This is a genomic window from Microbacterium sp. NPDC055312, from assembly GCF_053645675.1.
In genome coordinates this window covers 735,233-849,230 of sequence record NZ_JBSHMU010000001.1, presented here as the reverse complement: position 1 = coordinate 849,230, position 113,998 = coordinate 735,233, and the positions used below count along the sequence as shown (strand labels likewise).

Below are 113,998 nucleotides of genomic sequence, written 5' to 3'. Positions count from 1 at the left end.
CGCACCGCGGCCACCGCCTCGGCCAGCCGCGCGGTCTCGGGTGAGGCGTAGTGCGCGTTGCTCGTCGCGACCACCGGCAGCCCCAGGCGCTCGGCGAGCTCGGCGAGGGCGTCGTTGCGGCGGGTGTCGAGCGGGTCGCCGTGATCGAACAGCTCCACCACCACGCGGTCGTGACCGAACAGGTCGACGAGCCGCCGCAGCGGAGTCTCGGCATCCCCGGCCTCCAGCCCGCGCCGGACGGCTCCCTTGCGGCATCCGGTCAGCACGGTCCAGTGCCCTTCCGCCCGCGCGGCCAGCTCGTCGAGGTCGTACGCCGGGCGCCCCTTCTCGCCGCCGCGCAGCTGCGCGGCCGAGATGGCACCGGAGAGGCGGTGGTAGCCTTCGGTGCCGCGGGCCAGCACGAGCAGATGATCGCCCTCGGGGTCGGGGGCGCCCACCCGGCTCTTCGGCGACGGGCGCTGCGACCCGGAGGTCAGCGGCCGGGCCGGATTCTCGGCGATGCCGAGCGAGAGTTCGGCGCCGTACACGGTCTGCACCCCGGCATCCATCGCCTCGGCCACCTCGGCGAAGCGGGATGCTCCGTAGAAGCCGTCGTGATCGGTGATCGCGAGCGCGCTGAGCCCCAGTCGCTCGGCCTCGGCCAGGAGGTCCTCGGGGGAGGAGGCGCCGTCGAGGAACGAGTACCAGGAGTGCGCGTGCAGTTCGGCGTAGGGCACGGCGTCGGCCGGCCGCTGCACCTCGAGGTGCGCCGTCGGACGACGACGCCTGCTCACCGGACCCGGGTCGGCGCGAGGACGCACCGGCTCGCTCTGCACCGGTGCGGGGCCCTCCAGGTCGAGGGTGCGCTCGAGCTGATGCCAGGTCTGCCCGGGGTTGTTGTGCCAATTCATCAGCGGTACCGCCCCTCGGCCCACCAGCCGTCCGACGAGTGGAACACCAGCCAGGCGCGGTGCCCCGCGTCGAGCAGCTGGAAACGATGCCCGGAGCGGGCGCGCTCGGCATCCCACCGGTGCTCGTGCACCGGCCACGGACCCGCCCAGCCGACCACCTCGCTGTCTTCGATCAGTGCAGGCGGGGTCGACAGCGACCCGCGTTCGTCGATCTCGACCTCGGCGCCCTCCGCACCGCTCACCCGCACCGGGCGCATGGGCGTGTACACCTCGGTCGGCAGCGGGTCGGGCAGGCTGCCCGGCCACGGCTGCGAGGGGTCGCGCTGCACGAGCGGTCGCTCCCCCCACGGCGTGAGCACCTGACGGTCGGCCAGCATCCGCCCGCCCGCCATCGCCGCCGTGCTCACCCCGCGATGGCCGAGCAGCGTCTGCACGCGCGAGACGGCATGGTGCAGTCGCTCGTCGGTGCCCGAGCCGAACAGGCCGGGCTGATGGTGGGCGGCGTCGTCGACCGCGATCGGCGAGAGGCGCACCCCGACGATGCCGCGGAAGGCGTGAGCGGCATCGTCGGGTGCGTCGTCGACGATCGTCTCGAGCTGCCAGCGCACCCGGTCGACCAGATCTCCCGCGTCGAAGCAGGTCGGATGCAGCCAGGTGCGCGAGAAGACCGCCCCGTCGTCGTCGGTGAGGTCGATGCGCACCTCGGTGCACACGGCCGACACGTCGGCGAGGGCGAGCAGCACGGCATCCGCCGTCTGCCGCACGGCGAACGCGATCTGGTCGGACTGCCCGAGCGGCGTGTCGAACTGCACCTCGCGCGCCAGCTGCGGGTCGGGCGGGCGCGGGGTGAGCGGCCGGGAGTCGGCTCCGGATGCCAGGTCGTGCAGTCGCGAACCCTGCTCACCGAACCGCGAGCGCACCGAGAGGGCGTCGAGGGCGGCGAACCCGCCGAGGGTCGACACCCCCAGCCGGCGCAGCAGGTCGGCGAGCTCGGGGTCGCCGAGCACGTGCAGGGGGAGCGGGGCGAGGAACGCGCGAGACGCCCCCGGGGGGATCACCGTCCAGGGATCGATCCCGTCGACACCGGACGGAGCCGCCCGGGCGGCGAGCTCGGCGGTGAACATGCCGTCGCCCACGCCGATGCGCACGTCGCCGAATCCGGCATCCGCGAGCATCCGCACCAGCGCGGCCGCCGCGCCCTCTTCGCCGTCGTGGTAGCGCGAGATGCCCCGCGAGCGCAGCGCGGCGAGCCCGGGACGCAGCAGATGCACCCCGGGCGCGTGCGCCTCGATCAGCCGCAGCACGGGCAGGAACGCACGTTCGTCGGCCGTCTCGTCGTGCGGCAGGATCCGCAGCGACGGCAGGCTGCTCTGCGCCTGCCGCTTGCGCTGCCCGACGCGCACTCCGTGCGCCCGGGCTGACTCGGTGCAGGCCGACACGACGCCGGCGCGTACGAGAGCGGTGGGCGGATGCGGGGGTGCGGCGCCTAGCGCGGCCCGCAGCGGCCAGTCGGGGAACCACAGCACGTGCACGCGCATCACCTCGCCCGCGGAGGGCGCAGCCGCGCTCATGACGCCACCGCCCAGCTCGGGTGGGTCGGCAGCGACTCGCGCGGGTCGAGCGCGGGCTCGGCGGCGACGTCGATGCGGCCGAGATCATCGGGCAGTCGCACCCGCAGGCTCTTCGGCACCGGCGTGGAGCGGGTCTGCGCGGTGACGGTGACCGTGCGATCCGAGAGCAGCCCCCATCCCTCGCCGAGCCCTTCCCAGTGCGGGTCGTGCAGCGTGATCAGCCCCTCGCCCTGCGGCCAGGGGGAGGTGGTGAGCAGCGTGCAGCCGCGGTCGCGCAGCCGTGCCGCGAGGCGTGCGGCATCGGCATCGCGCACGCGGGAGCCGGGATTCATCGCGATCAGCGGCACCACCTCGGCCAGCGCCGAGACGACGGCGAGCCAGCGCTCACCCGGCTCGGGCACGAGGATCAGCCGTGACAGGTCGATGCCGAAGGCGGTCGCCGCCTCGAGACCGAGCGTGGGCATGCCGATCGCCGCGCACCAGCCGCCGCGCTGCGAGAGCGCGCTCATCAGCGCGAAGATCAGGCTCGGCGAGGGCGAGACCGAGTACACGGCGCCGGTCAGCAGCCCGCCCTGAGGCAGCAGATCCCGCAGTGCGGCGGGCATCGGCAGATGCGCGTCGTCGCTGCGACGGCGCTGCATGCGGCCGATCTCGCGGCGCAGGCGCAGGATGTCTCCTGCCCGTTCATCGGCGGGGGAGAGTGCCGCGGTCGTTCTGATCCCCATGCATCCATCCTCGAATAAAGCTTCGAACACTTCAAGTCGTCCTGCGAGACTAATTCGGACATCCGACATCGCCGCTCTCGGCGCGGTCGACCTCGAGATCCTCGACGTCGGGGTTCTCCACAGGCGCCCCCGGCGCTCGCCGCTTTTCGCCTAGCCTGCGAACGTGACACCCCACTCCGTCGCCGTGCTGATCGTGCACCTCGCGATCGCCGCGGTCGGCGTGTGGCTCATCGCGATCGATGCGCGCACGCACCGGCTGCCGAACCGCATCGTGCTGCCCACACTGGCCACCCTGGTCCTGCTCGTGATCGTCGAGGCGCTCGCCTCGGGCGACGCGGAGCGGCTGACCCGATCCCTGCTCGGAGCCCTCGCGCTCGGCGCGTTCTTCGCCGTGCTGCGCTTCGCGTCGCGACGGGGCATGGGCGGAGGCGACGTGAAGCTCGCCGCCGTGATCGGACTGGTGCTGGCCTGGCACGGCTGGCAGATCCTGCTGCTCGGCGCCGCCGCGGCATTCCTGCTCGGCGCCCTGCACGCCCTGGTGCTGATGGCGCTGCGACGGGCCACTCGGCACACGCGGATCGCGTTCGGGCCGTGGATGATCATCGGCGCGGCCCTGGCGATCGGGCTCGCGTGAGCGATCGGGCTCGCGTGAGCGCCTCGGCCGGGCCGTCGGCGGGTGGGGATAAGGTGAGCACATGGCAATCGCACGACTTCACGGCGGCCCGCTCGACGGGCAGATCATCCCGCTCGACGACGCGGATCAGGATTCCCTGATCCTGCCCTACAGCGAGACCCAGCTCATCTACCGGCGCGAGGGCGACGCGACCAACACCGGCGCGCACGACGGCCCCACCGAGACCGGCTTCTGGTTCGTCGAGTCGGGCGACGACATCAGTCCCGGCGACGACTGACCGCGCGGCGCCGGTGAGTGCAGAACCGCAGCGCTCGTTCGAGATCGAGCGCAAGTACGACGCGGATGCCGACACGCGCCTCCCCGACTGGTCGGGGATACCCGGGGTCGTCGCGGTGAGTGACGGCGAGCCGAGAGAGCTCGACGCGCGCTACTTCGACACGGCGGACGCCGCGCTCGCACGCCACGGCGTCGCCCTGCGCCGGCGCACCGGCGGGCCCGATGCCGGCTGGCACATCAAAGGACCCCGCCAGGGTGACGGCCGGCTCGAGCTGGGCTGGCCGCTCGGTGAGACCGATCGACTGCCCGACGCGGTCGCCGAGACCGTCGCGCAGTGGACGGATGCCGAGCTGCACCCGCTCGCACGCATCGAGAACTCCCGCACCGCCTTCCACCTGCTGAGTGCAGACGGCGTGATCGCCGAATTCGTCGACGACCACGTGCGTGCGACGGATCTGCGCACCGGCACGCGCACCGAGTGGCGCGAGTGGGAGATGGAGCTCGGGCCCGCCGCTCCCGCCGACCCCGCTCAGCGGGAGGCGTTCTTCACCGCCGTCGAACGCGCGGTGTTCGCGGTCGGCGGTCGCGAGCCGTCGTCGGGATCGAAGCTCGCCAGAGCGCTCGGACACTGACCGGGCAGCATCCACGACGCAACCCCTTTCATCCGCTGCGTCCGACGTGCTTGAGTCGCACCATGACCCATGCCGTGCAGCTGCGCTCCATCCAGACGCTGACACCCGAAGCGACGCTCGAACAGCACACGGTCCGCGACATGTTCGCCGCGCAGCCCGGCCTCTCCCGGCTCGCCCGGCGACTGATCGCCACCTCGTTCGACGGCGCCGGGGTGCAGACCCGGCACACCGTGCTCGACGAGCTCGACCCGACTGCGGCGATCGACGAACCGCAGTTCCTGGATCGCACCACCGGTGCACTGCTCGAGCCCGGTACCGCCGCGCGCAACGACATCTACGCCAGAGAGGCCGACCGGCTCTTCATCGAGGTCGCCCGGCGCAGCATCGCCGCCGACCCCGACATCTCGGCATCCGACATCACGCACGTCGTGACCGTCTCGTGCACCGGCTTCCACGCCCCGGGCCCCGACTACGCCATCGTCCGTGCCCTGGGCCTCTCCGCCGCCGTGCAGCGCTACCACCTGGGATTCATGGGCTGCTACGCCGCGCTGCCGGCGCTGCGCGCCGCCGCCCAGTTCTGCCGAGCCGACCCCGACGCCGTCGTCCTGGTGGCGAGCGTCGAGCTGTGCACCCTGCATCTGCGCTCGTCGGCCGACCCCGATGCGATCATCGCCTCGTCGCTGTTCGCCGATGGCGCCGGCGCCGCCCTCGTCACCGCGCGCCGTCTGCCCACCGACGCGCCGGGGTTCCGCATCGACGCGTTCCACACCGCACTCATCCCCGACGGGGAGGACGACATGGCGTGGACGATCGGCGACACCGGATTCGAGATGGTGCTCTCCACGCGGGTGCCGCAGCTGATCGGCACGCACATCGACGACGCGCTGGGGGCGCTGTGGCAGGGTGATGACGACATCGCCGACGGGCTCCGCCGGCGCCGGATCGGCGACGTCGTCCGGCACTGGGCGATCCACCCCGGCGGGCGCAGCATCCTCGACCGCGTGCAGGAGAGTCTCGCGCTCGACGACGGGCAGCTGGCCCCGGCGCGCGAAGTCCTGCGCACCCGCGGCAACATGTCGAGCGCGACCGTGCTGTTCGTGCTGCAGCGCATCCTCGAGCACGAGACGCCGCGGCCGGGCGAGCGCGTCGCCGCGATGGCGTTCGGCCCCGGCCTCACCGCCGAGAGCGCGCTGCTCACCGTGGCGGGGCGCGACGATGAAGGGTGAGCGCGCTCGCGCGGTCGATCTGCGCCGACGCGCCGTCGATCTGCCCGAGCGGATGGATGCCGACGACGCCGACCCGAAGATGCTCGCGCGCACGTATGCGCTCTTCACGTACGTCAACGCGATCCTGTCGGGGCGACGGGGCTTGCACAACCGCGAGATCGACCCGCGCGCCCGGCACGGCAGCATTCGGGTGCTCGACATCGGCTGCGGCGGCGGGGACATCGCCCGGTACGTCGCCCGCCGGTTGCGCAGAGACGGCATCCGCGCCGAGGTGATCGGCGCCGACATCGACCCCCGGGCGGTGCGGTGGGCATCGGATGCCGACGACGACGGCCTCGTGCGGTGGCGCTGCGCGTCGAGTTCGCAGCTCGCGGCGGAGGGGGAGCAGTTCGACGTCGTGCTCTCCAACCACGTGCTGCACCACCTCAGCGCGGAGCAGCTGGCCGGCCTCCTCGACGACTCCGTGCGCCTCACCGCGCCCGGGGGGATCGCCGTGCACGGCGACATCGCCCGCAGCCGCACCGCCTACGCCGTCTTCGACGCGCTCACCCGGCTGATCGCAGGAACCCTGCTGAAGGGCTCGTTCATCCGCGAGGACGGGCTGCTCAGCATCCGCCGGTCGTACACCGCGGCCGAGCTGGCCGCCGTCGCGCCACCGGAGTGGCGTGTGCAGCGGCGCTTCCCGGCGCGACTGCTGCTGGTGCACGCCGGGCACCTGTACTGATCGCCGCAGCCGGATGCAGAAGAAGGCCCGATCCGCGCGGACCGGGCCTTCTTCTCGAGACGGATGTCACATGTTGATCATGTGACCGGCGAGACCGTGGAAGGCCTCCTGCAGCGCCTCGGACAGCGTCGGGTGGGTGTGCACGTTGCGTGCGGCCTCGAGAGCGGTGAGGTCCCACTTCTGTGCGAGGGTCAGCTCGGGCAGAAGCTCCGACACGTCGGGCCCGATCAGGTGACCGCCGATGAGCTCGAGGTGCTCGGCGTCGGCGATCAGCTTGACGAAGCCGACCGGCTCGCCCAGGCCGTTGGCCTTGCCGTTCGCGCTGAACGGGAACTTGGCGACCTTGATCTCGCGACCCTCGGCCTTCGCCTGCTCCTCGGTGAGGCCGAAGCTGGCCACCTGCGGCTGGCAGAACGTGGCACGCGGCATCATGCGGTAGTCGCCCAGCGTCTGGGTCTCGGCCTTGCCGATGGTCTCGGCTGCCACGACGGCCTGCGCCTCGGCCACGTGGGCCAGCTGCAGCTTCGCCGTGACGTCGCCGATCGCGTAGATGCCCTCGACGTTCGTGCGCATGTGGTCGTCGATGTCGATCGCGCCGCGCTCGGTGAGCTTCACACCGGTCTTGTCGAGTCCGAAGCCCTCGATGTTCGGCGCGAAGCCGACCGACATGAGCACCTTGCCCGCGGTGATCTCGCCCGGCTGGCCGTCGCGCGTCTCGTAGGTGACGTGCACGGACGAGCCGTTGTCGGTGACCGTCTTCACCGCGGTGGAGGTGAGGATGTCGACGCCGAGCTTCTTGTACTGCCTCTGGATCTCCTTCGAGACCTCCGGGTCCTCGTTGGGGAGGGCGCGGTCGAGGAACTCGATGATGGTGACCTTCACGCCGTAGTTCGTCATGACGTAGCCGAACTCCATGCCGATGGCGCCGGCGCCGACGATGACGATCGACTCGGGCAGCTCGCGCGAGAGGATCTGCTCCTCATAGGTCACGACGTTGTCGCTGAGCTCGACGCCCGGCAGCAGCCGAACCGTCGAGCCGGTCGCGATGATCGCGTTGTCGAAGGTGATCTCCTCAGACGAGCCGTCGCTCTTGGCGACGCTGATCGCCTTCGGGCCGGTGAAGGTGCCGCGACCCTCGTACTCGGTCACCTTGTTCTTCTTCATCAGGAAGTGGATGCCCTTGACGTGCGTCTCCGCGACCTTGCGGCTGCGGTCGAACGCTGCGCCGAAGTCGAAGCTCACATCCCCCGAGATGCCGAAGAAGTCGGCCTTGTGCGTGAAGGTGTGGGCGACCTCGGCGTTCTTGAGGAGCGACTTCGAGGGGATGCATCCGACGTTCAGACACACACCACCCCAGTACTTCTCCTCGATGATCGCGGTGGACAGGCCGAGCTGGGAGCTGCGGACGGCGGCGACGTATCCGCCAGGGCCCGCGCCGAGGATGACGACATCGTAGTGTGGCATGCCCTCAGCCTAATCCCTGGCTGACGGTGGGCGCGGGACGCGACCCGGCAGACGGATCCCTGACCGAGGGTGGGCGCGGGACGCGACCGGGCAGCGGCGAGGGGCGGACCTGGATCGGGCCTCCTCCCCGGCCCCCGCATCAGATAGTCTGGAGTGCCGGAGGAGGGAGAACCGTGACAGACGACAGCATCGGCGCCGGAGGCGCGATCCACCGCAGCGGCAGCGAGAAGCGCCACGACGTGACACAGACGTTCGGACACGACTCCGATCTCTCTTTCGTGCCCTTCGGAGCCGACCTCACCGAACCCGAGGCGGCCGCGATCTCGGCGCTGCCGTCCGGATCCGCGCTGCTGCTCGTGCGAGCCGGTGCGCTCGCCGGTGCGCGCTACCTGCTCGACTCCGATGTGACCACCGTGGGCCGGCATCCCGAGGCCGACATCTTCTTCGACGATGTCACCGTCTCGCGTCGTCACGCCGAGATCACCCGCTCGGGTACGGCGTTCGAGATCGTCGATCAGCGTTCGCTGAACGGCACCTACGTCAACGGGGAGCGGGTCGACCGCAGTGAGCTGGCCAACGGCTACGAGCTGCGCATCGGCAAGTTCCGGATGAACTTCTTCGCGTCGCCTGTCGATCTCGCGACGGCGACCGCGTGATGGCGGCGGCTGGCGCCGCCAGGGACCGCTCCGCATCCTCGGGTCTTCTGAGCATCGGTCAGGTTCTCGCCCGGCTCACCCCCGAGTTCCCGCAGCTCACCTCCAGCAAGCTGCGCTTCCTCGAGGTGCAGGGTATCGTCTCCCCCTCGCGCACCGAGTCCGGCTACCGGAAGTTCTCGGCCTCGGACGTCGAGCGTCTGCGTGCCGGGCTCACCCTGCAGCGCGATCACTACCTGCCGCTCAGCGTCATCCGCGAACAGCTCGACGAAGCCGAGGCGAAGGGTGAAGGCTGGGGCAGCATCGCTCCGCCGTCGATCTCGCCGCCGGCCCGACGCCGCCGGCGCGATGAGCTGCTGCTGCACACCGGTGCGACACCGCAGCTGCTCAACGACGCGATCAGCGCGGGGTTGATCGTAGGGGCCGAGCACTACACCGACCAGGCGGCGTCGATGCTGTCGGGTCTGGTGACGCTCGCGCGCCACGGCATCGAACCCCGCCATCTGCGCAGCATGCGTCAGAACGCCGAGCGCGAGGCCGCGCTGATCGAGTCTGCGCTGTCGACGCTGCTGCGGCGCACCGACGCCGCGTCGCGGGGGAGAGCGGCGGAACTCGCCCCCGAACTCGCCACGCACATCGACGAGGTGCGCCGTCAGCTCGTGGCCCAATCGCTCGAGCGGGTGCTTTCGTAACGAACGGATTGCGACACACCCTCCCCGCGGGTCGGATGTCGTTGCCGGGGCAGGGGTCCTGCTCTACCGTGGGGAATAAGCCGTTCAGGAGGGACAGAGTATGAGTGCGGATGGGCTTGCAGGCGACCCGCGGTTCGTGACCGAACTCCTGTTCACCGACGGTCTGCCGGCGATGGACGACGAGGTCGGATACCGTGGTGCGGTCGCCGCTCGCGCTGCCGGCATCACGTACCGCCAGCTCGACTACTGGGCGCGCACCGAGCTGGTCGTCCCGACCGTGCGCGGCGCATCGGGCTCCGGTTCGCAGCGCCTGTACGGGTTCCGCGACATCCTCGTCCTCAAGCTCGTCAAGCGACTGCTCGACACCGGCATCTCGCTGCAGCAGATCCGCACCGCGGTCGAGCAGCTCCGCGCCGCGGGCATCCGGGATCTCGCCGGGACCACGCTGATGAGCGACGGCGCCTCGGTCTACCTGTGCACGTCGAACGACGAGGTCATCGACCTCGTCAGCCGCGGACAGGGCGTGTTCGGCATCGCCGTCGGCAAGGTGCTGCGCGAGGTGGAGTCGACGCTCGTCGAGTTCGACCCCACGGTTCCCGACCCCGTCGACGAGCTCGCCGCACGCCGCTCCAAGCGCACCGCCTGAGCCTTCACGTCGACTACACGCGACAGGCTCAGGGCCCTTCGACAGGCTCAGGGACCCAGCGACAGGCTCAGGGAGCCAGGGCCTGCGGATGCAGACGAAGAAAGCCGCCCCGAGGGGCGGCTTCTCTGTGCGGACGCGGCTCTCAGGCCGTCGCGCCACCTTCGGGCACAGGCACGCGACCGGTGCGGATGATGCGGTCGAGCAGCGCGTCGAAGTCGGCGGCGAGCTCCTGGGCCGAGTCGCCCGGCCAGATGTGCAGCGGCTTCGCCGCTCCCTGCGCCTGCTGCAGCGACGTGCGCTCGGGCAGCTGCGGTGAGAGCACGAGCGGACCGAACATGTCGCGCAGCTCCTTGATGCGGAACTGGTGCTCGATCGACTGAGGGCGCACGCGGTTCACGACGATCCCCAGCGGCTGGAGGCGTGGGGAGAGGCCGCGACGGATCTCCTCGATGGCTCGCAGCGCACGATCGGCCGCCGCGACCGAGAACAGGCCGGGTTCGGTGACCACCATCACGCGGTCGCTGGCGGCCCACGCGGTTCGCGTGAGGGCGTTCAGCGAGGGAGCGCAGTCGATCAGCACGAGGTCGTACTCGCTCTCGACGGTCGCCAGCGCCTCTTCGAGCTTCCACACGTCGCGGACGCTGGGGTGCGGTCCGTCGAAGTTGATGGCCGACGGGCTCCCGATGAGCACGTCGATCGTGCCGGGATGCACCTTCGCCCACCCGCTGGTGGTGATCGCCTGGCGCACCACCTTCTCCTTGGGGTTGCCGAGGACGTCGGCGATGTTCAGGCGTCCGGCGATCTGGAGGTCCATGCCGGTGGACACGTCGGACTGCGGGTCGAGGTCGACGACGAGGGTCCGGATGCCGCGGGCGAAGGCGGCGGAGGCGAGACCGAGAGTCACGGTCGTCTTGCCGACGCCTCCCTTGAGGGAGCTGACGCTGAGTACGTGCACGTCCTACACGTTACCGTGCGCTCCCTCGGGCGGCGCTCAGCGTCGTGCGGTGCGTTCGCGCCGGGCCGTCCTTTTGCTCGTGATCAGGCGGGAGCACTAACCTTGTCGGGCGCCTACAAAGGTGCGAGCTGGGAGTGAACCGTGAACCCGAAGAAGAGCGTCGATCCCGAAGAAGACGATTCGAGGGGCGTCCTCGACGACACCCCGTCGTCGGACACGACGGGAATCGGCCTGGTCGGCAGCACCGCGCACGTCGAGGTCATCCTCCCCACCGGCGGGTATGACGACGAAGCCGATGACGAGGCCGTCGATGACGAGGTCGTCGAGGGAGAAGTCGGCGCGGTGATCACCGACCTCATCATCGACACGTCGGCCGTCGCCGACGCCGAGGTGCTCGCGCGGATCCAGCAGGAAGCGCCCGACGTGGTCATCGAGCTGCCGGCCGAGGATCTTCCGATCAGCCGGCCGGAGGCGTCCGACGACGCGGACCGGATGGACCGGCCGGCACCGGGCGAGGTGCACGACGAGGGTGCGGTCGTCGCGGAGATCATCGACGACATCGACCACGCCGACGACTCGGCCCCCGAACTCGCCGCATCCGAGGACGAGACCGTCGCGGAGACGGCCGTCGAGACCGAACCGGATGCCGGATCCGAGAGAGCATCCGACGCTGTCGAGTCGCACGTGACCGTCATCGAGGTCGATGACGACGATGACGACGACGACGACGATGATGACGACGACGACGACGATGACGACGACGATGACGACGATGACGACGATGACGACGACGACGACGATGACGATGACGATGACGATGACGATGACGATGACGATGACGATGACGATGACGATGACGACGTAGGTATCGATCACGTCGACGACGACGGCGGACTCGTCGACCCGCGCGAGGACGACGTCGACGAACAGGGAGAGCGGGATCGTGTCGACCGGCCTCAGGTGCCGGGGAGCGCAGCCGTGCTGCTCGATCCGCCCCGACCTTCCGAACCCGCAGAGGAGACCCTTCCCGTGGCATCCCTTGACCCTGCCCCCGCCTCCCGGCCGGCAGTCCCGCAGCCCGCGGAGATCGCCCTGACCTCGAAGCGGCTCGACGACCTCGGATCCGCGGCGACCAGCGAGAGCGCCGACCTGCTGACCGCAGACCGCCTGCTCGACCCGGCGCGCATGACCAAGCCCGAGCCCGAGGGGCCCTGGAGCCACCTGCTGTATTCGATCTCCGGTGGCCGCATCAACGTCGGCGACGGCCGCAAGGCGCGCGAGCGCAAGCAGCTCAGTGCGCGCATCGCGGCCCCGCTCGCCGGCACAGCCCGCTTCGTGCCGGTGCTCTCACGCAAGGGCGGCGTGGGCAAGACGACCGTCACCGCCCTGCTCGGCATGGCCCTCGCAGACGCGCGCGACGACCGGGTCATCGCCGTCGACGCCAATCCCGATCGCGGCACTCTCGCCGAGCGCGTGGTCGGATCGCACACCAGGTCGGTGCGCGACCTCGTGCGCGCACAGCACGACATCCGCGGGTACCACGACGTCTCGGCGTTCGTGGCCCGCGACGAGACCCGTCTCGACGTGCTCGCATCCGACGCCGATCCGCGCGTGTCCGAGGCGTTCGGCGACGGCGACTACCGCGATGTGGCGACGGTCGCCGCGCAGTACTACTCGCTGGTGCTCACCGACTCCGGCACCGGCATCGTGCACTCCGTGATGGGTGCCACCCTCGACCTCGCCGACCAGCTCATCATCGTGTCGGGGCTGAGCGTCGACGAGGCGCGACTGGCATCCGAGACGATCACCTGGCTCGAGTCGAACGGACACGCCGCGCTCGCCCGCGAGGCGATCGTCGTGCTGAACCAGTCGAACCCCGGCGCGCCGCTGGTGCGGCTGAGCGAGCTCGAGGCGCACTTCTCTACCCGGGCCAAGCACGTGCTCCGCGTCCCGTACGACCCGCAGATCGCCGGGGGAGGCGCGATCGACTTCGGCCGCCTGCAGCCGGCCACCCGGCAGGCGGCCCGCGAGATCGCCGCGGCCCTCGTCGAGGGACTGCGGGCGAGGGCCGCCTGATGACGGTGCGCGAGATCCGCCTCTACGGCGACCCCGTGCTGCGCACCGTCTGCGAACCGATCGTCGAGATCGACGACGGTGTGCGCGCACTCATCGCCGATCTGATCGACACGGTCGAGCTGCCCGGTCGGGCCGGAGTGGCCGCCAATCAGATCGGCTTCGCCCTGCGCGCCTTCAGCTACAACATCGACGGCGAGATCGGGTACGTCATCAACCCCGTGCTCACCGAGGTGCGCGGTGAGGCTGTGCCGACGGGGGAGGGATGCCTGTCGGTTCCCGGTCTGTGGCACGACACCCCCCGGCACCCGTGGGCTCGGGTCGAGGGCATCGACCTCGACGGCGCCCCGGTCGTGCTCGAGGGCGAGGGTCTGCTCGCGCAGGCACTGCAGCACGAGACCGACCACCTCGACGGGCGCGTCTACCTGAGCCGTCTGCAGGGCGAGACCCGCAAGCTGGCCATGCGACAGGTGCGCGAGAGCGACTGGTTCTGACCCGGGACGCGCCCCGGCCGACCGAGAGGCACGAGGAGCCGTCCTGGTACGACGAAGGGCCCGCGCGGTGCGCGGGCCCTTCGCGTGCACATCACCCGAGCGGCGTGGTGGTCGTCTGCACCGGAGCGTCGTAGATCTCGGTGATCGCATCGGCGAAGTCATCGAGGATGACGTTGCGCTTGATCGACATCTTCGGGGTCAGATGTCCGCTCGCCTCGGTCCACTCCACCGGAAGGATCGTGAACTTCCGGATCGACTCGGCGCGGGAGACCATCTTGTTGGCGCGGTCGACCGCGCGCTGCACCTCTTCGCGCACCGCCGGGTTGCGGCTCGCCTCGCTCAGCGACATGTCGCCGGGGAGGCCGTTGTTCGCCAGCCACGTCGGCAGCATCTCGCTGTCGAGCGTGACCAGGGCCGAGATGAACGGCTTCTGATCGCCGAGGACGACGACCTGGCTGACGATCGGATTCGAGCGGATCGGATCCTCGAGCATCGCCGGGGAGACGTTCTTGCCACCGGCGGTGACGATGATCTCCTTCTTGCGGCCGGTGATCGTGAGGAAGCCCTCGGAGTCGAAGCTGCCGATGTCGCCGGTGCGGAACCAGCCGTCGTCGAAGGCTGCCTCCGTGGCCTCGGGATTGTTCCAGTACTCCTTGAAGACGTTGATGCCCCTGACCTCGATCTCGCCGTCGTCGGCCAGGCGCACGCCCACACCGGGGAGGGCGGGGCCGACGGTGCCGATCTTCGACTTGTGCGCCAGGTTGACCGTCGCCGGAGCGGTCGTCTCGGTCAAGCCGTAGCCCTCCAGGATCACCACACCGAGGCTGTGGAAGAAGTGACCGAGGCGGGCGCCGAGAGGCGCGGAGCCCGACACGGCGTACGCGACGTTGCCGCCCATGGCCTCGCGCAGCTTGCCGTAGACGAGCTTGTTGAACAGCGCGAACTTCATGCGCAGTCCGAACGGGATCGGCTTGCCCTCCTCACGCAGGGTGGAGTGCTCGATGGCGGCTGCGGCCGCGGCGCGGAAGATCTTGCCCTTGCCCCCGGCCTCCGCCTTCTGCTCAGCGGAGTTGTACACCTTCTCGAACACGCGGGGCACCGCGAGCAGGAAGGTCGGCTTGAACGAGCCGAGCGCCGGGAGCAGCTGCTTCGTGTCGGGCTGGTGTCCGGTGCGCACGCCCGAGTGCACGGCGAGGATCGAGATGAACCGGGCGAACACGTGCGCAGTGGTGATGAACAGCAGGGTCGAGGCTCCCGGTGCCGAGACGACCTCGTCGAGGGCCTTCGCGGAGTTGCGTGAGAGCTCCACGAAGTTGCTGTGCGTCAGCACGCAGCCCTTCGGGCGCCCGGTCGAGCCCGAGGTGTAGATCAGCGTGGCGATGTCGGAGCCCACGGCGATGCCACGGCGGCGTTCGATCTCGGCGTCATCGACCTCGGCACCGCGCGCGGTGAGGGTGTCGATCGCTCCGAGGTGCATCTGCCAGATCTCGCGCACGAGCGGCAGGTCGCCACGCACCTCATCGGCGCGGGTGAAATGCTCGGCGGACTCGACGATCAGGGCGGTCGCTCCGGAGTCCTCCATGATCCACTGGATCTGGGCGGGGGAGCTCGTCTCGTAGATGGGCACCATTACCGCGCCGGCGTAGAACAGCGCGAAGTCGACGAGGGTCCAGTCGTAGGTCGTCTTGGCGATGAAGCCGACCTTCTCACCGGGCTGGATGCCGGCGGCGACGAAGCCCTTGGCGAGAGCGACGACCGCGGTCTCGAAGTCCTTCGCGGAGATGTCGCGCCATCCGTCACCCTCGGGCACGCTGAACAGTGCCAGATCGGGGGTCTTCTTGACCCTCTCGGCGAGCAGATCGCTGACGTTCCCCTCCGGGTCGGCAGGGACGATTGCGGGGACTTCGAACTGGGCCACGGCAGCTCCTTCGGCACCGGTCGGACGGGTGTCCTAGAAGTCTATGGCATGAGACCCAGTCGCACCTCGGAAGAAACTCGGTCGCGACGGCGTCGCGGCGCTAGACTTCCCACGATGTTCTACTGGCTGATGAAGTACATCGCGATCGGCCCGCTGGTCAAAGCGATCTTCCGACCCTGGATCGTGGGGCGTGACAACGTCCCCACCAGTGGCGCGGCCATTCTGGCGAGCAATCATCTGTCTTTCGCCGACTCGATCTTCCTGCCGCTGCTCATCGACCGGCCCATGTCGTTCCTGGCCAAGAGCGACTACTTCACCGGCCGGGGGCCGAAGGGCTGGGCGACCAGGATCTTCATGAAGGGCACCGGCCAGATCCCCATCGACCGCTCCGGCGGGAAGGCATCCGAGGCGTCTCTGAACACCGGCCTGCAGATCCTCGGCCGCGGCGACCTGCTCGGGATCTATCCCGAGGGCACCCGCAGCCCCGATGGTCGGCTGTACCGCGGGCGAACGGGCATCGCGCGCATGGCGCTCGAGGCGAAGGTTCCGGTCATCCCGGTGGTCATGGTCGACACCGACACGGCGATGCCGATCGGCCAGCGCATCCCGAACATCATGCGCGTCGGCATCGTGATCGGCGAGCCGCTCGACTTCTCGCGATACGAGGGCATGGAGAACGACCGGTACATCCTCCGGTCCGTCACCGACGAGATCATGATCGCGCTGCAGCGCCTCGGAGCGCAGCGGTACGACGACGTGTACGCCTCGACCGTGAAGGACCGCCTGCCGGTCGGCGCGCCCGGCCGCCCCTGACCTGCCCGTCGGATCCGAGCCCTCGTCCGGCCGCTTGTCACAGGGCCGATCGGCCCTGTCAGCGGACACTAAGCTTGAGCACATGCTTCCCTCGCACCCTGAACTCGACGCGTGGCGATCCCTTCCCATCAAGCAGCAGCCGCAGTGGCCCGACGCCGAGCGCGTCGCCGAGGTGTCCACGCAGCTGGCCGCGCTGCCGCCGCTCGTGTTCGCGGGCGAGGTCGACAACCTCCGCTCGCGGCTCGCCCGCGCGGCATCCGGCAACGCCTTCCTGCTTCAGGGCGGTGACTGCGCCGAGACCTTCGCGGGTGCCACCGCCGACCAGATCCGCAACCGGATCAAGACGGTGCTGCAGATGGCGGTCGTGCTCACGTACGGCGCATCGATGCCCGTGGTGAAGATGGGCCGGATGGCGGGTCAGTTCGCCAAGCCGCGCTCGAGCGACAGCGAGACCCGCGGCGACGTCACGCTGCCGGCCTACCGTGGCGACATCGTCAACGGCTTCGACTTCACCGAGAAGTCGCGCACGGCCGACCCGGGGCGCCTGCTGCAGGGCTACCACATGGCCGCCTCGACCCTGAACCTCATCCGCGCCTTCACGCAGGGCGGTTTCGCCGACCTGCGCGAGGTCCACTCGTGGAACAAGGGCTTCGCGCAGAACCCCGCCAACCAGCGCTACGAGCGCATGGCGGCCGAGATCGATCGCGCGATCAAGTTCATGGAGGCGGCCGGCGCCGACTTCGAAGAGCTCAAGCGCGTCGAGTTCTTCACGGGCCACGAGGGCCTGCTGATGGACTACGAGAGCCCGATGACCCGCATCGACTCGCGCACGGAAACCCCGTACAACACCTCGGCGCACTTCCTCTGGATCGGGGAGCGCACCCGCGAGCTCGACGGCGCGCACGTCGACTACTTCTCCCGCATCCGCAACCCCATCGGCGTCAAGCTCGGGCCGACCACGACCCCCGAGACCGCGCTCGCGCTGATCGACAAGCTCGACCCGAACCGCGAGCCGGGGCGGCTCACCTTCATCACCCGGATGGGCTCGGGGAAGATCCGGGATGCCCTTCCGCCGCTGCTCGAGGCGGTCAAGGACTCCGGCGCCACGCCGCTCTGGGTCACCGACCCCATGCACGGCAACGGCATCACCACGCCGAGCGGCTACAAGACGCGGCGCTTCGACGACGTCGTCGACGAGGTCCGCGGGTTCTTCGAGTCGCACCGCGCGGTGGGCACGTTCCCCGGCGGCATCCACGTCGAGCTCACGGGTGACGACGTCACCGAGTGCCTCGGCGGCTCGGAGCAGATCGACGAGGCCGGCCTCGCCACCCGCTACGAGAGCCTGTGCGACCCCCGTCTGAACCACATGCAGAGCCTCGAGCTCGCGTTCCTCGTCGCGGAGGAGCTCGAGAAGCGCTGAGCTCACGCACGTGCAGACGAGAGCGGCCGCCCGGAACACCGGGCGGCCGCTCTCGTCATGTCGGCGGATGCCGAGTCAGCAGAAGAAGCCGGGGGTGAGGGTCACCGTGGTGCCACGGGCTGCGCTGCCCGTCGGGTCGTAGCTGCACACCTTGTAGACGTCCCAGTACTTGCCGCCGAGGGGCAGCCCGATGTCCTCGATGGTGGGATTCACCTTGAAACCGGCGCCTTTGAGCGCATCGACCGCCTGCCGCACGGTCTTGCCCTTGACGTCGGGGATGGGCAGCGGCTGCGGACCCTTCGACACGGTCAGCGTCACCGTGTCGCCCGGGCGCCACGGCCCGCCGTCCGGACGCTCGGAGCTCTGCGCGATGATGGATCCCTTGGCGACCGAATCGCTCCAGTCCTCCGGGCGCTCGTCCGCGACCTTCAACCGGGCCTCCTCGAGCAGGCGCACCGCCTCGTCAAGGGGTCGCCCGGTGACGTCCGGCACCGCGCCGAGCGAGAGCTGGATGAGCGCCGCGTCGTCTTCGAACACCTCGCAGCCGTCGGCGCAGCCGTACGCCTCGCCGTCGTCGCGCGGAGTGATGCGCACGTTCAAGACGAGACCCTTGTCGAGCTCGTCGAAGTACTCCTCGACATCGTCCGAGACGTTCACGCGGTTCTCGGCGAGGATGCTGCGCACCTCGTCGGCGCTCTTGCCGCGCAGCGCCGGCAGCTCGTGCTTCGCGGGGCCGGTGGAGACGACGAGCGTCACCGTGCTGTCCTTCTCGACCCGCTCGCCCTCGCCCGGTGCCGATTCGATGATCAGCCCGGGGTCGACGTCGATCGATGACCGCTCCGCCCTCTCCGGGACCAGGCCTTCCGACGTGACCGAGGCGGCGGCATCCTCGTAGGTCATGCCCGCGACCGCCGGAACGGGGATGAGCGAGCCCGGACCCGATCCGAACCACCACCCGAGTCCGCCGGCGAGCACGGCGAGAAGCAGCACGACCGTGAGCAGCACCGCCCCGGTGGAGCGTCGACGCGCCGTCCGGCGAAGCAGCCGAGTGGCGTTGTCGACCGACTCCCCGGCCTCTTCGACGGGGCTCGGCAGCAGGGCGGTGCCGGGCAGGATCTTCGTGACGGACCCCGAGTCGTACTCGCGTGCGGAGGCGTCGGTCGCGGTCGGTGCGGGCGAGACGCCGATCTCGCGCTCGATCTCCCGCAGGCGCGTGAGCATCGCCTTCGCATCGAGAGGGCGATCGTCGGGCGACTTCTCGGTGGCCCAGAGCACGAGCTCGTCGAGCGGTTCGGGAACCGAGGGGTTGCGTGCACTCGGTCGGGGCACCTGCTCGGTCGCGTGCTGGAAGGCGATCTGCATCGGCTGCTCGCCTTGGTACGGCTGCTCGCCGACGAGCATCTCGTACAGCATGATGCCGAGGGCGTAGATGTCGCTGCGGGCGTCGGCCGTGCCGCGGGTGACGAGCTCCGGCGCGAGGTAGGCGATCGTGCCGAGCAGCTGCGCGCCGGTTGCCGTGTTCGCGGTCGTCGCTCTGGCGAGGCCGAAGTCGCCGATCTTGATCCGGCCGTCCTCGGCGAGCAGGACGTTCTCGGGCTTCACGTCGCGGTGCACGATGCCGGCGGCGTGCGCGGCCGCGAGACCGGACAGGATCGCGTCCATGATCGTGATCGTCTGCGTGATGGTGAGCCGCTTCTGCTCGCGCATCAGCTCGCGCAGCGTGATGCCGGGAAGGTACTCCATCACCAGGTACGCGAGTTCGCCGTCCTGCCCCTGATCGAACACGTTCACCACGTGCGGATCGGCGAGCCGGGCCGCGGCTCTGGCCTCCTGGATGAAACGGCTCTGGAACGCAGAGTCGTCGCTGAGATGCGCGTGCATCACCTTGAGGGCGATCCGCCGTTCGAGGCGCATGTCGGTGGCGACGTAGACGGTCGCCATGCCGCCGCGAGCGATTCGGGCGCGAACACGATACCTGCCGTCGACAAGCCGCCCGATGAGCGGGTCGGCCTGCGGAGTGTTCACAGGTCGAGTCTATGAAGAACAGGCCGGGAGAACGGGCAGCGGCGCACCCCAGGCGGGTTTCGATCCGGTGACGATGGGCGCGTCATCGCAGTGCGGCGAGCCACTGATGCGCCTGCGTCTCCCACATTCCGTAGCGATCGGGGTAGGCCGACACCTGCACGGCCTGCGCGGCGGCGGTGAACGGCATGTCCTGCCACCCGGTGATGTCGAGCAGTCCTCGGCTCGCGGCGCCGTTCGGGTCGGCAGGGCCGCCGTAGAACACGCGGATGCTGCGGTCGGCATCCATCGCCTGTTCGGGTGCGCCCCAGCCCTGGCTCGGACGCTGCTGGAACAGCCCGAGCGAGTCGCGGTCGCCGTGGTCGAGGTTGCGCATCGACGACTCGACCATCGCGGTGGCGAGCGCAATGGCGATGCCGCGATCCGGCACGCCGAGCTCGCGTCCTATCCCGACGATGCGCGCCGCATGAGCGGTCTGCTCGGCATCCAGCGCTGCCGAGCGCTGCCCGGTCGTCGTCGCCGACGCGGGAGCCGGGGCGGTCAGTCGAAGAGCCTGGCCCGGGTAGATGATGGCGCCCTCGCCGAGTCCGTTCGCCTGCAGCAGGCCCGCCACGCTCGTGCCGTGCTTCCTGGCGATCCCGAAGAGCGTGTCGCCCGCGGTGACGGTGTGCGAGTCGGGCGCCGCGGCGGCCGGAGGAGCTGCAGGTGCGGCGGAGACGGGTGCGGCCGCCGGCGCCGCGCCGGCCGCGATGCGCAGCGTCTGACCGGGTCTGATCATCGCGGAGCCGCCGAGGCCGTTGAGCGACATGATCGCCGAGACCGTCGTGCCGTACCTCTTCGCGATGGCGAACACGGTGTCTCCGCGGACGACCGTGTGCGCGGCCGCCGGGGCGGGAGCGACGGGAGGCGCGGGTGCCGGCGCCACGGCCGGCGGCGCGGATGCGGGGGAGAGACGCAGCGTCTGCCCGGGGAAGATCACCGATCGCCAGCCCAGGCCGTTCCACGCGAGCAGGTCGGCGGCGGCGATGCCGTGGCCTGCGGCGATCGACCAGACGGTGTCGCCCGGTCGGATCGTGTACTCGGCGGGCGGTGCGACGGCGGGCCGGACCGCGGTGTGCGCAGCGCCGCCCACGACCGAGAGGGCGCGCAGGCCCGGCCCGTGGCTCGCCGCCGCGGTCGCGCGGATCTCGTCGGCGCCCGCGGGCGCGGCGGTCAGGGCGGCTGCCAGGGTGCCGACGACGGCGGCCGGTGCGGTGATCCGCATCGCCGCGGTGCGCGGGTTGGTGATGTGCATGTCGTCTCTCCCGGAAGCGCTCGTGGATCCACAGAAACGCTGACACGCATGTAAACGGATGTCAACAGCTGTGACTGCTGTGACGAGAGTGATCCGTGTGAATGCGTGCGCTGTCCGGACGCACGGGTGAGATAGTGGAGGGGTGTCTGAGAACGCTGCTGATCCCTCCGCCTGGCTGACGATTCCCGAACTGGCCGAGGCGCTCCACGAGACGCCGGGTCGCGTCCGCCGGCTGCTCGACGAGCGCTACCTGGTCGGCTCGCGTCGCAACGGCGCGTTCGCGGTGCCCGCCGTGTTCATCGTCGACGCGCGCCCGCTGCCCTCGTTGCGCGGCACGATCATGGCCCTTCAGGACGCCTCGTTCTCGGACGACGAGGTCATCGACTGGCTGCTCGCGGAGGAGGAGACGCTCGGCCGCACGCCGATCGCCGCGCTTCTCGCCGGGCACAAGAGCGAGGTCCGCCGCGTCGCGCGAACACTCGCCTGACCGGACGCCCGCGCTCGCTGCGCTGCCGGTTCAGGCCGATCGGGCGATCGCGGCTTCGGCCAGACCGTGCAGGGCCTGAGAGGCGCTCTCCTTCAGCTCTGCGTCACGGAGCGCTCGCACCGCGGCATCGCTGTACTCCGCGATCATCCGCTCGACCTGCGTCGCGGCCCCTGTCTCGCGGATCAGCTCCTGAAGCTGCGCGACCTCGGCTGCGCTGAGATCGGGGTCGCCGATGCGCGCATCGAGGTGCGCCCGGGCATCCGGTGGCAGAGCCTCGCGGGCGATCGCGATGAGCGCGGTGCGCTTGCCCTCGCGCAGATCGTCGCCCGCCGGCTTGCCCGTGATCGCGGGATCGCCGAAGACGCCGAGCACGTCGTCGCGCAGCTGGAAGGCCATGCCGACCGGATGCCCGAACGCGCGCAGCCGCGCGAGCAGCCGCTCATCGGCCCCGCCGAGGGTCGCGCCGAGGAGGATCGGCTGCTCGACGCTGTACCGCGCGGACTTCAGCGCGACCACGCGCAGCGCGCGTTCGAGCAGAGAGGCCGGCGGGTTCACGCTCCACGCCGACTCCTCGGTCACGTCGAGCATCTGACCGACGGTGACGTCGCGCCTCATCCGGGCGTACTCCGCGCGCGTCGGCGCGGCATGCGGATGCCCGATGAGGCTCTCCTCGAGCAGGTCGTCGCTCCAGGCGACGAGGAGGTCGCCGAGCAGCACCGCCGTCGAGCGGCCGAACGCCTCGGCATCGCCGTGCCAGCCGGCGTCACGGTGCGCGGCTTCGAGCGCGCGATGCGACGCCGGGCGTCCGCGGCGGGTATCGGAGTTGTCGATCAGGTCGTCGTGCACGAGCGCCGCGGACTGGAAGATCTCCAGCGCCGCGCCGAGACCCCACAGCGCGTCATCAGCGGTCGCGGCGTCACCCGCGGCCGCGAGCCAGCCCGCGTGCGCGAACCTGGCTCGAAGCCGCTTCCCGCCCTGCAGCGTGGCGGCGGCGGCGTCGAGGAACAGGTCGGCGTCGGGACCGTACTCGGCGCTTCGCGAGCGGATGCTCTGCACGAACCGGTCGAGTCTCTCGGCGACGGCGTCGGTGACGAGGGAGGAAGACACGATTCCCAGCCTAGATGCAGACAATCGGGCGATGCCCGGCTAGCCGACCGCCCCGCGCGCGGGTAGACTTGGATGACCGAACCGAGGGGGTTGGACATGCCTCTTTCCGAACAAGAGCAGCGCATGCTCGATGAGATGGAACGTCATCTTCTCCAGCACGACGCGGACGTCGTCACAGCGCCGTCCGGCGACCGGTCTCTGAGCTACCGAAACCTGGTCTACGGCGCCCTTCTGCTGCTCGCCGGCATCGGCGGTCTCGTCGCCGCGGTCGCGGCAGGCGACAGACTCGGAGCGGTCGGCAGCATCATCCTCGGAGTCGTGGCGTTCCTGGCCATGCTGGGTGGTGCGATCCTCGCCTTCACGCCAGTGCGTCGCACCGTGCCGTCCGGTGCGTCGTCGCACCCTCGCGGCCCGAGGGCCAGCGACTCCTCCTTCATGGATCGCATGAACGACCGATGGGATCGGCGACAGGACGAGCGCTGAGCCGAACCGCTGACCTGACCCACTGAGAGACCCGGATGCCCAGCATCCGGGTTTTTTCGTGTCTGCCGACCTCTGTGTGACGGCGAGCCCTCCACCGGCCCTCCACCCGCCCTCCACCGCGCTCCACCCAGCCTGATCCGCGGAACCACGCGTGTCTCGACAGCATCGGGGATCACCTTCGCGAGATTCGCACGGATTGGTCGTAGGTAAGTGGAGCGAAGTGGAGTAAAGTGGTGCGCACCTCGAGTTGGCCGGACGCAGAGGGGGTGATGGCCAGTGCTGCTGGGTACCCACACGCCGAAGCTGGACGACAAGGGCCGCGTGATCCTTCCTGCGAAGTTCCGCGAGGACCTCGCCGGCGGCATCGTGGTCACCCGCGGCCAGGAGCGCTGCCTGTACGTGTTCAGCACCGCCGAGTTCGAGGCCAAGCACGAGCGGATCCGCGAGGCTCCGCTCACCGACAAGCAGGCCCGCAGCTTCCTGCGCATGTTCCTCTCCGGAGCCAGCGCCGAGATGCCCGACAGCCAGAACCGCATCACCATCCCCGCGCACCTCAGGCAGTACGCGGGGCTGGAGAAGGAGCTGGTCGTCACGGGAGTCGGCGCGCACGCCGAGATCTGGGACGCCTCCGCCTGGAACGCCTACCTCGAGAGCAACGAAGAGTCCTACGCCGATCTGGAACAGGAGGTGATTCCCGGCTTGTTCTGACCACGGCTGTGATGCCTCGCCGCTCCGCCCCGACACACTTCCCCGGTGCCGGGTCGAGCGGAGAGGAATCAGAGCCGGAGGTCACGGGAGAAGATCATGAGCATCCGCGACATCCACACACCCGTGCTGCTGGAGCGCTGCATCGAGCTGCTCGCACCGGCGCTGCAGCAGGACGGCGCGGTGCTCGTCGATGCCACGCTCGGCATGGGCGGTCACTCCGAGGCCTTCCTGGAGCGCTTCCCCGGCATCCGCCTGATCGGACTCGACCGCGACACGGACGCGCTGCGCATCGCGGGCGAGCGTCTGGCGCCCTTCGGCGACCGCGTCACGCTCGTGCACACCGTCTACGACGAGATCGGCCTGCACGCGCAGGGCGCGTCGGCGATCCTGTTCGACCTCGGCGTCTCGTCCCTGCAGCTCGACGAGGCGGAGCGCGGCTTCGCGTACTCGAAGGACGCGCCGCTCGACATGCGCATGGACCAGACGAGGGGACGCACCGCCGCGACCATCCTCGCGGAGTACAGCGAGGGCCAGCTCCGGCGGATCTTCGAGCGCTTCGGCGAGGAGAAGCTCGCCGGCCGCTACGCCCGCTTCATCGTGCAGGCGCGCGCCGAGCGTCCGCTCACCCGCTCGGGCGAGCTCGTCGACCTGCTCGTGGCCGCCACGCCGGCCGCCGCGCAGCGCGCCGGCCATCCCGCCAAGCGCGTGTTCCAGGCGCTGCGCATCGAAGTCAACTCCGAGCTCAGCGTGCTCGCCGACGCCATTCCCGCCGCGATGGACGCGCTCGTGGTCGGAGGGCGCATCGCCGTCATGGCGTACCAGTCGCTCGAAGACCGCCTGGTCAAGCAGGCGTTCTCGGCGGCCTCGTCGTCGACCGCGCCCGCCGGCCTGCCCGTCGAGCTTCCGGAGCACGCCCCGCGCTTCCGGACCCTCACGAAGGGCGCGGAGCTGGCGAGCGATGAGGAGAAGGCGCGCAACCCGCGCGCGATACCCGTGCGGCTGCGCGCCGCAGAGAAGCTGAGGGAGTCGGCATGAGCCTGCAGATCGCGCGGGCCCTGCCGCGCCCCACCCCGCGTGTCGACCCGCCGCGCCGGCTCACCCCGGTCGCCGCGCCCGCACCCGCACCCGCACGACGCCCGCGACTCGCGTACGCAGCCCTCGCCGTCGTAGGCGCCCTCGCGATCGGCGCCGCGCAGATGGGTATCTCGCTCGCCACCACCCGCGACGCCTTCGTGCTCGCGGGGCTGAACACCCAGCAGCACGAACTCGGCCTGCAGAAGCAGGCCCTGCACGAGCAGCTGATCGGCATCAGCTCGCCCCAGTCGCTGGCGAAGAAGGCGGATGCCATGGGGCTCGTCGTCGCTGGATCCGCGTCGTACCTGCGCCTCAGCGACGGGCAGGTCCTCGGCGCCGGAGACGGCGCGAGCGCGGCATCCACCGTCAACCCCAACGGGGGGACCGCGGTCGGCAACGCCCTGCTCGTGCCCCCGCCGGCACCGCCCGCCGACACGGCGCCGGACGACGGCGCCCTCGCAGACGGGGTGTCCGACGCCACCGTCGTCCCGCCCGAGCCCGCAGGCCCTCCCGTCGTCACCGGCGGACTTCCCACCCCTGTCACCCGATAGCCCACCGCCCGATAACCCACCGCACGGAGACGCGCATGACGACTCGAGCCACTCGTTCACAGCGGCGACGCACGGTCGTCGCCCTCGCGGTGATCCTCATGGTGCTCGGCGCCTTCGTGTTCCGCCTCGTGGACATCCAGGTGGTGCACGCCGACGACCACGTCGCCGAGGGCGTGAACACCGGCAACCTCGGCTCGACGCAGGTGATCGCCGGTGCGCGCGGCGACATCACGGACGCTGACGGCACCGTGCTCGCCTCGAGCGTGACGGTGTACGACGCCGAGCTGTCCCCGGTGCTGATCCGTCAGTTCGAGGAGCAGACCGACAAGCGCAAGAAGCCGAAGCTCGACTGGGCAGAGGCCAGCGAGCGCATCGCCCGCATCGCCGGCCTCACCGCCGACGACCTGCGCGGCAGGCTCGCCCAGAAGCTCGCGGAGGATCCGGACTCCCAGTATCTCGAGCTCGCCCGCGGGCTGAGCACGGAGCAGTACCTCGAGCTGCGCGCGCTGAAGGCCGACCAGGGGCTCGCGTACATCGCGATGACGCCGCGGTCGGTGCGGGTGTACCCGAACGGCGCCGTCGCCGGCAGTGCGCTCGGCTTCCTCGACGGGTCGGGGACAGCCCAGTACGGCGTCGAGCTCATCGCCGACGAGTGCCTCACGCCCGAGAACGGCGAGATGACCTACCTTCGCGGGCAGGGTGGTGTGAAGATCCCCGGCAGCGAGCAGATCACCCCGGCCACCGACGGCGGCACGGTGGAGCTCACCATCAACAGCGACCTGAACTGGTATCTGCAGCAGATGCTCGCCGAAGAGGTGCAGAAGCAGGGCGCGCAGAGCGGCACGGTCACCGTCGTCGAGGTGAAGACCGGGAAGATCCGCGCCATGGCGGAGGCGCCCACCGTGGACCCCAACGATGTCGACGGTGTGCCGGCGAACCTGTGGAAGTCGCAGATCTTCACCCACACCTACGAGCCCGGTTCGACGTTCAAGCCGATCACCGCCGCGACGCTGCTCGAGGAGAAGGCGGTCACGTCCGACACCACCGTATCGGCGGCCAGCCGGGAGCGCTTCCCGAACGGCGCCAACATCGGCGACGCGTTCTCGCACCCGCGCTACGACTACACCCTCGCCGGCGCTCTCATCGACTCGTCGAACGTGGCACTGTCGAAGTTCGGCACGATGGTCGCGCCCGAGACCCGCTACGAGTACCTGAAGAAGTTCGGTGTGGGTGAGAAGACCGACATGAACTGGCCCGCCGAGGAGCCGGGCGGGGTGGCACCGCCCGAGAAATGGGACAACCAGTCGCTGTACGCCACCACCTTCGGGCAGGCGTTCACCGTCACGCCCGCGCAGGTGGTCAGCGCCTACCAGACCCTCGCGAACGACGGCGAGCGGATCGGCCTGAGCCTGATCGAATCCTGCACCGACAGCGACGGCGAGGTGCACCGGACGCACACCGAGCGCGAACGCGTCGTGTCGGCTGACACCGCCGCGCAGGTGCGCCGCATGCTCGAGAACGTGGCCGTGCAGGGCGGGCTCGCCGACACGGTCGCCGTTCCGGGGTACCGGATCGGCACCAAGACCGGCACCGCGCAGACGCCGGACGGACACGGCGGATACAAGGCGGGGGTGTACGAGACGAGCATCCTCGGGGTGGCTCCGATCGAGGATCCGCAGTACGTCGTGATGGTCACTCTCGACGAGCCGACTAGGATTACATCATCCGCGGCCACTGCGCCTGCTCTGCAGAAAGCGCTCACCCAGGTGCTCAAGACCTACCGCGTCGCCCCCTCTTCGCAGCCCATGGACGAGCTGCTCCCGAAATTCGACTAGCCGGCATCCCGCCGCGCAAGGAGATGCAACATGATCGCCCTTCCGCTCGGCGAGATCGCCGAGATCCTCCGCGGCGAGCTGCGCCTGCACGCCGCCGACACGGCTGACACCGTCGTCGACGGTCTCGTCGACACCGACTCCCGCGAGATGAGCCCGGGCGCGATCTTCGTCGCCAAGCCCGGTGAGACCACCGACGGGCATCGCTTCGTGCCGACCGCCGCCGAGGCCGGGGCCGTGCTTGCCATCGTGGAGCACCCCGTCGAGGCGCCGATCACGCAGATCGTCGTGGCCGACGCCGTCGCCGCCCTGGCGGATCTCGCGCGAGAAGTGGTCGCGCGCGTGCGCGCCGCCGGACGGCTGCGGATCGTGGGCATCACCGGGTCGAACGGCAAGACCACGACGAAGAACTTCCTCGCGCGCATCCTCTCCGACGAGGGTGAGACGGTCGCTCCCGTCCGCTCGTACAACAACGAGGTCGGCGCGCCGCTGACCATGCTGCGCGTGACACCGGACACCCGTTACCTGGTCAGCGAGTTCGGCGCCGCCGGACGTGGCAGCATCGCGCGCCTCGCCGGTCTCGTCGAGCCCGACGTCTCGGTCGTGCTGATGGTCGGCCTGGCACACGCCGGGGGATTCGGCGGCATCGAGCAGACCGCGCTCGCGAAGTCCGAGCTGGTGTCCGCGGCACGCGCAGACGGCACCGCCGTGCTGAACGTCGACGACCCGCGGGTCTGGGCGATGCGCCGCATCGCCGAGGAGCGGGGCATGTCGGTGGTCGGGTTCGGTCAGCATCCGGATGCCGAGGTGCGCGCCGACCGCATCGAGGTGACGTCCGACGGCACGACCGCGGCCGTCATCGCCGACGGCGAGGAGATCCCGCTGCGGCTGCAGGTGCTCGGCGCGCATCACTCGAGCAACGCCCTCGCCGCGATCGCGGCGGCCCGCGTGCTCGGCGTGCCGGTGCGCCAGTCGATCAGCCGTCTGGAGACGGTGCGGATCGCCGAGCGCTGGCGCATGGAGCCGATGGGCTCCGACCGCGTGCGGATCATCAACGACGCCTACAACGCGAGCCCCGACTCGATGGCCGCGGCTTTGCGCACCCTCGCGCAGATCTCCGGCCCCGGCGAGCGGACGGTCGCCGTGCTCGGCGCGATGAGCGAACTCGGCGAGACGGCAGGGGAGGAGCACGACCGCATCGGGCTGCTCGCCGTGCGGCTGAACATCCAGCGCATCGTGGTCGTCGGGGCGGACGCGCGGCGTCTGTACCTGGCCGCGGTCGGCGAGGGATCGTGGGACGGCGAAGCCGTTCATCTGCCCGACCAGGACGCGGCGTTCGAGTACCTGAGAGGCGAGCTGCGCGACGGGGATCGGGTGCTCGTGAAGTCGTCCAACTCCGCCGGGCTCCGGCACCTCGGCGATCGTCTGGGAGAATCGTTCTCGTGAGGTCTTTGTTGATGGCGACTGCGATATCGCTCGCCTTCTCGCTCTTCCTGACCCCGGTCTTCCTCAAGGTGTTCCGCCGGATCGGCTGGGGGCAGGTCATCCGCACCCCGGAGGACATCGCCAACCCGAGCCACGAGGCCAAACGCGGCACGCCCACGATGGGCGGCGTGATCTTCATCCTCGGCACGATCGTCGGGTACTTCGCCGGGAGCTTCTTCGGCGGCACGACTCCCGCCCTATCAGCCATCCTCGTGCTGTGGCTGATGGTCGGCTTCGGCATCGTCGGCTTCATCGACGACTACATGAAGGTGCGCAGCCAGCGCAGTCTGGGGCTCTCGGGCTGGCGCAAGGTCGTCGGCCAGCTGTTCGTGCTCGTGCCGTTCGGCATCGTGGCGCTGAACTTCCCGAACCGCCTCGGCCAGTACCCGGCCAGCGGCTACGTCTCGCTCTTCCGCGACATCTCGTGGCTGAACCTGTTCGCCTTCGGGGCGGTGCTGGGCTGGATCCTCTACCTGATCTGGGTGTCGGTGATCGGAGTCGCCACGTCGAACAGCGTGAACCTGACCGACGGGCTCGACGGCCTCGCCGCGGGAGCGGGCGTCTTCGTCGTGGGTGCCTACAGTCTCATCGCGTTCTGGCAGTTCAAGCAGTCATGCGTGGGATCGCTGATGGCGCAGGCCGGATGCTACGAGGTGCGCGAACCGCTCAACCTGGCGACGGTCTCGGCCGCGTTCGCCGGCGGGCTGGTCGGATTCCTGTGGTGGAACGCCCCGAAGGCGAAGGTCTTCATGGGCGACGTCGGCTCGATGGCGATCGGCGGTGTCATCACCGCCATGGCGATCCTGACCCGCACCGAGCTGCTGCTGCTGGTCATCGCCGGCATCTTCGTGCTGTCGTCCGGGTCGGTCATCCTGCAGCGCGCCTACTTCAAGATCACCCGCGGCAAGCGGCTGTTCCTGATGAGTCCGTTCCATCACCATCTCGAGATGCGCGGCTGGGCCGAGGTGACGATCGTCGTGCGGCTGTGGATCATCGCCGGGCTGCTCGCGGTGTCGGCCGTGGGACTCTTCTACGTCGACTGGCTGATCCAGGCATGAGCGCCAGGCTCGACTCGCTCACCAGCTGGCACGCCGACTGGTCGGGGCTGCGTGTTGCCGTGCTCGGTCTGTCGATGACGGGGTTCTCGGCTGCCGACACCCTCACCGAGCTCGGCGCCGACGTCCTCCTGCTCTCGGAGAGCGCGTCGGACGAGTACGCCCGACTCGTCCCCGTGATCGGCGCGCGCCTCGAACTCGGCTCGCTGGCGGAGGTGCCCGCGGCGCTCAGCGACTTCGCTCCCGATGTCGTCGTCGCCTCTCCCGGGTTCCCGCCCTCGCATCCCGTGATCCGCTGGGCACAGCAGAACGGCATCGCCCTGTGGGGCGATGTCGAACTGGCGTGGCGGGTGCGCGACAAGGTGCTGCGCGCCGACGGGACTCCGGCCGAATGGGTGCTGATCACCGGCACGAACGGCAAGACCACGACGACCCGGCTCACCGCGACTCTGCTGCAGGCGGGCGGCCTGCGCGCCGCGCCCTGCGGCAACATCGGCATCCCGGTGCTCGACGCGGTGCGCGATCCCGGCGGCTTCGACGTGCTCGTCGTCGAGCTGTCGAGCCACCAGCTCTGGTACATCGGGCAGTCCGCCGCGGCGGGGCAGCTCGTGCCGCACGCCGCCGTCTGCCTGAACCTCGCCGACGATCACCTCGTCTGGCACGGCAGCGCCGACGCGTACCGCGAGGCGAAGTCGTTCGTGTACCGGCACACGAAAGCGGCCTGCGTCTACAACAAGACCGATGCCGCGACCCTGCGCATGGTCGAGGAGGCGGACGTCACCGAGGGCGCCAGAGCGATCGGCTTCGATCTCGGCACCCCCGGACCCAGCGATCTGGGCGTCGTCGACGGGATCCTCGTCGACAGGGCCTTCCACGACGACCGCCGGCACAGCGCCCTCGAGCTCACGACCGTCGCCGAGCTGCGCGCGGTCGGGCTCGACGCGCCGCACATCGTGCAGAACATCCTCGCCGCGTCCGCGCTGGCCCGCTCCCTCGACGTCGCGCCGTCAGCCATCCACGACGCCCTGCAGGGCTTCGCGCTCGACGCGCACCGCATCCAGCTGATCTCCGAGCACCGCGGCATCCGCTGGATCGACGACTCCAAGGCGACGAACCCGCACGCCGCAGCGTCGTCGCTGCGCGCCTACCCGGGTGCGGTGTGGGTCGTCGGCGGAGATCTCAAGGGCGTCGACCTCGCCGAGCTCGTCGCCGGTGCCGGCCGCACGGCCGCCGCCGCGATCGTCATCGGTGTGGAACGCGAGCCCGTTCTCGCGGCATTCGAGCGACACGCATCGCAGGTGCCCGTCTTCGAGGTCGTCCCCGGTGAGACTGGGGAGGTCATGGATCGCGTCGTGGAACTGGCGACGGGGATCATCGACGGCGAGGGGACGGTTCTGCTGGCCCCTGCCGCGGCATCCTTCGACCAGTTCTCCAGCTACGCGGACCGAGGAGAGCGCTTCGCGCAGGCGGTGCGCGCATGGATCGAGCGATCCGGATCGTAGACGGGGAGGGCGGATGACGCAGACGACCAGCCCTCCGCGCACCGGCGAGCGCGGTCTCGCCGCCCGAGTCCTGCTCGGCAGGCGGTTCACGCCGCCGACCACGGAGTTCGTGCTCATCGCCTCGACCGCGCTCGTGCTCACCGTCTTCGGGTGGGTCATGGTGCTCTCGGCCACCAGCGCGCGGGCCGACCCCTGGGACGGCGCGCTCAAGCAGGGGATCTTCGCCATGCTCGGCATCCCGCTGATGCTGCTCATCAGCCGGATGCCCGTCGCCTTCCTCGGCCGGATCGCCTGGCCCGCGCTGATCGGCGCCACCGCGCTGCAGCTGCTCGTGTTCGTGCCGAGTCTGCGTGTGTCGTCTTACGGCAACACGAACTGGGTGAACATCGCGGGATTCCAGCTGCAGCCGTCCGAGTTCCTCAAGCTCGCCCTCGCCCTGTGGATCGCCTTCGTCCTGCTGCGCAAGCGCGCACGCCTGGGCATCTGGCACCACGTGTTCATCCCGGTGGTGCCGGTCTCGATCATGGTCATCGCCACGGTGCTCGGCGGTTCCGACCTCGGAACCGCGATGATCCTCGTGCTGATCGTGCTCGGGGCCCTGTTCTTCGCCGGCGTCAAGCTGCGGCTGTTCATCCTTCCGCTCATCGGCGGTGTCGTGGCGGTGCTCGGCTACGCGCTCACCAGCGACAACCGGATGCGCCGCATCCTGTCGGCGTTCGATCCTGAGTCGTGCGACCCGACGAGGGAGTGCTACCAGGCGGTGCACGGCATGTGGGGGATGGCCAACGGCGGCATCTTCGGCGTCGGGCTCGGCAATTCGCAGGAGAAGTACGGCTGGCTGCCCGCCGCCGAGAACGACTACATCTTCGCGATCGTCGGCGAGGAGCTCGGCCTGATCGGCTGCGTTCTGGTGCTCGCCCTGTTCGCCGTGTTCGCGGTCGGCGTCTTCCGCATCGTGCGCCGCTCGGCCGATCCCTTCGTGCGGGTCGCCGCCGGCGGCATCGGGGTGTGGATCCTGGGTCAGGCGCTGATCAACATCGGCGTCGTGCTGCGCGTGTTCCCGGTGATGGGCGTGCCGCTGCCGTTCATGTCGCAGGGCGGCACCGCGCTCATCTCGGTGCTCGCCGCCTGCGGCGTGCTGCTGGCGTTCGCGCGCACGCTCCCGGCCGCGAAGGCCGACGACCCCGCTCAGCCGACGCGCGGACGAGGCGCGGCGGCGCAGGGTAGGGTCACCAGGTGACTTCGTACCTCCTCGCCGGCGGTGGCACCGCCGGCCACGTCAACCCGCTGCTCGCCGTCGCCGATCTGCTGCGCGATCGCGCCGACGGCGACGTGCTGGTGCTCGGCACGAAGGAGGGGCTCGAGGCGCGTCTGGTTCCTGAGCGCGGTTACGAACTGCTCATCGTCGACAAGGTTCCGTTCCCGCGTCGCCCCGACGGCGCCGCGATCGTGTTCCCCGCACGCTTCCAGCGGGCGGTGTCGCAGGTGCGCCAGCACATCCGCAGCCGCGGCGTGGACGTGGTGGTGGGCTTCGGCGGCTACGCCTCCGCCCCTGCGTACGTCGCCGCCCGGCGCGAGCGCGTGCCGTTCGTGGTTCACGAGGCGAACGCCAGACCCGGCCTGGCGAACGTGCTCGGCGCCCGCACCGCAGCCGCGGTCGGCGTCGCCTTCGAGGGCACGCCGCTCAAGCGCGGCGAGGTCGTCGGCATGCCTCTGCGTCGCGAGATCGTCGATCTCGACCGCCGGGCGACGCGGGCCGAAGCGGCCGCGCACTTCGGTCTGGATGCCGATCGCCCCGTTCTGCTCGTCTTCGGGGGATCACTGGGGGCGCTGCGACTCAACGAGGCGTTCGCCGGCTCGTGGGCCGATGTGCTCGCCGCGGGCTGGCAGCTGCTGCACGCCACCGGTGAGCGCAGCGACCTGGTCGATCCTGACGTGCCGGGCTACGCGATGCGCCGCTACATCGACCGCATGGACCTCGCGTTCGCGCTGGCCGATCTGATCGTCTCCCGCTCGGGCTCGGCCACGGTCAGCGAGGTCAGCGCCCTCGGCATCCCCGCCGTGTACGTGCCGTACGCGGTCGGCAACGGCGAGCAGCGACTCAACGCGGCATCCGCCGTCGAGGCGGGGGCCGCCGTTCTGCTCGACGACGCGACCTTCGACGGTGACGTCGTGCGCGAGAAGATCGTCCCGCTGCTCGGCGACCGCGCCCGCATCGACGCGATGGCTGCCGCAGCCGAGCGCATCGGCTCGCGCACGGGAGCAGAGGACCTCATCGCGCTGATCGATCGCGCACTCGCCGAAAAGTAGACTGGGAGCGACATGATCAGACCCGACCTCTCCCTTCCGATCCCCGAGACCATCACCTCCGCGCACTTCATCGGCATCGGCGGATCCGGCATGAGCGGGCTCGCGAAGATGTTCCTCGACGCGGGCATCCGCGTCTCCGGCTCCGACCGCGCCGACAGCGCCGGCCTGCGTTCGCTCGCGGCCGCGGGGGCGACCGTGCACGTGGGGCATGACGCCGCCCACCTCGGCGACGCCGACACGGTGATCCACACCGGCGCGATCTGGCCCGAGAACCCCGAGTTCGTCACCGCGAAGCATCGCGGACTGCACGTGATCCACCGCTCGCAGGCGCTGCACTGGCTGATCGGCGGCCGTCGCCTCGTCTCCGTCGCCGGAGCGCACGGCAAGACCAGCTCGACCGGCATGCTCGTCACCGCCCTGCACGCACTCGGCGCCGACCCGAGCTTCGTCAACGGCGGCGTGATCGAGCAGCTCGGCGTCTCGAGCGGCACCGGGGCCGACGAGCTGTTCGTGATCGAGGCCGACGAGTCCGACGGCACCTTCCTGCTGTACGACACGGCGATCGCGCTGATCACCAACGTCGACCCCGACCACCTCGACTTCTTCGGTTCGGAGCAGGCGTTCTACGACGCCTTCGTCCGCTTCGCAGACCGGGCACGCGAGGCGGTGGTGATCTCGAGCGACGATCCCGGAGCGCAGCGTGTGCGGGCCGGCCTCAGCCACCGCAGGGTCGTCACATTCGGGCACGCGGCCGACGCGGATCTGCGCATCGACGACATCGTCACGACCGGGGGTGTGTCCGCGACCCTGGTGCACGGAGGCGAATCGGAGCGGATGCGGCTCGCCGTGCCCGGCGCGCACAACGCGATCAACGCCGCCGGCATCGTCGCCGTGCTGCTCACGCTCGGCCACGGCCTGACCGAGGCGGTGCGCGCGGTGGAGGGCTTCGCGGGGACCGTGCGCCGGCTCGAGCTGCACGGCGAAGCCCGCGGGGTGCACGTGTACGACGACTACGCGCACCACCCGACCGAGGTGCGCGCCGCCCTCGAGGCGATGCGCGGGGTCGCCGGATCCGGCCGCCTCATCGCGATCCAGCAGCCGCACACGTACTCGCGCACCCAGCACATGTTCCGGGAGTTCGCCGCGGTGCTCGAGGAGCTCGCCGATCACACGGTGATGCTCGACGTCTACGGCGCGCGCGAGGATCCGGTGCCCGGTGTCACGGGAGAGCTGGTCAGCGGTGCGTTCGCCGACCAGGCGAACGTGCACTACGTGCCGGACTGGCAGGAGGCGGCCGACTACACGGCCCGCATCGCCCGCGACGGCGACTGCGTGGTGACGCTGGGCTGCGGAAACGTGTACCAGATCATCCCGCAGGTGCTCGACGCGCTGCGCCGCCCCACCGAGGACTGACATGCGGCGCCCGGCACCGCTTCCCGCATCGCCCGAGGAGCCGACCCCGGGAGATGATCCCGATGTCGCGTCGCCCGAACCCCGCCGGCGCCCTCTGCTGCGCTTCGGCGGCGCGGGGGAGCGGGATGCCCGTGGGCGGGAGTCCGGAACGGCGGATGCCGACCCGGCTGCCGATCCGGGTTCCGTCGGCGGCCACGCGGCCGACGAGCACTCTGTGACCGCGGTGATCGCGGGGGAGGTCGAGGACGCCGCGCCCTCCGTCGTGCGCAGCAGCGAGGTCTGGCGCGCCGCACGCGCGCGCCGCAAGGCGCTGCGCGCGGAGATCCGCCGCTTCACGCAGCGCTCCCGACGGCGCCGAATCGCCGTGTGGGGGACGGTGGGCGCTCTGGTCGCCCTCGTGCTCGGCAGCGTGATCGCCGCGTACAGCCCGCTGTTCGCCGTCGACGAGATCACGGTCGCCGGAGCGACGAGCGTCGACCCCGCCGTCGTGCAGCAGTCGCTGGCCGATCAGATCGGCCGGCCTCTCGCCCTGGTCGACACCGGCAGCGTCAGATCGGCGCTGGCGGAGTTCCCGGTCATCGAGTCGTACGCGCTGGAGATACGCCCGCCGCGCGAGCTGCTGGTGCGCATCGTCGAGCGCACGCCGGTGGGCGCGATCCGCGACGGCGACGCGTACTCGGTGGTCGACGCCGCCGGGGTGGTGCTCTCGTCGAGCGAGGAGCGGCCCGAGGGCACACCCGAGCTCGAGATCACCGGCGGCCTCGGCTCGACCGCGTTCCACAGTGCGGGCCTGGTGATGAGATCGCTGCCGGCCGACTTGCGCGCGACAGTGACCGAGGTGAGGGCGACGTCGGGCGACGACGTCACACTCAGCCTGGCCGACGGCAAGACCGTGGTGTGGGGGAGTGAGAGCGATTCGGCACGCAAGGCCGCGGTGCTGGTGCGATTGATCGCCGCCGCGCCCCAGTCCAGCACGTTCGACGTGTCGTCTCCGACCGTTCCGGTCGTGGGTTGAGAGCAGATCGCGGCGACACGCCGTGTCGGTGCGCGCGCACGTCGATGTTGCGCATACCGTCGTTGACGAGAACGCAATACCGGGAAACAGTTTAACCCTCTCGTTGAGGTTTAAGGTTTATCCCTCGTCAGGCTCGAATAACGGAGGCCGGCCATGAGCCAGAACCAGAACTACCTCGCCGTGATCAAGGTCGTCGGCGTCGGCGGTGGCGGCGTCAACGCCGTCAACCGCATGATCGAACTCGGACTCCGCGGAGTCGAGTTCATCGCCGTCAACACCGATGCGCAGGCGCTGCTGATGAGCGACGCCGACGTCAAGCTCGACGTGGGTCGCGAGCTCACTCGCGGGCTCGGTGCAGGAGCCGATCCCGAGGTGGGTCGCCGGGCAGCCGAAGATCACGCCGAGGAGATCGAACAGGCGCTCACCGGAGCCGACATGGTCTTCGTGACCGCCGGAGAGGGCGGCGGCACCGGCACCGGCGGCGCGCCCGTCGTCGCGCGGATCGCGAAGTCGATCGGCGCGCTGACCATCGGCGTCGTGACCAAGCCGTTCTCGTTCGAGGGACGTCGTCGCCAGAGCCAGGCCGAGGCCGGCGTCGCCAAGCTGAAGGAAGAGGTCGACACCCTCATCGTGGTGCCGAACGACCGGCTCCTCGAGATCAGCGATCGCGGCATCTCGATGATCGAGGCCTTCGCCACCGCCGACCAGGTGCTCCTCGCCGGTGTTCAGGGCATCACCGACCTGATCACCACGCCCGGGCTCATCAACCTCGACTTCGCCGACGTGAAGTCGGTCATGCAGGGTGCCGGTTCCGCTCTGATGGGCATCGGCTCGGCGCGCGGTGCCGACCGTGCCATCAAGGCCGCCGAACTGGCCGTCGAGTCGCCGCTGCTGGAGGCGTCCATCGAAGGCGCTCACGGCGTGCTGCTGTCGATCCAGGGTGGATCGAACCTCGGCATCTTCGAGATCCACGATGCCGCCGACCTCGTCAAGGAGGCCGCGCACCCCGAGGCGAACATCATCTTCGGAACGGTCATCGACGACACCCTCGGCGACGAGGTGCGCGTCACGGTGATCGCCGCCGGCTTCGACGGGGGCGAGCCCGCCCCGCGGCTGGAGCCGATGGTGATCGAGCGTCCGGCCGCCGATCCGCTGCCCGAGGTGCGCCTCGACGAGAAGGTCGCCGCGGAGCGCCCGGAGCCGGTCAGGCCGCCCGTGACGCCCGCACCGGTGGCATCCAGCATCGAGCCGGCGTTCTCGGACGACGACATCGACATCCCCGAGTTCCTGAAGTGACGCTCCGCGCGCGGCTGTCGGCGATAGACGAGCGCGTCGCCGACGCCGCGCGCCGGGCAGGCCGGGATCCGGGTGAGATCACCCGAATCGTGGTGACGAAGTTCCACCCCGCCTCCCTGGTGCGCGAGCTGCACGAGCTCGGCGTGACGGATGTCGGCGAGAACCGTCAGCAGGAGATGACGGCCAAGCGTGCCGCCCTCGACGGGCTGGACGTGCGCTGGCACTTCATCGGGCAGGCGCAGACGAACAAGGCCTCCGCCATCCGCCGGGATGCCGACGTGGTGCACTCGGTCGACCGGGTGAAGCTCGCCGACGCGCTGCACCGGGCGGATGCCGAAGGTGACCCGCTGGACGTGCTCGTGCAGGTCAATCTCACCGAGGATGCAGGGCGGGGCGGCAGTGCCGTCGGCGACGCCGAGGCGCTGGCGGAGCACGTGCTCACGCTCCCGTCGCTCCGGCTTCGGGGGATCATGGCCGTCGCTCCGCTCGACGAGGAGCCGTCGCGTGCCTTCGCCCGGCTGCGCGGCGTCGCCGATCGCATCCGCGCGCTCGAGCCCGGCGCCGGCTGGATCTCAGCCGGGATGACCGGAGATTTCGAAGCGGCGATCGACTCCGGCGCGACACACCTGCGGATCGGTTCCGCAATCACAGGACCCCGCCCCGACCGGGGTTAGCCTTTCAACCAGACCAGCCCGAACGTTCGAACCGGAGGACACGATGGGTAACCCGCTGAAGAAGACCATGGTGTATCTCGGCCTCGCCGACGAGGAAGAGGTCTACGAGGAGGAAGTCGCGCAGACGCCGGCTCGAGCCTCCCGAGACAAGCACGAGACGCCCGAGCGAGACGAGACCGCACCCGCACCCGTCACGCCTCTGCGTCGCCCGACGGCCGTGCGTCAGCCGGCAGCGGGCGCGGTCAACGAGATCCTCACCGTGCACCCGAAGCAGTACCGCGACGCGCAGATCATCGCCGAGAACTTCCGCGAGGGCGTGCCGGTGATCATCAACCTGTCGCAGATGAGCGATGCCGATGCGCGCCGTCTCATCGACTTCGCCAGCGGACTCTCGCTCGGCCTGTACGGCCGCATCGAGCGCGTCACGAGCAAGGTCTTCCTGCTCTCGCCCGAGAACATCGCGGTGTCCGGACAGGGCGGACTCGCGCAGGCGGACTCCGCCTCGTTCGACTCCTGACCCGTGGGAGCGATCCTCAGCATCGTCGGCGGCATCGCCGAGCTGGTGCTGACGCTGTACGTTCTCGTGCTCATCGCGAGACTCGTGCTCGAGTACATCCCGATGTTCAACCGGTCCTGGCGACCGAAGGGTGCCGGGCTGGTCGTCGCCGAGGTCGTCTACACCGTCACCGACCCGCCGATCCGCTTCTTCCGCAGGCTGGTCCCGCCGCTGCGCATCGGATCCATCGCGCTTGATTTCGGGTTCATGCTGACCATGCTCAGCGTGTTCATCCTGATGACGGTCATCCGCGCTCTCACCTGAGCATCTGAGCAGGCGTGCATCGCGTCGCTCAGCCTGGGGGACTATGCTTGGCTCCCAGACGCGCGCCCCGGGTACGCGTCGAATGAACCACACCGCCGGCTCTCAGCGACTGGCAACCGAACTCATCGAAAGAGGAGCCACCCATGGCACTTACCCCGGATGACGTCGTCCACAAGGAGTTCCAGCACGTCCGATTCAAGGACGGCTTCGACCCCGAAGAGGTCGACGACTACCTCGACGAGATCGTCGTTGAATGGCGCAAGACCATCGAGGAGAACAACGAGCTGAAGGCGAAGCTCGCAGCGTTCGAGTCCGGCGAGAACGCTCCGGCTGCTGCCGCCACGCCGACGCCCGCTCCCGCCGCGGCCACCGAGGGCTCGCCCACGGGCACCTCCGCCGGCATCATCGAGCTCGCCCAGCGTCTGCACGACGAGCACGTCGCCGAGGGTGAGGCCAAGCGCAAGCAGCTCATCGAAGAGGCCGAGACCGAGGTCGCCCGCATCCGCACCGAGGCCGAGGCGAAGCAGCGCGAGGAGTCGGCACGACTCGAGCGCGAGCGCAACATGCTCGAGGGTCGCATCACCGAGCTCCGCGAGTTCGAGCGCGACTACCGCGGCAAGCTGCGCGCGATGATCGAGGGTCAGCTGCGCGACCTCGACCAGAAGTCTTCGACGGACTCGACTCCCGTCTCCGCCATCGGCCTGTAGGTCACTCTTGGCAGGACGTCGTCCCCTTCGTCGGTCGGCGGCCGGCACCATCGTCGCTTCTCTCGCGGCGATCGTGCTGGCCGCCGATCAGTTTGTGAAGCACCTCACCATCGAGAACCTGCCCAAGCACGAGGCCGTGCCGGTGCTGGGCGAGTTCCTGCAGCTGTACTACGTCCGCAACTCGGGCGCCGCGTTCTCGATCGGCTCGAGCATGACGTGGATCTTCACGATCGCCATGGCCGTGGTGGTCGGGGTCATCATCTGGAAGACCGTCGAGGTGCGCTCACGACTCTGGGCAACTGTTCTCGGTCTGCTGCTCGGCGGGGTGCTCGGCAACCTCACCGACCGCCTGCTGCGCGAACCCGGGTTCGCCGTCGGCCATGTCGTCGACATGATCTCGATGCCCTGGATGATGCCCGCGATCTTCAACGTCGCCGACATCTTCATCGTCTCCGGCATGATCTCGGTCGCCCTGCTGGTCGTGTTCGGTCTGCGCCTCGACGGCACGCGAGAGCGTGATCACGCGACGACTCCGGATGACGCGACGAGTCCGGACGACGCGACAGCGGACGGCACCGACGACGCGACCGCGTCCGCGGGGATCTGACCGTGCAGTCTCGCAGCCTTCCCGTCCCCGACGGGCTCGACGGACAGCGCGTCGACGCGGCGCTGGCGAAGATGCTCGGGTTCTCACGCACCTTCGCGGCCGAGATCGCCGAAGCGGGCGGCGTCACCCTCGACGGGGCCGCGCTCGGCAAGTCCGATCGCCTGCGCGCGGGCGGCTGGCTCGACGTGACCTGGGCGCCGAAGGAGGCGCCGAGGATCGAGCCGATCCCGGTGCCGGAGCTCGGGATCGTGCATGACGACGACGACATCGTCGTGGTCGACAAGCCGACCGGGGTCGCCGCCCACCCGTCGCTCGGCTGGGAAGGGCCGACCGTCGTCGGCGCTCTCGCCGCCGCGGGCTTCCGAGTCGCGACCAGCGGAGCGCCCGAACGGCAGGGTGTCGTGCATCGTCTGGATGTGGGCACCAGCGGTCTCATGGTCGTGGCGAAGACCGAGAGCGCCTACACCGTCCTCAAGCGCGCCTTCAAGGAGCGCACGGTCGAGAAGATCTACCATGCGGTCGTGCAGGGGCATCCGGATCCCCTGACGGGCACGATCGACGCGCCGATCGGTCGCCACCCGAACCACAGCTGGAAGTTCGCCGTCGTACCCGACGGCAAGCCGTCGGTGACCCACTACGAGACGCTCGAGGGCTTCCCCGGGGCTTCTCTGCTCGAGATCCATCTCGAGACCGGCCGCACGCATCAGATCCGCGTGCACATGGCCGCGCATCGGCATCCCTGTGTCGGCGATCCGCTCTACGGCGCCGACCCGACCCTGTCGGCGAGACTGGGCCTCACCAGGCAGTGGCTGCACGCGCATCAGCTCGCGTTCACGCATCCGGCGACCGGACAGTGGGTGCAGTTCGAGTCGCCGTACCCTGCAGATTTCCGGCACGCGCTCGACGTGCTGGACCCGGGACGCGAATGGGACTGATCCGACTCGATCTCAGCGCCTGACGCGACCGCCGCGGAAGGTCGCCGGGTCGTCCTCCGCCATCGCCAGGGCGATCTTGCGCAGATGCGCATCGTCGACCTCACCCATGGCCGCGAGGTCGTAGAAGCCCACCTCGGTCAGCTCCCCGTCGGCGGGATGCGGGTCGCCCGACACCCACGTGCAGCGGAAGACGAGGTCGAGGTAGTCGACCTGATCGCCGTTGGCGTAGGTCACGCGGGGCATCTGCTGCACCAGCGCGAGCCGGTCGACCGAGACGACGACGCCCGCTTCCTCCAGGCACTCGCGGGCCGCGGCATCCGCCGGCTCCTCACCGGGTTCGACGATGCCCGAGATCGCCTGCCACGCGCCGTTGTCGGCGCGCCTGCCCAGCAGCACCTTCTCATCGCGGAAGACGATCGCCGTCGCGCCGACCAGCGAAAGCGGTGCGGTGCCGATGCGCTCGCGAAGGGCGAGGACGAACTCGGGAGTGGCCATGTGCTCCAGCGTATCGACGGCGCACGTCATCGGCGCAGGCGAACGAACCGAGGTAGGACGAAATCACGTGGATCCTCCTGCTCCGGTGCGTTCTCCTGCCTGCGGACAGCGCTCACGCAGCCGGCCGCCTCAGCGTATCGATCGTGCCCCGACCGGGTTGTCGGAACCGCCTCGTAGACTCGATGCATGGCCTCCGATTCCTTCGTGCACCTGCATGTCCACAGCGAGTACTCCATGCTGGACGGTGCGGCGAAGATCACCTCCATGACGCAGGCGGCGGCCGACTACGGGATGCCGGCGATCGCCGTCACCGACCACGGGAACACCTTCGCGGCGTTCGAGTTCTACAACGCCGCGAACGCCGCGGGAGTCAAGCCGATCATCGGCCTCGAGGCGTACGTGACACCCGGAACGCACCGCAGCGACAAGACGCGGGTGGCCTGGGGCACGGCGGACCAGAAGAGCGACGACGTGTCGGGATCAGGCGCGTACACGCACACCACGCTGTGGAGCGAGACCACCGCCGGCATGCACAACCTGTTCCGGCTGAGCTCGCTCTCGAGCATCGAGGGCTACTACTTCAAGCCGCGCATGGACCGCGAGCTGCTGCAGACGTACGGCAAGGGCCTCATCGCCACCACCGGATGCCCGTCGGGAGAGATCCAGACCAGGCTGCGGCTCGGCCAGTACGACGCGGCGCGCGCGGCGGCGGCCGAGTTCCAGGACATCTTCGGCAAGGAGAACTACTTCGCCGAGATCATGGACCACGGTCTCTCCATCGAGCGGCGGGTGATCAGCGATCTGCTGCGGCTGTCGAAAGACCTGAACATCCCGCTCGTCGCGACGAACGACTCGCACTACACCCACCAGCACGAGGCCGACGCGCACGAGGCGCTGCTGTGCGTGCAGTCCGGTTCGACGATGGACGACCCGAACCGGTTCAAGTTCGACGGCGACGGCTACTACATCAAGACCGCGCAGGAGATGCGGCAACTGTTCCGCGATCACCCCGAGGCGTGCGACAACACGCTGCTGATCGCCGAGCGCTGCCAGGTCGAGTTCGACACCAAGGCGAACTACATGCCGCGGTTCCCGGTGCCAGACGGCGAGACCGAAGACAGCTGGCTGGTCAAAGAGGTCGAGAAGGGACTGCACTACCGGTACCCGAACGGCATCCCCGACAAGGTGCGCAAGCAGGCCGAGTACGAGACCGGCATCATCCTGCAGATGGGCTTCCCCGGCTACTTCCTCGTCGTCGCCGACTTCATCAACTGGGCCAAGGACCACGGCATCCGGGTCGGACCGGGCCGCGGTTCGGGTGCCGGATCGATGGTCGCGTACGCGATGAGGATCACCGACCTCGACCCGCTCGAGCACGGACTCATCTTCGAGCGCTTCCTCAACCCCGACCGCGTCTCGATGCCCGACTTCGACGTCGACTTCGACGACCGTCGCCGCGGCGAGGTGATCGAGTACGTGACCGAGAAGTACGGCTCCGAGCGCGTCGCGCAGATCGTCACGTACGGCACGATCAAGTCCAAGCAGGCGCTCAAGGACGCCGGCCGCGTGCTCGGCTACCCGTTCAGCATGGGCGACCGCCTCACCAAGGCCATGCCGCCTGCAGTGATGGGGAAAGACATGCCGCTCAGCGGCATGTACGACAGCGCGCACCCGCGCTACAAAGAGGCGAGCGAGTTCCGGGCGCTGATCGACACCGACACGGATGCCAAGCGCGTCTTCGACCGCGCGCTGGGGCTCGAGGGGCTGAAGCGGCAGTGGGGCGTGCACGCGGCAGGCGTGATCATGTCGTCGGATCCGCTGCTCGACATCATCCCGATCATGAAGCGCGAGCAGGACGGTCAGATCGTCACGCAGTTCGACTACCCGTCGTGCGAGGCGCTGGGTCTGATCAAGATGGACTTCCTGGGGCTTCGCAACCTCACGATCATCTCGGACGCGCTCGACAACATCCGGATGAACAGGGGGGAGGAGGTCGATCTCGAGCACCTCGGCCTCGACGACCGCGCGGTCTACGATCTGCTGGCCCGCGGCGACACGCTCGGCGTCTTCCAGCTCGACAGCCCGCCGCTGCGTTCGCTGATGCGGCTGATGAAGCCCGACAACTTCGGCGACATCTCGGCGCTCATCGCGCTGTACCGCCCGGGACCGATGGGGGCGAACTCGCACACCAACTACGCGTTGCGCAAGAACGGCCTGCAGGAGATCACGCCGATCCACCCCGAGCTGGAAGAGCCCCTGGCCGACATCCTGCAGGAGTCCTACGGTCTGATCATCTATCAGGAGCAGGTCATGGCCATCGCGCAGAAGGTCGCCGGGTTCAGCCTCGGCCAGGCCGACATCCTGCGCCGCGCGATGGGCAAGAAGAAGAAGTCCGAACTCGACAAGCAGTACGAGGGTTTCTCGGGCGGGATGAAGGAGCGCGGCTACGGCGAGGGCGCCGTGAAGGCGCTGTGGGACATCCTGCTGCCGTTCTCGGATTACGCGTTCAACAAAGCGCACTCCGCGGCCTACGGTCTGGTGTCGTACTGGACCGCGTATCTCAAGGCGAAGTACCCGGCCGAGTACATGGCCGCCCTGCTCACGAGCGTGGGCGACTCCAAGGACAAGATGGCGCTCTACCTCAACGAGTGCCGGCGCATGGGCATCCGGGTGATGCCGCCGGACGTGTCCGAGTCGATCAACTTCTTCGCCGCCGTCGGCGAAGACATCCGCTTCGGCCTCGGCGCGGTGCGCAACGTCGGCAGCAACGTCGTCGACGGGATCGTCGCCTCCCGCGCTGACGGTCCGTTCACCTCCTTCCACGACTTCCTCGGCAAGGTGCCGCTGCACGTCTCGAACAAGCGCACCGTCGAGTCACTCATCAAGGCCGGCGCGTTCGACTCGATGGGCGACACCCGACGCGCGCTGATGGAGATCCACGAAGACGCCGTCGAAGCCGCCGTCGACCGCAAGCGGAACGAGGCGCAGGGCGCGATCGGCTTCGACTTCGACAGCCTGTACGACGGCATGGAGGAGGCCGCTCCCGCGAAGGTGCCTGAGCGCCCCGAGTGGATCAAGAAGGACAAGCTGGCGTTCGAGCGCGAGATGCTCGGGCTGTACGTCTCCGACCACCCGCTCGCGGGGCTGGAGGTGCCGCTCGCCAAGCACGCCTCGATCTCGATCAACGACCTGCTCACCTCCGAGGATCTGCAGGACGGCGATCAGGTCACCGTGGCAGGTCTCGTGACCAGCGTGCAGCATCGCGTGGCCAAGGCCAGCGGCAACCCGTACGGCATGATCACCGTCGAGGACTTCAACGGTGAGGTGACGATCATGTTCATGGGCAAGACGTACACCGAGTTTCAGCACACCCTGCAGCAGGATGCCATCCTCGCCGTGCGCGGACGGGTCTCGCGTCGCGATGACGGGCTCAACCTGCACGCGCAGTCGGCGTTCGCGCCCGACGTCGGATCGTTCGACGCCGCAGGACCGCTCTCGCTGCTGGTGGCCGAGCAGCGGGCGACGGAACGGGTCATGAACGACCTGGCCGACGTGCTGCGCCGCCACGCCGGCGAGACCGAGGTGCTGCTGCGCGTGCACCGCGGCAGCGCCGCGAAGGTGTTCGAGGTGCCGATGCCGGTGAAGGTGTCCGCCGATCTGTTCGGCGACCTGAAGTCGCTGCTTGGCCCCGCCTGTCTGGGCTGAGCGTCACCCCGACACGACGCATCGAACTCCAGGGTGCGGTGAGTAGGATCATGACTCGCGTGGCCACCCCACGAACGAAAGGACCCTCGATGAGCTTCGACAGGCCCGGCAGCGCCCACGACGCCTCAGCCGACGAGCCCCGTCTGCGTGCGGATGTGCGCGCCGAGGCGGGCATCGACCCCGACGAGATGGACCCGGCCGGGATCGACCCGGACGACGACGGAGTGCTCTACGAAGACCAGGTCCAGCCCGAGTACGGCATCCTCGGCTTCACGCTGCGCGAGCTCATCATCATCGGCGCCTGGCTGGTCGGCTTCGTCGCCTCGTTCTTCCCGCTCGGACCGATCGGCAGCACCGTCTGGACATCCGGCATCCACTGGATCCTCATGATGGGGGTCCCGACAGTGGCCGTCTTCCTCGTCGTGCTGCGCCGGTTCTCACCCGACGGGATCCGCCGTGTGGGATCGCTGGGAATCGACCAGTTCGCCTCCGTCGCGGCCGCGGTCGCCGCCGTCTCCTGGGCTCAGGTGCTGTGGCAGCAGGTCGCCGCCACCGTCGAGACCGGTGTGCTGCTCATCGGCTGGGTCGCCGTGGTGGGGCAGCTGGCGACGCTCGTGCTCACGGCTGCCACGGTGTTCGCCCCCGTGCTGCCGCGACTGCGCGACGACTTCCACGGACGCCTCGAGACGCTGGCGCACCGCAACGCCAACCCCGTCCGTCCCGTGATCCCGCGCCCGCGAGCCGAGCGTGAGCCCGCTCCGCCGGCGGTGGACACGGCCGCTGCGGCCCCGCAGGCGGAGGGCGTCGATTCCGCAGCGGCTGCGCCACCCGCGGCCGCCGAACCGCGCGTCGACACCGCACTGACGATGGTCATCCCCGCCGCGACTGCGGTTCCGGATGCCCGCGATCGGGCATCCGCATCCGATCGCCGCTTCGCTCCGGATGCCGGAGATGCGGAGCCGGCATCGCCGGCGGCCGCGCCGTTCGCGCCGTACGAGAGTGACCCGCAGCCGCTCGAGGCGCAGCCGGTCGACATGGTCGCAGCGTCCGACGGGCCGGCGGAGCCTGCGCCGGAGACGACCGCGCCCGAGGTCACCGCGCCCGAGGTCACCGCACCCGAGGTCACCGCACCCGAGTCTGAGCCGGTCTCCCACGAGCCGGTCTCGTACGAGCCGGCTCCCACCTCACCGTCCGGGCCGGAGGCATCCGACGCTCTGCCTGTCGCGCCAGACCGCCGGGATGACGACAGCGAGGTGCTGTACAACACGGCCGCCGTCGAAGCGCTGCAGAGCATCTTCGCCGACGACGCCGCCGACCCGAGCCCGTCCGTCGAGCACAACACCGCGCCCGACGGCATGGCGGGCGCCGCGGCCGGCGATGCCGCCGATGACCAGCCGCTGCGGCGCACCCGTGGCGAGCAGATCGCCGAGACCGACTCCGTCGGTCAGCCCGAGCCGTTCTGGATCCTGGCGCCCACCGAGCGCGACGTGCTCGACGAGCGGGGCCAGCCGCTGTTCCGGATCGGTCCGACCGCGTGGGCGCTGGCCATCGAAGACCGCGGCGGGGCGTTCGTCGTGCGACATGAGGACGGCCGGATCGGCTACCTCCACGACATCCTCGACATCACGAAAGGCTGAGCGCGTGCGCACGATCGACCTCCGAGGGCAGTCCCTCTCACCCTCCGACATGCTCGCGGCCGTGCCGCGAGCCACGCAGGCGCGTGCCGAGGCGCTCGAGGCCGCCGCCGCGATCGTCGACGCCGTGCGCACCTCCGGCGAGGTCGCCCTGCGCGAGCAGGCTGAGCGCTTCGACCGGGTGAGCGGTCACGCCATCCGCGTCCCCGCCGAGCACGTCGCCGAGGCCGCAGCGTCGGTCGACCCCGTCGTGCGCTCCGCGCTCGAGGCCGCCATCGACCGGGTCCGTCGGGGCTCGGCGGCGCAGGTCCCGAGCCCGCAGACCACTCGGATCGGACCCGGCGCGAGCATCACCCAGCGTTGGCAGCCCGTGACACGCGCGGGGGTGTACATCCCCGGGGGCAAGGCGCCCCTGGCATCCAGCGTCGTGATGAACGTCGTCCCCGCGCAGGTCGCCGGCGTCACCTCCATCGCCCTGGCATCCCCGCCGCAGGCGGCGCACGGCGGTCGGGTGCACCCGACGATCCTCGCCGCCGCCGACCTGCTCGGCATCGACGAGATCTACGCGATCGGCGGGGCCGGCGCGATCGGCGCCCTCGCCCACGGGGTCGCCGATCTCGGGCTCGACCCCGTCGACGTCGTGTCGGGCCCGGGCAACAACTACGTCGCCTCGGCGAAGCGGGTCGTCGCCGGCGTCGTCGGCACCGACTCCGAGGCCGGCGCGACCGAGATCCTCATCGTCGCGGATGCTGCGGCCGACCCCACCCTGATCGCTGCGGACCTGATCAGCCAAGCGGAGCACGACGAGCAGGCGTCCGCCGTGCTCGTGACCGATTCGGTCGAGCTCGCCGAACGCGTCGCAGCGGTGGTCGCGGACCTCGCCGCCGGCACCACGCACGCCGCGCGCGTCGCCGAGGCCCTCGCCGGCCCGCAGTCGGCCATCGTGCTCGTGGACGACCGCGCGATGGCCGAGGCCTTCAGCAACGCCTACGCGCCGGAGCACCTCGAACTGCACCTCGCCGACGCCTCGGCCGCCGCGGAGCGCTTCACGAGCGCGGGTGCGGTGTTCGTCGGCGACCAGACACCGGTCAGCCTCGGCGACTACCTGGCCGGCAGCAACCACGTGCTGCCCACCGGTGGTCAGGCCCGCTACGCCGCCGGACTCGGCGCGTACACGTTCCTTCGTCCGCAGCAGGTCATCGAGTACGACCACGCCGCCCTCGCCGAGGTCAGGGCCGGGGTCGTCGCGCTCGCGAACGCCGAGATCCTGCCCGCGCACGGCGACGCCGTCGAGGCGCGCTTCACCGACGCCTCCCGGTGAGCCCGAGGGCGAGCGAGTAGGCTGACCGATCATGCACTGCCCCTTCTGCCGGCATCCGGACTCCCGCGTCATCGATTCCCGCACCAGCGACGACGGCCTGTCGATCCGCCGCCGCCGACAGTGTCCGGAATGCGGTGGACGGTTCTCGACGACCGAGACGGCGAGCCTCATGGTCATCAAGCGCTCCGGCGTCATGGAGGCGTTCAGCCGCGACAAGGTGATCGCGGGCGTGCGCAAGGCGTGTCAGGGCCGTCCGGTCACCGAGGCGAACCTGGCACTGCTCGCGCAGAAGGTCGAAGAGGCCGTGCGGCAGACCGGCGTCTCGCAGCTCGACACCAACGAGATCGGGCTCGCGATCCTCGGCCCGCTGCGTGAGCTCGATGAGGTGGCCTTCCTGCGTTTCGCCAGCGTGTACCAGGCGTTCGACTCGCTCGACGACTTCGAGCGCGCGATCGGCGACCTGCGCGCCGACCACGTGGCGGCGGAAGCGGAATCCGACGACCGGTAGCCTTGGGCAGTGATGTACTCGCTGCTCTTCCGCCACGTTCTCGCGCGCTTCGATCCCGAATTCGCGCACCACGCCGCGATGGCGGTCATCCGCGCGCTCGGCCTGCCGCCCCTGTCGTGGGCGGCGCGCGCGCTGACAGCACCCCGCCCGGAGCAGCGGGTGCAAGCGCTCGGGCTGGAGTTCCCGTCTCCGTTCGGCGTCGCCGCCGGCTTCGACAAGAACGCCGTGGGCGTGCGCGGCCTGGATGCGCTCGGCTTCGGGCACATCGAGATCGGCACGGTCACCGCCATCCCGCAGGAGGGCAACCCGAAGCCGCGGCTGTTCCGCCTGATCCCCGACCGCGCCGTCATCAACCGGATGGGCTTCAACAACGAGGGGGCGGATGCCGCCGCACGCCGGCTCACCGCGCTGCGCCGGCGTGCTCCTCGCGCCGTGATCGGGGTGAACATCGGCAAGAGCCGCGTGGTCGCCGTCGAGGACGCCGTCGCCGACTACGTCACGTCGGCCGTGCGGCTCGCACCGCTCGCCGACTACCTCGCCGTGAACGTCTCGTCGCCCAACACCCCGGGCCTGCGCGGCCTGCAGGCGGTCGAGACGCTCGCTCCGCTGCTGCGCGCGGTGAAGCAGGCGGCGGGCGAGACGCCGCTGCTCGTGAAGATCGCCCCCGACCTGCCCGATGACGAGATCGCGGCCATCGCCCGCATGGCGGTGGCGGAGGGACTCGCCGGGATCATCGCCCACAACACGACCATCTCGCGCGACGGCCTGATCACCGACCCGGCGGTCGTCGAGGCCGCGGGTGCGGGCGGACTCTCCGGCGCGCCGCTGAAGCAGCGCTCGCTCGAGGTGCTCGCCGTCGTCAGGAGCGCGGTGCCGGCCGATTTCTGCGTGATCGCGGTCGGGGGAGTGGAGACCGCCGACGACGTGCAGCGACGACTGGATGCCGGTGCCACCCTCGTGCAGGGGTACACCGCGTTCCTGTATCGCGGACCGCTGTGGGCCAGGCAGATCAACAGAGGCCTGCGCCGATGAGCGGCACAGGCCTCGGAACAGGACCTGGGTCCCTGCCTCGCGACAGGACCTGGGTCTCTGCCTCGCGAGAGGACCTGGGTCTCTGCCTCGCGACAGGACCTGGGTCCCTGAGCTTGCCGAAGGGTCAGTCGGGATACTGACCGCGGCGCACCTGCGGCTTCGGCAGACGCATGAAGCGCATCTGCAGCGACCGCATCGCCGCGTACCAGCCGAGCCCGCGCTCGCGACGCTCGAGGCCGAACTTCGCGGCGACCTTCTTCTTCACCCGCATGCTCAGCAGCACCATGTCGGCGACCGCGAGCAGCATGTATCCCCACAGGCCGACCATCGCCCACAGCTGCACCGCGGGGATGTTCACGAGGCTGAGCACGATGACCAGCAGCATCGCGGCCATCAGCCACTCGGAGATGTGCCAGCCGGCGTCGACGTAGTCGCGCACCCAGCGCCGCTGCGGGCCGCGGTCGCGCGTGGGAAGGTACTTGTCCTCGCCGTTCTCCATGCCGATGCGGGCCCGCTGCCGGCGCGCCTGCAGGTCGGCCTTCGCCGCAGCGCGGGCCTCCTTCGTGTTCGCGACCAGGGGGCGGCGGTTGGCGGCCTCGCGCTCGGCACGGGTCGGGGTGGCGCGACCCTTGCCCACGGCGGGCGTCTCAGGGGCGTCGTCGGCGGCGGGGGTGGGGTTGGGCACGTTCGACCTCAGTTCGCAATCGGGTTCGCCTTAAGATTACTCGCATGACATCCCCCGCATCGCCCGCCTCGTCCGCCGCGGAGACCGCTCTCCTCGAGGCGGTGGCCCTCGGCATCCCGTCCGCTCTGGCCGATCTGGGGGCGCTGGTGCGCATCCCCGGTATCGCGTGGCCGGCGTTCGACCAGACCCAGCTCGAGCGCTCGGCCGAGGCGGTCGCCGAGCTTGCGCGCGGCACGGGGGTCTTCGACGACGTGCGCGTGCTGCGTGCGCACGTCGACGACACCGACGAACTCGGCCAGCCCGCCGTGCTCGCCACGCGCGCGGCCCGCAACGGACGCCCGACCATCCTGCTCTACGCCCACCACGATGTGCAGCCGCCGGGCGCCGACGAGCTGTGGGACACCCCGCCCTTCGAGCCGACGGTGCGCGACGGACGCCTCTACGGCCGCGGCGCTGCGGACGACAAGGCGGGCATCATGGCCCACATCGCGGCGCTGCGCGCGGTCGCCGAGGTGCTCGGCGACGACCTCGACCTCGGCGTCTCGCTGTTCATCGAGGGGGAAGAGGAGTACGGCTCGCGCTCGTTCGCCCGCTTCCTGCGCGACAACGCCGACGCACTGCGCGCCGACGCGATCGTCGTGGCCGACTCGGGCAACCTCGACTCCCGCACGCCCGGGCTCACCGTCTCGCTGCGCGGCAACGCGCGCTTCACGCTCACCGTTCGCACTCTCGAGCACGCGTCGCACTCGGGCATGTTCGGGGGAGCGGTCCCGGATGCCATGATGGCCGCCGTCACGCTCCTCGCGACACTGTGGGATGCCGACGGCGCGGTCGCCGTCGAGGGGATGACCAGCAGGGATGCGCAGACGCCCGAGTACACCGAGGAGACGCTGCGCGACGAGGCCGGCCTGCTGGACGGCGTCAGCCCGATCGGTCGCGACGACATCTACGGCCGGATCTGGAACAAGCCGTCCATCACGATCACCGGCATGGACGTCACGAGCGTCGCCGAGGCGTCCAACACCCTTCTTCCCGAGGTCAGTCTCGTGATCAGCGCCCGGGTCGCGCCCGGCCAGAGCGCGACCGACGCCTACGCCGCGCTCGAGCAGCACCTGCGCCGGCACGCCCCGTTCGGCGCCGAGCTGACCTTCTCCGATGTGGACCTCGGCGACGGCTTCCTCGTCGACACCTCGGGGTGGGCGGTCGAGCTCACCCGTGCGGCGATGGGAAACGGCTACGGAGTCGACGCCGTGGACCTGGGCGTGGGCGGATCCATCCCCTTCGTCGCCGACCTCGTCCGCGAGTTCCCGGGCGCGCAGATCCTCGTGACCGGTGTCGAGGACCCGCACTCCCGCGCGCACAGCCCGAACGAGTCGCTGCACCTCGACACGTTCCGCAACGCCGTGCGCACCGAGGCGCTGCTGCTCGCCAGGATGAACGAGCGCGCCGACTCCTGAGCCGTCGTGGTGGGCGCACTGTCGGATCGGCCCTGCCGACACCGGCGGCGGTAGAATCGTGCACGAGCAGCGAGACCGCGCTGCCCGTTGCAAGGAGTTGAGATGAGCGACACCACCCTGACCTCAGAGCCCACCGCCGCCCCCGCCCACGGCGTCTCGCTGACCGAAGCCGCAGCTCTGAAGGTGAAGAGCCTGCTCGAGCAGGAGGGCCGTGACGACCTCCGCCTGCGCGTGGCCGTGCAGCCCGGCGGATGCTCGGGCCTGATCTACCAGCTGTACTTCGACGAGCGCTACCTCGAAGGTGACGAGACCGTCGACTTCGACGGCGTCGAGGTCATCATCGACAACATGAGCGTCCCCTACCTCGAGGGCGCGTCGATCGACTTCAAGGACACCATCTCGGAGCAGGGCTTCACGATCGACAACCCCAACGCAGCCGGCAGCTGCGCCTGCGGCGACAGCTTCCACTGAGGCGCGTACCTGCGTGGTTGGCATGAATCGCGTGTGAGGTTGCCCTAGACTTGAGTCTGCTCCTGTCCGAGATCTGAAAGGTGCATCGTGCCCTCGAAACGCCGCCTTCGTTGGGCCGCGCTCCCGCTGGGAGCAGCGGCAGCTGTGGCCCTGGCGGGATGTACTCCCACCGAACTCAATGGATTCCTCCCGGGCTTCGTCGAAGACGGCACCCCCGCGACCAACCAGACCGAGACGGTCTCCGGTCTGTGGGTCACCTCGTGGGTCGTTCTGCTCGCCGTCGGCGTGATCACGTGGGCCCTGATGGGATGGTCCCTCGTCATGTACCGCCGGCGCACCGGCCAGACCGGTCTTCCGGTTCAGCTGCGCTACAACATGCCGATCGAGATCCTGTACACGGTGATCCCGCTGATCCTCGTGCTCGGCATGTTCTTCTTCACCGCGCGCGACCAGACCGAGATCGAGACGCAGTGGGATGAACCCGATGTCGAGGTCACGGCGATCGCCAAGCAGTGGGCGTGGGACTTCCAGTACGGCGGTGACGACGAGGCCGAGCCCGTGTGGACCATGGGCGTGCAGGCCGATCCCGACGAGAACGGCGACATCGAGCGCGAGAAGCTTCCGACGCTCGTGCTGCCCGTCGACAAGAAGGTCACGATCGACCTGCAGTCGCGTGATGTGATCCACTCCTTCTGGATCATCGACTTCCTGTACAAGAAGGACATGTACATCGGCAAGGACAACTCCTGGTCGTTCATCCCCACGCGCGTCGGCGAGTACGACGGCAAGTGCGCCGAGCTCTGCGGTGAGTACCACTCGATGATGCTCTTCAACGTGAAGGTCGTCGAGCAGGACGAGTACGACGCATACCTCGAGACCCTGCGCGAGCAGGGCAACACGGGCGACATCACCGACGCCTACGACCGACTCAGCAATCTCCCCGGGAACGGCGCGAGCACGAAGCCTGGGGAAGAGGAGTAAGCCATGACCACCACAGCTGAACCCACGACAGCGCCGGGCGCACGCCCGACCACGCTGCCGCCGCGTCAGGCAGCCCTGCTCACCTCCTCCCGCGTGGAGCAGAAGGGCAACATCGTCGTCAAGTGGATGACATCCACCGACCACAAGACGATCGGGTACATGTACCTGATCGCCTCGGTGCTGTTCTTCCTCCTCGGCGGCGTGATGGCGCTGATCATCCGTGCCGAGCTGTTCGCGCCCGGCATGCAGATCGTGCCGACCAAGGAGCAGTACAACCAGCTGTTCACGATGCACGGCACGATCATGCTGCTGATGTTCGCGACGCCGCTGTTCGCCGGCTTCGCCAACGCGATCCTGCCGCTGCAGCTCGGTGCCCCCGATGTGGCGTTCCCGCGACTGAACGCGTTCGCCTTCTGGCTGTTCACGTTCGGATCGGTCATGGCGATCGCCGGCTTCCTCACCCCGCAGGGTGCGGCGTCGTTCGGATGGTTCGCCTACCAGCCGCTCGCCAACTCGTCGTTCTCGCCGGGTGTGGGCGGCAACCTCTGGATGCTCGGTCTCGGCATGTCCGGTTTCGGCACCATCCTCGGCGCGGTGAACTTCATCACCACGATCATCACGATGCGCGCGCCGGGCATGACCATGTGGCGCATGCCGATCTTCTCCTGGAACACGCTGATCACCAGCCTGCTGATCCTGATGGCGTTCCCCGTGCTCGCCGCGGCGATCCTCGCCGCTGCCGCCGATCGCGTGCTCGGCTCGCACATCTACGACGTCGCGAACGGCGGCGTGCTGCTGTGGCAGCACCTGTTCTGGTTCTTCGGACACCCTGAGGTCTACATCATCGCGCTGCCGTTCTTCGGCATCGTGTCCGAGATCTTCCCCGTCTTCAGCCGCAAGCCGATCTTCGGATACAAGACGCTGGTCTACGCGACCATCGCGATCGCCTCGCTCTCGGTTGCCGTGTGGGCTCACCACATGTACGTGACCGGCGGTGTGCTGCTTCCGTTCTTCGCCCTGATGACGATGCTCATCGCGGTTCCGACAGGCGTGAAGATCTTCAACTGGATCGGCACGATGTGGCGCGGCTCGATCACCTTCGAGACTCCGATGGTGTTCGCCCTCGGCTTCCTCGTCTCGTTCGTGTTCGGCGGCCTGACCGGCGTCATCCTCGCGGCCCCGCCGCTGGACTTCCACCTGAGCGACTCGTACTTCGTGGTCGCGCACTTCCACTACGTGGTGTTCGGCACCGTGGTGTTCGCGATGTTCGCCGGCTTCTACTTCTGGTGGCCGAAGTGGACCGGTCGCATGCTCAACGAGCGTCTGGGCTACATCCACTTCTGGATGCTGTTCATCGGCTTCCACATGACGTTCCTCGTGCAGCACTGGCTGGGCGTCGACGGCATGCCCCGCCGCTACGCCGACTACGCCACCCACGACAACTGGGAGTGGGGCAACCAGGTCTCCACGATCGGTGCCATCATCCTCGGCGCATCGATGCTGCCCTTCTTCCTCAACGTGTGGATCACCGCACGCAAGGCTCCGAAGGTCACCGTCGACGACCCGTGGGGATACGGTGCATCGCTCGAGTGGGCGACCTCGTGCCCGCCCCCGCGTCACAACTTCACGTCGATCCCGCGCATCCGCAGCGAGCGTCCGGCATTCGACCTGAACCACCCTGAGGCCGCGGAGCACCCGGTGGGCGTCGCAGCGGGAGAGGTCAAGTAAGTCATGCGCAGCAATGTCATCCTCTGGTGGATCATCGCGACCTTCTTCACGATCGCGTCCGCCATCTACACGGTCTGGAACCTCGTCGATCCCTTCCACGGGTACGTGGAGTGGGTCGGCACCGTGGCCCTGCTGTTCGTGGCCTTCATGGGCGCCATGATCGCCGTCTACCTGCAGCGCACCTACAAGGCGCAGGGCGGCGAGCTGCCCGAAGACGTGCTGACCGCCGACATCGACGACGGTGACCCCGAGCTCGGCGAGTTCGCGCCCTGGTCGTGGTGGCCGCTGGTCCTCTCCGGGTCCGCAGCCGTCTTCCTGCTCGGCCTCGCGGTCGGCCACTTCCTCCTGCCGATCGGCCTGGCGATCTTCGTCGTGGCGATCGTCGGCTGGGTGTACGAGTACTACCGCGGACACTTCGCACGCTGACGCGTCTGTCCGACCGCAGAAGGGCCCCTGGATTCGTCCAGGGGCCCTTCTGCGTACCCGGGTCGGCGGCCGTGTGCGTCAGTCAGGGGCGGGTGCGCACGCGCGGCACGCCGGTGAGCGGGTCGATCGGACGACGGTGGATGCCGTCGTGATCCTCGACGGGATACCCCTCGCGCACCCAGTACTCGAAACCGCCGATCATCTCGCGCACCCGGTAGCCCAGCTTCGCGAACTCGAGCGCACCCTTCGCGCCGGCGTTGCAGCCGGGGCTCCAGCAGTACACGACCACTGACGCGTCCGACGCGATCTCCTCGCCGGCCCGATCGGCGATCTCGCTGTAGTGCATGCGGACGGCTCCGGGAACGCGTCCCTGCGCCCACGCCTCGTCCGAACGCACATCCACCACCACGAGCCTCGTACCGGCCTTCTGAGCGGCATACACGTCGCTCGCGTCGGTTTCGAACTGCAGCTTGGCGGCGAAGAAGTCCTGTCGATCCATCATCGTCACAGGCTACTCTGCAGCGTGCACCGGCAGCCGAGAATGACGGTGGGCGATGGCTGCACGCGTCCGCGAGTCGAATGGTTCCGTCCGCGAGCCGGATGGCTCAGCCCCGCGAGCCGGATGCCCGCACCAGCCGCCCACGGAGACGACTGAGGGCCCGTCCGAATCGGACGGGCCCTCAGTCGTGGGGGAGTACGGCTTACTTGCCGTCCTCCGACTTCTTCCTGCGCTTCTTCGCAGGCTCCTGAGCGATCACCGAGCTCGGGGTGTTCGGCGTCTCATCGACGTGCAGGTCGGTCTCCGCGATCTGGGCCTCGGAGGTCACACCGGCGCGCGCGTGAGCACCGGCGATCTCCGCAGCCTCGATCTCGGCGTCGTGCGCCAGCGTGTGCTGCTGGTGCGCGTCGGCTGCTGCGATCTCGGCCTGGGTGAGCGGCTGCAGGCGGTCCTCGTAGAACCAGCGCGAGATCGAGCTGCGCAGGTTCTCGTGCCACGGGATGCGTCCCTTGGCGTTCGGCCGCACGACGAGGGGCTCGTAGGTGGCGTAGTCGATGAGCTTCCAGCGGTCGTACACGTCGACCGGCTGGTGCACCTCGATGAACTCGCCGCCGGGGAGGCGCACGATGCGACCCGACTCGTAGCCGTGCAGCACGATCTCGCGGTCCTTCTTCTGCAGCGCGATGCAGATGCGCTTCGTCACGAAGTATCCGAGGATCGGTCCGACGAACAGCAGCGCCTGCAGGGCGTGGATGACGCCCTCCATGGTGAGCATGAAGTGCGTGGCCATGAGGTCGGACGAGGCCGCAGCCCACAGCACTGCGTAGAAGATCACTCCGGCGACACCGATCGCGGTGCGGGTCGGGGCGTTGCGGGGACGGTCGGCGAGGTGGTGCTCGCGCTTGTCGCCCGTGATCCACGCTTCGATGAACGGGTAGATCGCCACGACGACGATGAACAGCCCGAGGACCAGCACGGGGATCACGATGCCGAGCGAAAGCGTGAAGTTGCCGATCATCACGTCCAGGTGCGGGGGAGCGAGGCGCAGGGCACCGTCGGCGAAGCCGATGTACCAGTCCGGCTGCGTACCCGCCGAGATCGGAGACGGGTCGTAGGGGCCGTAATCCCAGAACGGCAGGATCTGGAAGAACGAGGCGATCAGCACGATCACACCGAAGACGATGAAGAAGAAGCCGCCCATCTTCGACATGTACACCGGCATCATCGGGTAGCCGACGACGTTGTCGTTCGTGCGGCCGGGGCCGGCGAACTGGGTGTGCTTGTTGATCACCATCAGCATCAGGTGCAGTCCGATGAACGCGATCACCAGAAGCGGCAGCAGCAGGATGTGCATCGTGTACAGGCGGCCGACGATGTCGTCACCGGGGAACTCGCCTCCGAAGATGAGGAACGAGGTCCAGGTGCCGATCAGGGGCAGTCCCTTGATCATGCCGTCGATGATGCGCAGGCCGTTGCCCGAGAGCAGGTCGTCCGGCAGCGAGTAGCCCGTGAAGCCCTCGGCGAGAGCGAGGACGAACAGCACGAAGCCGATCACCCAGTTGAGCTCGCGCGGCTTGCGGAACGCGCCGGTGAAGAACACGCGCAGCATGTGGATGCCGATGCCCGCGATGAACACCAGCGCCGCCCAGTGGTGGATCTGGCGAACCAGGAGACCACCGCGGATGTCCCACGAGATGCGCAGCGCCGACTCGAACGCCGCGGTCATCTCGACGCCGCGCAGCGGTGCGTACGCACCGGTGTAGTGCGTGGGTGCCATCGAGGCCTGGAAGAAGAACGTCAGGAACGTTCCAGACAGGAAGACGGCGACGAACGCCCAGAGCGCGATCTCGCCCAGCATGAACGACCAGTGGTCGGGGAAGATCTTGCGACCGAGCTCCTTGACGAAGCCGGACAGGCTGGTGCGCTCGTCGATGTAGTTCGCCGTCGCGCCGATGAAGCGTCCGCCCAGGGGCTTCTGCTTGGTGTCCTCTTTAAGAGTTGCGGTGCTCAATGACGCTCCCAGAAGCTCGGGCCGACGGGTTCGGTGAAGTCGCTCTGCGCGATGAGGTAGCCCTCATCGTCGACGGCGATGGGCAGCTGCGGCAGCGGACGCGCTGCCGGGCCGAAGATGACCTTGGCGTGGTCCGTGACGTCGAACTGCGACTGGTGGCACGGGCACAGCAGGTGGTGGGTCTGCTGCTCGTACAGCGCGACGGGGCAGCCGACGTGTGTGCAGACCTTGGAGTAGGCGACGATGCCGTCGTACGACCAGTCCTTGCGGTCCTCGGCCTCGATCAGCTGCTCGGGGCGCAGGCGCATGAGCAGCACGATGGCCTTGGCCTTCTCCTCCATGTAGCCCTCTGCGTGTCCCAGCTCGGCGAGCGGCTCGGGGATCACGTGGAAGGCCGAGCCGAGGGTGACGTCGGCGGCACGGATGGGTGTGCCCTCGGGGTCACGCGCCAGGCGCATGCCCTTCTTCCACATGGTGTGCTTCAGCAGTGCGACCGGGTCGCCCGCGAGGGGGTCGCCGTTCGCGTTGTTGTGCGGAGCGAGGCCGCGGAACAGGGTGAGGCCGGGCAGGATCGAGGCGACCACGGCGGCGATCAGCGAGTTGCGGATCACGGCACGACGGCCGAAGCCGGAGTCCTCGTTCGCGGCCGCGAACGCCTCGACGGCGCCGGCGCGGGTCGCGTCCTTGCCTCGGGTCGGGTGGCGGTGCTCGATGTACTCCTTGTCGGACATCAGCGCCTTCGACCAGTGGATGGCGCCGATACCGAGCGCCAGCAGCGCGAGAGCGATGCCGATGCCGATGTACATGTTGTTGTGGCGGATGTCGATCGCCAGGCCGCTCTCGATCGGGAACAGCATGTATGCGGCGACCGCCCAGATGCTGCCGGCGAGCGACAGGTAGAACAGGGTGTAGACCGTGCGGACCGCCGCCTTCTCGGCGCGCGGGTCCTTGTCGGTCATCCGCTCACGGTGTGGCGGCAGTCCCGGGTTCTCCGCAGGATCGCTGACTGCGACGCCCAGCCCCCGCGAGGGCTGGTAGGCCCTGTCAAGAGCCTGCGTGTCGTCGTCGTGTGCCATGGTGCTCCTCGTACGTAACTCTTCGATGACAGTGCGTCAGTTGGACTTCGCCGTGATCCACACGGTGAGGGCGACCAGTGCGCCGATTCCGAAGATCCAGATGAACAGGCCCTCCGAGACCGGACCGAGCGACCCGAGCGTGAAGCCGCCGATCTGCACGGCCTCCTGCTGGTAGACGAGGGCGGCGATGATGTCGCGCTTGTCCTCGGTGCTCAGGTTCATGTCTCCGAAGACCGGCATGTTCTGCGGGCCGGTGACCATGGCCGCGTAGATGTGCAGCGGGCTGGTCGAGCTCAGCGCCGGGGCGTACTTGCCCTCGGTCAGCGCACCACCGGCCGCAGCGACGTTGTGGCACATCGCGCAGTTGATGCGGAACAGCTCCGCACCGTGTGCGATGTCGACCTCGTCGCTCGCGCTGTCGGGGTTCTGCTTGCCGGCGGTCACCCAGTCCTCGGGGTAGCCCGGTCCGGGGGCGACGCTCTGCACGTACGCGGCCATGGCGCGGATCTGTGCGTCGGTGAACTGCGCGGGCTTCTGAGGCGCCTGCGGTCCCTGCATCTGCAGCGGCATGCGGCCGGTCGCCACCTGGAACTCGACGGAGAGCTCACCGACGCCGATGAGGCTCGGTCCTTCGCTCGTGCCCTGCATGTCGAGGCCGTGGCAGGTGGCGCAGTTCGCGGTGAACAGCTTCTGGCCGTCCTCGACGGTCAGCTCTGCCGTTGCGCTGCTCTGCGTGCCCGTGGTCGATGCCATCGCAGCCGACGCACCGGCGTAGACGCCGCCGGTGAGCAGCAGACCGGCGCCGACCAGGGCGGCAGCGGCGAGGGGACTGCGGCGACCGCGCGAGCGGTGCTTCTTCTCTCGTGCCATTTCGAAAAATCGCTCCGCTCTTATTTCAGGAAGTAGATGACGGCGAACAGGGCGACCCACACGACGTCGACGAAGTGCCAGTAGTACGACACGACGATCGAGGAGGTCGCCTCCTTGTGGCCGAAGTTCTTGACGGCGTACGCACGGCCGATGACCAGCACGAAGGCGATGAGGCCGCCGGTGACGTGCAGGGCGTGGAAGCCGGTGGTGATGTAGAACGCCGAGGCGTACGAGTCGGCGGTGATGGGCAGGCCCTCCGCCACGAGCTGGGCGTACTCCCACACCTGGCCGCTGACGAAGATCGCGCCGAGGATGAAGGTGAGCCAGAACCACTCGACCATGCCCCAGCCGAACAGGCGGCGACGCCCGAACGCGTTCACCTTGCCCTTGTCGATGCGGTACGGCTGCAGGTCTTCAGCGGCGAACACGCCCATCTGGCAGGTGAACGACGACGCCACCAGGATGACCGTGTTGACGAAGGCGTACACCACGTTGAGCATCTCGGTGCGGTCCGCCCAGAGCTCGGGTGAGGTGCTGCGCAGGGTGAAGTAGATCGCGAAGAGTCCCGCGAAGAACATGACTTCGCTGCCGAGCCACACGATGGTGCCGACAGCGACCGGATTGGGGCGCTTGATGGTTCTTGCCGCCGGGGCATACGTCGCTGAGGTGGTCACCAGACCATTATGGCCGATTCCGTGCGGGGATTCTCGCACCGACGTGGCCCGTCGTGCTGTCCGGCGACTTAGGAGAACCTAAGAAGTGCCTGCGAATGTGCCGCATTCCCGTGCTCAGCCCGGCGTGGGTGGCCCGAGAACATGCCGTCATCTCGAGACGACAGCATCCGGCGCACGATTAGGATCGCAGTCATGGCTGACACCCTCACCTGGCCCGATCTTCTCTCGACCCTCCTGGATCGCCGCGATCTGAGCGTGTGGGAGTCGACCTGGGCGATGCGACAGGTCATGCGCGGGAAGGTGACGGATGCCCAGCTCGCCGGCTTCCTCGTGGCGCTGCGCGCCAAGGGCGAGACCATCGACGAGATGGTCGGCTTCCGCGACGCCATCCTCGAGGCCGCCGTCCCGCTGCCCGTCTCCTCGGATGTGCTCGACATCGTGGGCACCGGAGGCGACCGCATCGGCACCGTGAACATCTCCACCACCGCGGCGATCATCATCGGGGCATCCGGCATCCCGGTGGTCAAGCACGGCAACCGCGCTGCGAGCTCGTCGTCGGGGTCGTCCGACGTGCTGGCCGCCCTCGGCCTCGACATCTCGCTCGACCCGGAGCGCGTGGCCGCGGCGCTCGAGCGCACCGGCATCACGTTCGTGTCGGCGGCAGCCTTCCACCCGGGATTCAAGAACGCCGGCGTCGCGCGGGCCGAGCTCGCGGTGCCGACCGTCTTCAACATGCTGGGCCCGCTCTGCAATCCGGCGCGCGCCGAGGCCAACGCGGTGGGCGTCGCGCAGCTCGACCGCGTGCCGCTGATCACCGGCGTGTTCCGCACCCGCGGCGCGACCGCGCTCGTCTTCCGCGGCGACGACGGGCTCGACGAGCTCACCACCACGGGGCACAGCCGCATCTGGGAGGTCACGCGCGGAGACATCCACCAGCACGACCTCGACCCGCGCGACCTGGGCATCCCGCTCGCCGACCTCGGCGACCTGGTGGGCGGCTCGCCCGACCACAACGCATCCGTCCTGCGGCGCACCCTCGCAGGTGAGACGGGCGCGGTTCGCGAGATCGTGCTGCTGAACGCGGCCGCCGGCATCGTTGCGTACGAGCTCTCGCACGATTCGACGCTGACGCAGGTCCCGATGGTCGAGCGGCTGCGCGATGCGTACACGCGCGCCGCCGCCGTGATCGACGACGGACGCGCCTCCGCCAAGCTCGACCAGTGGGTGCAGGTCACCAGGGAGCCGCTGCCCGCCTGAGCGGCGCGGATCGATCGTGGACGCCGCCGACGCCCTCCTCGAGATCGCCTCGCTGCTCGAACGCGAGCGCGCATCCCGCTATCGCGCCAAAGCCTTCCGGCAGGCGGCGACCGTCGTGGCCACGCTGCCGCAGGACGTGCTGAACGACCCCACGAGGCTCAGAGCGCAGAAGGGCATCGGCGACTCCACGTTCGCCGTCATCCGGCAGGCGCAGGAGGGCCGGGTGCCGGACTACCTCGTCGAGCTGCGCGGCGAGGTCGAGCCCGAGCGCCGCTCCGCGCTGCGCGCGCGGCTGAAGGGCGACCTGCACAGCCACACCGACTGGTCCGACGGGACGACGCCGATCGAGACCATGGTGGCGGCCGCACGCGCGCTCGGCCACGAATACCTGGCCATCACCGACCACTCGCCGCGGCTGAGGGTGGCGCGCGGTCTGTCTGCGGAGAGGCTGCGCGAGCAGATCCCGCTGGTGCGTGCGCAGTCCGGCGACGGTCTCACCGTGCTCGCCGGCATCGAGGTGGACATCCTCGAGGACGGAGCGCTCGATCAGACACCCGAGATGCTCGACCAGCTCGACATCGTCGTCGCATCGGTGCACTCCAAGCTGCGGATGGATGCCGGACCGATGACCGCGCGGATGCGGGCAGCTGTCGCGGATCCCCGCGTCAACGTGCTCGGACACTGCACGGGACGTCTCGTCGAAGGGTCGAGGGGCACGCGTCCGCAGTCTCAGTTCGACGCGAGAGCGGTGTTCGCCGCGTGCGCCGAGAACGGTGTCGCGGTGGAGATCAACTCGCGCCCCGAGCGCCAGGACCCGCCCGACGACCTGATCGCGCTCGCCCTCGACGAGGGGTGCCTGTTCTCGATCGACTCCGACGCGCACGCGCCAGGGCAGCTGTCGCTGCTCGATCACGGAGCCGAGCGCGCCGAGGCGGCAGGAGTGCCGGCGGAGCGCATCGTCACCACCTGGGGGATCGAACGGCTGCGCGCCTGGGCACTCGGCTGAGAGCGCGCGGCTGAGGGTGCGCCGCTGAGTCAGCCGGCGTCGCCGGCGGGTGCCAGGGCGCTCAGCGCGCGGGACATCGACGAGCCCAGGTTCCATCTCTCGGCGAGGGCGTCGGCGGCATCCCGCGCGGCGGCGTCCAGCCCGCCCAGCGCGACGCCCGGCGCGGAGACGTCGAGATCGGTCGCGACCTTCACCACGGTGGGAGCCACGTCGAGGTAGTCCGAGCCCTCGGCGAACCGCGCCGTCACGGTCGCCGTGAGATGACCGTCCGCGGCGGCGGCCCGGATGCCCGCGAGGTCGCCGTGCGCGCGCAGCAGGCTCGCCGCGGTCTTCTCACCGACGCCTTTCACACCGGGCAGGCCGTCGGAGGCGTCGCCGCGCAGGGTGGCGAAGTCCGCGTACTGAGCGGGGAGCACGCCGTACTTGGCGACGACCGTCTCGTCGGTGACGACCTCGAGGTTGCTCATGCCGCGCGCCGTGTAGATGACACGCACGTCCCGGCTGTCGTCGACGAGCTGGAACAGATCGCGGTCGCCGGTGACGATGTCGACGGGCAGGGCCGCACCGGTGGCCAGCGTGCCGATGACGTCGTCGGCTTCGTGCTCGGCCGCCCCGATGATCGGGATGCCGAGGATGCCGAGCGCCTCGCGGATCAGCGGGATCTGCTGCTGCAGGGCATCCGGAACCTCCTCGACGTCGGGAGCGTCGGTCACCTCCTCGACCACACGGTGCGCCTTGTAGCTCGGGATCAGGTCGACTCGCCACTGCGGACGCCAGTCGTCGTCCCAGCAGGCGATGAGCTGCGCCGGCTGGTAGAGCGTCACGAGCTTGGCGATGATGTCGAGCAGTCCGCGAGTCGCGTTCACCGACGTCCCGTCGGGCGCCTTCACCTTGTCGGGCACGCCGAAGAACGCCCGGAAGTACAGGCTGGCGGTGTCGAGCAGCATCAGACGTTCGGTCACCGCTCCAGCTTAGGAGCAGAGGGGGAGCGGCCGGACGGCGGATCTGATAATCTGAAGCGTCACTCGTGGCAGGCCTGTGCCTGCCCTCGTGGCATCGCATTCAACAGCCAACCGCTTCGAGGATCCACCCGGCGTGCGCGCCGGCCGTCGAAGCCCGATCATCCATTCACAAGGACAACCCACTACATGACTAGCGCAACGACCGCCCCGGCCACCAAGCAGGTCGCGATCAACGACATCGGCTCTGCTGAGGACTTCCTGGCCGCGGTCGAGAAGACCCTGAAGTTCTTCAACGACGGCGACATCATCGAGGGCACGATCGTCAAGATCGACCGCGATGAGGTTCTGCTCGACGTGGGCTACAAGACCGAGGGTGTCATCCCCTCCCGCGAGCTCTCCATCAAGCACGACGTCGACCCCAACGAGGTCGTCGCCGTCGGCGACCAGGTCGAGGCCCTCGTTCTCCAGAAGGAGGACAAGGAAGGCCGTCTGATCCTCTCCAAGAAGCGCGCCCAGTACGAGCGCGCCTGGGGCGACGTCGAGAAGATCAAGGAAGACGACGGGGTCGTCACCGGCACCGTCATCGAGGTCGTCAAGGGCGGCCTCATCGTCGACATCGGCCTGCGTGGCTTCCTGCCCGCCTCGCTCATCGAGCTGCGCCGTGTCCGCGACCTCACCCCGTACCTCGGTCAGGAGCTCGAGGCGAAGATCCTCGAACTCGACAAGAACCGCAACAACGTGGTGCTCAGCCGCCGCGCCCTGCTCGAGCAGACGCAGTCGGAGTCGCGCACCACGTTCCTGAACAACCTGCACAAGGGTCAGGTCCGCAAGGGTGTCGTCTCGTCGATCGTCAACTTCGGTGCGTTCGTCGACCTGGGCGGCGTGGACGGTCTCGTGCACGTCTCCGAGCTGTCGTGGAAGCACATCGAGCACGCCTCCGAGGTCGTCGAGGTCGGCCAGGAGGTCACCGTCGAGATCCTCGAGGTGGACCTCGACCGCGAGCGCGTCTCCCTGTCGCTGAAGGCGACGCAGGAGGACCCGTGGCAGGTCTTCGCCCGCACCCACGCGATCGGTCAGATCGCACCGGGCAAGGTCACCAAGCTCGTTCCGTTCGGTGCGTTCGTGCGCGTCGCAGACGGCATCGAGGGCCTCGTGCACATCTCCGAGCTCTCCAGCAAGCACGTCGAGCTGGCCGAGCAGGTCGTGTCGGTCGGCGAAGAGGTCTTCGTCAAGGTCATCGACATCGACCTCGAGCGTCGCCGCATCTCGCTGTCGCTGAAGCAGGCCAACGAGTCGGTCGACCCCAACGGCACCGAGTTCGACCCGGCTCTGTACGGCATGCTCGCCGAGTACGACGAGAACGGCGAGTACAAGTACCCGGAGGGCTTCGACGCCGAGACCGGCGCCTGGAAGGAAGGCTTCGACGCTCAGCGCGAGGCCTGGGAGCAGGAGTACGCCGCTGCGCAGGCCCGCTGGGAGGCGCACAAGGCTCAGGTCGTCAAGGCCGCCGAGGCCGAGGCTGCTGCGGGCGACGACTTCGGCGCTCAGACGTTCTCGACCGACTCGACCGGTGCCGGCACCCTTGCCGACGACGAGGCTCTCGCCGCGCTGCGCGAGAAGCTCTCGGGCGGCAACAGCTGATCACCGAGCACGTCAGAACGGGCCGTCACCTTCGGGTGGCGGCCCGTTCCGCATATCCGGAACCCGGCCGTCGCGTGACAGGATGGGCGGATGCCACTCATCGCGCTCACCGGAGGCATCGCCTCGGGCAAGTCGACCATCGCCGGGCGCCTCGCCGAGCACGGTGCCACCGTGATCGACGCCGACGCGATCGTGCGCGAGGTGCAGCGGCCGGGCAGCCCCGTGCTCGATGCGATCGCCGCGGCCTTCGGTGGGGAGATGATCGCCGCTGACGGGTCGCTGGATCGCGCCGCACTCGGCGCACGCGTCTTCGGCGACGACGCCGCACTGCGGCGGCTGAACGCCATCGTGCATCCCGCCGTGCGCGCACAGTCGCAGCGGCGCTTCGACGCCGCGTTCGCCGCCGATCCCGCGGCGGTGGTCGTGTACGACGTGCCGCTGCTCGTCGAGGCGCGCGTCGACGACCCGTGGGATCTCATCGTGGTCGCGGATGCCCCGGCCGACGCACGCGTGCAGCGGATGACGCAGCTGCGCGGCATGACCGAGGAGGATGCGCGGCGCCGCATCGGCGCGCAGGTCTCGGACGCCGAGCGCCGCGCGATCGCCGATGTGGTCATCGACACGTCGGGAACGCTCGAGCACACGCTCGCGCAGGTCGACGCACTGTGGAGCACACTGACCGCGTCGACGTGACCGCGGGGTGGCGTGCATCCGCCCTCGGTGTCGGTGGCTGCTCGTAGGCTGGACGGATGCAACCCACGCGCAGCGTCCGCCCCTTCGAGGTCGTCAGCGAGTACATGCCGGCGGGCGACCAGCCGCAGGCCATCGCCGAGCTCGCGGCACGCATCAACGCCGGCGAGACCGACGTCGTGCTGCTCGGAGCCACCGGAACCGGAAAGTCGGCGACCACGGCCTGGCTCATCGAACAGGTGCAGCGGCCGACCCTGGTGATGGCGCACAACAAGACCCTGGCGGCGCAGCTGGCGAACGAGTTCCGCGAGCTCATGCCGAACAACGCGATCGAGTACTTCGTCTCGTACTACGACTACTACCAGCCCGAGGCGTACGTGCCGCAGACCGACACCTTCATCGAGAAGGACTCCTCGGTCAACGCCGAGGTCGAGCGACTGCGTCACTCGACGACGAACTCGCTGCTCAGCCGACGCGACGTCGTCGTGGTCTCGACCGTGTCGTGCATCTACGGTCTCGGCGCTCCGGAGGAGTACCTGCGAGCCATGGTCGCGCTGCAGGTGGGGGAGCGCTACGACCGCGACGCGCTGATCCGCCAGTTCATCGCCATGCAGTACAACCGCAACGACGTCGACTTCTCGCGGGGCAACTTCCGGGTGCGCGGCGACACGATCGAGATCATCCCGGTCTACGAAGAGCACGCGATCCGGATCGAGCTGTTCGGCGACGAGATCGAGGCGCTGTACTCGCTGCATCCGCTGACCGGCGAGGTCATCGCCAGGCTCGACTCGGTGCCGATCTTCCCCGCCTCGCACTACGTCGCCGGGACGGACGTCGTGCAGCGCGCGATCGGCACGATCGAGCACGAGCTCGAGGAACGGCTGGCCGAATTCGAGCGTCAGGGCAAGCTGCTCGAGGCGCAGCGCCTGCGCATGCGCACGACCTTCGACATCGAGATGCTTCAGCAGCTCGGCTTCTGCTCGGGCATCGAGAACTACTCGCGGCACATGGACGGGCGGATGCCGGGCGAGCCGCCGCACACCCTGCTCGACTTCTTCCCGGACGACTTCCTGCTCGTCATCGACGAGTCGCACGTGACCGTGCCGCAGATCGGCGCCATGTACGAGGGCGACGCGTCGCGCAAGCGCACCCTCGTCGAACACGGCTTCCGGCTGCCCAGCGCGATGGACAACCGTCCGCTGCGGTGGGACGAGTTCAAGAACCGGATCGGTCAGACGGTGTACCTGTCGGCGACGCCGGGCAAGTACGAGATGGGCATCGCCGACGGCGTGGTCGAGCAGATCATCCGCCCCACCGGCCTCGTCGACCCGCAGATCATCGTGAAGCCGTCGAAGGGCCAGATCGACGACCTGCTCGAGGAGATCCGTCTGCGGGCCGAACGCGACGAGCGCGTGCTGGTCACGACGCTCACGAAGAAGATGGCGGAAGAGCTCACCGACTTCCTCGGCGAGCACGGCGTGCGGGTGCGATACCTGCACTCCGACGTCGACACGCTGCGACGCGTCGAGCTGCTCAGCGAGCTGCGCGCCGGGGTCTACGACGTGCTGGTCGGCATCAACCTGCTGCGAGAGGGGCTCGACCTTCCGGAGGTGTCGCTCGTCGCCATCCTCGACGCCGACAAGGAGGGCTTCCTGCGCTCGGGGACGTCGCTGATCCAGACGATCGGCCGTGCGGCGCGCAACGTCTCGGGCGAGGTGCACATGTACGCCGACAACATGACCGACTCGATGGCCAAGGCCATCGAGGAGACCGAACGTCGCCGGGAGAAGCAGATCGCGTACAACAAGGAGAACGGGGTCGATCCGCAGCCGCTGCGCAAGCGGATCGCGGACATCACCGAGGTGCTCGCCCGCGAGGCCGCCGACACGGCAGACATGCGATCGGCGCGCAACAAGAGCGGCAGGGGCAAGTCGCCGACGCCGAACCTGCGCCGCACGGGGATCGCCGCCGAAGGCGCGACGCAGCTCGAGGAGACGATCGCCGATCTGTCCGACCAGATGCTCGCCGCCGCCGCCGAGCTCAAGTTCGAGCTGGCCGCGCGTCTGCGCGACGAGGTGCAGGATCTGAAGAAGGAGCTGCGCGCGATGGAGCGGGCCGGGCACGCCTGATACGCCGACCCGGGCGGCCTTCGGCGATCAGGGGCAGTGCATCAGCGGCTTCGGCCCGCTGCGGTCGATCGTGTGCTGATTCATCGCCCTGCCGCACAGCGGGCAGGCACGCTGCGCTCGCTCTTCGGCACTGGGCGGCAGGGTGGGCTCGTACGGCCCCACCGATGCGGGCCCGGCGTACTTGATCAGATTGATGTTGAACCACGCATAGAGGCCGCCGGCCTCGCGGATGCGGGTGCGCAGCGGGACAGGGGCGGGGGTCTCGGCCATATCTTTAGTGTACTGAACATCTCTGCACGTAGAATCGGTGGCATGACGTCCGACGACGAGCTGCTGCGACTCGAGAACCAGCTCTGCTTCGCCATGGTCACCGCGGCGCGCAACGTGGTCGCCGTCTACCGGCCCATCCTCGAGCCGCTCGGCCTCACGCACCCGCAGTACCTCGTGATGCTCGCCCTGTGGGAGCACTCGCCACGTTCGCTCACCGACCTGGCCGCAGAACTCGCGCTCGAGCCGGCGAGCGCCTCGCCGCTGGTCAAGCGGCTCGAGAAGGACGGGCTGGTCCAGCGTGCGCGCAGCGCGGCGGACGAGCGCCGTCTCGACATCACCCTCACCGATGCCGGCCGCGCGCTGCGTGCCAGAGCCGTCGAGGTGCCGCATGCCGTCATGGCGGCCGTCGGGGCGGGCATCGAGGAAGTGGCCTCGCTCCGTGATGCGCTGAAGCCGTTCGCCGGTCGCGACGCTCGTTCGCCCTCGGCTGACGCGGAGCCCAGTGTCGGTGGTCGCTCCTACACTTGAACGGTGCCCATCGTTCCCGTCGCCTCCGCCGCAAAACTGAGTGTTCGCGGTGCCCGCGTTCACAATCTGAAGAACGTCGACATCGACATCCCCCGCGACTCGCTGGTCGTCTTCACCGGGCTCTCCGGGTCGGGCAAGTCCAGTCTCGCGTTCGACACGATCTTCGCCGAAGGACAGCGACGCTACGTCGAGTCGCTCAGCGCCTACGCCCGCCAGTTCCTCGGTCAGGTCGACCGCCCCGACGTCGACTTCATCGAGGGTCTGAGCCCGGCCGTCTCGATCGATCAGAAGTCGACCAACCGCAACCCGCGATCGACCGTGGGCACGATCACCGAGATCCACGACTACATGCGTCTGCTGTGGGCGCGCATCGGCATCCCGCACTGCCCCGAGTGCGGTGAGCGGATCCAGCGTCAGACGGTGCAGCAGATCGCCGATCAGCTCGTCGAGCTGCCCGAGCGCACGCGGTATCAGATCGTCGCGCCGGTCGTCACGCAGAAGAAGGGCGAGTTCGTCGACCTCTTCAAGGAGCTCGGCGCGAAGGGCTACTCGCGCGCGATCGTCGACGGCGAGCTGATCCAGCTCGCCGAGCCGCCGACTCTGAAGAAGAGCTACAAGCACGACATCGCCGTCGTGGTCGACCGGCTCGTGGCATCCGACGACATCCTCGGCCGCGTCACCGACTCGGTCGAGACGGCGCTGGGCCTTGCCGGCGGCATCATGCAGGTCAACTTCGTCGATGAGGAGGGCGACGCCGCCTGGCAGTCCTTCTCTGAGAAGCTCGCCTGTCCGAACGGACATCCCATCGCGCTCACCGAGATCGAGCCGCGCACGTTCTCGTTCAACGCGCCGTTCGGCGCGTGCCCGGCCTGCGCGGGCCTCGGCACGCGGATGTCGGTCGACGTCGACCTCCTGCTGGGCGACGAGGACCTCTCGATCAGCGAAGGCGTCATCCTGCCGTGGACCACGCAGGGCAAGGGTCTGTTCCAGTACTACGAGCGCCTGCTCGACGGGCTCGCCCGCGATCTCGACTTCTCGCTCGACACGCCCTGGAATCAGCTGCATTCCGACGTGCGCGAGGCGGTGCTGCGCGGCGACAACTACAAGGTCAGTGTCAAGTGGAAGAACCGCTACGGGCGCGAGATGCGCTACACGTCCGGGTTCGAGGGCGTCGTGCCGTACATCGAGCGGCAGTACCAGCAGGCCGAGTCCGACACTCAGCGCGGCCGGTGGGGCGAGTACCTGCGAGAGGTGCCGTGCCCCGTGTGCGACGGCGCGCGACTCAAGCCCGAGGTCCTCGCGGTCAAGGTGCACGGTCATTCGATCGCGGAGGTCTCGGAGCTCAGCCTGGCCGACGCCAGCACCTTCATGCACGAGCTCGAGCTCACCGAGCGCGAGGCGAAGATCGCCGCGCAGGTGCTGCGTGAGATCCGCCTGCGCCTGGAGTTCCTGCTGCAGGTGGGCCTGTCGTACCTGAACCTCGGACGTTCGGCCGGTTCCCTCTCCGGCGGCGAAGCGCAGCGCATCCGGCTCGCGACGCAGATCGGTTCCGGGCTGACGGGCGTGCTGTACGTGCTGGACGAGCCCTCGATCGGACTGCACCAGCGTGACAACCGCCGCCTCATCGAGACGCTGGTGCGTCTGCGCGACCTCGGCAACACCCTGATCGTGGTGGAGCACGACGAGGAGACGATCGAGGCTGCCGACTGGGTCGTCGACATCGGCCCGGGCGCCGGTGTGAACGGCGGCGAGGTCGTGCACTCCGGCCCGTACTCGGCGCTGCTCGCCGAGTCCGCATCGATGACCGGCGACTACCTCGCCGGTCGGCGCGAGATCGCCCTGCCCGACAAGCGCCGCAAGATCGACAGGAAGCGGATGCTGAGCGTCGTCGGCGCCAAGGCGAACAACCTCAAGAACGTCACCGCCGACTTCCCTCTGGGCGTGCTCACCGCGGTCACCGGCGTGAGCGGCTCGGGAAAGTCGTCTCTCGTCAACGACATCCTGTACCAGGTGCTCGCCGGCCGGCTCAACGGGGCCCGCACGGTGCCGGGCAAGCACACCAGGGTGACCGGGCTCGACAACCTCGACAAGGTCGTGCACGTCGACCAGGCGCCGATCGGGCGCACCCCGCGATCGAATCCCGCCACCTACACGGGCGTGTTCGACCGCATCCGCACTCTGTTCAGCGAGACGCCCGAGGCGAAGGTGCGCGGGTATCTGCCGGGCCGCTTCAGCTTCAACGTCAAGGGCGGGCGCTGCGACGCCTGTTCGGGCGACGGCACGATCAAGATCGAGATGAACTTCCTGCCCGACGTGTACGTCGACTGCGAGGTCTGCCACGGCAAGCGGTACAACCGCGACACCCTGGCCGTGCACTACAAGGGCAAGAACATCGCCGAGGTGCTCGAGATGCCCATCGCCGAGGCGGCCGAGTTCTTCGAGCCGATCCAGGCGATCCACCGGTACATGAAGACGCTCGTCGACGTCGGCCTCGGCTACGTGCGGCTGGGCCAGGCCGCGACCACGCTCTCGGGCGGCGAGGCGCAGCGCGTCAAGCTGGCCACCGAGCTGCAGCGGCGAAGCAACGGACGCAGCATCTACGTGCTCGACGAACCGACCACCGGTCTGCACTTCGAAGACGTGCGCAAGCTCCTCGAGGTGCTGAACGGCCTCGTCGACAAGGGCAACACCGTCATCGTCATCGAGCACAACCTCGACGTCATCAAGTCGTCCGACTGGGTGATCGACCTCGGCCCCGAGGGAGGATCAGGCGGCGGGCAGATCCTCGCCACGGGCACCCCCGAGCAGATCGCCGAGGTGGCGGAGAGCCACACGGGCGCCTTCCTCGCCGAGGTCCTCGGGCAGGAGCGCGACTCGCGCAAGGCCGGCTGATGGCGGACGTCCTCCCGTACAAGCCGCGCGCGGGGGAGATCCCCACCGACCCCGGTGTATACCGCTTCCGCGATGCCGACGGCCGGGTGCTGTACGTCGGCAAGGCGAAGAACCTCCGTCAGCGGCTGTCGAATTACTTCGCCCCGCTGCGCACCCTGCACGAGCGCACGCGACGGATGGTCACGACCGCGGCATCCGTCGAATGGACCGTCGTCGCGACCGACGTCGACTCGCTGCAGCTCGAGTACATGTGGATCAAGGAGTTCGATCCGCCGTTCAACGTGCGCTACCGCGACGACAAGTCGTATCCGTTCATGGCGATCACCCTCGCAGACGAAGCGCCGCGCGTGATGGTGACGCGCAACCGGCGCATCCCCGGTGCGCGGTACTTCGGCCCGTACCCGAAGGTCTGGGCCGTGCACGAGACCATCGACCTGATGGTCAAGGCGTTCCCGATCCGCACGTGCAGCGACTCCAGCTATCGACGTGCCATGCAGACGGGCCGACCGTGCTTCCCCGGCCAGATCGGCAAGTGCGGTGGCCCGTGCTCGATGAAGGTCACGATCGACGAGCACCGCGCGATGGTCGACGACTTCGTGGCCTTCATGGCGGGCGGTGACGAGCGCTTCACGCGCGATCTCACTAAGCGCATGCAGGCGGCCTCCGCCGCGATGGACTACGAGGCGGCGGCGCGCTTCCGCGACAAGCTCACCGCGATCGACGCCGTGCTCGGCAAGAGCGCCCTCGTGCTGCCGTCGGATGAGGATGCCGACCTGTTCGGCATCGCCGAGGACGAGCTGTCGGCGGCCGTGCACCACTTCGTGATCCGCGGCGGCCGCGTGCGCGGTGTGCGCTCCCTCACCGTCGACAAAGAACTCGACATCAGCCGGGGAGAGCTCGTCGACCAGATCCTGCAGCGCGTCTACGGCGACTCGTCCGACATCCCGCGTCGCGTGCTCGTGCCCACCCTGCCCGACGACGCCGCCGAGCTCGAGGAGTGGCTCCGCGCCCGCCGCGGACGCCGGGTCGAGATCGCCGTCGCTCAGCGCGGGCAGCGCGCCGATCTCATGCGCACCGCCACCCTCAACGCGCAGCAGACCCTGCTGCGGCACAAGACCCGGCGCACCAGCGACTATGTCGCTCGCACGCAGGCGCTCACCGACCTGCAGGAGGCTCTCGGCATGGCCGAGGCGCCGCTGCGCATCGAATGCTTCGACATCTCGCACCTCGGCGGCACGAACGTCGTCGCATCGATGGTGGTCTTCGAAGACGGGCTGCCGCGCAAAGATCAGTACCGCTCGTTCAACATCGCCGAGACGACCGACGACACCGACTCGATGTACCAGGTGCTCATGCGCCGACTCGCCCGGGTCGACTCCGGCCCGGAGCCGGCGGATGACGACGAGGACGAGGGAAGACGACGGCCGCGCTTCGCCTACCGGCCGCAGCTGCTGGTCGTGGACGGCGGTCAGCCTCAGGTGCAGGCGGCCGCGAGGGCACTGCGCGACAGCGGACGCACAGAGATCGCACTGTGCGGCATCGCCAAGCGGCTCGAGGAGATCTGGGTGCCCGACGATGACTTCCCGGTCATCCTTCCGCGCACCAGCGAGGCGCTGTACCTCGTGCAGCGGCTGCGTGATGAGGCGCATCGGTTCGCCATCACCCACCAGCGCAAGCGCCGCCGTCGCGACATCCAGACGGTGCTCCGCGAGATCCCCGGGCTCGGCGACGCACGCATCAAAGCGCTGCTCACCCACTTCGGGTCGGTCACGGCGCTGCGCGCGTCGACCCCCGAGCAGATCAGCGAGGTGGCGGGCATCGGGCCGGTGCTGGCATCCACCATCCACGCCCATCTCGCGGGCGGACAGGCGCCCGCGACTCGGTAGGCTTGTCTCAGCGAAGGGAGCACGGATGGCGGCCGCAGAAGAGGGCGAGTTCCTCATCGTCACCGGGATGTCGGGAGCCGGCCGCACCACAGCGGCGAACGCACTCGAGGACCTCGGCTGGTACGTGGTCGACAACCTGCCCCCGCAGATCCTGCGGCCCCTTCTCGAGCTCACCGACATGGGTGCCGGGAACCTTCCGAAGATCGCGGCTGTCGTCGACGTCCGCGGTCGCGGGCTGTTCGACGAGCTGCCCGATGTGTACCGTGTGCTGCGCCGCCGCGGTGGGGTGAAGGTGCTCTACCTCGACGCGTCCGATGACGTGCTCGTGCGTCGATTCGAGGCCGTGCGCCGCCCGCATCCGCTACAGGGCGACGGCACCCTGCTCGACGGCATCCGCACCGAGCGCGCTCGTCTGGCCACCATCCGCGAATCGGCCGATCTGCTCATCGACACGTCGACGCTGAACATCCACCAGCTGGCGATGCAGGTCACCGAGATGTTCTCGGAGGAGGGCACGGCCCGGCACCGCCTCACCATCCTCAGCTTCGGCTTCAAGTACGGTCTGCCCACCGACGTCGACCTCGTGGCCGACATGCGGTTCCTGCCGAACCCGTTCTGGAACGAGGAGCTGCGCGACTTCACCGGGCGCGACGAGCCGGTGCGCGAGTACGTGCTGGGCCTGCCCGGCTCCGAGCAGTTCCTCGACGCGTACGCCGCGGCGCTGCGCCCGGTGCTCGAGGGGTATCAGCGCGAGAACAAGAGTCACTCGACGGTCGCCATCGGCTGCACCGGCGGCAAGCACCGCTCGGTGGCGATGAGCGAGGAGCTGGCTCGCCGCCTGGCCGACGTGCCCGGCGTCGCCGTCAACGTGCGCCACCGCGACCTCGGTCGGGAGTGACTGCCGATCCGGCGGCATCCGCCCGGCGGGAGGCAGCCGCTCGGGTCGGTGCGCGGCCTCCGGGCCTTGTAGGCTAGTCCCTTGCGTCGCGATCCGACGCCTGGATCATGAGGAGTCCCGTGGCACTAACCACCGACGTCAAGGCCGAGCTCGTCAGCGTGCGCAACGCACCCCCGACGGTGCGCGTCGCTGAGGTGACGACCATCCTGCGTTTCGCGGGCGGTCTGCACTCCATCGCCGGTCGCGTCGCTGTCGAGGCCGAGGTGGATGCCGAGCTGCTGGCCCGTCGGGTCAGCCGCGACCTCGCCGAGATCTACGGCGTGCGTCCCGAGATCGCGCAGGTCAAGGCCAGCGTCGCGAGCACGAGCGGATCCACGAGCGGCGCCCGCTGGGCGGTCCGCGTCATCGCAGCGGGGGAGACCCTGGCGCGCCAGACCGGTCTGCTCGACGCGCGGCGCCGTCCGGTGCGCGGCCTGCCCAACCGCCTCACCACCGGCTCCCCCGAAGAGCTCGCCGGCATCTGGCGCGGGGCTTTCCTGGCATCCGGATCCCTCAGCGAACCCGGACGATCGGCCATGCTCGAGATCTCGTGCCCGTCGGGCGAGGCGGCGATGGCGCTCGTCGGCGCCGCGCATCGCCTCGGCATCGCGGCGAAGGCCCGCGAGGTGCGCGGTCTGCCGCGCGTGGTCGTGCGCGAAGGTGAGGCGATCCGCGCCATCCTCACCGCGATGGGCGCTCGCCGCACGGCCGTCGCGTGGGAGGAGATGCGCCAGCGCCGCGAGGTGCGCGCAGGCGTGAACCGCCTCGTCAACTTCGACGACGCCAACCTGCGTCGATCGGCGCAGGCTGCCGTGGCCGCATGTGCTCGCGTGGAGCGCGCGCTGGAGATTCTGGGCGACGACGTGCCCGAGCACCTGCGCACCGCGGGAAGCCTCAGGCTCGCGCATCGCGACGCGAGCCTCGACGAGCTGGGCCACCACGCCGACCCGCCGCTCACCAAGGACGCCGTCGCCGGTCGCATCCGACGACTGCTCGCGATGGCCGACAAGCGGGCTCAGCAGGAGGGCATCCCCGGCACCGAGGCCGCCGTGCCCGTCGGTCTCGACGGCTGAAGTCGTGGCGAGTCCGTCATTCGGAACATCCGGCCGCCCGCGGCGTTGTCGTCAGTAGGATGAAAAACGTCTGCTCTGCGAGGCACTTCGGCGTCGCAGAGGATCGGCAAGCGCCGTGGCGCGGCGCGGATTGGATGAAATCGACATGGCGACCTACACGCTCCCCGACCTTCCCTACGACTTCGCGGCACTGGAACCGCACATCAGCGGCAAGATCATGGAACTGCACCATGACAAGCACCACGCCGCATACGTCGCCGGTGCCAACGCGGCACTCGACGGCCTGGCCGAGGCCCGCGAGAGCGGCAACCTCGCAAACGTGAACAAGCTCGAGAAGGACCTCGCGTTCAACCTCGGCGGTCACGTCAACCACTCGATCTTCTGGACCAACCTCTCGCCCGAGGGCGGCGGACAGCCCGAAGGCGAGCTCAAGGCCGCGATCGACGAGTTCTTCGGCTCGTTCGAGAAGTTCCAGGCGCACTTCGCCGCAGCCGCGGCCGGCATCCAGGGCTCGGGCTGGGCGGTGCTCAGCTGGGACCCGATCGGTGCGCGCCTGATCATCCAGCAGCTGTTCGACCAGCAGGGCAACACCGCGCAGGGCACCATCCCGCTGTTCCAGCTCGACATGTGGGAGCACGCCTTCTACCTCGACTACCTCAACGTGAAGGCCGACTACATCAAGGCCGCGTGGAACATCGCGAACTGGGAGAACGTGGCGTCACGCTTCGAGATCGCACGCGAGAAGACCTCCGGTCTGCTGGTACTGTCGTGAAAGACCGGCGTCCTAATGGGCGCTCGGCCCATTAGGACGCCGTTGTCCGTGCATTCCGTAAGAATTACGCATTTCCCCGAGTAAGAACCAGGAGACTTTCGTGTCTGTCAAGATCGGTATCAACGGCTTCGGTCGTATCGGACGTAACTTCCTTCGTGCGGCGCTCGCACAGAACGCTGACATCGAGATCGTCGCGGTCAACGACCTCACGGACAACGCCGCACTGGCGCACCTGCTCAAGTACGACTCGGTCGGCGGGCCGCTCGGTGTCGAGGTCACCCACAAGGGCGACGTCATCACCGTGGGTGGCAAGGACATCAAGGTGTTCGAGGAGCGCGACCCCGCTGCCCTGCCGTGGGGCGAGCTCGGCGTCGACATCGTCATCGAGTCGACCGGTCGCTTCACCAAGGCCGCCGACGCCGCGAAGCACATCGCCGGCGGTGCCAAGAAGGTCATCATCTCGGCGCCCGGCACCGATGTCGACGGCACGTTCGTGATGGGCGTGAACGAAGACACCTACGACTCTGCCACGATGAACATCATCTCGAACGCCTCGTGCACCACCAACTGCCTCGCGCCGCTGGCCAAGGTCTTCAACGACAAGTTCGGCATCGAGCGCGGCTTCATGATGACCGCGCACGCCTACACTGCAGACCAGAACCTGCAGGACGGCCCGCACAGCGACCTGCGCCGTGCCCGTGCCGCCGCGGTCAACATCGTTCCCGCATCGACCGGTGCAGCCAAGGCGATCGGCCTCGTGCTTCCCGAGCTCAACGGCAAGCTCAGCGGCTCGTCGTATCGCGTGCCGGTTCCCACCGGCTCGATCGTCGACCTCACGATCATCGCCGAGCGCGACGGCCTCACGGTCGACGAGATCAACGCCGCGTACCGCGAGGCCGCAGCCGAGGGGCGCCTGCAGGGCATCCTGGAGTACACCGAGGACCCGATCGTCTCGAGCGACATCCAGCTGAACCCGCACTCGTCGATCTTCGACGCGGAGCTGACCAACGTCAGCGGCAACCTGGTCAAGGTCTCGAGCTGGTACGACAACGAGTGGGGCTACTCCAACCGTCTCGTCGACCTCACCGAGTACGTCGCCGAGCGTCTCTGAGTCATGGCGCTGCGCACTCTCGAGTCACTGGGGTCCCTGGCGGGCAAGCGGGTCATCGTCCGCTGCGACCTGAACGTCCCGCTGAAGGACGGCGTCATCACCGACGACGGTCGCGTCCGGGCCTCGCTGCCCACCCTCACGGCGCTCACCGCTGCCGGCGCACGCGTGATCGTGTGCTCGCACCTGGGGCGGCCTGACGGCGCGCCCGACCCCCAGTACAGCCTCGAGCCGGTCGCGCAGCGACTGTCGGAGCTGCTCGACCGGCCTGTCGCCTTCGCGACGGACACCGTGGGCGACTCCGCACGCGAGATCGTGGCAGGTCTCGAGGACGGCGCGATCGCCGTCCTCGAGAACCTGCGGTTCAACCCCGGTGAGACCTCGAAGGACGACGCCGCCCGCGGCGCGTTCGCGGGCCAGCTCGCCGAACTCGGCGACGCCCTCGTCTCGGACGGGTTCGGGGTCGTGCACCGCAAGCAGGCCAGCGTCTACGACCTGGCCGAGCGCCTGCCGTCGGCCGCGGGACTGCTGATCGCCGCCGAGCTGGACGTGCTCGACCGGCTCACCGAGAACCCCGAGCGCCCGTACACGGTCGTGCTCGGCGGATCGAAGGTGAGCGACAAGCTCGGCGTGATCTCCCACCTGCTGCCGCGCGTCGATCGGCTGCTCATCGGCGGCGGGATGCTCTTCACCTTCCTCGCCGCTGAGGGCCACCCGGTGGCCTCCAGCCTGCTCGAGAAGGATCAGCTCGACACCGTGCGCGGCTACATCGCCGAGGCGAAGCAGCGCGGCGTCGAGCTCGTGCTGCCGACCGACGTCGTGGTCGCCTCCGGGTTCGCCGCCGACGCGGAACACGAGACCGTCGCTGCGGATGCCATCGAGCAGAGCCCGTTCGGAGCATCCGGAATCGGACTCGACATCGGGCCTGACACGGCGGCGGCGTTCGCTGAGGCCGTCCGCGGCTCGAAGACCGTCTTCTGGAACGGCCCGATGGGCGTGTTCGAGTTCCCGGCCTTCGCGGCAGGGACGGAGGCCGTCGCGCAGGCGCTCACCGAGATCGACGGTCTCGGCGTGGTCGGCGGCGGGGATTCTGCGGCCGCCGTGCGTCAGCTCGGATTCTCGGACGATCAGTTCGGACACATCTCGACGGGCGGAGGCGCCAGCCTCGAGTTCCTCGAGGGCAAGAAGCTACCGGGCCTCACGGTCCTCGGATGGGAGTGAACCCTGTGACCAGCGCGCAGAACCGCCGCACCCCGCTCATCGCGGGCAACTGGAAGATGAACCTCGATCACCTGCAGGCGGTCGCGACCGTGCAGAAGCTGCACTGGACGCTGAAGGACGCCGGGCACGAGGGCGACTCCGTCGAGGTGGCGGTGTTCCCGCCGTTCACCGACATCCGCAGCGTGCAGACGCTCATCGACGCCGACAAGATCCCGTTCGCGCTCGGCGCGCAGGATCTCTCAGCACACGACTCCGGCGCGTACACCGGAGAGGTGTCGGGCGCATTCCTGTCGAAGCTCAGCGTCGGATACGTGATCATCGGCCACTCCGAGCGTCGCGAGTACCACCGCGAGGACGACGCTCTCGTGAACGCCAAGGTGAAGGCCGCGCTGAGGCACGGCCTCGTCCCGGTGATCTGCGTGGGCGAGACCGCCGAGGACCTCGAGAAGTTCGGTGCCAGCGCGGTGCCGGCCGGCCAGCTCGAGAAGGCGCTCGAGGGCGTTCCCGCGTCGGCGGACATCGTCGTGGCGTACGAACCGGTCTGGGCGATCGGCTCGGGTCAGGCGGCTACTCCTGCCCAGGCGCAGGATGTCTGCGCCGCGCTGCGCGGCGTGCTCGCCACGGTGCTCGACGAGGACGCGGCTGCTCGCACTCGCGTGCTCTACGGGGGATCGGTCAAGTCGGGCAACATCGCCAGCTTCATGCGCGAGCCCGACGTCGACGGCGCGCTGGTGGGCGGCGCGAGCCTCGTCGTGGACGAGTTCGCGGCGATCGTGCGCTTCCAGAAGCACGTCGGCGTGTGAGTCGGGACGGGGCGCGCGAGCGCCTCGTCCTATAATTGACCGCTAGACGGGCATTCCGGCCCCGGCGAAAGGCTTTCCTCGTGCAGGTTCTCGAGTTCGTTCTGCAGGTGCTCACTGGCGTGACCAGTGTGCTGCTGACGCTCCTCATTCTTCTTCACAAGGGCCGCGGTGGCGGCCTGTCCGACATGTTCGGCGGGGGGATGTCGGCTGCGGTCGGCTCATCCGGTCTCGCCGAGCGCAACCTCAACCGATTCACGATCGTGCTCGCCCTGATCTGGTTCATCTCGATCGTCGCGCTCGGTCTCATCACGAAGTTCCAGGTGATCTGATGGCTACCGGAGGAAACGCGATCCGCGGCACACGTGTCGGCTCGGGTCCCATGGGAGAGCAGGACCACGGCTACCACGCCGACCGCATCCCCGTGTCGTACTGGGACGGACTCGGCAACGAGACCGTGCGCTACTTCGCGGCCGGTCTTCCCGATGAGGAGATCCCCGAGACCATCGACCACCCGCAGAGCGGCCTGCCCGCAGGGCGCGATCGGCAGAACCCGCCGATGCTCGCCAAGCCGGAGCCGTACAAGACGCACCTGGCGTACGTGAAGGAGCGCCGCACCGACGAAGAGGCGAAGCAGCTTCTCGAGGACGCCCTCACGCAGCTGCGCGAGCGCCGCGGCGGCAACTGAGAGTCGACGTCAAGAACCCCCGGAGTCACCGACTCCGGGGGTTCTTCACGTCACGCGAGCACAGTGCCGGACGCACGCGAAGAAGGCCCCCACCGTGAGGTGGGGGCCTTCTTCAGAAGAGGGGATGACGGGAATCGAACCCGCGTCATTAGTTTGGAAGACTAAGGCTTTACCATTAAGCTACATCCCCGGAATTCCGGCGGTGTCTCGCCTCTCAGGCGCCCGCTGAGCGGAGCACCTCGTAAAGCATAGCGGACGGAGCCACGTGTTCCGTCCGTTAGACTCGTCAGGGCCGTTCCCGTGCGCGGGTTCAAGCCGGGGCGTAGCTCAGCTTGGTAGAGCGCCCGCTTTGGGAGCGGGAGGTCGCAGGTTCAAATCCTGTCGCCCCGACCACGGTCGAAGACTTCACGACCGCGTCGTCAACGCGGAAACCACAAGGAGACACATCAGCATGGCCAACAGCACCGTCGAGAAGCTGTCCCCGACCCGGGTCAAGCTCACCATCACGGTCACCCCTGAGGACCTCAAGCCCAGCATCGCCCACGCCTACGAGCACATCGCTCAGGACGTGCAGATCCCCGGCTTCCGAAAGGGCAAGGTCCCGGCTCCGATCATCGACCAGCGCGTCGGCCGCGGCGCCGTCATCGAGCACGCCGTGAACGAGGCCCTCGACGGCTTCTTCCGCGAGGCCGCGGCCGAGCACAACGTGCGCATCGTCGGCCGTCCGGCCGCCGACATCACGCAGTGGCCGAACGAGAAGGACTTCTCGGGTGACCTGCTCGTCGACATCGAGGTCGATGTGCGCCCCGAGATCGAGCTTCCCGAGCTCTCCGAGATCACCCTCACCGTCGACGCCGTCGAGGCCGACGAGGCCGCGATCGACGCCGAGCTCGACAGCCTGCGCGCGCGCTTCGGCACCCTGATCCCCGTCGATCGTCCCGCCGCCACCGGCGACTTCGTCGAGCTCGATCTCGTCGCCACCATCGACGGCGCCGAGATCGACCGTGCCGAGGGCGTGTCGTACGAGATCGGCTCCGGCGAGCTGCTCGAGGGCATCGACGAGGCGCTCGACTCGCTCACCGCGGGCGAGGAGACCACGTTCCGCTCTGCTCTCGTGGGCGGCGATCACGCCGGCGAGCAGGCCGAGGTGTCGGTCACGCTCAAGGCTGTCAAGGAGCGCGAGCTGCCCGAGGCCGACGACGACTTCGCTCAGATGGCGTCGGAGTTCGACACGGTCGCCGAGCTGCGCGACAGCCTCGCCGAGCGCGTTGCACAGCAGGGCGTCTTCACCCAGGGTGCCGCCGCTCGCGACCAGCTCATCGAGACGCTCCTCGAGCAGGTCGAGATCCCCGTTCCGGCGCAGCTCATCGAGGACGAGGTGCACGCGCACCTCGAGAACGAGAACCGCCTCGAGGACGACGAGCACCGTGCCGAGGTCGCCGAGGCCAGCGAGAAGCAGTTCCGCACGCAGGTGCTGCTCGACACGATCGCCGAGAACGCGAACGTGCAGGTCTCGCAGGAGGAGCTCAGCCAGTACCTCATCCAGTCGGCCGCGCAGTACGGCATGGCTCCGCAGGAGTTCGTCGAGGCGCTGCAGGGCGCAGGCCAGCTGCCCGCCCTGGTCGGCGAGGTCGCCCGCAACAAGGCGCTGGCGGCGACCCTCGGCAAGGTGAACATCGTCGACAGCAACGGCAAGAAGGTCGACTTGTCGGAGTTCATCGGCGACGCCGAGGACGACGACGCGGCTGCGGCTGAGGCTGAGGCTGAGGCTGAGGCTGAGTCTGTCGAGGACAAGCCCGCGAAGAATAAGGCTCCCGCGAAGAAGAAGGCTCCGGCCGAGAAGGACGCCGACGCCGAGGGTGACGCAGAGAAGCCCGCGAAGAAGGCTCCGGCCAAGAAGGCAGCTGCGAAGAAGGACGAGGCCGAGAAGGCCGAGTGATCATCGCATGATCGAACGAAGGGCGGATGCTGCGGCATCCGCCCTTCGGCGTATGAGGAGAGACGACATGGATCATCTGCCCGACCAGTGGCAGTCGCGCGTCGACGCGGTGTGGGACGACGACGCCCTGGACGACCGAGAGCGCATCGCCCGGATCGACGAGATCGCCGCGGAGCTCGACGCAGGGCATCCGGTCGCACTGTTCGAACGCGCCGGTGCGCGCGACAGCGCGGGGGAGGAGGAGGCGGCCGAGCCGCTCTATCGGGCCGCGCTCGACGCCGGCCTGGATCCCGATCGGCGCACGCAGGCGGTCATCCAGCTCGCCAGCACCATCCGCAACCTCGGCAGAGTCGACGAGTCGCTCGCGCTGCTGGCCGACGAGTACGAGCGCACGCGCGGACAGGCACTGGCCGACGAGGCGGCGGCGTTCTACGCCCTCGCGCTGGTCTCGTCGGGTGACGCGACGCGCGGGGCATCCATCGCCCTGACCGCCCTCGCCCCGCATCTGAACCGCTACACGCGTTCGGTGACCGGGTACGCCGCCGAGCTGCTCGAGGGGCCGAGGGCATGAGCGCCGTCCCGCCACGCTGATATGCCGACGGCGAACACGGCCGGGGGCGCACGCCGCCGCCGGTAGATTCGAACCACCGACACACGGAAACAGGAGCTGACATGGCTGAACCCCTGATGGCGACGAGCGTCTTCGACAGACTGCTCAAGGACCGCATCATCTGGCTGGGCTCTGAGGTGCGCGACGAGAACGCGAACGAGATCTGCGCGAAGATCCTCCTTCTCGCCGCCGAGGACTCGGAGAAGGACATCTACCTCTACATCAACTCTCCCGGTGGGTCGATCACCGCGGGCATGGCGATCTACGACACCATGCAGTTCGTGCCCAACGACATCGTCACGGTCGGCATCGGCATGGCGGCCTCGATGGGCCAGCTGCTGCTGACCAGCGGTACCAAGGGCAAGCGCTACATCACCCCCAACGCCCGCGTGCTTCTGCACCAGCCGCACGGCGGCTTCGGCGGAACCGCGAGCGACATCCAGACCCAGGCGCAGCTGATCCTGTCGATGAAGCGCCGCCTGGCCGAGATCACGGCGGGTCAGACCGGCAAGACGGTCGAGCAGATCAACGAGGACGGCGATCGGGACCGCTGGTTCACCGCCGACGAGGCCCTCGAGTACGGCTTCGTCGATCACATCCGCGAGCACGCCAGCGACGTCACCGGCGGCGGCGGCACCGGCGCAGACCAGTAAGGAAGGCACACACACATGCACACACCCACCTTCCGCGCTGCCGGAAACCTGCCCTCCAGCCGCTACGTGCTGCCCCAGTTCGAAGAGCGCACGGCCTACGGCTTCAAGCGCCAGGACCCGTACAACAAGCTGTTCGAAGACCGCGTGATCTTCCTCGGCGTGCAGGTCGACGACGCCTCGGCCGACGACGTCATGGCACAGCTGCTCGTGCTCGAGAGCCAGGACGCCGAGCGCGACATCACCATGTACATCAACTCGCCGGGCGGATCGTTCACGGCGATGACGGCGATCTACGACACCATGCAGTACGTCGCGCCGCACATCCAGACGGTCGTTCTCGGACAGGCCGCCTCCGCGGCATCCGTTCTGCTCGCCGCGGGAACCCCGGGCAAGCGACTTGCCCTGCCCAACGCCCGCGTGCTCATGCACCAGCCGGCGATGGGCGAGGCCGGCCACGGCCAGGCATCCGACATCGAGATCCAGGCAGCCGAGATCCTGCGCATGCGCACCTGGCTCGAGGAGACCATGGCTCACCACACCGGCAAGGCGGTCGAGCAGGTCAACCGCGACATCGACCGCGACAAGATCCTGTCGGCGAGCGAGGCGCTCGAGTACGGCATCGTCGATCAGGTGCTCACCTCGCGCAAGCGCGCCTGAGCCGCTTCACTGACGCCCCCTCCGGCCGTCGCCCTCCCACGCAGACTCCGCTCTGCGGACGGGTGGCGACCGGAGGGGGCGTCGACGCTTGTCCGGAGTCGTAGGGAACTGGCGGCCGGGCAGAACGCCGGGTCACGTCCGGCCCGGGTGTGGCGCCGGCTCAGATCTGCAGCACGGCGGTGCGCCGTCGTCGCGTGTGCAGGGTGGACAGTTTCGGGGTGCGCCACTTCTGCTCGGCATCCCACCAGGCCGGGCCGCGGATCTGCGGGAGACCGTTGTTCATGCGGATCTGCCACCCGGATTGGCCGAGGGATCGGTGGTGCCACCAGCAGAGGGGCACGCCGTTGTCGGTATGCGTCGGGCCGCCCCGGGCGTGCTCGACGACGTGGTGGATCTCGCACCAGGTCGCGGGGACGTGGCATCCGGGGATCAGGCATTCCCGGTCTCTGGCGACGATGGCGCGTCGTTGGTGAACGGTGAACACGCGGTCGGTGGTGGTGATGCCGATGATGCGGCCTTCGTCGAACAGCACGCGCTGGATGGCTCCGGTGCAGGCGGTGTGGGTCGCGACGTGTAGCGGAACGGCGGTCTCGGATCCGGGGAGGGTTGCCCAGCCGGTGCCGGCTGCGAGGTCTGCGGCGTCGACGTGCACGACGAGGGTGGGGGCGGCACCGCCGAGGGAGGGCGTCTCGCTGTGTCGGGCGGCGATCCCGAGGGCGGCGGCGAGGGCGTCGTGTCGCTTCTGGGCGGGGGTGCGCGGATCGATGACCTTGCGCGGATCGCTGTTGAACTCGTCATCGCTGCCGGGCTCGTCGTCGAAGGTGGACCGGACGCCGGTGTCGGGAGCACCGCCGACCTTGGGGTTGTTGTAGGCGTCGTCGATGAGCTGGAACTGCGCGGCCAGCTCGGGGGTGAGGTGTCCCCGCACGGGGTGGAGACCGTCGCGCACCCGGCCGATCGTGAACCCTCGGCGCGCCTGCGCGCGCTCGTCCGACGGTTCGGCGCCGTCTGGGTCGAGAGCGATCGCGAGAGCCGACGCGAACTGCTTCAGCTCTTCCGCCGACGCCCGGGGCGCGTGCCCGCGATCACCGTGGTCGACGTCGTCGTGGTCGTCGTGGTCGTCGGGGAGGTCGTCGCCGCGGGCGAACGCGGCGAGGTTCGCGTCGGCCCACATCCGCTGCTCGACCGTGATCCGATCCCGCGCACGCTCCAGCGGCGCGACGGACGCGAGCAGACCAGCGACGCCGACGGCACCGTCGAGCAGCGCCTCGCGCATGGCGGGCCAGCGGGCCGGCATCCGCTCCCCCGACACGAGACTGATCTCGCGTTGCACGGCCTCGGCTGCCCGAATGATCCGCGCCGCGGTGGGCACGTCGACCAGCGCTGCACGGCGGAGCATCTCGTTCATTCCCCGGCATCCGAACCGATGCCCGAAGTCCACATCAGCGGTGGCGACGGTCTCGACGATGCCCGCGTCTGCCAGCCGGGAGATCTCTCCGAGCCCGGCCAGCGCCTCCGTACGCTCCGGGTCGGACAGCCCCGCAAGAGCGTCGCTCGACAGCAGATCGCGCAGGCCGGCGGCGACCTGAGCAAGAGCATCGGCGGGGCTGTTCATACCTCCATTCTGACGAAGGCCACCGACATTCGCGGGCTCGGTTTCCCCAGATCAGAAAACGTTTCGGGACGAGTTCTCCGGGCGCCCGGCCCGCGCCGCGAGACTTGCCTTCCAGCACGAGACAGCGCTCCGCACGGGCCGTCTCGTGCTGGAACAGAAGTCTCGCGGGTGGCGGCGACAGCGAATGCGCGGCGGGACAGCCTCACCGTGCTCATCTGAGCACCAGTGCGCGCGGCTGACGGTCGCCTCATAAGCTGGATGCGGAAGGAGGATGCCGTGGACGACGAACTGCTGATGGTGCGTGTCGCCGAGCTCTCGTACGACGAGAACAAGACGCAGGACGAGATCGGCGCCCTCCTCGGCATCTCCCGCTGGAAGGTCGGCCGTCTGCTCGTGCAGGCCAGGGAACGCGGCATCGTGCGCATCGAGATCGTGCACCCCCGCGCCCGGCGACTCGGTCTGGAGCGAGAGCTGATCGAGCGGTTCAGGCTTCGGGATGCCGTGGTCGTGCCCGCACCGGACGATCAGGACCTCGTTCTCGAGCGCGTCGCACGTGCGGCCGCCGACATGCTGACCGCCCTGCGCCCCGTGCCGCGCACCCTCGCCGTGAGCTGGGGGCGCACTCTCACCGCCATCGCCGACGCGCTGCCGGAGGGGTGGACGCACGGCGTCACCGTGGTGCAGGCCAACGGGGGAGTGAGCCTGAACCGTCGAGCCGGCGGCGCAGCATCCGTCGCCGCCACGATCGCCCACCGCGGAAACGGACAGGCGATGCTGCTGCCGAGCCCCGCGATCCTCGAGCGCGTCGAGACCAAGCAGGCCATCGAATCCGACCGCACGGTCGCCGCGATACTCGAGCAGGCTGCGGCCGCCAACACGTTCCTGTTCACCGCCGGACCCGCCGATGCGGGATCCGCGCACGTCGAGAACGGGTATCTCACCCCCGACGACATCGCCGAGCTCGTCCGACGCGGCGCCGTCGGCGATCTGCTCGGCCGGTACATCGACGCGGACGGCAACATCGTCGATCCGCAGCTCGACGCACGAACCGTCGGCGTCGCGCTCGAGCGACTGCGAGCCGCACCCCGATCCATCTTCGTCACAGCCGGTGCCGCCAAGCACGACATCGCGCGTACAGTCGTGAGCACCGGCCTGTGCAGCATCGTGGTGACCGACGAATCCACCGCCCGTGAACTCCTGGAGGACAAGTGACGACAACAGAACTGGCTCGCCGCAGCGCGGTCGATGTGCTGGGCGGTGAGCCCGACGACCAGACCCTGCGGCGCTTCCTGCACGGCCTGCCCGGCGTCGACGCCGTCGGCCTCGAGCAGCGTGCGGCCGGCCTCGGGACCCGGTCGATCAAGACCACCTCGAAGGCGTGGGCGCTCGACAAGATCATCTCGCTGATCGACCTGACCACGCTCGAGGGCGCCGACACCGCCGGCAAGGTGCGCTCGCTGGTCGCCAAGGCGAAGACGCCGGATGCCGCTGACCCGAGCACCCCACTGGTCGCCGCCGTCTGCGTGTACGGCGACATGGTCGGGCACGCCGTCGACGCGCTCGGTGCGCTGCACGGCGACCCCGACGACGGACGCATCTCGGTCGCCGCCGTCGCGACGGCCTTTCCCTCGGGGCGGTCGTCGCTCGAGATCAAGCTGGCCGACACGGCGGATGCCGTCGCCGCGGGCGCCGACGAGATCGACATGGTCATCGACCGCGGTGCGTTCCTCGAGGGACGCTACGGGTTCGTGTTCGACCAGATCGCCCAGGTCAAGGAGGCCTGCCGCCGTGAGGACGGCAGCTACGCCTCGCTCAAGGTCATCATGGAGACCGGCGAGCTGAACACGTACGACAACATCAAGCGCGCGTCGTGGCTGTCGATCCTCGCCGGCGGCGACTTCATCAAGACCTCCACCGGCAAGGTGCAGCCCGCGGCCACCCTGCCGACCACGCTGCTCATGCTCGAGACCGTGCGCGACTGGCATCGCGCCACGGGCCAGAGGATCGGCGTGAAGCCGGCCGGCGGCATCCGCTCGTCGAAGGACGCCATCAAGTACCTCGTCACGGTCGCCGAGACGGCAGGGGAGGAGTGGCTGCAGCCGCACCTGTTCCGCTTCGGCGCCTCGAGCCTGCTCAACGACGTGCTGCTGCAGCGTCAGAAGCTCATCTCCGGACACTACTCCGGACCCGACTACGTCACCATCGACTGACAGGAAGAGTGCACATGTCATTCCTGGAATACGCTCCGGCTCCCGAGTCGAAGGCGATCCTGAACCTCAAGGACAGCTACGGTCTGTTCATCGACGGCGAGTTCGTCGACGGCACCGGCGACAGCTTCCACACCATCTCACCCGCCGATGAGAGCCGCATCGCCGAGATCTCCACGGCGTCCGACGACGACGTCGACCGGGCGGTCACGGCAGCCCGGCGCGCGCACGACAAGGTGTGGTCGAAGATGAGCGGCCGCGACCGCGGCAAGTATCTCTTCCGCATCGCGCGCCTCGTGCAGGAGCGTGCCCGCGAGCTGGCCGTCGCCGAGAGCCTCGACAACGGCAAGCCGATCAAGGAGAGCCGCGACGTCGATGTGCCGCTGGTGGCATCGTGGTTCTTCTACTACGCAGGCTGGGCCGACAAGCTCGACTACGCGGGCCTCGGCGCGAATCCGCGTGCACTGGGCGTCGCCGCGCAGGTGATCCCGTGGAACTTCCCGCTGCTCATGCTCGCGTGGAAGGTCGCCCCGGCTCTCGCCGCCGGAAACACCGTAGTGCTCAAGCCTGCCGAGACGACCCCCCTCACCGCGCTGATCTTCGCCGAGATCCTGCAGCAGGCGGGCCTCCCCGCCGGCGTGGTCAACATCGTCACCGGCGCGGGTGCGACGGGAGCGACCCTGGTCAGGCACCCGGACGTCGACAAGGTGGCCTTCACCGGCTCGACAGGTGTCGGTCGCGAGATCGCCAAGGCCATCGCAGGCACCGACAAGAAGGTCACCCTGGAGCTGGGCGGCAAGGCTGCGAACATCGTGTTCGACGACGCGCCGATCGACCAGGCGGTCGAGGGCATCGTGAACGGGATCTTCTTCAACCAGGGGCACGTGTGCTGCGCGGGCAGCCGCCTGCTCGTGCAGGAGTCGATCCACGACGAGGTCATCGACCGGCTCAAGCACCGTCTGTCGACGCTGCGTCTGGGTGATCCGCTCGACAAGAACACCGACATCGGCGCGATCAACTCCGCCGCGCAGCTCGCGCGCATCCGCGAGCTCAGCGACATCGGCGAGGCCGAAGGCGCCGAGCGCTGGACGGCGGACTGCGCGATCCCGGAGAAGGGCTTCTGGTTCGCCCCGACGATCTTCACCGGCGTCGAGGCCTCGCACCGCATCGCCCGTGACGAGGTCTTCGGGCCCGTGCTGTCGGTGCTGACCTTCCGCACCCCGGCCGAGGCGATCGCCAAGGCCAACAACACCCCCTACGGACTGTCGGCCGGCATCTGGAGCGACAAGGGCTCGAGGATCCTGGCCGTCGCCGACCGGCTGCGTGCCGGAGTGGTGTGGGCGAACACCTTCAACCGATTCGACCCGTCGAGCCCGTTCGGCGGCTACAAGGAGTCCGGTTACGGCCGCGAGGGCGGCCGCCACGGCCTGACCGCGTACCTGAAGGGAGCCTCGGCATGAGCAAGCGCCTCACTGTTCCGAAGACGTACAAGCTGGCGATCGGCGGCGCGTTCCCGCGCAGCGAGTCCGGGCGCACCTACGAGGTCGTCTCGGCGAAGGGCGCCTTCCTCGCGAACGCCGCGAAGGCATCGCGGAAGGACGCCAGAGACGCAGTCGTCGCCGCGCGCGCCGCGGTGAAGGGCTGGTCGGGTGCCACGGCGTACAACCGCGGCCAGGTGCTGTACCGCGTCGCGGAGATCCTCGAAGGCCGCCGTGCGCAGTTCATCGACGAGATCGTCGACCAGGAGGGCCTGTCCGCGGGCGCGGCCGGCGCACAGGTCGACGCGGCCATCGACATGTGGGTCTGGTACGCCGGCTGGTGCGACAAGTACGCACAGGTGGCCGGAAACGCGAACCCGGTGTCGGGGCCGTACTTCAACATCTCGGTGCCCGAGCCGACCGGCGTGGTCGCGACGATCGCGCCGCAGGACTCCGCGCTGCTCGGCCTCGTCTCGGCCATCGCGCCGGCGCTCGTCACCGGCAACACGGTCGTCGTCGTGGCGAGCGAGCGGTACCCGCTGTCGGCCATCAGCCTGGCCGAGGTGCTCGCGACCAGCGATGTGCCGGGCGGCGTGGTCAACGTGCTCACCGGATCGCCGGCCGAGATCGCCCCGTGGCTGGCATCCCACGCCGACGTCAACGCGCTCGACCTCACCGGCGCCGGCTCTCTGGACTGGGTCGACCTCGAGATCGCCGCGGCCGACACGCTCAAGCGCGTGCTGCGTCCCGGCGGGCCGGAGGCCACGCTCGACCGGATCACCGCGTTCACAGAGACGAAGACGGTGTGGCACACCAAGTCGATGGTGTGACCGGCAGCATCTGACACGGGACCCGACTCCGCCGACGGCGGAGCCGGGTCCCGTGTCATCCGCCCGTCAATGCGGCCCGACGTCGGAGCCAGCGGTTACGCTCGAAGGACGATCTCTCATTCCCCCGAGGAGGACGCGCATGGCACGCATCGGTGAAAGCGCTGATCTGTTCAAATGCTCTTTCTGCGGCAAGAGCCAGAAGCAGGTGCAGCAGCTCATCGCCGGTCCCGGCGTCTACATCTGCGACGAGTGCGTCGAGCTGTGCAACGAGATCATCGAAGAGCGCATGGCCGAGGCCGGCACCGGCCCGGTGGCCGACTTCGAGCTGCCGAAGCCCCGAGAGATCTTCTCGTTCCTCGAGGAGTACGTGGTGGGCCAGGAGCCGGCGAAGCGCTCGCTCGCCGTGGCCGTGTACAACCACTACAAGCGCGTGCGTGCCCGGGGCACGATCCAGTCCGCCGAGCAGAAGGCGGAGGAGGTCGAGGTCGCGAAGAGCAACATCCTCATGCTCGGCCCGACCGGCTGCGGCAAGACGTATCTCGCGCAGACGCTCGCCAAGCGCCTGAACGTGCCGTTCGCGGTCGCCGATGCGACGGCTCTCACCGAGGCCGGCTACGTCGGCGAGGATGTCGAGAACATCCTGCTCAAGCTGCTGCAGGCGGCCGACTACGACACCAAGCGCGCCGAGACGGGCATCATCTACATCGACGAGATCGACAAGATCGCCCGCAAGGCCGAGAACCCCTCGATCACCCGCGACGTCTCGGGTGAGGGCGTGCAGCAGGCGCTGCTGAAGATCCTCGAGGGCACGGTCGCCTCGGTTCCGCCGCAGGGCGGGCGCAAGCACCCGCACCAGGAGTTCCTGCAGATCGACACGACGAACGTGCTGTTCATCGTCGCCGGCGCCTTCGCCGGGCTGGAGGAGATCATCTCGGCCCGCGTCGGCAAGCACGGCGTCGGCTTCGGCGCTCCGCTGCACGACAAGGGCAAGGACCTCGACCTGTTCAGCGAGGTGCTGCCCGAGGACCTGCACAAGTTCGGGCTCATCCCCGAGTTCATCGGCCGTCTGCCGGTCGTCACCTCGGTGTCGCCGCTCGATCAGGATGCCCTGGTCGACATCCTCACCGGGCCCCGCAACGCGCTCGTGAAGCAGTATCAGCGCATGTTCGACATCGACGGCGTGCAGCTGGAGTTCGAGGATGACGCACTGCGTTCCATCGCCGACCTCGCCGTGCTGCGCAAGACCGGCGCGCGCGGCCTCCGTGCGATCCTCGAAGACGTGCTGGGCCCGATCATGTTCGAGATCCCGTCGGCGGAGGATGTGTCGAAGGTCGTGGTCACGAAGGCCGCGGTCGAGGACGGCGCCCCTCCGACGGTCGTCCTTTCGCGCAAGCGCAAGAGCGCCTGAGCGGCGTGACAGACGAGCACCCGCAGGCCTGGCGGGTCGCCGACAGCACGCAGATCGTCAAAGATCGCTGGATCGACCTGCGCGCCGACATGTGCGTGGACGGTCGAGGCCGCACCATCGCGCCCTACTACGTCCTGAACCCGGCCGACTGGATCACCGTTCTCGCCGTCGACGAGTCGGGTCAGGCGATCGTGGTCGAGGAGTACCGTCACGGTGCCGGCATCGTCGCGATCGGACTGGTAGGCGGCGCGGTCGACGAGGGGGAGAGCCCCAGGGATGCCGCGCTGCGCGAACTGCGGGAAGAGACGGGCTATGTCGCCGGCGAGATGATCGACCTCGGCTCGACCTGGGCGAACTGGGGAAACCACACCAACCGGTCGCACCACTTCCTCGCGCGGGGCTGCCGCCGGGTCGCCGCGCAGTCGCTCGACGACAGCGAGATCATCACCGTGCACCTGGAGCCGGTCGACTCCCTCGGCGATCGACTCGAGCAGAGCTACCACCTGCTCACCTGGATGAAGGCGATGCCGCGGCTGCACGCGGCTGCAGCCGACTGAGCAGGGCATCGCCGGGGTCGTGCATCTTTCCGAAGTGCGGCCGCAGCCGGCGCCGGGCCCTCAGCCCTCGAGTCCGCGGCGCTTCAGCAGCGGGGCGATCTCGGCATCCCGACCGCGGAAGTCGCGGTAGGCCTCCAGCGGATCCTTCGAGCCGCCCACGCCGAGCAGGCGCGAGCGGAAGCGGTCACCGTTCTCGCGCGTGAGTCCGCCGTTCTCGCGGAACCACTCCACGGTGTCGGCGTCGAGCACCTCGCTCCAGATGTACGAGTAGTACCCGGCGCTGTAGCCGCCTGAGAAGACGTGCGCGAAGTACGCCGACGAGTAGCGGGTGGGCACGACGGGGTTGAGCAGCCCCACATCGGCCAGCGCCGCGCGTTCGAACTCCGCGACGTCAGCCACTGCTGAGCCGGCACCGACCCGGTGCCAGGCCTGGTCGAGCCAGGCTGCCGCCAGGTACTCGCTGGTCGCGTGGCCCTGGTCGAACGTCTCCGAGGCGCGCAGCCGCTCGACGATGCCGGCGTCGAGCGGCTCGCCGGTCTCGTGGTGACGTGCATAGCTGCTCAGCACCTCGTGCCACAGGATCCACATCTCGTTGACCTGACTGGGGAACTCGACGAAGTCGCGGAACACGTTCGTCCCCGAGAAGTGCGGGTAGGTGACGCGAGCGAACAGCCCGTGCAGCGCATGGCCGAACTCGTGGAACAGCGTGGTGACCTCGTCGAGGGTCAGCAGGGTGGGCATCCCGTCGGCGGGGCGTGAGACGTTGAGGTTGTTCGCGACCACCGGCAGGGTGCCGCGCAGAGCCGACTCGCTGACGATCGGGTTCATCCACGCACCGCCGCGCTTGGTGTCGCGGGTGTACAGGTCGAGCACGTAGAGCCCGACCGCCGAACCGTCTTCATCGTGCACCTCGAAGACCCGCGCATCCGGATGGTACGACGACAGATCCGAGCGCTCGGTGAAGGTGATGCCGTACAGCTTCGTCGCGGCGAAGAAGACTCCGTCGCAAAGCACCCGCTCTGCCTCGAAGTACCCTCGAAGCTCGGCCGTGTCGATGTCGAAACGGGCCTGACGCACCTTCTCGGTGTAGAAGGCCCAGTCGTGGGCCGCGAGGGTGAACGGCTCGGCCTCGTTCTCGTCGATGATCTGCTGCAGCGCCGCGCCCTCGCGCTGCGCGTTGCGAGCCGCCGGAACGGCCAGCTCCCGCAGCATCCGCTCCACCGCCTCCGGGGTGCCCGCCGTCTCGTCGGCCGTGATGTACGCGGCGTGCGATGGGTATCCCAGCAGCGCGGCCCGCTCGGCGCGGAGCGCGACGATCTCGGTGAGCACCGCGCGGTTGTCGTTCTCGTTCCCGCGTGCGGCACGGGCGAGCGACGCCTGCATGATGCGGCGGCGGCTCTCGCGCACGGTGAGGGATGCCAGGTACGGATGCCCGCTGAACAGCGGCAGCGACACGAGGTACCTGCCCTCGAAGCCGCGCTCGGCAGCGGCGCGGGCGGTGGCGCTGAGCTCACCCGCGGAGAGGCCGTCGAGCTCTGCGGCGTCGTCGAAGATCACCGCGAGATCGTTCGTGTCGCTCAGCAGGTTCTTCTCGAACGTCGTGCTGAGGGTCGACAGGCGCTGGTTCAGCGCGGTCAGCCGCGCCTTCGACTCGTCGTCGAGCGCCGCACCCGCATGCGTCATCTCGCGGAAGTGCCGCTGCACGAGGTAACGCTGCTCGTCGGCGAGGTCGAGCCTGTCGAGCATCGCGTGCAGCTGCGCCACCCGCCCGTACAGCGCGCCGTCGAGGCGGATCGCGTCGTCGTGCGCGGCCATCAGCGGGGCGAGCTGCTCATCGATCTGCTGGATCTCGGGCGTCGCATCCGCTGAGCTGACGGTGTAGAAGGCGTGGGCGACCCGATCCAGCGTCTCGCCGCTGCGCTCCAGCGCCTCGATGGTGTTCTCGAAGGTCGGCATCGAGCGCACCACGGTGATGGCCCGCACCTCGGTGAGGTGCTCGTCGAACGCCGCCGCGAATGCCGGCAGGTAGTGCTCGGGCCGGATGGCCGCGTAGTCCGGCATCCCGTAGGGGAGCGTCGACGGGGACAGCAGCGGATTCGAGGCCTGGGTCATGAGGCGAGTCTATGATCACACCATCAGCGGCTGAGCCGGCCCATTACTCGCTGCAGTCCTTCGACGACCAGCCGGACGCTGCGTCGGCGCAGGGTCTCGGGGCGGGCCAGCACGTCGATCAGCCGATGCGTGCTCACACCCAGCAGGGGGATCCGCACGATCTCGCTGTCGTCGACGCTGCGTGAGGTGAACCGGGGGAGCAGCCCGACCACGTCGCCCGCGGCGACGGCGGCGGCCACCGCCCCGTAGTCGTTGATGCGATGCTGCACCCGCGGAGCGACGTTCGCCACGGCGGCGATCGCCCCCAGCACGTCGTCGGGCGAGTAGCCGATCCGGCTCGTCACCCAGCGCTCGGCGGCGATGTCCGACGGTGACACCGACGAGCGATCGGCGAGCGGATGCGACGTCGCGACCGCCACGTCGAGCGGTTCGCGCACCAGGGTCAGACTGCGCACGCCCTGCGACGGCCAGGGTTCGGAATGCTCCATGCGATGCGCGAGCACGAGGTCGTACCGTGCGGTGAGCGCGGGGAACTCGCTCTGCGCGACGTCCTCGTCGGTCAGCTGCACGGTCGGCGAGTAGTCGCTCTCGGCGAGGTCGCGCAGCAGCGCACCGAACAGAGCCTGACCGGCGCTGTGGAATCCGCTCACCGTGACCACCCCCGCGGCATCCTGCTCGAACGCCTCCAGCGCCCCGCGGGCGGCGGCCATGGCGTCGAGTGCGGCGCCGCCCGCCTCGGCGAGAACCCGACCCGCAGCGGTCAGCACGAGGGTGCGCCCCTGGCGGCGGGTCAGCGGCGTGCGCACGCCGCGCTGCAGCGCGGCGAGCTGCTGCGAGACAGCCGACGGCGTGACGCGCAGCGCATCGGCCACGGCGGTGACGCTGCCGAGGGCGCCGAGCTCGCGCAGGATCTGCAGCTGATGGAGTTCCACGCCCCCATCCTAGTTTCAGCAGAACTTAACGAACCGTGCAGAAAGACGTCGTTGCTCTACAAGGTCGAGTGGAGTGAGATCGAAGCATGAAGGCACTGTTCAAGAGCGCGCCGCGCGCCGGCTTCGAGCTCGTCGACCGACCCGATCCGGTGGCGGGCGCCGGCGAGGTCGTCATCCGCGTGCTGCGCGCGGGCATCTGCGGCACGGATCTGCACATCCACCGCTGGGACGACTGGGCCGCGTCCGCGGTCCAGACGCCGCTGATCCCCGGGCACGAGTTCTACGGCGAGGTCGTCGAGGTCGGCGACATGGTGCACGACATCTCGATCGGCGACCGTGTGTCGGGCGAGGGGCACATCGTGTGCGGCACGTGCCGCAACTGCCGCGCGGGACGCCGGCAGATGTGCATCCGCACCATCGGCCTCGGCCTGCAGCGCGACGGCGCCTTCGCCGAGTACCTCTCCCTTCCCGCCACCAACGTCTGGGTGCATCACGACGACGTGACGCCCGAGCTCGGCGCGATCTTCGATCCGCTCGGCAACGCCGTGCACACCGCGCTGATGTACCGGGTGATCGGCGAGGACGTGCTGATCACGGGATGCGGCCCGATCGGCCTCATGTCGATCGCGGTCGCCCGCCACGCCGGCGCGCGGTTCATCGTCGCGACCGACGTCAGTGCGCCGCGGCTGGAGATGGCGACGCAGATGGGCGCCGACGCGGTCGTCGACGTCTCGCGCCAGGACATCCGCGAGGCGCAGCGTGCGCTCGGAATGCGCGAGGGCTTCGACATCGGGTTCGAGATGAGCGGCGCGCCCGCGGCGCTTCCGGCCATGATCGACAACATGAACCACGGCGGTCAGATCGCCATGCTCGGACTTCCCAGCGCGGGCTTCGACATCGACTGGGGCAAGCTCGTCACCCACATGCTCACGATCAAGGGCGTCTACGGGCGCGAGATGTTCGAGACCTGGAACGCCATGGGCGCCATGCTGCAGACCAGCGCGACCCTGCGCGAATCGATCACCCGCGTGATCGCCGACGTGATCCCCGCACGGGATTGGGAGCGCGGCTTCGCCGCCGCCGAGTCGGCCGGCACGGGCAAGATCATCCTCGACTGGACCGAGCTGTGAGAACCGAGCTGTGAGAACCGAGCTGTAAGGAGCTGTCATGTACGCGACATTCAAGGATCACCTGCAGGCCGAGCTCGCCGGCATCGAGGAGGCGGGACTCACCAAGCGGGAGCGCGGCATCAGCGGACCGCAGAAGGCCGAGATCGTCACGGGCGGGCAGGAGGTGCTCAACTTCTGCGCGAACAACTATCTGGGCCTGGCCGACGACCCGCGCATCCTCGACGCCGCCCGCCGCGCCCTCGACGAGTGGGGATACGGCCTGGCGAGCGTGCGCTTCATCTGCGGAACGCAGGAGCAGCATCTCGAGCTCGAGCGGCGCCTCGCCGCCTTCCTCGGCACCGACGACGCGATCCTGTACTCCTCGTGCTTCGACGCGAACGGCGGCGTCTTCGAGACGCTGTTCACCGCCGACGACGCGATCATCTCGGACGAGCTGAACCACGCCTCGATCATCGACGGCATCCGGCTGTCGAAGGCGCGCCGGCTGCGCTACCGCAACCGCGACATGGCCGATCTCGAGGAGCAGCTGACCGCCGCGGCGGATGCCCGATTCCGCGTCATCGTCACCGACGGCGTCTTCTCGATGGACGGCTACATCGCCCCGCTGCGGGAGATCTGCGACCTCGCCGAGCGCCACGACGCCCTGGTGTTCGTCGACGACTCGCACGCGGTGGGCTTCGTCGGCGAGAACGGCCGGGGCACGCCCGAGCTGTGCGGCGTCGCGGACCGAGTCGACATCTACACCGGCACGTTCGGCAAGGCGCTCGGCGGCGCCTCCGGCGGCTATGTCGCCGCGCACCGCGACATCGTCGCGCTGCTGCGCCAGCGCTCGCGGCCGTATCTCTTCTCGAACACCCTGGCGCCGGCGATCGTCGCGGGCACGCTGACCGCGCTCGATCTCGTCGAGGGCTCGGCGGATCTGCGCGCGCGGCTGACCGGGAACGCCGAGCTGTTCCGCCGCCGGATGACCGAGAAGGGCTTCGACCTGCTGCCGGGCGAGCACCCGATCGTGCCGGTGATGTTCGGCGATGCCGCGCTCACCGCGCGCATCGCCGACGAGATGCAGCGCCAGGGCGTGTACGTGACGGCCTTCAGCTTCCCCGTGGTGCCGCGCGGCAAGGCGCGCATCCGCGTGCAGCTCTCCGCGGCGCACACCGTCGAGCAGGTCGAGCGCTGCGTGGCCGCCTTCGTCGCGGCGCGGGCGGCGGTCAGCTGACCGCGCCGGGCTAGTAGCGCCGGCGCCGGCGCGACCATCGGATGCAAAGAAACCCTTGCAAAGGTTTATTTGCAAGAGTATCTTTGCATCCATGACCACCAACGACGCTCCGGGCCGCACCCTCGAACCGAGTGCGCTGAAAGCCCTCGCGCATCCGCTGCGGGTGCGGATCTACGACCTGCTCAGCGAGCGCGGTCCGCAGACCGCCAGCACTCTGGCGGCACTGATCGGCGAGACCTCGGGTGCGACGAGCTACCACCTGCGCGCTCTGGCCGCGCACGACCTCATCCGGGAGGTGCCGGACCGCGGCACGGCTCGTGAGCGGTGGTGGGAGCGGCCCAAGGGGCGCATCAACATGCCGGGACCCGCAGAGGCGATGTCTCCGTCGAACCGCGCTGCGGCCCAGATCGTCACGACGGAGTTCCTCCGCCTGCGTCATCAGACGCTGATGGACTACGTCAATCGTCCCGAGTCCGAGCAGCCCGAGGGATGGCGGGATGCCGGCCTCATCATGACCACCACGCTCGACATCACGGCCGAGCAGATGGCCGCGCTGCAGCAGGAGCTCACCGCAGTCGTCGATGCGGCGGTCGAGCGCTATCGCGGGCAGGAATCGCTGCCCGGAACCCGGCGCGTGTCGCTGCGCGCCGAGGTCTTCGATCTTCCCGTGGCGAACAGCCGCGGCACGATGAACCAGGAGTGACCATGTCCACAGCGACTCTTCGCCTCGTCTCGCCCACACCGTTCGAGCGTCTGCTGCAGCAGATCGCCGCAGCGCTCACCCGTCACGTCGAGCGGCGCATCGCCGCTCGAGCCGAGCGCCGCGAGCTCGCGCTCGACCTGCTTCGTCAGCAGCAGACCAGACGTCACGACCCGCGCGAGGTCGACCACCTTCTCGCGACGCTCGGGATCACGCACCGCTGATCCCGCCCCTGAGATGGCGGGAGAGGAGAGTCAGTCTTCGAAGGGGCGGGCGACGACCTCGCCGGATGCGGTGAGGAAGACCTCCCACCCGGCATCCAGTTCCGCGATCGGGCGTCCCTCGAGCCAGGTGAGGGTCCAGTGGCCCTTCGACAGGCTCAGGGACCCATTCGGCAGCTGCGCCTCGACCTCGGCGATCGCCGGGCGCAGCGCTTCGGGGACGGAGTCCGGCGGCTGGGTGCCGGCCTCCCACCTCGTGCCGAGCTGCATGATCAGCCCTCCACCGGTGCCAGCTCGATGGCGGTGACCGCCAGCTCGTCCGCCTCGGCGAACGACAGCTCGGCGATCCGGCCCACGGCCCGCAGATCGTCGGCCGCGGCGCGCAGCGCCTCGATCCTCTCCGCGGGCGCGGCGACGGTCGCGGACGCGACCGGGGTCTTCTGCGACGCCTTCGCCTCGGTCTTCGCCCGGCGGATGCCGATCAGGGCCGCACTGGCGGTGGCGAGCACGGCGGCGTCACCGTCGATGCCGAGCGGCTCGGGCCACGCGGCGGTGTGGATCGAGCCCTCCTCGAACCACGACCACGCCTCCTCGGTCGCGAACGACACGATCGGGGCGAGCAGGCGCAGCAGGGTCGACAGCGCCAGGCGCAGGGCGAGCGCGGCCGAGGCCTGATTCACGTCGGTCTGGTCGTACGCGCGCTCCTTGACGAGCTCGAGGTAGTCGTCGCAGAACGTCCAGAAGAACGCCTCGGTGACCTCGAGCGCCTTGGCCTGGTCGTAGTTCTCGTACGCCGTGGTCGCCTCGCGCACCACCTGGTCGAGAGCGGTGAGCATCGACGCGTCGAGCGCGTGCGTGACCTGCGCGCCCTCAGGCACGGGGAAGGAGAGCACGAACTTCGCCGCGTTGAGGATCTTGATCGCGAGCCGCCGACCGATCTTCACCTGGGTCGGGTTCTGCGGGTCGAAGGCGGCATCCATGCCGAGGCGGCTGGAGGCCGACCAGTAGCGCACCGCGTCGGAGCCGTGTTTGTCGAGGATGTCGGCGGGCGTGACGACGTTGCCCTTCGACTTCGACATCTTCTTGCGGTCGGGGTCGACGATGAAGCCACTGATGGCGGCGTTGCGCCACGGTGAGCGCTGATCCTCGAGCGTCGAGCGCAGCATCGTCGAGAACAGCCAGGTGCGGATGATGTCCTGGCCCTGGGGGCGCAGGTCGAACGGTGCCACGGTGCTCCACAGCTCTTCATCGCGCTGCCAGCCGCCGGCCAGCTGCGGGGTGAGCGACGACGTCGCCCAGGTGTCGAAGATGTCCTGTTCGGCGTCGAATCCGCCCGGCACGCCGCGCTGATCCTCGGTGTACCCCTCCGGCACGTCGGTGGTCGGGTCGATGGGCAGGCTCGCCGGCGACGGGGTCAGCACGCGGTCGTAGTCGCGCTCGCCGTTCTCGTCGAGGGCGTACCAGACGGGGATCGGCACGCCGAAGAAGCGCTGACGTGAGACGAGCCAGTCACCGGTGAGGCCGCCCACCCAGTTCTCGTAGCGCACGCGCATGAAGTCGGGATGCCAGCTCAGTTCGCGGCCGTTCTCGAGCAGCTGCTCGCGCAGCTGCGGGTCGCGGGAGCCGTTGCGGATGTACCACTGGCGCGTCGAGACGATCTCGAGCGGGCGGTCGCCCTTCTCGAAGAACTTCACGGCGTGGCTGAAGGGCTTGCCGACCTCGAGCAGGTCGCCCGACGCCTGCAGCTGCTCGACGATGATCTTGCGGGCGCTGAAGACGGTCTTGCCGGCGAGCTCCGCATACGCGGCGCGGCCCGCGTCCGACGTGATCGCCTCGGGCGCGTCGGCGAGCACGCGGCCGTCCTTGCCGAGGATCGTGCGGTTCGGCAGATCGAGCTCGCGCCACCAGATGATGTCGGTCACGTCGCCGAAGGTGCAGATCATCGCGATGCCCGAGCCCTTGTCGGGCTGGGCGAGGTGGTGCGCGAGCACGGGCACCTCGACGTCGAAGATCGGGGTGCGCACGGTCTTGCCGAAGTACGGCCGGTAGCGCTCGTCGTCGGGGTGCGCGACGAGAGCCACGCAGGCGGGCAGCAGCTCGGGGCGGGTGGTCTCGATGTGGATGTCGCCGGACCCGTCGCTCTTGCGGAATGCGACGCGGTGGAAGGCGGCCTGCTGCTCGCGGTCCTCGAGCTCGGCCTGGGCGATCGCCGAGCGGAAGTCGATGTCCCACAGGGTCGGCGCCAGGGACTGGTACGCCTCGCCGCGCTCGAGTCCGCGCAGGAACGCGAGCTGGCTCTGGCGGATCGTGTCGTCGGAGATGGTGCGGTAGGTCTGGGTCCAGTCGACGCTGAGGCCGAGCTGGCGGAACAGCGCCTCGAACTGCTTCTCGTCCTCGACGGTCAGCTTCTCGCACAGCTCGATGAAGTTGCGGCGGCTGATCGGCTGCTGGTCGGCGGCGCGGGACGACTTGTTGTCGCCGCCCTCGAAGGGAGGCGTGAAGTCGGGGTCGTAGGGCAGCGTGGGGTCGCACCGCACGCCGTAGTAGTTCTGCACGCGGCGCTCGGTGGGCAGGCCGTTGTCGTCCCAGCCCATCGGGTAGAACACGTTCTTGCCGCGCATGCGCTCGAAGCGCGCCTTGATGTCGGTGTGCGTGTACGAGAAGACGTGCCCGATGTGCAGACTGCCGGATGCCGTCGGCGGAGGAGTGTCGATCGAGTAGACGCTGTCGCGTCCGGATGCCGTGGCCCGGGCGCGATCGAAGAGGAAGGTGCCCTCATCCGACCACCGCTCACCCCACTTCGCTTCGAGGCCTTCGAGCGCGGGCTTGTCGGGGATGGTGGACATGGCGGACTCCTCGAGCGATGTGTGCGGCACTGTGTGAGCGTGCCTGAGTGTGGGTTGTCCGGCGAGTCTACCGGTGGTCGCGTGACCATCCCTAGATCGACTCCGTCCAACAATCGCCGATAAGATGGAGCGTTCCCCTTCACCCGCACTCATCGAGGTTCCCGTATGCCTTCCTTCCCCGTGCGTCGCCTTCTGCCGCTGGCAGCCCTGGCCACGGCATCCGCCCTTCTGCTCAGCGGCTGCGCAGGGCCGGCCGGCGATGCGAGCGGCTCTGACGCCGAACTCGTCTGGGCCATCGAGGGCGCCAACCTGTCGGCCGGCCACATGGATCCGCAGACGAGCCAGCTCGACGTATCGGGCATGGTGCAGCGGCAGGTGCTCGACTCGCTCGTCTTCCAGGAGGCCGACGGGTCGTTCTCGCCGTGGCTCGCGAAGAGCTGGCAGGTCTCCGACGACGGGAAGACCTACACCTTCGACCTGCGTGACGACGTGACGTTCTCGGACGGCACCGCGTTCGACGCCGCAGCGGTGAAGGCGAACTTCGACCGCATCGTCGACCCCGCCACCAAATCGGCGCAGGCCGCGAGCATGCTCGGCGGCGAGCTGTACGCCGGAACCGAGGTCACCGGCGAGCACACCGTCGAGGTGCGCTTCACCCAGCCGTACGCGCCCTTCCTGCAGGCTGCGAGCACCGCGCAGCTCGGCTTCTGGTCGCCGAAGGTGCTCGAGAAGTCCGCCGACCAGCTCGCCGCGGGCGGGCCGGACGTCACCGTCGGCACGGGTCCGTTCGTGCTCAGCGAGTACACCGCCGACCAGGAGATCGTCTACACCCGCAACGACGACTACACCTGGGGCCCCGACGGCGCGACGGCTCCGAAGATCAAGACCCTGCGCGTGGAGCTGCTGCCCGAGGCATCCGTCCGCGCCGGCGTGCTCTCGTCGGGCGAGGCGGACGTCGCGACCCAGCTGCCGCCGAACGTCGTCTCCGACCTCGGCGACGACGTCACCGTCACCGCCAGGGAGTACCCGGGCCTGCCGTACTCGCTGTTCCTCAACGAGAAGCACGGCGTGTTCGCCGACCAGAGGGTGCGTCAGGCGTTCTCGCTGGCGATCGACATCGACGCCGCCGTCGACGAGATCTTCTTCGGCGAGTTCCCGCGGGCGTGGAGCATCCTCGGCCCGACGACCCCCGGCTACGACAAGAGCCTCGAGGGCAGCTGGCCGTTCGACGCCGACAAGGCGAACGCCCTGCTCGACGAGGCCGGCTGGACCGAGCGCGGTGCCGACGGCATCCGGATGAAGGACGGCCGGCGTCTCTCGGCCCGCTGGATCGCCTGGACACCGATCTCCGACGACCGCACGGCGCTCGCGAACGCAATCCAGTCGGATCTGAAGGACGTCGGCTTCGAGATCGTCCGCGAGAAGCTCGAGCCGGCCGCCTACAACGAGCAGTACGGACCCAAGACCTATGACCTCACCGACTGGGACTTCTCGGGTGTCGATGCCGACCTGCTGCGCAGTCACCTGGGCACCGACGGCTTCCAGAACGCCTCGCAGGTGAGCGACGCCGCCGTCGACGACCTGCTCGAGCGCGGGTTGTCGTCCTCCGACACCGACGAGCGGGCGAGGATCTACACCGAGCTGCAGCAGTGGAACGCCGAGCACGTCGCCATCGTGCCGCTGTACGTCTCGTCGCTGATCACCGGATCCGCGACCGGCGTGCAGGGACTGGAGTACGACCTGTACGGGCGCCCGCTGTTCTACGACGCGAGCGTCAGCCGCTGACGTGCGGCGCGCCCTGACCCGGCTCGCCGGGATCGCCGCGTCCGCCGCCCTCGTGCTGTGGGGCGCGGCGACGGTGGCGTTCCTGGCGTTCCGGATCATCCCGGGCGACGCCGTCTCGGTCATGCTCGGCCCGCAGGCCAAGGTCAGCGAGGCGGTGAAGGCCGGTGTGCGCGCCGAGCTCGGCCTGGACCGCCCGCCCCTCGAGCAGTACCTGTCGTACATCGGCGGACTGCTGCGCGGCGATCTGGGGACGTCGTATCAGCTCCGGATGCCGGTGAGCGAGGTCATCGGCAGGCAGCTCGCCCCGACCCTGCAGCTCACCGCGCTGGCGCTGCTGATCGCGGTGCTCATCGCGCTCGCCGTGGCGCTGCTCGCACGCCGCGGGGTCGCGCGGGCCGTGCTGGTCGCAGGAGAGCTGATCGTGCTGTCGTCGCCGGTGTTCTGGATCGGGATCGTGCTGCTGGCCGTCTTCGCGTTCGGGCTGGGATGGTTCCCCGTGGCGGGCACCCGCAGCCCCGCGACCGTCGTGCTGCCGGCGCTCACGCTCGCCCTTCCGGTGTCGGCGCTGATCAGCCAGGTGCTGCGCGACGGCATCGACGAAGCCGAGCGGCAGCCGTTCGCCGAGACCGTCCGCTCCCGCGGCGCCGGGCCGTCCCGCCTCGTGCTGCGGCACTCGCTGCGCCACGGTGCGGCGGGCGCGCTCACCCTCACCGCGTATCTCATCGGCTCGCTGCTCGGCGGAGCGGTGCTCGTCGAGACCGTCTTCGCGCGGCCGGGGCTCGGGCGGGTGACGCTGACCGCGATCGTCGACCGCGACCTTCCGGTCGTCGCGGGCGTGATCATGCTCAGCGCGCTCGTGTTCGTGATCGTGAACGCGGCGGTCGAGCTGCTGCATCCGATCATCGACCCGAGGCTGCGCGCGCGGACGGGCGTGTTCGAGGCGCCGACCCTCGAGGAGCGCCGATGATCACGCGCCGGGTGGGCCTGGGGTGCGCCGTGGCGTTCCTCGCGGTGGTCGCGCTCGCCGCCGTCTTCCCCGACGTGCTGGCCACCCACGACCCGCTGCGCACCGATGTGCGGGCGGCGCTCGAGGCGCCGGGAGCGGCGCACCTGTTCGGCACCGACCAGTCCGGACGTGACGTGTTCTCCCGCGTCGTGCACGGTGCGGGTCGCTCGGTGGGCATCGGCCTGCTGGCGACGGTGCTCGCCGTGCTCGCCGGTCTCGTGCTCGGCTCGCTTTCGGGCGTCTCGCCGCGGGTGGTGGATGCGGCGGCGATGCGCGTCACCGACATCCTGCTCGCGTTCCCCGAGTTCCTCATCGCGCTGATCGTGGTGGCGGTGCTCGGCCCGGGCGCGGTGAACGTCGCCATCGCGGTGACGATCGCGGCGGTGCCGGTGTACATCCGCCTCGCCCGCACACAGACCCGCACGCTGCGCATCGCCGAGCACGTCGAGGCGGCGCGGATCCTCGGCGTCGGTCCGGTGCGCACCTTCACCCGGCACGTCGCGCCCGGGGTGCTCGGCTCGCTGAGCGTGCTCGCCACGATCGGCATCGGCTCGAGCATCCTCGCCGCCGCCGGTCTCAGCTTCCTCGGCCTCGGCCCCTCCGAGCCGGCTCCGGAGTGGGGGCTCATGCTGTCGGGCGGGCGGAACGTGCTCGGTCGCGCCTGGTGGATCTCGGTGTTCCCGGGGCTCGCCATCACGCTCACCGTGATCAGCGCGACCGTGATCGGCCGGACTCTGCGTGCCCGAGCCGAGGGGAGGCGCGCATGAGTGCGGTGCACATGCGCGGGCTGCGGATCGCAATCGACGGACGCGCCGTCGTCGACGGGGTCGACATCGACGTCGCCGCGGGGGAGTGCGTGGCGATCGTCGGCGAGTCCGGTGCCGGCAAGTCGCTCACCGCCCGTGCCCTGCTCGGGATGCTGCCCGCCGGTGCCCGCATGGCGGCGGACGATCTGCGGATCGACGGCATGGAGGCCTCCGGCCTGAGCGAGTCCTCGTGGCGATCCCTGCGCGGCCGGCGGATCGCGCTGGTCTCTCAGGACGCTCTGGCCGCCCTCGACCCGCTGCGCCGGATCGGCCGCGAGGTCGCCGAGCCGATGGAGATCCACCGCCTGCACCCCGGACGCCGGAAGGAGCAGGTCGTGCGGCTGCTGGCATCCGTCGCCCTCCCCGAGCCGGAGCGCAGGGCCCGCAGCCGCCCGCACGAGCTGTCGGGCGGGATGCGTCAGCGCGCCCTGATCGCGTCGGCGCTCGCCGCAGATCCCGCCGTGCTCGTCGCCGACGAGGCGACGACGGCGCTGGATGCCACCGTGCAGGCGCGCATCCTCGCGCTGCTGCGCTCGATCGCCGATGACGGACGGGCCGTGCTGTTCATCAGCCACGACTTCGCGGCCGTGCGGAAGGTCGCCGACCGGGTGCTGGTGATGCGCGAGGGCCGCATCGTCGAACACGGACCGGTCGCGGAGGTCATGACATCACCGCGCCACGAGTACACCCGAGCGCTCGTCGAGGCGAGCGCCCCGCGCCCGCGCACACCGACCCGCGAGCCGGGCGAGACGCTGCTGCGGGCGCGCGACGTGTCGAAGCGGTTCGACCGGCCGGCCGTGGTCGGCGCATCGTTCAGCCTCGGATCCGGACGCACCCTCGGCATCGTCGGCGAGTCGGGCTCGGGCAAGACGACCCTCGCGCGGATGCTGATCGGCGTCGACCGCCCCGACAGCGGATCGATCGAATGGGCGAGGGCGCAGCGGGTGCAGCTGGTGCACCAGAACCCGCTGGGTGCGCTCGACCCGCGGTGGACGATCGGCAGGTCGATCGCCGAGGCGCTGCAGGCCGCCGGTGTCCCTCGCGGCGAGCGCCCCGGCGCGGCGGCTGCCCTGCTCGCGGAGGTGGGACTCGACGAGGCTCTCGGTCGTCGACGCCCACGGCAGCTCTCCGGCGGGCAGCGTCAGCGCGCGGCGATCGCCCGCGCGCTCGCCGCAGACCCGCAGGTGCTCGTGCTCGACGAACCCGTCTCGGCTCTCGACCCCACGGTGCGTGGCCGGGTGCTCGACCTGCTCGCGCGCCTGCAGACCGAGCGGCAGCTCACGATGGTGTTCGTCTCGCACGACCTCGCGGTGATCGCCGCGGTGTGCGACGACGTGCTGGTGATGCGCGACGGGGTGATCGTCGAGCAGGGACGAGTGGCCGACGTGTTCGCCGAGCCGCAGCATCCGTTCACCCGGGAGCTGCTCGCCGCCGGACGGTGAGCAGCGGAGCCGGCACGGAAGGCGCGTCTGCTCCCAGCGGAATCCCAGGTTCGCTAGGGTGGGGCGCAGCAGCGACGACGAGGCCGCTGCCGGAAGGAAGCTCACAATGACTCCCGTTCTCCTCATGACCATCGGCTTGGCGATCTTCGCCGTCGGGTACCTGTTCTACTCGCGATACCTCGCCAACCGGGTCTACCGACTCGACGCGTCGTTCGCCACCCCCGCTCACGAGCTCAACGACGGCGTGGACTACGTGCCGACGAACAAGTTCATCCTCTGGGGCCACCACTTCACCTCCGTCGCCGGCGCGGCGCCGATCGTGGGACCTGCCATCGCGGTGATCTGGGGGTGGGTTCCGGCCTTCCTCTGGGTCACGCTCGGCACGGTGTTCTTCGCCGGCATGCACGATCTCGGAGCGCTGTGGGCGTCGACCCGCAACAAGGGCCGATCGATCGGCGCCCTGTCGGCGCGCTACATCGGCAAGCGGGGTGCCGGCCTCTTCCTCGTCGTGATCTTCCTGCTGCTGCTGATGGTGATCGCCGCATTCGCCGTGGTCATCAAGAACCTGCTGATCTCGACGCCCAGCGCGGTGATCCCGACCTGGGGAGCGATCGTGGTCGCCCTGCTCGTCGGCATCGCCGTGTACCGGCTGCGCTGGCCGCTGCTGCCCGTCACCATCGTCGGCGTCGTCACGCTGTACGCGCTGATCGTGCTGGGCGACCGGATGCCGGTCGTGCTGCCCGAGGACTTCCTCGGCATGGGGCCGGCCACCTTCTGGATCCTGGCGCTGTTCGTCTACGGTGCGATCGCCTCGCTGCTGCCTGTGTGGGTGCTGCTGCAGCCGCGTGACTACATCAACGGCGTGCAGCTCTTCGTCGGGCTGATCCTGCTGTTCGGGTCGGTGCTCACCGCGACGCTCTTCTCGGGAGCCGCACCCGAGATCGTCGCGCCCGCGATCAACACGGCCGTTCCCGAGGGGACGCCGAGCATGGTGCCTCTGCTGTTCGTCACCATCGCGTGCGGTGCGATCTCGGGATTCCACGGCATGGTCTCGTCCGGCACGAGCTCGAAGCAGCTCGACAAGGAGACCGATGCCCGGTTCGTCGGCTATTTCGGCGCGGTCGGCGAGGGGCTGCTGTCGCTCGGAACGATCCTCGCGGTGATCGCGGGGTTCCGCACGGTCGCCGAGTGGGACGAGGTGTACAGCGCGTTCGGCGCGGGCGGCGTCGGAGCCTTCGTGACCGGTGGCGGTGCGCTGATGCAGGCGGGCATCGGGCTGCCCGCCTCGCTCAGCGCCACGGTGCTCGCCACCATGGCGGTGCTGTTCGCGGCGACGACCATGGATACCGGCATGCGCCTGCTGCGCTTCGTCGTGCAGGAAATCGGCGACTCGGTGAAGCTGCGGATCACGAAGGTGCCCGCGACGATCGTCGTCGTCGTGGTCGGTCTCGGGCTGACCTTCTCGCAGGGCCTCGGCGGCGACGGCGGTCTGCGCATCTGGCCCCTGTTCGGAACGACGAACCAGCTGATGGCCTCGCTGACGTTGTCGATCATCGCGGTCATGCTCATCCGCAAGCGCCGCAACCCTCTCCCGGCGCTGATCCCGCTGGTGATCGTCTTCGTGCTGTCGTTCTGGGCGGCGATCGAGCAGCTCGCGTCGTTCGCCGATCCCGCGAAGGCGGACTGGCTGCTGTTCGCGCTGGATGTCATCATCATCGCCTCGAGCGTCTGGGTCGCCGTGGAGGCGGTGCTCGCGATGCGTCGCGCCGCACTCGAGGAGCCCGAGCACGAGGACGCGGACGCCCGGCTCGAGGCGGTGCGCGAGGAGGTCTGATCGATGCGTCGCACTGAGGCGGTCCAGCGGCTGCGCGCGCGCTGGGCCGCCTTCAGCCGGGGTCTTGCGGAGTACTACGCAGGTCCCTACCGTCAGATGCTCGCTCGCGAGCAGCGCGATGCAGACGACCTGTTCACGCTGATCGTCCTCGGCGAGGCGCTCGGGGTGCCTGATCCTGCCGCGTACTACAGCGTCGAGCTCATGCCGCTCGTGGCCGGCGACTTCCACCGCTGGCACCGCCGGATGGGCATGCCGCGCTCACCTCTGGATCACGTCTCATGCTGCTAGAGATCCTGCAGCGCGATCTGCTGTTCGTCGGCGGCAAGGGCGGCGTCGGCAAGACGTCGCTCTCGAGCGCACTGGCGCTGGGGCGGGCGCGCACCGGGGCACGGGTGCTCGTGGTCTCCACCGATCCGGCGCACAGCCTGGGGCATCTCTGGCGGCGCACGATCGGGGATCAGACCACGCGGCTCGCGCGCTTCGACAACGGCGGCGCGCTGCACGGCGTGGAGATCGATCCCGGGGCGACGGTGGATCGTCACCTCGCGGCGGTGCAGCAGACCATGCTGCGTCTGCTGCCCGAATCACAGCACGGCTCGGCGCGCGCGCATCTGGAGCGGGCGCGCATCGCGCCCGGCAGTCACGAGGCCGCCGTGCTGGAGCGGATCGCCGAACTCGCCGAGCTCGGACGCCGTGACTACGACCTGGTCGTCTTCGACACCGCGCCCTCCGGGCACACCCTGCGACTGCTCGCGCTGCCCGGCCAGCTGGCGGGATGGACCGACGCGCTGCTGCGCAACCGGGATCGCTCGGAGCGATACGCGGCGGCGATGCGGGGGCTGACCGGTCGCGGTGATGTGCAGGCCGAATCCGAGGCGACCCTGCGACGCACTCTCGAGCTGCGTCGTGCGCGCTTCGATGCGCTCGGCACCGCGCTGTCCGACCCGGCGCGGACCGGATTCGTCGTCGCGTTCGTCGCCGAGGCGCTGCCGGTCGCCGAGACGCTCGACGTCGTCGGCGTGCTGCGCACCCTGAAGGTCGACGTGGCCGCACTGATCGCCAACCGTCGCTCCCCGACGGATGCGGGCCCGCTGCTCAGCGCACGACGCGCGGCCGAGGACGTGCAGCTGGAGCAGGTGCGCGAGCAGGTGCCGGGCTCGCCGATCATCGAGGTCCCCCTGATCCCGGGCGAGCTCACCGGCCGGGACGCGCTGGAGAGGCTGGCCGATCTGCTGCTGGCGCCCTCGACCTGATCGCGCGCTTCGAACGCACGGGGCAGCGGGCGGCTGATTGAGGCGAGATGAGCATAGTGCTACATTGCTAGCATGCAAGCAAACGAACCCAAGGTGCAGTTCAACGTGTACCTGCCGCGGGACCTGGTGCGTGCGGTGAAACATCGTGCCGTGGATGACGGCTCGAGCCTGTCGGCTCTCGTCGAGCGCGCCCTGCGAGCACATCTGGATGGAGGAGAGTCGTGATGAGTGCAGAGCAGGCCAGTGCTGAGCAGGCCGGTGCTGAGCAGGCCGGCCCGACGGCGAAAGGCACAGCGGTGACCAGCACCGTGCAGCAGATCGTGTACACCCGCGATGAGTCTCGCTGGCACGCGCTCGCCGCGGCGCTGGGGCTGGCGGGGTCGTTCCCGCCCGAAGCCGGCTGGGCGGAGTTCGACGGTGGGGGAGTGCTCGCCGTGCACGCCGAGACGCCTGACCATGCCGACGGCACGTGCGATCTGCACCTGCTCGTCGACGACCTCGATGCTGCCGAGCGGGCGCTCGCGGGGCGCGAGGTCGAGCGAACGCATCTGGACGGGGTCGGCGACCTGCTCGTCATCCGCGCAGCATCCGGTGTCGTCATCAGCGCTTCGGCGGGGACGCGCGCGACGGCCGGGGCGGTCTCGGTGCAGCCGATCTGGTTTCAGGACGACGTCGACGAGGCGTGTGAGATCCTCACCGCGCTCGGACTGCGCGCCGACATCGCCGCAGACCGCGGCGGGTGGGTCGAGATGCGTGCCGCCGGCGGCGGCACGGTCGGCGTGCACTCGGCTTCGGGTCGCAGCGAGGGATCCGGCGCAGGCATCGGGCTGAGCTTCCTCGCCGAGGGTGATCTCGACGCGCTCGCCGAGAGGCTGTCGGATGCCGGTTTCCCGGCATCCGTCGTCGATGAGTCGTACGCGCGAACGATCCGCATCGCGGAGCCGGACGTGTGGATCAACGGCGCGCAGGACGACCTGTACGGATATCACCGGGTGAGCTGACGGCTCTGGCGTAGACTGTACGTACACGCGTTGATCCGGCCATCACCGGGGAGCTCTCGGAAGAACGCTTCGACAGGCTCAGTGACCCAGGGGGTTGCTGAGCAGGGGAGGCTACTAGAACCGAGCGGGGCAGGCCCGTCATCGCCGCAGTGAGAGTGGTTCTCGGCCGAGCGGTCGGGAGCACGTGAGGTGGTACCGCGGTCCGCGCGTCAGCACGGGTCGTCCTCGCAGCAGCATCCGACACGATCACTGCGAGACGAACATGACCTACCCGCGCCCGTCGACAAGCTCAGGGACCCAGTCCGCCTTCGGCCCTGCCGCCGTCACCCCCAGTCCGAGCTTCCCCGAGATCGAGCGCGAGGTGCTCGACTTCTGGAGGGCCGACGACACCTTCCGCGCCTCGATCGCGCAGCGCGAGGGCGCCGATGAATGGGTCTTCTACGACGGCCCGCCCTTCGCCAACGGTCTGCCGCACTACGGGCACCTGCTCACCGGCTACGCGAAGGACGTCTTCCCGCGCTTCCAGACGATGCTCGGCAAGAAGGTCGATCGCGTCTTCGGCTGGGACACGCACGGCCTTCCCGCCGAGCTCGAGGCGATGAAGCAGCTCGGCATCACCGAGAAGAGCGAGATCGAGCAGATGGGCATCGACGTCTTCAACGCGAAGGCGCGCGACTCGGTGCTCACCTACACCCGCGAGTGGCAGGACTACGTGACCCGCCAGGCCCGCTGGGTCGACTTCGAGCGCGGCTACAAGACCCTCGATCTCGGGTACATGGAGAGTGTGCTGTGGGCGTTCAAGACGCTCTACGACAAGGGCCTCGCCTACGAGGGCTACCGTGTGCTGCCGTACTGCTGGCGCGATGAGACCCCGCTGTCGGCGCACGAGCTGCGCATGGACGACGACGTGTACAAGGACCGTCAGGACCCGTCGGTCACCGTGACCTTCCCGCTGGTCGGCGCCAAGGCCGAGGCACTCGGCCTCACCGCCGTCCGCGCCCTCGCGTGGACGACCACCCCGTGGACCCTGCCCACCAACCTCGCCCTCGTCGTCGGCCCCGAGATCGAGTACGTCGTGCTGCCCGGCGGGCCGAACGGCGCCGCGGACATCGTGCCGGGCGACGACCCGGCCGAGAGCGACGCACACCGCTACCTGCTCGCCCGCGACCTGCTCGGCGGGTACGCCAAGGACCTCGGCTACGAGTCCGCCGACGACGCGCTCGCCGCGGTGCAGCAGAGCGTGCTCGGCGCGGAGCTGGCCGACGTCGCGTACGACCGGCTCTTCGACTACTACGCGGATGCCGAGACCTGGGGCACCGAGAACGCCTGGCGCATCCTCGTCGACGATTACGTCACCACCACCGACGGCACCGGCATCGTGCACCAGGCGCCGGCCTACGGTGAGGACGACCAGCGGGTGACGAACGCCGCCGGCATCCCCACGATCATCTCGCTCGATGACGGCGGGCGTTTCCTGCCCTCTGTCACCGACGTCGCCGGACAGCTGTGGATGGATGCGAACACCCCGCTCATCCGTCTGCTGCGCGCGGCGGGCCGGATGCTGCGCGAGCAGAGCTACGTGCACTCCTACCCGCACTGCTGGCGCTGCCGAAACCCGCTGATCTACAAGGCCGTCTCGAGCTGGTTCATCCGGGTCACCGACATCAAGGACGACCTGCTGGCGAACAACGAGCAGATCACCTGGGTGCCCGAGAACGTCAAGCACGGCCAGTTCGGCAAGTGGCTCGAGGGCGCGCGCGACTGGTCGATCAGCCGCAACCGGTACTGGGGCTCGCCCATCCCGATCTGGAAGAGCGACGACCCCGAGCACCCCCGCGTCGACGCGTACGGATCGCTGGAAGAGCTCGAACGCGATTTCGGCACCCTCCCGCGCAACCCCGAGGGCGAGGTCGACCTGCACCGGCCGTACATCGACGACCTCACCCGTCCGAACCCCGACGACCCCACCGGGAAGAGCACGATGCGCCGCATCGAGGACGTCTTCGACGTGTGGTTCGATTCGGGCTCGATGCCGTACGCACAGGTGCACTACCCGTTCGAGAACCATGACTGGTTCGACTCGCACTCGCCGGCCGACTTCATCGTCGAGTACATCGGGCAGACTCGCGGCTGGTTCTATGTGATGCACGTGCTCTCGACCGCGCTGTTCAACCGCCCGGCGTTCACCGGCGTGAGCTGCCACGGCATCGTGCTCGGCAGCGACGGCTACAAGATGTCGAAGTCGCTGCGCAACTATCCCGACGTCAGCGAGGTGCTCGACCGGGACGGGTCGGATGCCATGCGCTGGTTCCTCATGTCGAGTTCGGTGCTGCGCGGCGGCAACCTCGCGGTCACCGAGGAGGGCATCCGCGCGGGTGTGCGCGAGTTCATCTTGCCGCTGTGGAACTCGTGGTACTTCTTCGCGACGTACGCCAATGCGGCGGCGGGCCCTTCGACAGGCTCAGGGACCCAAGCAGGCTCAGGGGCCCAAGCAGGCTCAGGGGCTGCGGGAGGATACGAGGCGACCTGGCGCACCGACAGCACCGATGTGCTCGACCGTTACATCCTCGCGCGCCTCGGCGACCTCGTGCGCGAGGTGCGCGCCGACCTCGAGGGCCTCGACTCCACCACGGCATCCGCGCGTCTGCGTGACTTCGCCGAAGTGCTCACGAACTGGTACATCCGCCGGTCGCGCGACCGCTTCTGGGACCCTTCGACAAGCTCAGGGACCCAGATCGACTGCTTCGACACGCTGTACACCGTGCTCGAGACGCTGACGCGCGTCGCGGCGCCGCTCGTGCCGCTGATCAGTGAGCGGGTGTGGCAGGGACTCACCGGCGGGCGCAGCGTGCACCTGACCGACTGGCCGGATGCCGACGCGTTCCCCGCTGCCGACGACGTGCGTGACGCGATGGACGCCGTCCGCGAGCTCTCCAGCGTCGGCAACGCGCTGCGCAAGAAGCAGAAGCTGCGCGTGCGCCTGCCGCTCGCCCGCCTCACCGTCGTGTCGCCGCTCGCCGCCGATCTCGCGCAGTTCGAGGGCATCCTCCGCGAGGAGCTCAACGTGAAGAGCGTCGAGCTCGTGCAGCTCGCCGAGACCACGGCATCCGATTACGGCATCAGCCACCGCCTGAGCGTCAACGC

At 69.3% G+C, this 113,998-nt stretch carries 104 protein-coding genes, 2 tRNA genes and 1 pseudogene (2 of these 107 cut by a window edge); 83 read left to right on the top strand and 24 right to left on the bottom strand.

Features of this window, described 5'->3' with window-relative positions; genetic code table 11:
• The 3 genes in view from ACWIDW_RS04115 to ACWIDW_RS04105 are tightly spaced (each overlapping or abutting the next) and all read right to left on the bottom strand, a layout consistent with a single transcriptional unit that may run on beyond the window.
• Positions 1-890 carry the 5' end (the start) of an error-prone DNA polymerase gene (locus tag ACWIDW_RS04115; protein ID WP_454123154.1) on the bottom strand. Its footprint begins 2,647 nt before the window's first position, so 890 of the gene's 3,537 nt are visible here — the first part of the coding sequence; its start codon is at positions 888-890; its stop codon lies beyond the left edge, outside the window.
• Complete coding sequence (locus ACWIDW_RS04110) at positions 890-2,461, bottom strand: DNA polymerase Y family protein (RefSeq protein WP_454123153.1); 1,572 nt, start codon at positions 2,459-2,461, stop codon at positions 890-892. Before ACWIDW_RS04110 ends, ACWIDW_RS04115 begins: the two co-directional genes overlap by 1 nt.
• Entirely contained in the window at positions 2,458-3,186 is a 729-nt protein-coding gene (locus ACWIDW_RS04105; RefSeq protein WP_454123151.1) for a hypothetical protein, read from the bottom strand. Before ACWIDW_RS04105 ends, ACWIDW_RS04110 begins: the two co-directional genes overlap by 4 nt.
• Before the next feature lie 163 nt (positions 3,187-3,349).
• Between ACWIDW_RS04105 and ACWIDW_RS04100 the strand changes: the two genes are divergently transcribed.
• The 5 genes from ACWIDW_RS04100 (at position 3,350) to ACWIDW_RS04080 (ending at position 6,678) form a co-directional block, all read left to right on the top strand.
• Positions 3,350-3,820, top strand: a complete 471-nt coding sequence (locus ACWIDW_RS04100; protein WP_454123150.1) for a prepilin peptidase — start codon at positions 3,350-3,352, stop codon at positions 3,818-3,820.
• A gap of 61 nt (positions 3,821-3,881) precedes the next feature.
• The gene (locus tag ACWIDW_RS04095) at positions 3,882-4,097 is read left to right on the top strand and encodes a response regulator (protein ID WP_454123148.1); all 216 of its coding nucleotides are present in this window, start codon (positions 3,882-3,884) and stop codon (positions 4,095-4,097) included.
• Positions 4,098-4,110: 13 nt separating this feature from the next.
• Complete coding sequence (locus ACWIDW_RS04090; protein WP_454123146.1) at positions 4,111-4,728, top strand: CYTH domain-containing protein; 618 nt, start codon at positions 4,111-4,113, stop codon at positions 4,726-4,728.
• A gap of 62 nt (positions 4,729-4,790) precedes the next feature.
• A complete protein-coding gene (locus ACWIDW_RS04085; RefSeq protein WP_454123145.1) occupies positions 4,791-5,954 on the top strand; it encodes a type III polyketide synthase in 1,164 nt (387 codons plus the stop codon).
• The gene (locus ACWIDW_RS04080) at positions 5,944-6,678 is read left to right on the top strand and encodes a methyltransferase domain-containing protein (RefSeq protein ID WP_454123143.1); all 735 of its coding nucleotides are present in this window, start codon (positions 5,944-5,946) and stop codon (positions 6,676-6,678) included. Before ACWIDW_RS04085 ends, ACWIDW_RS04080 begins: the two co-directional genes overlap by 11 nt.
• A 66-nt stretch (positions 6,679-6,744) precedes the next feature.
• Here the strand turns inward: ACWIDW_RS04080 and lpdA are convergent, their stop codons facing one another.
• Positions 6,745-8,142 carry a dihydrolipoyl dehydrogenase gene (gene lpdA / locus ACWIDW_RS04075; protein WP_454123141.1) on the bottom strand — a complete coding sequence of 466 codons (1,398 nt, stop codon included), beginning with the start codon at positions 8,140-8,142 and terminating at the stop codon, positions 6,745-6,747.
• A gap of 173 nt (positions 8,143-8,315) precedes the next feature.
• Between lpdA and ACWIDW_RS04070 the strand changes: the two genes are divergently transcribed.
• The 3 genes from ACWIDW_RS04070 to ACWIDW_RS04060 all read left to right on the top strand — a co-directional run bounded on the left by ACWIDW_RS04070 (position 8,316) and on the right by ACWIDW_RS04060 (position 10,133).
• Positions 8,316-8,798, top strand: a complete 483-nt coding sequence (locus tag ACWIDW_RS04070; RefSeq protein ID WP_452323337.1) for an FHA domain-containing protein — start codon at positions 8,316-8,318, stop codon at positions 8,796-8,798.
• Positions 8,798-9,487: a transcriptional regulator FtsR gene (ftsR, locus tag ACWIDW_RS04065; protein ID WP_454123140.1), complete on the top strand. Its 690-nt coding sequence runs from the start codon at positions 8,798-8,800 to the stop codon at positions 9,485-9,487. Before ACWIDW_RS04070 ends, ftsR begins: the two co-directional genes overlap by 1 nt.
• A 100-nt stretch (positions 9,488-9,587) precedes the next feature.
• Positions 9,588-10,133, top strand: a complete 546-nt coding sequence (locus tag ACWIDW_RS04060) for a MerR family transcriptional regulator (protein WP_454123138.1) — start codon at positions 9,588-9,590, stop codon at positions 10,131-10,133.
• Between the two features lie 142 nt (positions 10,134-10,275).
• Here ACWIDW_RS04060 and ACWIDW_RS04055 read toward each other — a convergent pair whose 3' ends face one another.
• Positions 10,276-11,088, bottom strand: coding sequence for a ParA family protein (locus ACWIDW_RS04055; RefSeq protein ID WP_452323339.1), 813 nt, complete (start codon positions 11,086-11,088; stop codon positions 10,276-10,278).
• Positions 11,089-11,229: 141 nt separating this feature from the next.
• Between ACWIDW_RS04055 and ACWIDW_RS04050 the strand changes: the two genes are divergently transcribed.
• On the top strand, positions 11,230-13,164 hold the full coding sequence (locus tag ACWIDW_RS04050) for a MinD/ParA family ATP-binding protein (protein WP_454123136.1): 1,935 nt from the start codon (positions 11,230-11,232) through the stop codon (positions 13,162-13,164).
• Positions 13,164-13,655: a peptide deformylase gene (gene def, locus ACWIDW_RS04045; protein ID WP_454123134.1), complete on the top strand. Its 492-nt coding sequence runs from the start codon at positions 13,164-13,166 to the stop codon at positions 13,653-13,655. The genes ACWIDW_RS04050 and def overlap by 1 nt, the downstream gene beginning before the upstream one ends.
• Before the next feature lie 91 nt (positions 13,656-13,746).
• On the opposite strand, the gene ACWIDW_RS04040 is transcribed toward def, so the two are convergent.
• Positions 13,747-15,573 carry an AMP-dependent synthetase/ligase gene (locus ACWIDW_RS04040; protein WP_454123133.1) on the bottom strand — a complete coding sequence of 609 codons (1,827 nt, stop codon included), beginning with the start codon at positions 15,571-15,573 and terminating at the stop codon, positions 13,747-13,749.
• A gap of 114 nt (positions 15,574-15,687) precedes the next feature.
• Here ACWIDW_RS04040 and ACWIDW_RS04035 point away from each other — a divergent pair, with 114 nt between their 5' ends.
• Positions 15,688-16,386, top strand: coding sequence for a lysophospholipid acyltransferase family protein (locus ACWIDW_RS04035; protein WP_454123131.1), 699 nt, complete (start codon positions 15,688-15,690; stop codon positions 16,384-16,386).
• Between the two features lie 82 nt (positions 16,387-16,468).
• Positions 16,469-17,806 carry a class II 3-deoxy-7-phosphoheptulonate synthase gene (locus ACWIDW_RS04030; RefSeq protein WP_454123129.1) on the top strand — a complete coding sequence of 446 codons (1,338 nt, stop codon included), beginning with the start codon at positions 16,469-16,471 and terminating at the stop codon, positions 17,804-17,806.
• A gap of 75 nt (positions 17,807-17,881) precedes the next feature.
• On the opposite strand, the gene pknB is transcribed toward ACWIDW_RS04030, so the two are convergent.
• The gene (gene pknB, locus ACWIDW_RS04025; protein ID WP_454123128.1) at positions 17,882-19,831 is read right to left on the bottom strand and encodes a Stk1 family PASTA domain-containing Ser/Thr kinase; all 1,950 of its coding nucleotides are present in this window, start codon (positions 19,829-19,831) and stop codon (positions 17,882-17,884) included.
• An 82-nt stretch (positions 19,832-19,913) separates the two neighbouring features.
• Positions 19,914-21,122 carry a LysM peptidoglycan-binding domain-containing protein gene (locus tag ACWIDW_RS04020; protein ID WP_454123127.1) on the bottom strand — a complete coding sequence of 403 codons (1,209 nt, stop codon included), beginning with the start codon at positions 21,120-21,122 and terminating at the stop codon, positions 19,914-19,916.
• Positions 21,123-21,264: 142 nt separating this feature from the next.
• Between ACWIDW_RS04020 and ACWIDW_RS04015 the strand changes: the two genes are divergently transcribed.
• Entirely contained in the window at positions 21,265-21,609 is a 345-nt protein-coding gene (locus ACWIDW_RS04015) for an Rv2175c family DNA-binding protein (RefSeq protein WP_454123125.1), read from the top strand.
• A 30-nt stretch (positions 21,610-21,639) separates the two neighbouring features.
• Here the strand turns inward: ACWIDW_RS04015 and ACWIDW_RS04010 are convergent, their stop codons facing one another.
• Positions 21,640-22,716: a polyprenyl synthetase family protein gene (locus ACWIDW_RS04010; protein ID WP_454123124.1), complete on the bottom strand. Its 1,077-nt coding sequence runs from the start codon at positions 22,714-22,716 to the stop codon at positions 21,640-21,642.
• A 96-nt stretch (positions 22,717-22,812) separates the two neighbouring features.
• Here ACWIDW_RS04010 and ACWIDW_RS04005 point away from each other — a divergent pair, with 96 nt between their 5' ends.
• The 19 genes from ACWIDW_RS04005 to ACWIDW_RS03915 all read left to right on the top strand — a co-directional run bounded on the left by ACWIDW_RS04005 (position 22,813) and on the right by ACWIDW_RS03915 (position 41,183).
• Positions 22,813-23,199 (top strand): DUF3040 domain-containing protein, encoded by a 387-nt coding sequence (locus ACWIDW_RS04005; RefSeq protein WP_454123122.1) that lies wholly within the window; start codon positions 22,813-22,815, stop codon positions 23,197-23,199.
• 276 nt (positions 23,200-23,475) lie between these two features.
• Positions 23,476-23,907, top strand: coding sequence for a division/cell wall cluster transcriptional repressor MraZ (gene mraZ, locus ACWIDW_RS04000; RefSeq protein ID WP_454123121.1), 432 nt, complete (start codon positions 23,476-23,478; stop codon positions 23,905-23,907).
• Positions 23,908-24,003: 96 nt separating this feature from the next.
• A complete protein-coding gene (rsmH, locus tag ACWIDW_RS03995) occupies positions 24,004-24,942 on the top strand; it encodes a 16S rRNA (cytosine(1402)-N(4))-methyltransferase RsmH (RefSeq protein WP_454123120.1) in 939 nt (312 codons plus the stop codon).
• Positions 24,939-25,532 carry a hypothetical protein gene (locus ACWIDW_RS03990; RefSeq protein ID WP_454123119.1) on the top strand — a complete coding sequence of 198 codons (594 nt, stop codon included), beginning with the start codon at positions 24,939-24,941 and terminating at the stop codon, positions 25,530-25,532. The genes rsmH and ACWIDW_RS03990 overlap by 4 nt, the downstream gene beginning before the upstream one ends.
• Before the next feature lie 35 nt (positions 25,533-25,567).
• Entirely contained in the window at positions 25,568-27,367 is a 1,800-nt protein-coding gene (locus tag ACWIDW_RS03985; protein WP_454123117.1) for a peptidoglycan D,D-transpeptidase FtsI family protein, read from the top strand.
• Positions 27,368-27,397: 30 nt separating this feature from the next.
• Positions 27,398-28,810, top strand: coding sequence for a UDP-N-acetylmuramoyl-tripeptide--D-alanyl-D-alanine ligase (locus tag ACWIDW_RS03980; protein WP_454123116.1), 1,413 nt, complete (start codon positions 27,398-27,400; stop codon positions 28,808-28,810).
• Complete coding sequence (mraY, locus tag ACWIDW_RS03975) at positions 28,807-29,907, top strand: phospho-N-acetylmuramoyl-pentapeptide-transferase (RefSeq protein ID WP_454123114.1); 1,101 nt, start codon at positions 28,807-28,809, stop codon at positions 29,905-29,907. The genes ACWIDW_RS03980 and mraY overlap by 4 nt, the downstream gene beginning before the upstream one ends.
• A complete protein-coding gene (gene murD / locus ACWIDW_RS03970; RefSeq protein ID WP_454123112.1) occupies positions 29,904-31,406 on the top strand; it encodes a UDP-N-acetylmuramoyl-L-alanine--D-glutamate ligase in 1,503 nt (500 codons plus the stop codon). Before mraY ends, murD begins: the two co-directional genes overlap by 4 nt.
• Before the next feature lie 13 nt (positions 31,407-31,419).
• A complete protein-coding gene (locus ACWIDW_RS03965) occupies positions 31,420-32,646 on the top strand; it encodes a peptidoglycan glycosyltransferase FtsW (protein WP_454123110.1) in 1,227 nt (408 codons plus the stop codon).
• Positions 32,643-33,716 (top strand): UDP-N-acetylglucosamine--N-acetylmuramyl-(pentapeptide) pyrophosphoryl-undecaprenol N-acetylglucosamine transferase, encoded by a 1,074-nt coding sequence (locus ACWIDW_RS03960; RefSeq protein WP_454123108.1) that lies wholly within the window; start codon positions 32,643-32,645, stop codon positions 33,714-33,716. Before ACWIDW_RS03965 ends, ACWIDW_RS03960 begins: the two co-directional genes overlap by 4 nt.
• 12 nt (positions 33,717-33,728) lie before the next feature.
• Positions 33,729-35,129: a UDP-N-acetylmuramate--L-alanine ligase gene (gene murC, locus ACWIDW_RS03955; protein ID WP_454123106.1), complete on the top strand. Its 1,401-nt coding sequence runs from the start codon at positions 33,729-33,731 to the stop codon at positions 35,127-35,129.
• A gap of 1 nt (position 35,130) precedes the next feature.
• Positions 35,131-36,144 carry a cell division protein FtsQ/DivIB gene (locus ACWIDW_RS03950; RefSeq protein ID WP_454123104.1) on the top strand — a complete coding sequence of 338 codons (1,014 nt, stop codon included), beginning with the start codon at positions 35,131-35,133 and terminating at the stop codon, positions 36,142-36,144.
• Positions 36,145-36,297: 153 nt separating this feature from the next.
• Complete coding sequence (gene ftsZ / locus ACWIDW_RS03945) at positions 36,298-37,440, top strand: cell division protein FtsZ (RefSeq protein ID WP_454123102.1); 1,143 nt, start codon at positions 36,298-36,300, stop codon at positions 37,438-37,440.
• Positions 37,437-38,114, top strand: coding sequence for a YggS family pyridoxal phosphate-dependent enzyme (locus ACWIDW_RS03940; RefSeq protein WP_454123100.1), 678 nt, complete (start codon positions 37,437-37,439; stop codon positions 38,112-38,114). The genes ftsZ and ACWIDW_RS03940 overlap by 4 nt, the downstream gene beginning before the upstream one ends.
• Positions 38,115-38,157: 43 nt before the next feature.
• Positions 38,158-38,631 carry a cell division protein SepF gene (locus ACWIDW_RS03935; RefSeq protein WP_454123098.1) on the top strand — a complete coding sequence of 158 codons (474 nt, stop codon included), beginning with the start codon at positions 38,158-38,160 and terminating at the stop codon, positions 38,629-38,631.
• Between the two features lie 3 nt (positions 38,632-38,634).
• Positions 38,635-38,934 (top strand): YggT family protein, encoded by a 300-nt coding sequence (locus tag ACWIDW_RS03930; protein ID WP_454123096.1) that lies wholly within the window; start codon positions 38,635-38,637, stop codon positions 38,932-38,934.
• A gap of 143 nt (positions 38,935-39,077) precedes the next feature.
• Positions 39,078-39,641, top strand: a complete 564-nt coding sequence (locus tag ACWIDW_RS03925) for a DivIVA domain-containing protein (RefSeq protein WP_454123094.1) — start codon at positions 39,078-39,080, stop codon at positions 39,639-39,641.
• A 7-nt stretch (positions 39,642-39,648) separates the two neighbouring features.
• Positions 39,649-40,248: a signal peptidase II gene (gene lspA / locus ACWIDW_RS03920; RefSeq protein ID WP_454123092.1), complete on the top strand. Its 600-nt coding sequence runs from the start codon at positions 39,649-39,651 to the stop codon at positions 40,246-40,248.
• Positions 40,249-40,250: 2 nt separating this feature from the next.
• A complete protein-coding gene (locus tag ACWIDW_RS03915) occupies positions 40,251-41,183 on the top strand; it encodes an RluA family pseudouridine synthase (RefSeq protein ID WP_454123091.1) in 933 nt (310 codons plus the stop codon).
• A 12-nt stretch (positions 41,184-41,195) separates the two neighbouring features.
• On the opposite strand, the gene ACWIDW_RS03910 is transcribed toward ACWIDW_RS03915, so the two are convergent.
• A complete protein-coding gene (locus ACWIDW_RS03910; RefSeq protein WP_454123089.1) occupies positions 41,196-41,678 on the bottom strand; it encodes an NUDIX hydrolase in 483 nt (160 codons plus the stop codon).
• 186 nt (positions 41,679-41,864) lie between these two features.
• On the opposite strand from ACWIDW_RS03910, the gene dnaE reads away from it, so the two are divergent.
• The 5 genes from dnaE to ACWIDW_RS03885 all read left to right on the top strand — a co-directional run bounded on the left by dnaE (position 41,865) and on the right by ACWIDW_RS03885 (position 49,878).
• Complete coding sequence (dnaE, locus tag ACWIDW_RS03905) at positions 41,865-45,383, top strand: DNA polymerase III subunit alpha (RefSeq protein WP_454123088.1); 3,519 nt, start codon at positions 41,865-41,867, stop codon at positions 45,381-45,383.
• Positions 45,384-45,472: 89 nt separating this feature from the next.
• Entirely contained in the window at positions 45,473-47,020 is a 1,548-nt protein-coding gene (locus ACWIDW_RS03900) for a hypothetical protein (protein ID WP_454123087.1), read from the top strand.
• Between the two features lie 4 nt (positions 47,021-47,024).
• Positions 47,025-48,338 (top strand): histidinol dehydrogenase, encoded by a 1,314-nt coding sequence (gene hisD, locus ACWIDW_RS03895; protein WP_454123085.1) that lies wholly within the window; start codon positions 47,025-47,027, stop codon positions 48,336-48,338.
• Between the two features lie 31 nt (positions 48,339-48,369).
• Entirely contained in the window at positions 48,370-48,846 is a 477-nt protein-coding gene (gene nrdR / locus ACWIDW_RS03890) for a transcriptional regulator NrdR (RefSeq protein WP_454123084.1), read from the top strand.
• Positions 48,847-48,858: 12 nt separating this feature from the next.
• Positions 48,859-49,878 (top strand): quinone-dependent dihydroorotate dehydrogenase, encoded by a 1,020-nt coding sequence (locus ACWIDW_RS03885; RefSeq protein ID WP_454123254.1) that lies wholly within the window; start codon positions 48,859-48,861, stop codon positions 49,876-49,878.
• A gap of 124 nt (positions 49,879-50,002) precedes the next feature.
• Here ACWIDW_RS03885 and ACWIDW_RS03880 read toward each other — a convergent pair whose 3' ends face one another.
• Positions 50,003-50,563, bottom strand: coding sequence for a DUF3043 domain-containing protein (locus tag ACWIDW_RS03880; protein WP_454123083.1), 561 nt, complete (start codon positions 50,561-50,563; stop codon positions 50,003-50,005).
• 44 nt (positions 50,564-50,607) lie between these two features.
• Between ACWIDW_RS03880 and ACWIDW_RS03875 the strand changes: the two genes are divergently transcribed.
• From ACWIDW_RS03875 to ACWIDW_RS03855, 5 genes are all read left to right on the top strand, one after another.
• Complete coding sequence (locus tag ACWIDW_RS03875; RefSeq protein ID WP_454123081.1) at positions 50,608-52,020, top strand: M20/M25/M40 family metallo-hydrolase; 1,413 nt, start codon at positions 50,608-50,610, stop codon at positions 52,018-52,020.
• A gap of 102 nt (positions 52,021-52,122) precedes the next feature.
• Complete coding sequence (gene erpA, locus ACWIDW_RS03870; protein ID WP_454123079.1) at positions 52,123-52,491, top strand: iron-sulfur cluster insertion protein ErpA; 369 nt, start codon at positions 52,123-52,125, stop codon at positions 52,489-52,491.
• An 87-nt stretch (positions 52,492-52,578) separates the two neighbouring features.
• Positions 52,579-53,472 (top strand): aa3-type cytochrome oxidase subunit II, encoded by an 894-nt coding sequence (gene ctaC, locus ACWIDW_RS03865; protein ID WP_454123078.1) that lies wholly within the window; start codon positions 52,579-52,581, stop codon positions 53,470-53,472.
• Positions 53,473-53,475: 3 nt separating this feature from the next.
• The gene (ctaD, locus tag ACWIDW_RS03860; protein ID WP_454123076.1) at positions 53,476-55,200 is read left to right on the top strand and encodes an aa3-type cytochrome oxidase subunit I; all 1,725 of its coding nucleotides are present in this window, start codon (positions 53,476-53,478) and stop codon (positions 55,198-55,200) included.
• A gap of 3 nt (positions 55,201-55,203) precedes the next feature.
• Positions 55,204-55,626 carry a cytochrome c oxidase subunit 4 gene (locus tag ACWIDW_RS03855; protein WP_454123075.1) on the top strand — a complete coding sequence of 141 codons (423 nt, stop codon included), beginning with the start codon at positions 55,204-55,206 and terminating at the stop codon, positions 55,624-55,626.
• A gap of 82 nt (positions 55,627-55,708) precedes the next feature.
• On the opposite strand, the gene ACWIDW_RS03850 is transcribed toward ACWIDW_RS03855, so the two are convergent.
• From ACWIDW_RS03850 to ctaE, 5 genes are all read right to left on the bottom strand, one after another.
• Positions 55,709-56,128: a rhodanese-like domain-containing protein gene (locus ACWIDW_RS03850; RefSeq protein ID WP_454123073.1), complete on the bottom strand. Its 420-nt coding sequence runs from the start codon at positions 56,126-56,128 to the stop codon at positions 55,709-55,711.
• A 199-nt stretch (positions 56,129-56,327) separates the two neighbouring features.
• Positions 56,328-58,136 carry a cytochrome bc1 complex cytochrome b subunit gene (gene qcrB, locus ACWIDW_RS03845; protein WP_454123072.1) on the bottom strand — a complete coding sequence of 603 codons (1,809 nt, stop codon included), beginning with the start codon at positions 58,134-58,136 and terminating at the stop codon, positions 56,328-56,330.
• Positions 58,133-59,212 (bottom strand): cytochrome bc1 complex Rieske iron-sulfur subunit, encoded by a 1,080-nt coding sequence (gene qcrA / locus ACWIDW_RS03840; protein WP_454123070.1) that lies wholly within the window; start codon positions 59,210-59,212, stop codon positions 58,133-58,135. The genes qcrB and qcrA overlap by 4 nt, the downstream gene beginning before the upstream one ends.
• A 36-nt stretch (positions 59,213-59,248) precedes the next feature.
• Positions 59,249-60,082, bottom strand: a complete 834-nt coding sequence (qcrC, locus tag ACWIDW_RS03835; RefSeq protein ID WP_454123069.1) for a cytochrome bc1 complex diheme cytochrome c subunit — start codon at positions 60,080-60,082, stop codon at positions 59,249-59,251.
• Positions 60,083-60,102: 20 nt separating this feature from the next.
• Positions 60,103-60,759, bottom strand: a complete 657-nt coding sequence (gene ctaE / locus ACWIDW_RS03830; RefSeq protein ID WP_454123252.1) for an aa3-type cytochrome oxidase subunit III — start codon at positions 60,757-60,759, stop codon at positions 60,103-60,105.
• Between the two features lie 189 nt (positions 60,760-60,948).
• On the opposite strand from ctaE, the gene trpD reads away from it, so the two are divergent.
• Both trpD and ACWIDW_RS03820 read left to right on the top strand, forming a co-directional pair.
• Complete coding sequence (trpD, locus tag ACWIDW_RS03825; RefSeq protein ID WP_454123067.1) at positions 60,949-62,013, top strand: anthranilate phosphoribosyltransferase; 1,065 nt, start codon at positions 60,949-60,951, stop codon at positions 62,011-62,013.
• A 16-nt stretch (positions 62,014-62,029) separates the two neighbouring features.
• Positions 62,030-63,019 (top strand): PHP domain-containing protein, encoded by a 990-nt coding sequence (locus ACWIDW_RS03820; RefSeq protein WP_454123065.1) that lies wholly within the window; start codon positions 62,030-62,032, stop codon positions 63,017-63,019.
• Between the two features lie 29 nt (positions 63,020-63,048).
• Here the strand turns inward: ACWIDW_RS03820 and ACWIDW_RS03815 are convergent, their stop codons facing one another.
• On the bottom strand, positions 63,049-63,981 hold the full coding sequence (locus tag ACWIDW_RS03815) for a 5'-3' exonuclease (protein WP_454123064.1): 933 nt from the start codon (positions 63,979-63,981) through the stop codon (positions 63,049-63,051).
• 186 nt (positions 63,982-64,167) lie between these two features.
• Between ACWIDW_RS03815 and rpsA the strand changes: the two genes are divergently transcribed.
• The 3 genes from rpsA to uvrB all read left to right on the top strand — a co-directional run bounded on the left by rpsA (position 64,168) and on the right by uvrB (position 68,441).
• Positions 64,168-65,622 (top strand): 30S ribosomal protein S1, encoded by a 1,455-nt coding sequence (gene rpsA, locus ACWIDW_RS03810; RefSeq protein ID WP_454123062.1) that lies wholly within the window; start codon positions 64,168-64,170, stop codon positions 65,620-65,622.
• A 90-nt stretch (positions 65,623-65,712) separates the two neighbouring features.
• Positions 65,713-66,315 carry a dephospho-CoA kinase gene (gene coaE, locus ACWIDW_RS03805; protein WP_454123061.1) on the top strand — a complete coding sequence of 201 codons (603 nt, stop codon included), beginning with the start codon at positions 65,713-65,715 and terminating at the stop codon, positions 66,313-66,315.
• A 56-nt stretch (positions 66,316-66,371) separates the two neighbouring features.
• On the top strand, positions 66,372-68,441 hold the full coding sequence (gene uvrB, locus ACWIDW_RS03800; RefSeq protein WP_454123059.1) for an excinuclease ABC subunit UvrB: 2,070 nt from the start codon (positions 66,372-66,374) through the stop codon (positions 68,439-68,441).
• A 27-nt stretch (positions 68,442-68,468) separates the two neighbouring features.
• Here the strand turns inward: uvrB and ACWIDW_RS03795 are convergent, their stop codons facing one another.
• A complete protein-coding gene (locus ACWIDW_RS03795) occupies positions 68,469-68,711 on the bottom strand; it encodes a hypothetical protein (protein WP_454123058.1) in 243 nt (80 codons plus the stop codon).
• Positions 68,712-68,753: 42 nt separating this feature from the next.
• Here ACWIDW_RS03795 and ACWIDW_RS03790 point away from each other — a divergent pair, with 42 nt between their 5' ends.
• From ACWIDW_RS03790 to ACWIDW_RS03740, 11 genes are all read left to right on the top strand, one after another.
• Complete coding sequence (locus ACWIDW_RS03790) at positions 68,754-69,239, top strand: MarR family winged helix-turn-helix transcriptional regulator (RefSeq protein WP_454123057.1); 486 nt, start codon at positions 68,754-68,756, stop codon at positions 69,237-69,239.
• Positions 69,240-69,242: 3 nt separating this feature from the next.
• Positions 69,243-72,131 (top strand): excinuclease ABC subunit UvrA, encoded by a 2,889-nt coding sequence (uvrA, locus tag ACWIDW_RS03785; RefSeq protein WP_454123055.1) that lies wholly within the window; start codon positions 69,243-69,245, stop codon positions 72,129-72,131.
• The gene (gene uvrC / locus ACWIDW_RS03780; protein WP_454123053.1) at positions 72,131-74,017 is read left to right on the top strand and encodes an excinuclease ABC subunit UvrC; all 1,887 of its coding nucleotides are present in this window, start codon (positions 72,131-72,133) and stop codon (positions 74,015-74,017) included. Before uvrA ends, uvrC begins: the two co-directional genes overlap by 1 nt.
• Before the next feature lie 25 nt (positions 74,018-74,042).
• The gene (gene rapZ, locus ACWIDW_RS03775) at positions 74,043-74,915 is read left to right on the top strand and encodes an RNase adapter RapZ (RefSeq protein ID WP_452321214.1); all 873 of its coding nucleotides are present in this window, start codon (positions 74,043-74,045) and stop codon (positions 74,913-74,915) included.
• A gap of 119 nt (positions 74,916-75,034) precedes the next feature.
• Entirely contained in the window at positions 75,035-76,027 is a 993-nt protein-coding gene (whiA, locus tag ACWIDW_RS03770; protein ID WP_454123052.1) for a DNA-binding protein WhiA, read from the top strand.
• Between the two features lie 145 nt (positions 76,028-76,172).
• Positions 76,173-76,799: a superoxide dismutase gene (locus ACWIDW_RS03765; RefSeq protein WP_454123050.1), complete on the top strand. Its 627-nt coding sequence runs from the start codon at positions 76,173-76,175 to the stop codon at positions 76,797-76,799.
• Positions 76,800-76,899: 100 nt separating this feature from the next.
• Positions 76,900-77,910 (top strand): type I glyceraldehyde-3-phosphate dehydrogenase, encoded by a 1,011-nt coding sequence (gap, locus tag ACWIDW_RS03760; protein WP_454123049.1) that lies wholly within the window; start codon positions 76,900-76,902, stop codon positions 77,908-77,910.
• 3 nt (positions 77,911-77,913) lie between these two features.
• Complete coding sequence (locus tag ACWIDW_RS03755) at positions 77,914-79,128, top strand: phosphoglycerate kinase (protein ID WP_454123047.1); 1,215 nt, start codon at positions 77,914-77,916, stop codon at positions 79,126-79,128.
• A complete protein-coding gene (tpiA, locus tag ACWIDW_RS03750; RefSeq protein ID WP_454123045.1) occupies positions 79,119-79,931 on the top strand; it encodes a triose-phosphate isomerase in 813 nt (270 codons plus the stop codon). Before ACWIDW_RS03755 ends, tpiA begins: the two co-directional genes overlap by 10 nt.
• A gap of 80 nt (positions 79,932-80,011) precedes the next feature.
• Positions 80,012-80,260: a preprotein translocase subunit SecG gene (secG, locus tag ACWIDW_RS03745; RefSeq protein WP_071643096.1), complete on the top strand. Its 249-nt coding sequence runs from the start codon at positions 80,012-80,014 to the stop codon at positions 80,258-80,260.
• A complete protein-coding gene (locus ACWIDW_RS03740) occupies positions 80,260-80,616 on the top strand; it encodes an RNA polymerase-binding protein RbpA (protein ID WP_454123044.1) in 357 nt (118 codons plus the stop codon). Before secG ends, ACWIDW_RS03740 begins: the two co-directional genes overlap by 1 nt.
• 119 nt (positions 80,617-80,735) lie before the next feature.
• On the opposite strand, the gene ACWIDW_RS03735 is transcribed toward ACWIDW_RS03740, so the two are convergent.
• Positions 80,736-80,806: transfer RNA gene (locus ACWIDW_RS03735), tRNA-Gly, on the bottom strand.
• A gap of 126 nt (positions 80,807-80,932) precedes the next feature.
• On the opposite strand from ACWIDW_RS03735, the gene ACWIDW_RS03730 reads away from it, so the two are divergent.
• The 5 genes and pseudogenes from ACWIDW_RS03730 to ACWIDW_RS03710 all read left to right on the top strand — a co-directional run bounded on the left by ACWIDW_RS03730 (position 80,933) and on the right by ACWIDW_RS03710 (position 84,475).
• A tRNA-Pro gene (locus ACWIDW_RS03730) sits at positions 80,933-81,009 on the top strand.
• A gap of 58 nt (positions 81,010-81,067) precedes the next feature.
• Entirely contained in the window at positions 81,068-82,555 is a 1,488-nt protein-coding gene (gene tig, locus ACWIDW_RS03725) for a trigger factor (RefSeq protein WP_454123043.1), read from the top strand.
• Positions 82,556-82,622: 67 nt separating this feature from the next.
• Positions 82,623-83,126, top strand: a complete 504-nt coding sequence (locus ACWIDW_RS03720) for a tetratricopeptide repeat protein (RefSeq protein ID WP_454123041.1) — start codon at positions 82,623-82,625, stop codon at positions 83,124-83,126.
• An 89-nt stretch (positions 83,127-83,215) separates the two neighbouring features.
• Positions 83,216-83,818 (top strand): annotated as a pseudogene (locus ACWIDW_RS03715) (ATP-dependent Clp protease proteolytic subunit); the annotation flags it as partial.
• A gap of 15 nt (positions 83,819-83,833) precedes the next feature.
• Complete coding sequence (locus ACWIDW_RS03710) at positions 83,834-84,475, top strand: ATP-dependent Clp protease proteolytic subunit (RefSeq protein WP_452321206.1); 642 nt, start codon at positions 83,834-83,836, stop codon at positions 84,473-84,475.
• A gap of 160 nt (positions 84,476-84,635) precedes the next feature.
• Here ACWIDW_RS03710 and ACWIDW_RS03705 read toward each other — a convergent pair whose 3' ends face one another.
• The gene (locus tag ACWIDW_RS03705) at positions 84,636-86,090 is read right to left on the bottom strand and encodes a DUF222 domain-containing protein (protein ID WP_454123039.1); all 1,455 of its coding nucleotides are present in this window, start codon (positions 86,088-86,090) and stop codon (positions 84,636-84,638) included.
• Between the two features lie 276 nt (positions 86,091-86,366).
• Here ACWIDW_RS03705 and ACWIDW_RS03700 point away from each other — a divergent pair, with 276 nt between their 5' ends.
• The 6 genes from ACWIDW_RS03700 to ACWIDW_RS03675 all read left to right on the top strand — a co-directional run bounded on the left by ACWIDW_RS03700 (position 86,367) and on the right by ACWIDW_RS03675 (position 92,570).
• A complete protein-coding gene (locus ACWIDW_RS03700; RefSeq protein WP_454123037.1) occupies positions 86,367-87,302 on the top strand; it encodes a sugar-binding transcriptional regulator in 936 nt (311 codons plus the stop codon).
• Positions 87,299-88,300, top strand: a complete 1,002-nt coding sequence (gene deoC, locus ACWIDW_RS03695) for a deoxyribose-phosphate aldolase (protein WP_454123035.1) — start codon at positions 87,299-87,301, stop codon at positions 88,298-88,300. Before ACWIDW_RS03700 ends, deoC begins: the two co-directional genes overlap by 4 nt.
• 14 nt (positions 88,301-88,314) lie before the next feature.
• Positions 88,315-89,757: an aldehyde dehydrogenase family protein gene (locus ACWIDW_RS03690; protein WP_454123033.1), complete on the top strand. Its 1,443-nt coding sequence runs from the start codon at positions 88,315-88,317 to the stop codon at positions 89,755-89,757.
• Positions 89,754-90,605: an aldehyde dehydrogenase family protein gene (locus tag ACWIDW_RS03685; protein ID WP_454123031.1), complete on the top strand. Its 852-nt coding sequence runs from the start codon at positions 89,754-89,756 to the stop codon at positions 90,603-90,605. Before ACWIDW_RS03690 ends, ACWIDW_RS03685 begins: the two co-directional genes overlap by 4 nt.
• 139 nt (positions 90,606-90,744) lie before the next feature.
• Positions 90,745-92,013, top strand: coding sequence for an ATP-dependent Clp protease ATP-binding subunit ClpX (clpX, locus tag ACWIDW_RS03680; RefSeq protein ID WP_452321204.1), 1,269 nt, complete (start codon positions 90,745-90,747; stop codon positions 92,011-92,013).
• 5 nt (positions 92,014-92,018) lie between these two features.
• Complete coding sequence (locus tag ACWIDW_RS03675) at positions 92,019-92,570, top strand: NUDIX hydrolase (protein ID WP_454123029.1); 552 nt, start codon at positions 92,019-92,021, stop codon at positions 92,568-92,570.
• A 60-nt stretch (positions 92,571-92,630) separates the two neighbouring features.
• On the opposite strand, the gene ACWIDW_RS03670 is transcribed toward ACWIDW_RS03675, so the two are convergent.
• A complete protein-coding gene (locus tag ACWIDW_RS03670; protein ID WP_454123028.1) occupies positions 92,631-94,682 on the bottom strand; it encodes a M3 family metallopeptidase in 2,052 nt (683 codons plus the stop codon).
• A 23-nt stretch (positions 94,683-94,705) separates the two neighbouring features.
• The gene (locus tag ACWIDW_RS03665) at positions 94,706-95,614 is read right to left on the bottom strand and encodes a LysR family transcriptional regulator (protein ID WP_454123026.1); all 909 of its coding nucleotides are present in this window, start codon (positions 95,612-95,614) and stop codon (positions 94,706-94,708) included.
• 86 nt (positions 95,615-95,700) lie between these two features.
• Here ACWIDW_RS03665 and tdh point away from each other — a divergent pair, with 86 nt between their 5' ends.
• The 4 genes from tdh to ACWIDW_RS03645 all read left to right on the top strand — a co-directional run bounded on the left by tdh (position 95,701) and on the right by ACWIDW_RS03645 (position 98,884).
• Positions 95,701-96,744, top strand: a complete 1,044-nt coding sequence (gene tdh / locus ACWIDW_RS03660) for an L-threonine 3-dehydrogenase (RefSeq protein WP_454123024.1) — start codon at positions 95,701-95,703, stop codon at positions 96,742-96,744.
• Positions 96,745-96,781: 37 nt separating this feature from the next.
• Entirely contained in the window at positions 96,782-97,960 is a 1,179-nt protein-coding gene (locus tag ACWIDW_RS03655) for a glycine C-acetyltransferase (RefSeq protein WP_454123022.1), read from the top strand.
• A gap of 91 nt (positions 97,961-98,051) precedes the next feature.
• Positions 98,052-98,663 carry an ArsR/SmtB family transcription factor gene (locus ACWIDW_RS03650; protein WP_454123021.1) on the top strand — a complete coding sequence of 204 codons (612 nt, stop codon included), beginning with the start codon at positions 98,052-98,054 and terminating at the stop codon, positions 98,661-98,663.
• 2 nt (positions 98,664-98,665) lie between these two features.
• A complete protein-coding gene (locus tag ACWIDW_RS03645; RefSeq protein ID WP_454123019.1) occupies positions 98,666-98,884 on the top strand; it encodes a hypothetical protein in 219 nt (72 codons plus the stop codon).
• 30 nt (positions 98,885-98,914) lie between these two features.
• Here the strand turns inward: ACWIDW_RS03645 and ACWIDW_RS03640 are convergent, their stop codons facing one another.
• Complete coding sequence (locus tag ACWIDW_RS03640) at positions 98,915-99,151, bottom strand: hypothetical protein (protein ID WP_454123017.1); 237 nt, start codon at positions 99,149-99,151, stop codon at positions 98,915-98,917.
• Between the two features lie 2 nt (positions 99,152-99,153).
• Entirely contained in the window at positions 99,154-101,727 is a 2,574-nt protein-coding gene (gene valS / locus ACWIDW_RS03635) for a valine--tRNA ligase (RefSeq protein WP_454123015.1), read from the bottom strand.
• A 165-nt stretch (positions 101,728-101,892) separates the two neighbouring features.
• On the opposite strand from valS, the gene ACWIDW_RS03630 reads away from it, so the two are divergent.
• The 10 genes from ACWIDW_RS03630 to ileS all read left to right on the top strand — a co-directional run.
• Positions 101,893-103,512 carry an ABC transporter substrate-binding protein gene (locus ACWIDW_RS03630; RefSeq protein WP_454123013.1) on the top strand — a complete coding sequence of 540 codons (1,620 nt, stop codon included), beginning with the start codon at positions 101,893-101,895 and terminating at the stop codon, positions 103,510-103,512.
• 1 nt (position 103,513) lies between these two features.
• Entirely contained in the window at positions 103,514-104,479 is a 966-nt protein-coding gene (locus tag ACWIDW_RS03625) for an ABC transporter permease (RefSeq protein ID WP_454123011.1), read from the top strand.
• On the top strand, positions 104,476-105,285 hold the full coding sequence (locus tag ACWIDW_RS03620) for an ABC transporter permease (protein WP_454123009.1): 810 nt from the start codon (positions 104,476-104,478) through the stop codon (positions 105,283-105,285). The genes ACWIDW_RS03625 and ACWIDW_RS03620 overlap by 4 nt, the downstream gene beginning before the upstream one ends.
• Positions 105,282-106,766: an ATP-binding cassette domain-containing protein gene (locus ACWIDW_RS03615; protein WP_454123007.1), complete on the top strand. Its 1,485-nt coding sequence runs from the start codon at positions 105,282-105,284 to the stop codon at positions 106,764-106,766. Before ACWIDW_RS03620 ends, ACWIDW_RS03615 begins: the two co-directional genes overlap by 4 nt.
• Positions 106,767-106,872: 106 nt before the next feature.
• The gene (locus ACWIDW_RS03610) at positions 106,873-108,600 is read left to right on the top strand and encodes a carbon starvation CstA family protein (protein ID WP_454123005.1); all 1,728 of its coding nucleotides are present in this window, start codon (positions 106,873-106,875) and stop codon (positions 108,598-108,600) included.
• Positions 108,601-108,603: 3 nt separating this feature from the next.
• Positions 108,604-108,888 (top strand): cory-CC-star protein, encoded by a 285-nt coding sequence (locus ACWIDW_RS03605; RefSeq protein ID WP_313356935.1) that lies wholly within the window; start codon positions 108,604-108,606, stop codon positions 108,886-108,888.
• Positions 108,879-109,853 (top strand): ArsA family ATPase, encoded by a 975-nt coding sequence (locus tag ACWIDW_RS03600; RefSeq protein ID WP_454123003.1) that lies wholly within the window; start codon positions 108,879-108,881, stop codon positions 109,851-109,853. Before ACWIDW_RS03605 ends, ACWIDW_RS03600 begins: the two co-directional genes overlap by 10 nt.
• 72 nt (positions 109,854-109,925) lie before the next feature.
• On the top strand, positions 109,926-110,078 hold the full coding sequence (locus ACWIDW_RS03595; RefSeq protein WP_413634174.1) for a ribbon-helix-helix domain-containing protein: 153 nt from the start codon (positions 109,926-109,928) through the stop codon (positions 110,076-110,078).
• The gene (locus tag ACWIDW_RS03590; RefSeq protein ID WP_454123001.1) at positions 110,078-110,854 is read left to right on the top strand and encodes a hypothetical protein; all 777 of its coding nucleotides are present in this window, start codon (positions 110,078-110,080) and stop codon (positions 110,852-110,854) included. Before ACWIDW_RS03595 ends, ACWIDW_RS03590 begins: the two co-directional genes overlap by 1 nt.
• 262 nt (positions 110,855-111,116) lie before the next feature.
• Positions 111,117-113,998 carry the 5' portion of an isoleucine--tRNA ligase gene (ileS, locus tag ACWIDW_RS03585; RefSeq protein WP_454122999.1) on the top strand. 535 nt of this gene lie beyond the right edge of the window, so only the first 2,882 of its 3,417 coding nucleotides appear in the window; the start codon lies at positions 111,117-111,119; its stop codon lies beyond the right edge, outside the window.

What these genes read in the sequence shown, in the direction of transcription:
- ACWIDW_RS04110 (WP_454123153.1), bottom strand. Translation starts at nt 2,461, where the DNA reads ATGAGCGCGGCTGCGCCCTCCGCGGGCGAGGTGATGCGCGTGCACGTG.
- ACWIDW_RS04105 (WP_454123151.1), bottom strand. Translation starts at nt 3,186, where the DNA reads ATGGGGATCAGAACGACCGCGGCACTCTCCCCCGCCGATGAACGGGCA.
- ACWIDW_RS04095 (WP_454123148.1), top strand. Translation starts at nt 3,882, where the DNA reads ATGGCAATCGCACGACTTCACGGCGGCCCGCTCGACGGGCAGATCATC.
- ACWIDW_RS04085 (WP_454123145.1), top strand. Translation starts at nt 4,791, where the DNA reads ATGACCCATGCCGTGCAGCTGCGCTCCATCCAGACGCTGACACCCGAA.
- ACWIDW_RS04080 (WP_454123143.1), top strand. Translation starts at nt 5,944, where the DNA reads ATGAAGGGTGAGCGCGCTCGCGCGGTCGATCTGCGCCGACGCGCCGTC.
- lpdA (WP_454123141.1), bottom strand. Translation starts at nt 8,142, where the DNA reads ATGCCACACTACGATGTCGTCATCCTCGGCGCGGGCCCTGGCGGATAC.
- ftsR (WP_454123140.1), top strand. Translation starts at nt 8,798, where the DNA reads ATGGCGGCGGCTGGCGCCGCCAGGGACCGCTCCGCATCCTCGGGTCTT.
- ACWIDW_RS04060 (WP_454123138.1), top strand. Translation starts at nt 9,588, where the DNA reads ATGAGTGCGGATGGGCTTGCAGGCGACCCGCGGTTCGTGACCGAACTC.
- def (WP_454123134.1), top strand. Translation starts at nt 13,164, where the DNA reads ATGACGGTGCGCGAGATCCGCCTCTACGGCGACCCCGTGCTGCGCACC.
- ACWIDW_RS04035 (WP_454123131.1), top strand. Translation starts at nt 15,688, where the DNA reads ATGTTCTACTGGCTGATGAAGTACATCGCGATCGGCCCGCTGGTCAAA.
- ACWIDW_RS04030 (WP_454123129.1), top strand. Translation starts at nt 16,469, where the DNA reads ATGCTTCCCTCGCACCCTGAACTCGACGCGTGGCGATCCCTTCCCATC.
- ACWIDW_RS04020 (WP_454123127.1), bottom strand. Translation starts at nt 21,122, where the DNA reads ATGCACATCACCAACCCGCGCACCGCGGCGATGCGGATCACCGCACCG.
- ACWIDW_RS04005 (WP_454123122.1), top strand. Translation starts at nt 22,813, where the DNA reads ATGCCTCTTTCCGAACAAGAGCAGCGCATGCTCGATGAGATGGAACGT.
- rsmH (WP_454123120.1), top strand. Translation starts at nt 24,004, where the DNA reads ATGAGCATCCGCGACATCCACACACCCGTGCTGCTGGAGCGCTGCATC.
- ACWIDW_RS03990 (WP_454123119.1), top strand. Translation starts at nt 24,939, where the DNA reads ATGAGCCTGCAGATCGCGCGGGCCCTGCCGCGCCCCACCCCGCGTGTC.
- ACWIDW_RS03985 (WP_454123117.1), top strand. Translation starts at nt 25,568, where the DNA reads ATGACGACTCGAGCCACTCGTTCACAGCGGCGACGCACGGTCGTCGCC.
- ACWIDW_RS03980 (WP_454123116.1), top strand. Translation starts at nt 27,398, where the DNA reads ATGATCGCCCTTCCGCTCGGCGAGATCGCCGAGATCCTCCGCGGCGAG.
- murD (WP_454123112.1), top strand. Translation starts at nt 29,904, where the DNA reads ATGAGCGCCAGGCTCGACTCGCTCACCAGCTGGCACGCCGACTGGTCG.
- ACWIDW_RS03965 (WP_454123110.1), top strand. Translation starts at nt 31,420, where the DNA reads ATGACGCAGACGACCAGCCCTCCGCGCACCGGCGAGCGCGGTCTCGCC.
- murC (WP_454123106.1), top strand. Translation starts at nt 33,729, where the DNA reads ATGATCAGACCCGACCTCTCCCTTCCGATCCCCGAGACCATCACCTCC.
- ACWIDW_RS03950 (WP_454123104.1), top strand. Translation starts at nt 35,131, where the DNA reads ATGCGGCGCCCGGCACCGCTTCCCGCATCGCCCGAGGAGCCGACCCCG.
- ftsZ (WP_454123102.1), top strand. Translation starts at nt 36,298, where the DNA reads ATGAGCCAGAACCAGAACTACCTCGCCGTGATCAAGGTCGTCGGCGTC.
- ACWIDW_RS03935 (WP_454123098.1), top strand. Translation starts at nt 38,158, where the DNA reads ATGGGTAACCCGCTGAAGAAGACCATGGTGTATCTCGGCCTCGCCGAC.
- ACWIDW_RS03925 (WP_454123094.1), top strand. Translation starts at nt 39,078, where the DNA reads ATGGCACTTACCCCGGATGACGTCGTCCACAAGGAGTTCCAGCACGTC.
- ACWIDW_RS03910 (WP_454123089.1), bottom strand. Translation starts at nt 41,678, where the DNA reads ATGGCCACTCCCGAGTTCGTCCTCGCCCTTCGCGAGCGCATCGGCACC.
- dnaE (WP_454123088.1), top strand. Translation starts at nt 41,865, where the DNA reads ATGGCCTCCGATTCCTTCGTGCACCTGCATGTCCACAGCGAGTACTCC.
- ACWIDW_RS03900 (WP_454123087.1), top strand. Translation starts at nt 45,473, where the DNA reads ATGAGCTTCGACAGGCCCGGCAGCGCCCACGACGCCTCAGCCGACGAG.
- nrdR (WP_454123084.1), top strand. Translation starts at nt 48,370, where the DNA reads ATGCACTGCCCCTTCTGCCGGCATCCGGACTCCCGCGTCATCGATTCC.
- ACWIDW_RS03885 (WP_454123254.1), top strand. Translation starts at nt 48,859, where the DNA reads ATGTACTCGCTGCTCTTCCGCCACGTTCTCGCGCGCTTCGATCCCGAA.
- ACWIDW_RS03875 (WP_454123081.1), top strand. Translation starts at nt 50,608, where the DNA reads ATGACATCCCCCGCATCGCCCGCCTCGTCCGCCGCGGAGACCGCTCTC.
- erpA (WP_454123079.1), top strand. Translation starts at nt 52,123, where the DNA reads ATGAGCGACACCACCCTGACCTCAGAGCCCACCGCCGCCCCCGCCCAC.
- ctaD (WP_454123076.1), top strand. Translation starts at nt 53,476, where the DNA reads ATGACCACCACAGCTGAACCCACGACAGCGCCGGGCGCACGCCCGACC.
- ACWIDW_RS03855 (WP_454123075.1), top strand. Translation starts at nt 55,204, where the DNA reads ATGCGCAGCAATGTCATCCTCTGGTGGATCATCGCGACCTTCTTCACG.
- ACWIDW_RS03850 (WP_454123073.1), bottom strand. Translation starts at nt 56,128, where the DNA reads ATGATGGATCGACAGGACTTCTTCGCCGCCAAGCTGCAGTTCGAAACC.
- qcrA (WP_454123070.1), bottom strand. Translation starts at nt 59,212, where the DNA reads ATGGCACACGACGACGACACGCAGGCTCTTGACAGGGCCTACCAGCCC.
- qcrC (WP_454123069.1), bottom strand. Translation starts at nt 60,082, where the DNA reads ATGGCACGAGAGAAGAAGCACCGCTCGCGCGGTCGCCGCAGTCCCCTC.
- trpD (WP_454123067.1), top strand. Translation starts at nt 60,949, where the DNA reads ATGGCTGACACCCTCACCTGGCCCGATCTTCTCTCGACCCTCCTGGAT.
- rpsA (WP_454123062.1), top strand. Translation starts at nt 64,168, where the DNA reads ATGACTAGCGCAACGACCGCCCCGGCCACCAAGCAGGTCGCGATCAAC.
- coaE (WP_454123061.1), top strand. Translation starts at nt 65,713, where the DNA reads ATGCCACTCATCGCGCTCACCGGAGGCATCGCCTCGGGCAAGTCGACC.
- uvrB (WP_454123059.1), top strand. Translation starts at nt 66,372, where the DNA reads ATGCAACCCACGCGCAGCGTCCGCCCCTTCGAGGTCGTCAGCGAGTAC.
- ACWIDW_RS03795 (WP_454123058.1), bottom strand. Translation starts at nt 68,711, where the DNA reads ATGGCCGAGACCCCCGCCCCTGTCCCGCTGCGCACCCGCATCCGCGAG.
- ACWIDW_RS03790 (WP_454123057.1), top strand. Translation starts at nt 68,754, where the DNA reads ATGACGTCCGACGACGAGCTGCTGCGACTCGAGAACCAGCTCTGCTTC.
- uvrC (WP_454123053.1), top strand. Translation starts at nt 72,131, where the DNA reads ATGGCGGACGTCCTCCCGTACAAGCCGCGCGCGGGGGAGATCCCCACC.
- rapZ (WP_452321214.1), top strand. Translation starts at nt 74,043, where the DNA reads ATGGCGGCCGCAGAAGAGGGCGAGTTCCTCATCGTCACCGGGATGTCG.
- ACWIDW_RS03765 (WP_454123050.1), top strand. Translation starts at nt 76,173, where the DNA reads ATGGCGACCTACACGCTCCCCGACCTTCCCTACGACTTCGCGGCACTG.
- ACWIDW_RS03755 (WP_454123047.1), top strand. Translation starts at nt 77,914, where the DNA reads ATGGCGCTGCGCACTCTCGAGTCACTGGGGTCCCTGGCGGGCAAGCGG.
- tpiA (WP_454123045.1), top strand. Translation starts at nt 79,119, where the DNA reads ATGGGAGTGAACCCTGTGACCAGCGCGCAGAACCGCCGCACCCCGCTC.
- ACWIDW_RS03740 (WP_454123044.1), top strand. Translation starts at nt 80,260, where the DNA reads ATGGCTACCGGAGGAAACGCGATCCGCGGCACACGTGTCGGCTCGGGT.
- tig (WP_454123043.1), top strand. Translation starts at nt 81,068, where the DNA reads ATGGCCAACAGCACCGTCGAGAAGCTGTCCCCGACCCGGGTCAAGCTC.
- ACWIDW_RS03720 (WP_454123041.1), top strand. Translation starts at nt 82,623, where the DNA reads ATGGATCATCTGCCCGACCAGTGGCAGTCGCGCGTCGACGCGGTGTGG.
- ACWIDW_RS03710 (WP_452321206.1), top strand. Translation starts at nt 83,834, where the DNA reads ATGCACACACCCACCTTCCGCGCTGCCGGAAACCTGCCCTCCAGCCGC.
- ACWIDW_RS03705 (WP_454123039.1), bottom strand. Translation starts at nt 86,090, where the DNA reads ATGAACAGCCCCGCCGATGCTCTTGCTCAGGTCGCCGCCGGCCTGCGC.
- ACWIDW_RS03690 (WP_454123033.1), top strand. Translation starts at nt 88,315, where the DNA reads ATGTCATTCCTGGAATACGCTCCGGCTCCCGAGTCGAAGGCGATCCTG.
- ACWIDW_RS03685 (WP_454123031.1), top strand. Translation starts at nt 89,754, where the DNA reads ATGAGCAAGCGCCTCACTGTTCCGAAGACGTACAAGCTGGCGATCGGC.
- clpX (WP_452321204.1), top strand. Translation starts at nt 90,745, where the DNA reads ATGGCACGCATCGGTGAAAGCGCTGATCTGTTCAAATGCTCTTTCTGC.
- ACWIDW_RS03670 (WP_454123028.1), bottom strand. Translation starts at nt 94,682, where the DNA reads ATGACCCAGGCCTCGAATCCGCTGCTGTCCCCGTCGACGCTCCCCTAC.
- tdh (WP_454123024.1), top strand. Translation starts at nt 95,701, where the DNA reads ATGAAGGCACTGTTCAAGAGCGCGCCGCGCGCCGGCTTCGAGCTCGTC.
- ACWIDW_RS03655 (WP_454123022.1), top strand. Translation starts at nt 96,782, where the DNA reads ATGTACGCGACATTCAAGGATCACCTGCAGGCCGAGCTCGCCGGCATC.
- ACWIDW_RS03650 (WP_454123021.1), top strand. Translation starts at nt 98,052, where the DNA reads ATGACCACCAACGACGCTCCGGGCCGCACCCTCGAACCGAGTGCGCTG.
- ACWIDW_RS03645 (WP_454123019.1), top strand. Translation starts at nt 98,666, where the DNA reads ATGTCCACAGCGACTCTTCGCCTCGTCTCGCCCACACCGTTCGAGCGT.
- ACWIDW_RS03640 (WP_454123017.1), bottom strand. Translation starts at nt 99,151, where the DNA reads ATGCAGCTCGGCACGAGGTGGGAGGCCGGCACCCAGCCGCCGGACTCC.
- valS (WP_454123015.1), bottom strand. Translation starts at nt 101,727, where the DNA reads ATGTCCACCATCCCCGACAAGCCCGCGCTCGAAGGCCTCGAAGCGAAG.
- ACWIDW_RS03630 (WP_454123013.1), top strand. Translation starts at nt 101,893, where the DNA reads ATGCCTTCCTTCCCCGTGCGTCGCCTTCTGCCGCTGGCAGCCCTGGCC.
- ACWIDW_RS03620 (WP_454123009.1), top strand. Translation starts at nt 104,476, where the DNA reads ATGATCACGCGCCGGGTGGGCCTGGGGTGCGCCGTGGCGTTCCTCGCG.
- ACWIDW_RS03615 (WP_454123007.1), top strand. Translation starts at nt 105,282, where the DNA reads ATGAGTGCGGTGCACATGCGCGGGCTGCGGATCGCAATCGACGGACGC.
- ACWIDW_RS03610 (WP_454123005.1), top strand. Translation starts at nt 106,873, where the DNA reads ATGACTCCCGTTCTCCTCATGACCATCGGCTTGGCGATCTTCGCCGTC.
- ACWIDW_RS03605 (WP_313356935.1), top strand. Translation starts at nt 108,604, where the DNA reads ATGCGTCGCACTGAGGCGGTCCAGCGGCTGCGCGCGCGCTGGGCCGCC.
- ACWIDW_RS03600 (WP_454123003.1), top strand. Translation starts at nt 108,879, where the DNA reads ATGCTGCTAGAGATCCTGCAGCGCGATCTGCTGTTCGTCGGCGGCAAG.
- ACWIDW_RS03595 (WP_413634174.1), top strand. Translation starts at nt 109,926, where the DNA reads ATGCAAGCAAACGAACCCAAGGTGCAGTTCAACGTGTACCTGCCGCGG.
- ACWIDW_RS03590 (WP_454123001.1), top strand. Translation starts at nt 110,078, where the DNA reads ATGAGTGCAGAGCAGGCCAGTGCTGAGCAGGCCGGTGCTGAGCAGGCC.